This window comes from Methylobacterium brachiatum (genome assembly GCF_020523825.1).
GTDB classification, from domain to species: Bacteria; Pseudomonadota; Alphaproteobacteria; order Rhizobiales; family Beijerinckiaceae; genus Methylobacterium; species Methylobacterium brachiatum.
The window spans coordinates 333741-444271 of record NZ_JAJALK010000003.1 but is presented as its reverse complement, the minus strand read 5'-3'; the positions used below and the strand labels follow the sequence as shown (position 1 = coordinate 444271).

Genomic DNA, 110531 nt, shown 5'->3' with positions numbered 1-110531 from the left:
TGTTCTTCTGCGTCTCGTCGTGGATGACGACGAGGCCCAGGCGCGTGCTGCATTGGACGTGATGGAAGGTGCGAGCCAGGTTGCGATCAGCCTGCACACGCTGTGCGAGTTGGCTTGGGTGCTCCGAAGCCGCTACGCGATGCCTCGTGCCGAGATCGCGACCGCGATCCGCGGCCTGATCGAGCCCGGAAACGTCGTAGCCAACCGACCGGCGATCGAGACAGGTTTGGCTCTGCTGGAGGCTGGGGGCGACTTCGCCGACGGTATCATCGCGTTCGAAGGACGCTGGTTGGGAAGCGAGGCCTTCGTGTCGTTCGATAGACGGGCCGTCAAGCTGCTCGCGGGTCAGGGCATCGCCGCCATGTTGCTGACAGCACAGGCAGACGCGCGTTGACTCCGGGCATGAGCGGCAGCCTCACGGTGGTCGGCCTCGGCCCCGGGGATGCCGGTTTGCTGACCGAATCCGCCCGCCGGGCCCTCGACGCCGCGGACGATCTGGTCGGGTATTTCCCGTATGTGGCCCGCGTCCCCGAGCGTCCGGGCCTGATCCGACATGCCAGCGACAACCGCGTGGAGGTCGACCGGGCCCGGCATGCCCTGCAGCTGGCGGCATCCGGTCGGCGCGTCGCGGTGGTGTCGGGCGGCGATCCCGGCGTGTTCGCCATGGCCTCGGCCGTGTTCGAGGCGGTGGAGCATGGCGAACCCGCCTGGCGGGACCTCGCGATCACGGTGGAGCCCGGCATCACCGCAATGCTGGCCGCCGCGGCCCGGCTCGGGGCGCCGCTCGGCGGCGACTTCTGCGCCCTGTCGCTCTCGGACAACCTGAAGCCCTGGCCGGTTGTCACCGCCCGGCTCGAAGCGGTGCTGCGGGCCGATCTCGTCATCGCGCTCTACAACCCGATCTCCACCGCGCGGCCCTGGCAGCTCGGGGCGGCTCTGGAACTCGCCGCCGGGATCCGGGCGCCGGAGACGCCGGTGATGTTCGCCCGGGCGATCAGCCGGCCGGACGAGGCGATCCGGGTCTCAACCCTCGCCGAGGCGCGCGACGTGCCGGCCGACATGGCCACGATGGTGATCCTCGGTGCCTCGACCACGCGGCTGATCCCGCGGACCGAGGGCCTGCCCTTCGTCTACACGTCGCGCAAAGTCGCGGGGCCGGCATGAGCGCCGGCATCGAGCCAGCGCAGCGCAGCCGCGGCGTCGGGGACGCTCGGCACGTCGGGCTTCTCCGGGCGACGCAGCATGACCACGCGAATCGCCAGGCTGCGCGCTGCGGCGATCTTGCCGTAGGTCGCAGCCCCGCCGGAATTCTTGCTGACCAGGATCTCGGTGCCGGTGGCGCGCATCAGCTCCGCCTCGGCTTCGGCGTCGAACGGACCGCGGGCCTCGAGGGTGGTGAGGTGTGGGACCGGCAGCACCCCGTCCAGCGGCTCGACCGTGCGCGCCAGATAGGCGTGCTGCGGCGCCGCCGCGAAGGCGCCGGCCTCCTGCCGGCCGATGGTCAGGAACACGCGCCGGGGTTCGTGTCCGAGGGCAGTGACCGCCTCCTGCATGCTGGCGACCTCGGTCCAGAGATCGTCGGGCGCGCGGCACCAGACCGGACGGCGGATCGCGAGCAGCGTCACGCCAACCGCTTCCGCGGCGCGGGCGGCGTTGCCCGAGATGGTCGCCGCGAAGGGATGCGTCGCATCGATCAGGCGGTCGATACGCTCGCTGCGCAGATAAGCGGCGAGCCCCTCGGCACCGCCGAACCCGCCGATTCGCGTCGGCACGGGCTCAGGCCTCGGCGCGGCGGTGCGGCCGGCCAGCGACAGCGTCACGGCGTATTCATTCCGGCCGGCCAAGGCCCGCGCCAGGGCGCTCGCCTCGCCGGTGCCGCCGAGGATCAGGATTCGCATCGCGCCGCCGCTCATCGGGGCCTTGTCCATGAGCGCTGAGCCCCTGTCGAGCGGCCCATGGTTGTCGATCGTCGGCATCGGCGAGGATGGACGGGCCGGGCTCGCGCCCGCCGCCGCCGCCGCGCTCGATGCCGCGCGGGTCGTCTATGGCGGCCGGCGCCACCTCGCCCTGGCCGCGCCCCTCGACGCCGAGACGCGGCCCTGGCCCAGCCCGATCCACGAGGCCTATCCGGAGGTCCTGGGCCGGCGCGGCCGGCCGACCTGCATCCTCGCCACCGGCGACCCGTTCCATTACGGCATCGGCGCCGAGATCGCCCGGCTGGTGCCGCCCGCCGAGATCCGGGCCTTCCCGCAGCCCTCGGCCTTCAGCCTCGCCTGCGCGCGGCTGGGCTGGCCCATGGCCCAATGCGGCCTCGTCACCCTGCACGGCCGGGCGCTCGCCCGGATCGTCCCGCATATCCAGCCGGGCGCGCGCCTCCTCGTCCTGTCCTGGGACGGCACGACGCCGGCGGCTCTTGCCGACCTGCTCACCGCCCGCGGCTTCGGCGCCTCGACGGTCACCGTCCTCGAGGCGATGGGCGGCCCGCGCGAGCGGATCCGCGCGGCGCCGGCTGAAGCCTTCGACCTCCCGGCGATCGACCCGCTCAACACCGTGGCGATCGCGGTCTCGGGCGCAGGCGACGCGCTGCCGCTGGCGCCGGGCCTCGACGACGGCCTGTTCGAGAATGATGGGCAGCTCACCAAAGCCGAGATCCGGGCGCTGACGCTCGCGGCGCTCCGCCCGCATCCGGGCCTGCATCTCTGGGATGTCGGGGCCGGCGCGGGCTCCATCGCTATCGAGTGGATGCTGCGCCATCCGAGCCTGCGCGCCACCGCCATCGAGGCGCGCCCCGAGCGGGCCGAGCGGATCCGCCGGAACACGCAATCGCTGGGGGTGCCGGACCTCGCGGTGGTGACCGGCGCAGCGCCGGACGCCCTCGCCGGCCTGGATGCGCCGGATGCGATCTTCATCGGCGGCGGCGTCTCCGAGCCGGGCATTCTGGCGGCCTCGCTCGCGGCGCTGAAGCCGGGCGGGCGCTGCGTCGCCAACGCGGTGACGCTCCAGGGCGAAGCGGCGCTGCTCGCGGCCTTCGCCGAGCACGGCGGCAGCCTGCGCCGGTTCTCGGTCGATCGGGCCAGCCCGGTGGGCGGCCTGCACGGCTGGCGGCCGGCGATGCCGGTCACCCAATGGGCCTGGACCAAGCCATGAGCGACCGGATCGTCGCCGGGATCGGGTTCCGTCGCGGCACGGGCGCCGAGGAGATCGCCGCGCTCATCGCCCGCGCCCTCGGCACCATCGGCGCCGGCCGCACCGATCTCGCTGCCGTCGCGACGGCGGCCGACCGGGCCGCGGACCCCTCCATCTGCCAGGCCGCGGCGGCGTTCGGCCTGTCGCCCTGCCCGGTCGAGGCACCGGCCCTGGAAGCCTGCGACACCCGCGTGGTCACGCGCTCCGCCCGGATCGCGCGCCTGCGCGGAGTCGGCTCGCTGGCCGAGGCGGCGGCCCTGGCGGCGGCGGGTCCCGAGAGCCGCCTCGCCCTCCCCCGCATCGCCAGCGCCGGCGCGACCTGCGCCCTCGCGATCCCGCACGACACCGCTCGGCACCCATGACCGTCCACTTCATCGGCGCCGGCCCCGGCGCTGCCGACCTCATCACGGTGCGCGGCCGCGACCGCATCGCGGCCTGCCCGGTCTGCCTCTATGCCGGCTCCCTGGTGGCGCCCGAGATCCTCGGCTGGTGCCCGCCGGGTGCGCGCATCGTCGACACGGCGCCCCTCGACCTCGACGCAATCATGGCGGAGATCGCGGCCGCGGAGGCACGCGGGCAGGACGTGGCGCGGCTGCATTCGGGCGACCTGTCGATCTGGAGCGCGCTGGCCGAGCAGATGCGCCGCCTCGACCGGCTCGGCATCGCCTACACGGTGACGCCGGGCGTGCCGGCCTTCGCGGCCGCCGCCGCGATGCTGCGCCGGGAGCTGACCGTGCCGGGCGTTTCGCAATCCGTCGTGCTGACCCGCACCTCCGGCCGGGCGAGCGCGATGCCCGAGCGGGAGACCCTGGCGGCCTTCGCGGCCACCGGGGCGACGCTGGCGATCCACCTGTCGATCCACGTGGTCGAGACAGTCGCGGCCGAGCTGATCCCGTTCTACGGCGCCGCCTGCCCGGCAGCCGCGGTGTTCCGCGCCTCCTGGCCGGACGAGCGGGCGCTGATCGGCGACCTCGCCGGGTTGCCGGCCCTCGTGGCCGAGGCCGGGCTCGAACGCACCGCCCTGATCCTCGTCGGTCCCGCGCTCGGCGCCGCCGACTTCCGCGAGAGCGCGCTCTACGCCCCCGATTACGACCGGCGCTACCGGCCGGGCGGTACCGTGGGGAGCGCGGTTTGAGCGCCCCCGGCCTACTGGTCGCGGCGCCGCGCTCCAGCTCCGGCAAGACCACCGTCACGTTGGCGCTGATGCGCGCGTTGAGGCGGCGGGGCCTGCGCGTCCGCGGCGCGAAATGCGGGCCGGACTACATCGATCCGGCCTTCCACCGGGCGGCGACCGGCCAGCCGAGCTTCAACCTCGACAGCTTCGCCATGGTGCCCGACCTCCTCGACGCCCTGGCCGGCGAGACCGCGGCGCAGGCCGACATCGTGGTCGCCGAGGGCTCGATGGGCCTGTTCGACGGCGTCCGGGCGGCGGAGAGCCGGACCGGCGCGAATGCCGACATCGCCGCCCGCTACGGCTGGCCGGTGGTACTGGTGGTCGATGTCTCCGGCGCGGCGCAATCGGCCGCCGCTGTGGCGCTCGGTTGCAAGCTCTACGATCCGCGGATCCGGATCGCCGGGGTGATCCTGAACAAGGTCGCGAGCGCCCGTCATCGCCGTCTCGTGGAGGCTGGCATGGAGCGCGTCGGGCTGCCGGTCCTCGGCGTGCTGATGCGCGACGCCGAACTGGTCCTGCCCGAACGCCATCTCGGCCTGGTCCAGGCCGGGGAGACCGCCGACCTGGAATCCCGGCTCGACCGGCTGGCCGATCTCGCCGAAGCCGGCATCGACCTCGACGCCGTGCTCGCCTGCGCGGGCGGCGGCGCCCCCGCCTCGACCGGCGTGCTGCCGCGCCCGCCCGGGCAGCGCGTCGCAATCGCCCGGGATGCGGCGTTCAGCTTCCTCTATCCGCATCTCGAGACCGGATGGCGCCTGGCGGGAGCCGAGATCGTGCCGTTCTCGCCGCTCCTAGACGAGGCGCCGCCGGATACCTGCGACGCCTGCTGGCTGCCGGGCGGCTACCCCGAGCTGCATGCGGGCCAGCTCGCCGCCGCCGGCCGTTTCCTCGGCGGCCTGCGCGCTTTCGCGACCACGCGCCCGGTCCACGGCGAGTGCGGTGGCTACATGGTCCTCGGTCAGACGCTGGAGGATGCGGACGGCACCACCCACGCCATGGCGGGGTTGCTGCCGGTCGCCACGTCGTACCGGAAGCGCAAGCTGCATCTCGGCTACCGCGTGGCGCGGCTCTGCAGCGACGGCCCGCTCGGCCGGCGCGGGGCGCGGGTCGTGGGTCACGAATTCCACTATGCCAGCGAGTTGTCGCCGGCCGCCGCGGAGGCGGACGCTTTGGCCCGCGTCACGGACGCGGAGGGGACTGACCAGGGCCTCGCCGGCCACCGGGTCGGGTCGGTGGGTGGGAGCTTCTTCCACCTCATCGCGGCGGATGACGGGTGATCCTCGGCTCCACCGGCATCCGGAATAGGTCGGAACAGCCCGCTTTCGGCCGGACCATGAGACGCGTCACCGGTCCGACAAGGACTGGCGTTCAGGCGGGATCGGCGGCGGGCGGTGCCGTGCGGGCCTGCGCGAGGCGGGCGGCGCTGCGCACGAGCGCCAGGACATCCCGGCGCATCTGCTCGTCCTCGATCTGCGCGTAGGCGCGCAGCAGCTCGATCGCCCCATGGGCGCTGAGGAAGCCGAACACGTCCTCCTGGGCGTTCTCGCGCGGCTCGCTCTCCTCGAAGAAGGCGGAAACCGGCACCTCGAGCAGGCGCGCGATCTCGCGCAGCCGGCCAGCCCCGACCCTGTTCTGGCCCTTCTCGTATTTCTGAACCTGCTGGAACGTCACGCCGACGGCGTTGCCGAGCGCGGTCTGGCTGAGACCTCGCGCCTTCCGCAACGCGGTGATGCGGATACCGACCAGACGGTCCACGTCCGTGGTCTGTTTCGGCATCATTTGACCGTTCGTGTCCTTGTCCACACTCTGAACAACGTCCCCTTGCGGATCCGGTGTTCTGGCCTCGCCGTCGCGCCGCTTCACCGTCCCACCCTCGATCTCATATCGCGCCTATACCTAACGTGCTGTGTCACACGCTAGAGCAGCAGCCGACTGCATTGCAAATGGCCGCGTCTCTAAGCCCTTATTGCCCCCGGCTCTCGAACGCGGAACAAGATTCCGCGTCAACGACGAGCCCTATAGCAGTCGGTCAACACCCCGACCGCGCCACAATACGAACCGTACCGCAATTGGACACCAAGTTGTTAAGCTCCGCAAGTCTAGGACCACATCTTGTGGTTTAACCTGACGTATCTTCGAAACATTGTTGCTGAAATGTCGATGGGCTAAGACTGCGCAGTCCTTGGCACGCGCCGCGTCGCCGCAGCAGGGCTCGCCCGGACGGGGTTCGGGGCCTAAATTCGGTGCGGCAACGGAGATCACCATGTTTATCGCGATGAATCGCTTCAAGGTCGTTAAGGATGCGACCGAGGACTTCGAGGCCGTCTGGCTCGGCCGCGACAGCCACCTCGGGGAGATGGAAGGCTTCGTCGAGTTTCATCTGCTCCGCGGTCCGGAGCAGGAGGACCACGTCCTCTACGCCTCGCACACCGTCTGGCGCTCGCGCGCCGACTTCGAGGCCTGGACGCGCTCCGAGCAGTTCCGCAAGGCCCATAGCCGGGCGCCCTCGACCAAGCCGCTCTATCTCGGTCATCCGCAATTCGAGGGGTTCGAGATGGTCCAGACGGTCGGCGGCGCGGACGGCGCCAAGCAGCACGCCGACGCCGTCTGACGCGACCTGTCACGGTATTCAGGGCGCTCGCTGCCGGATCGGCGGCGGGCGCCTTTTAATTTAGGGTTGCCGTATCCCGCGCACGGCAATCGCGATGATTGAATCCCCGCGAAAGCGGCAAGATCCGCCAGGCCACGCGCCGGTGGGGGGATTCAACCGGCCAGCAATGATCTGACATTCCAACGCAACTGCTGGTATCGGGCTGTCGAGCCCCGCCGGGCCGCATGTGTCTGTATTCCGGTGACTCAGCATTTACCATGTATTGCCGACGGCCGGACGTTCGCCTACATGGGCGGCCACGCCTCTGCTGCCGAAACGCTCACCGTCGCGGCTCACCCCTTGCTCCGTCATCGGCAGATGCCGGCGCTGAAAACTTACGTGTTTCAGACCGGTACAAAGTCCGATCAAACCGGGACGTGGCGAGCGAAATGTTTCACGAGCGGGTTCCGGAGACGTTCCAGGCCTTGCCGACCTCGGCCGAACGCCGTCGCAGCGTATGGTCGGCGCTCCTGCCGCGCCGCGGTCGCGCGCTGGCGCGCATCGCCATGTCGTCGTCGATGGCGGTGGCCGACATCGTGGCGATCGTCGCGGTCATCCTGGGCGTCGAATTCGGCTATCAGGTCGCCTTCGGGGGCGAGAGCGTCTGGGTGACGGCCCTGCGCGGCCTGCGGCTGGCCGCTCTGCTCGGCGCCATCATCGTGGCGACCAACGTGCTGCGGGAGGATTACAGCCTCGACGGCATCATGGCGCAGAAGCTCAACATCCAGCGCATGGCCTCGCTCTGGCTGGTCGCCTGGGCGGCGGTGCTGCTGGTCGGCTTCCTGACCAAGACCACGAACGATTACTCGCGCCTCGTCTCGATCGCCTCCTTCGTCATCGGCCTGCCCGTCCTAGTGATGACCCGGATCGCGGCGACCCGCCTCGTGCGCCGCAGCCTCGCATCCGGATCCGCCTCCGCCAGCCGCGTCCACCTGGTCGGCTACGAGGAGGACATCGCCCGCTTCTATGCCAGCCACGAGGCCGACCAGCTCGGATCCCGGATCGTCGGCACAAGCTACCTGCGCCGGATCGATCCGGGCGCCGACACCGTGTCGCGGCACGACCAGCTCCAGGAGGATCTCGACCTCGCCGTGTCGGTGGTGCGGTTCCTGCGGCCGGACGATGTCTTCGTGCTGGTCCCGTGGACCGACACCGCCGAAGTCGAGCGCTGCATCGACGCTTTCCTGCGGGTGCCCTCCGCCCTGCATCTCCGGCCCGGCAGCGTGCTCGACCGGTTCCCCGACATGCAGGTCGCCCGGGTCGGTGGCGTCTCCGGCATCAATATCGGCCGCCGGCCGCTCAACATCGCCGAGATCGTGCTGAAGCGCGCCCTCGATTTGGTCGTGGCGGCGATCGCCCTGGTCTCCTTGTCGCCGCTGCTCGCGGCGATCGCCGTGGCGATCAAGCTCGACAGTCCGGGCCCGGTCTTCTTCCGGCAGAAGCGCTACGGCTTCAATCAGCAGCCCTTCGGCGTGTTCAAGTTCCGGTCGATGCGGGCGGATGCCAGCGCGGTGTTCAAGCAGGCGACCCGCAACGACAGCCGCATCACCCAGGTCGGCGCGATCCTGCGGCGGACGAATCTCGACGAGCTGCCGCAGCTCCTCAACGTCCTGCGGGGCGAGATGTCGCTGGTCGGTCCCCGGCCGCACGCCCTGGCGCATGATCGAAGCTTCGAGCGGCGGATCGCGCTCTACGCGCGGCGGCACAACGTCCGCCCCGGCATCACCGGCTGGGCGCAGGTCAACGGCTATCGCGGCGAGACCCTGACGGACCTCGATATGGAGCGGCGCGTCGCCTGCGACCTGCACTACATCGACAATTGGTCGATCTGGTTCGACATCCAGATCATGCTGCTCACGATCGTGTCGCGCCGGGCCTACAAGAACGCGCGCTGACGCGTCAGCCGGCCTGCTGCCGCTCCCGGCAGGCGCCGCAATCGCCCTCGACTTCGAGGATGCTGTGGGCCGGCGTGAAGCCCGCCCGCTTCAGGGTGCGGTCGAGACCGTCCTCCAGCATCTCCGAGGAGGCTTCGTCCACGCCGCCGCAGGTGCGGCAGATCAGGAACACCACGCCCTCCCCCGGAGCATGCCCATGGGCGCAGGGGATGAAGGCGTTGCGGCTCGCGATCCGGTGGACCAGACCCTGCTGCATCAGGAAATCGAGGGCGCGGTACACCGAGACCGGCGCCACGCGCTTGCCCGGTGCGCTGAGTTTCTCGGCAATGTCGTAGGCGCCCTGCGCCTTGCCGGCCTCGGCCACCGCCTCCATCACCTCCCGGCGCAGGGGCGTAAATTGCAGTCCGCGCTCGCGGCAGACGGCCTCCGCCCGCGCGAGCATGTCGGCGACATCGCCGTGGCACGCGTCGTGGCCCTCGTGACGGTGCATGTTCGCTCCAACCGCAAATCCGCCGGTTGTCCAGCGGGTTTGTTACAGTGTATCACTGCCGCCCCGGACCGCACCAGTAGCCGAACGGTCCCCGCGCCGGCCCGAGCGCGCGACGAGGACGTCTTGCCGACCATCGCCACCCCACGCCGAGCGGCCCCACGATCCCTGTTCCGCAGCGGGATCGGCCCGCGCCTCGCCCTCGCCGTGGTGCTCTCCACCCTGGTCTGGCTCGTGATCGCCTGGGCGCTCGCGGCATGAGCATCCGGCCCGCCACACGAGACTCGATCCGCCTGGTCGGCATCACCCTCGGCTACGACCGGCATCCGGCGGTCCACCACCTCTCCGGGACCGTGCGCGCCGGCGACCTGCTGGCCCTAGTCGGGCCGAACGGCGCCGGCAAGTCCACCCTGCTCAAGGGGATGGTCGGCGAGATCCGCTGCCTGGAGGGCCACATCGATCGCTCCGGCGCCCTCGCCTACATGCCGCAGGCCGACGAGATCGATCGCAGCTTCCCGCTGAGCGTGATGGACCTCGCCGGCATGGGCCTGTGGCGGAAGGCCGGATCCTGGCGTGGCCTGGAGCGCTGGCGGCCGGAGATCGGGGCGGCCCTCGACGCGGTCGGGCTCGGCGGCTTCGAGGCGCGCCCGATCAGCACGCTCTCGGGCGGCCAGTTCCGGCGCGCCCTGTTCGCCCGGCTGATCCTGCAGGATTGCCCGGTGATGCTCCTCGACGAGCCGTTCACCGGCATCGACAACCGCACCGTCGAGGATCTGCTGGCCCTGATCCGGCTCTGGCACGGCCAGGGCCGCACCGTCGTCGCGGCCCTGCACGACCTCACGCAGGTGCGCGAGCATTTTCCGACGACACTCCTGCTCGCCCGCGAAGCCGTGGCCTGGGGGCCGACCGCGCGGGTGCTCACGCCGGAGAATCTGGCGCGCGCGCGCAATCTCTCCGAAGCCTGGGACGAGGATGCCGCGGTCTGCGTCGGTCCGAAGCCGGCCGTCGCGCTGGGCCACGACCACGGCCCGGAAACTCACCACCACCACGAGGACGCCGCGTGATCGATCCGTTCGGGCCGATTCTCGCGCCGTTCGTCGAGTTCGGGTTCATGCGCCGGGCGCTGGCGGGCTGCCTCGCCCTGTCGGTCTCCGCGCCACCGGTCGGGGTGTTCCTGACTTTGCGCCGCATGAGCCTGATGAGCGACGCGATGAGCCACGCGATCCTGCCCGGCGCCGCGGCGGGATTCCTGGTGGCCGGCCTGTCGCTGCCGGCCATGACCGTCGGCGGGCTTGTGGCCGGCCTTGCGGTGGCGTTGCTCGCCGGCGCCGTCACCCGGGCGACGGTGGTGCGCGAGGATGCCAACCTCGCGGCCTTCTACCTGATCTCGCTGGCCGGGGGCGTCCTGCTGGTGTCGTTGCGCGGCTCGCAGATCGACCTGATGCATTTCCTGTTCGGCTCGGTCCTGGCGCTGGACGACGCCGCCCTGATCCTGCTCGGCGGCATCAGCACGCTGACGCTGGTCGCGCTCGCCGCGATCTACCGGCCGCTGGTGATGGAATGCGTCGATCCGCTGTTCCTGCGCACGGTCAGCCGCAGCGGCGGACCGGTGCATCTCGCCTTCCTGGCTTTGGTAGTGATCAATCTCGTCGGCGGGTTCCAGGCGCTCGGGACCCTGCTGGCGGTCGGGCTGATGCTGCTGCCGGCGGTGGCCGCCCGGTTCTGGGCGCGCGATCTCGGCGGCCTGATCCCGATCTCGATGCTGATCGCCGCGGTGGCGAGCGTGTCGGGGCTCAGCCTGTCCTACCAGCTCGATCTGCCGAGCGGCCCGGCCATCGTGCTGGCCGCCGGAGCGCTCTACCTCGTCTCGATGCTGGCCGGGCCGCGCGGCGGCCTGCTCCGCCGCCTGATCCGGCCGCGCCACCTCGAAGCCTGATCAGGCCTCGTCCTTCAGCGCGGCGAGGCCCTCGCGGTAGGTCGGGTAGGCGAGCGCGACGCCGAGCTCGTCCCGGATCAGCCGGTTCCGAACCCGCTTGTTCTCGCCGTAGAAGCTGCGCGCCATCGGCGACAGGTCGGCGGTCTCGAAGTCGATCTCGGGCGGCAGCGGCAGGCCGGTCAGCGCGGCGGCGTGCTCGGTGACGACCTGCGGCGGGGCCGGCTCGTCGTCGGTGACGTTGTAGACCGCGCCCGGACGGGGACGGTCCAGCGAGGCCAGCAGCGTCGTCGCGATGTCGTCGACATGGATCCTGTTGAAGACCTGTCCGGCCTTCACGATGCGCTGTGAGCGGCCCTCGCGCAGCTTCACGATCGGGTTGCGCCCGGGGCCGTAGATGCCCGCCAGCCTGAACACCTGCACGGCCTTTCCGGTGCGCGCACCGAGCTCGAACCAGGCCGCCTCGGCGTCGAGCCGGATCCGGGATCGGGCGCTGCGCGGCGCGGGGGGCGTTGTCTCGTCGATCCAGGCCCCGCCCTGGTCGCCGTAGACGCCGATGGTCGAGAGGTAGCCGATCCAGCCGATCCGGCTCGCCGCAATCGCTTCTTCGTAGCGCCGCAGCACCGGGTCGCCCTGCTCGGAGGGCGGCGCCGAGACGAGGAGCGCGTCGGTGTCGGCGAGATCCTCCGCGATGCGGGCATCGTCGGCCTCCGGGCCGAAGCCCCGCATGGTGAAGCCGGTCTCGGCGGCGATGCGCGCCGCGGCCGCCGGATCGGTGACGGTCGCCCGCACGGTCTGGAAGCGGTCGCGCGCCCGCTCGGCGAAGCGGCGGCCGGTGAAGCCGAGCCCGAAGATGAAGAGGTTCATGCCGGGGATGTCTCGCCGAGGTGAAGCTCCGTCAAGGCGGTGGCGGCGCCCCACTCGTCGCGCACATGCGAATCCGTCTCGGCGACCCCATGCCGGCGGTGCAGCGCCCGCACGGCGTCCGGCTCCAGCAGCCGACCGCAGGCCCAGACCGCCATGCCGCGCACGAGCGGCGAGGCGTCGTCCAGTCGCGCGATCGCGGAATCTGCCAGGCGCGGGTCGCCGGAATTGCCGACCGCGATCATGACGTTCCGCAGAAACCGGTCCCGGCCGGTGCGCTTCACCGGGGTTCCGGCGAAGAGTTTGCGGAAGGACGCGTCGTCCAGTTCGGCGAGATCGGCCAGGGCCGGCGCTTCGAGATCCGCCCGGGCCGCCAGCCGGGCATCGGCGGCTGTGCGGGCGAACTTGTTCCAGGGGCAGACGGCGAGGCAGTCGTCGCAACCGAAGACCCGGTTGCCGATCGCCGTCCGGAATTCGTCCGCGATCGGCCCGGCATGCTCGATCGTCAGGTACGAGATGCAGCGCCGGGCATCGAGGCGGTAGGCCGCCGGGAACGCGTCGGTCGGGCAGATGTCGAGGCAGGCCCGGCAGGAACCGCAATGCCCGCGCCCGGGCGCGTCGGGCTCGAACTCCGCGCTGGTGTAGATCGCCCCGAGGAGCAGCCAGTTGCCGTGGTCGCGCGACAGCAGGACCGTGTGCTTGCCCTGCCAGCCGAGCCCGGCCGCCTCGGCGAGCGTCTTCTCCATCACCGGGGCGGTGTCGCAGAACACCTTCACCCGGACATCGCCCTTGGCGGAGAGGTAGCCGCCGAGCTCCTTAAGCCGGCCCTTCAAAACTTCGTGATAGTCCCGGCGCCGCGCATAGGCCGCGACCGCGCCGCGATCCGTCCGGGCCACGAGGTCGAGCGGGTCTTCCTCCGGGCGATAGCTCATGGCGAGGACCAGGATGCTGCGCAGGCCGGGCCAGAGGCCGACGGGGCTGGCGCGCTGGTCGGCGCGCTCCGCCATCCAGTCCATCGTGCCGTGGGCGCCCTCCTCCAGCCAGCGCGACAGGCGGTCGGGCAGGTCCGGCAGGCGGTCGGGCCGGGTGATCTGCAGCCCGCAGAAGCCGAGATGCTGCGCCCGCGCCTCGACGAGGCGACGCAGCTCGGCGCCGAAATAGGTCCGTCTCGGGCTCAGAAATCCAGATCCGCGTAATGGGCCGCCGGTGGCATGCCGGCCACCCGGTCGGCCAGCAGCCCCCGGAACGAGGGCCGCGACTTGACCCGAGCATACCAGTTACGCGCCATCTCGTCCTCGTCCCACGGGACGTCGCCGAGATAGTCGGCGCACGAGAGATGGGCGGCGGCCGCGAGATCGGCATAGGTCAGGTTGTCGCCCGCGAGCCAGCGGCGGCGGGCGATCAGGTAGCCGATATATTTGAGGTGGTAGCGCACGTTGGTCCGCGCCGCCCGGATCGCGTTCATGTCCGGCGGGCCGCCGCCCTCGTGGGCCGACATGAAGCGTTTCGAGATCTTCTCGTTGACCAGGTAGCCGGTCACCTCCGAGTCGAACTTGATCAGGAACCAGTCGAGCAGGCGCCGGACCTCGACCCGCTCCACCGTGTCGTCCGGCAGCATCCGCCGCCCGGACAGGCCCAGCCCGCGCGTCTCGTCGAGATATTCGGCGATCACCCCGGCACCCGGCACGACGAGACCGGTCTGCTCCAGCAGAACGGGCGTCGACCCGGCGGGATTGATCAGCAGGAAGTCGTCCCGGCGCTCCCAGGGGCGCTCCTCGAACAGCGTCGGTTCCAGGCCCATCTCGGCCAGGACGAGACGGATGAACCGGGAATTCGCGCAGAAGGGGAAGTGGTAGAGGGTCGCCATTGAGGCCGTCAGGACTGCTCGGTCTGACGGCGCGGCCAGTCCCGCGCCGGTCGTCGGCCCAGGCGCGCGGGTCTTCGGCGCGCAGGACTTCAGAGCGAGCGTTATTGCTCGATCGTTGCCGAGCCCTTAACACGCGCCGCCTGTTCCGGTAACTGCCCGTCAACCCTGATGGGCGATGCCTCCGGGCGCAATTTTCCCATGGTCCGCGGCACGCTCACGAGGGGCGGTCGCGCGCCCGCGGCGCGAGGCTCGACAATGGATCCGGCAAGCATCGGCAAGGCGGTCCTGCTCGCCCTGGTGGAGGGCGCGACCGAATTCATCCCGGTCTCATCCACCGGTCACCAGCTGCTGGTCGGCCACTTCATCGGCTTCCACTCGCCCAACAACACCTTCGAGGTGCTGATCCAGCTCGGGGCGATCCTGGCGATCCTCGCGGTCTATTTCCGCCGGCTGATCGGCATCGCCACCGCGCTGCCGACGAATCCCCAGGCTCGCCGCTTCGTGATCGGCATCCTGGTGGCGTTCCTGCCGGCCGCGATCATCGGCGGCCTCTTCTCGAAGGTGATCAAGGCCTACCTGTTCAACCCGTGGATCGTCTGCGCGACCCTGGTGGCCGGCGGCCTGGTGCTCCTCGTCATCGACGACACCGACCTCGAGGTGAAGAAGACCGACGTCTACGACTTCACCCTGCCGATGGACCTGAAGATCGGCATCTTCCAGTGCCTCGCCATGATCCCGGGCGTGTCGCGCTCCGGCGCCACCATCGTGGGCGCGATGCTGATGGGCGCCGACAAGCGCTCCGCCACCGAGTTCTCGTTCTACCTGGCGATGCCGACCATGGCGGGCGCCTTCGCCAAGGACCTGTTCGACAACTACAAGTTCCTGTCGCGCGACGATGTCGGCCTGATCGTGATCGGCTTCATCGTCTCGTTCCTCTCGGCGCTGTTCGTGGTCCGCGTGCTGCTCGACTACGTGTCCCGCCACGGGTTCCGGCTGTTCGCCTGGTGGCGGATCATCGTCGGCGCGCTGGGCTTCGCCGGGCTGATCATCCTCGGATAACAATCCTCGCCCTTCGGGCGATTGCCTCCGGGCGAGCGGCGTGCGAGGCACGACCCTGAAAGCGGTGCACAAGACGCCGCGCCCAGGGACGTTCCGATGGAAGACACACCGCTCGCCGACCTGTTCGAGCCCGCCGACCGGGCGCGCTGGCTCGGCCTCGTGGACAACGTCCTGAAGGGTGCCGATTTCGAGAAGCGTCTGGTCTCCCGGACGAGCGACGGCCTGCGGATCGAGCCGCTCTATCCCCGGGCCGAGCCGACCGCCCAGCCCTTCCGCGAGCCGGGTCCCTGGCGGGTTTCCCAGCGGGTCGACCATCCCGAGATCGCCGCCGCCAACGCCCAGGCGATGACCGATCTGGAAGGCGGCGCGGACGCTCTGGCTCTGGTGTTTGCCGGCTCACCCGCCGCCCGCGGCTACGGCCTCACCGTGAGCAGCGTCGCCGATCTCGACGCCCTGCTGAAGGGCGTGATGCTGCCGCTGATCAGCCTGCGCCTCGATGCCGGCGCCCGCGGCCTGGAAGTCGCCGGCCTGGTGAAGGCCCTGGCGGCGCATCGGGGCGAGGACCTGTCCAGCTACGACCTCGACCTCGGCATCGATCCGGTCGGGACGCTCGCCGCCACCGGCAGCCTCGGCGCGGTCTGGAGCGAGATCGCCCCGCGGCTGGCCGCCACCGTTTCCGACCTCGAAGCGGCGGGCTTCGGCGGCCGGGCCTTCCTGGCCGACGGACGCCCCTATCACGAGGCCGGCGCGGGCGAGGCGGCCGAGCTCGCCGCCGTGCTCGCCACCGCCGTGACCTACCTGCGCGCCCTGGAGGCGGCCGGCCACGACCTCGCCACCGCCCGCGACCGGATCGCCGTGCTGCTCGCCGCCGATGCCGACGAGTTCGTCACGGTGGCGAAGTTCCGCGCCCTGCGCCGGCTCTGGGCCCGGATCGAGCAGGCCTGCGGTCTGGAGCCGAGGCCCCTGCGCCTCCACGCCGAGACCGCGTGGCGGATGATGACCCGGCGCGACCCGTTCGTGAACATCCTGCGCACCGGCATGGCCGCCGCCTCTGCCGGCATGGGTGGCGCCGATGCGATCACAATCCTGCCCTACACCCAGGCGCTCGGCCTGCCCGACGCCTTCGCCCGCCGGGTGGCGCGCAACAGCCAGATCGTGCTGCTGGAGGAATCGCACCTCGCCCGGGTCGCCGACCCCGCCGCCGGCGCGGGCGGGTTCGAGGCCCTGACCGACCAGCTCGCCGAGGCGGCCTGGGCGGCGTTCCAGGCGATCGAGGCCGAGGGCGGGATCGTCGCCTCGCTCAGCGTCGGCAAGCTGCAGCGGCGCATCGAGGCCACCCGCGAAGCCCGGGCCAAGGCGGTGGCGACCCGCCGCGCGCCGCTGACCGGCGCGAGCGAGTTCCCGAACCTCGCCGAGAAGCCGGTCACGGTCCTCGACGTGAAGCCGGTCACCGCCGGACCGAGCTCGAATTTCGGCTCGGGCTCGGCGGTCGCCTGCGATGCGCTGCCCTCGACCCGCCTGGCGGAGCCCTTCGAGGCGTTGCGCGACGCCTCCGATGCCTACCTGGCCAAGACCGGCCGGCGGCCGAGCGTGTTCCTCGCCAATCTCGGCGCGGTGTCCGCGTTCAACGCCCGGGCGACCTTCGCGGCCAACGCCTTCGCGGCCGGCGGCATCGAGGCGGTCTCGAATGACGGCTTCACCGATCCGGCCGCCCTCGCGGATGCGTTCCGGGGCTCAGGTGCCGCGCTCGCCTGCATCTGCTCCACCGACGCGATCTACGCCGAGCAGGCCGTGCCGGCCGCGGAGGCGCTGAAGCAGGCCGGAGCCGGCACGATCTACCTTGCCGGCAAACCGACGGATCTGCTCGATCCGCTGAAGGCCGCGGGCGTTCACGCCTTCCTGCATGTCGGCTGCGATCTGGTGGCCCTGCTCGACGGCGCGCTGCGCGCCGCCATGCGGGCCCCCGCGACCTGCTGAGACGCCCCCATCTGCCTGCCCCGACCAACGCCATGAGCCGACACCGTTTCGCGCGCCTGATCGGCGCCGGCCTGATCCTCGGATGCGCGCGTCCCGCGGCGGCCATGCCGCGGGGCGTCCCGGTCCCGGATCGGTTCGACGGCACCTGGAGCGTCGAGATCCTCACCGAGGCCGGCGCCTGCGACCGGGCCTATCGGTACCCGGTGCGGATCGAGCACGGGCAGGCCCGGCTTGTCGGGACCGCCTTCGTGGTGCAGGGCAGCGTCACCCGGAACGGCGTGGTGCGCGGCTCGATCGCCAGCGGCATCGCCACCGCCGACGTCGCCGGCCGGCTCGGCCCCAACGGGTTCGGGGCCGGCACCTGGGTCGCTACCGGCGCCGTCGCATGCCGCGGTCGCTGGCGGGCCGAGCGGCGCGGCTGACGCGTCGCGAAATGGTCCGCATCTTGCCCGAGATCGGGCGGATGCAACGTCCCCTCAGCCGCGATCCCGACGCAATCATGAGGGAATGCTGAACGCCATTCGGACACCCGACGAGGCCGCCCGCATGAAGTCCACGATCCTCGCCACCTTCGCCGTCCTCACGCTGGTCTCGACCGCGCAGGCCCGTCCCCACCGCCACCCGGCCGCTCCGGCCGTGAACCAGGCGGAGGCCGAGAAGGTCCTGGGCCCGCTGCGGCAGGCGGCGACGGAGTGCTTCGCGGAGACCGTGCTGGCCAACCCGAAGGCGACCGCCGAGGCCCGCGCCGGTCATTGGTACGAGGCGGTGGGCATCACGGGATTCCTGTGCCGCCCGGAGGTCGCCGCGATGATCCAGGCGCATGATCGGATCTACGGTGCCAAGACCGGCGAGCGCTACTTCAAGGGCGCCTACGTCAAGCACCTCGATCAGCAGCTCGCCGAGCATCTGCAGCCGATGCTGGCCCACAAGGCGGTCGCCAGCGCCGAGCCGCCGCCCGAGAAGGTCACCGACGGCGACGCCCCGGCCAACTGAGCGGGAACCAGGCAGGGCGCTGCGTCTTCTCGGTCGAGGAGACGCGATGCCCTACGAGCTGCATTACTGGCCGATGATCCAGGGGCGCGGCGAGTTCGTCCGCCTGGCCCTCGAAGAGGCCGGCGCCGACTACGTGGACGTCGCCCGCCGGGACGATGACGACGGCGGCATCGAGCCGATGCTGGACCGCCTCGACGACCCGAAGAATCCGCGGCCCCCCTTCGCGCCGCCATTCCTGCGCGACGGCGCCGTCGTGATCGGCCAGACGGCGGCGATCCTGCTCTATCTCGGCCCCCGCCTCGGCCTCGTGGGCGTATCCGAGCCGGACCGGATCTGGACGCACCAGCTGCAGCTCACCATCGCGGATGCGGTGGACGAGGCCCACGACACCCATCACCCCCTCAGCGTCGGCCTCTACTACGCGGACCAGAAGCCGGAAGCGCTGCGCAGGGCACAGGGTTTCCGCGACGAACGCATCCCCAAATTTTTTGGGTATTTCGAACGGGTGCTGAGAGCCAACGGCGGCGAACATCTGGTCGGCTCGACGCTCTCCTATGCCGACCTGTCCCTGTTCCAGCTCGTCGCCGGCCTGCGTTACGCCTTCCCGAGGGCCTCCGCCGCGGCCCTGCGCGAGACGCCTCATGTCGCACGGCTGCACGAGGCGGTGGCGCAGCGGCCGCGCATCGCCGCTTATCTTACGAGCGACCGGCGCATCCCGTTCAACGAGGACGGGATCTATCGCCGGTATCCGGAGCTCGACGGCTGAACCTTAGAGCCTGTTTCACTGCGTGATCGCAGTCGCGTGCCGGTTCTCACTGAGGTGTATCCCAATCGTCCCCTCATCCTGAGGAGCGGCGCAGCCGCCTCGAAGGAGCCCTCCAGGGATCGCGCGGCCGGCTGGAGGGCTCCTTCGAGGGCTTCGCTGCGCTACGCCACCTCAGGATGAGGGCGCGGATGGGAAAGGCCTGTCAAACAGGCTCTTACACATTACCGCGGCGGGTGGGCGATCAGGATGCCGGCCAGCACGAGCGCGATGAGCCCCAGCACCAGGGACAGCAGACGCCAGAACAGCAGCGGATCCCGCTCCAGCAGCGAGGCCCGGCGCGTCTCCGTGAAGGCCGGGTTGGGGTGCCGGAGGTCGTGGACGAACTCCGAGAGCGCCTGGTAGCGCCGGGCGGGATTGGGATGGACGGCCTTGCGCAGCGCCCCGTCGACCCAGACCGGCAATAGCGGCCGGACGCCCCGGGCGGAGGCGTAGCGAAGCTTGCGCTGGGCGGCCCGGGTCAGGGCCCGGGGCACCCGATCGCCGTAGGGCAGCCGGCCGGTCAGCATCTGATAGGCGATCACACCCACCGAGAAGATGTCGGAGGACGCGGTCGAGGGCTCGCCAAGAAAGCATTCCGGAGCCGTGTACTGCACCGTGCCCAAGATCTCGGCGGCGTCGATCCGCGGATCGCCCTCCACCACCCCGGCCACCTTGGTGGCGCCGAAGTCGATGACCTGCACGGTCCCGGCCTTGTCGATCAGGACGTTGTCGGGTCGCAGATCCTGGTGGACCATCTCCCGCCGGTGGAAGGCCTGCACGCCCTTGGCGAGCTGCTCGATCAGCCCGCGCACCGCCTCCAGCTCGGGCGCAGCGTGGTCGCGCATCCACTGCGTCAGGGTCTGGCCCTCGACGTAGCGCATCACCGTGTAGAGGTGGCTGCGGCGGCGGGTCTGCGGATGGGCCTTGAGGACGTGCGGGCTGTCGATCCGCCGGGCGATCCACTCCTCCAGGGCGAAGCGCTTGCGCTGGGCCGGGTCGTCGCGCAGGTCGAGCGACAGAACCTTCAGCGCGACTCGATCCCCCGTCTCCGCGTCGATCGCGAGATAGACCCGGCTGCGCGGCCCGGAATGGAGCGTGCGCAGCAGCCGGTAGCCGTCGAATTCGGCCGGCGGGTCGAGCAGCGGGGCGGGATCCAGCCCCTCGACACCGCCGAGCAGATCCGCCGGCTCGCCCTCGGGCACGGAGTCGAGCCGCACGATCTGGACGGTCAGGTTGTCCAGGCTGCCGGCCTCGTGCGCGGCCGCCACGATCGCCCGGGCGGCACCGTCGAGATCGTCCCCGGCCGCCGCGATCATCGCGGCCACGTCCCGGGCGCGGACATGCTCGTGGATCCCATCGGTGGTGAGCACGAAGACGTCGCCGGCCTCGACGCTCACCGCGTGGTAGTCGATCTCGACATGCCCGCCCGCGCCCAGGGCGCGGCCGAGATAGGATTCCGCCGCCGAGACCACGACCCGGTGATCCTCGGTGAGCTGCTCCAGCGACCGGCCGGCGACGCGGCAGATCCGGGCATCGCCGACGTGGAAGAGGTGCGCCGTGCGCGCCTTCAGCACCAGCGCGCTGAAAGTGGTGACGTAGCCCTTGTCGGCATCGTGCGGGTCGAGGCCCCGCCGCGTCTGGGCGTAGAGCCAGGAATTCGTCGCCGCGATCACGCGCTGCGCCGAGGATTTCACCGACCACGTATCGGGCGTCGCGTAGTAGTCGCTGAGAAAGCTCTTGACCGCGGTTTCGCTCGCCAGGGCACCGACCGCGCTGCTGCTGATCCCGTCGGCCAGTGCCACCGCGATACCCTTCAGGCCGAGCGCCGGCTGGGACGGCACCAGGGCGCCGTGAAAATCCTGATTGGCCTCCTTCCGCCCGGCCGCGCTGGCCTGGCCGATCGTGACGGTCAGGTCCGCCCTCACGCGGCCGCCGCCGAAGCGTCACCACGGCCGCGATAGGACAGGGCCTCGGCCAGATGCAGACGGCGCACCTGCGCCTCGCCGTCGAGATCGGCGAGCGTGCGCGCCACCCGCAGGGTCCGATGGAAACCGCGGGCCGAGAGCCGCATGCTCTCCGCCGCCTGCCGGATCAGGGCCGTCCCCTCGGCGTCGGGGCTCGCCACCTCCTCGATCAGGGTCGCCGGGCAGGTGGCGTTCGTGGTGGCGGCCGGCAAAGCGCGGGCGGCGTAGCGCGTCGTCTGAAGCGTGCGAGCGGCGGCGACCCGGGCGGCGGCCTCGCGGGAGCCCTCGGCCGGCGGCGGCAGGATCAGATCAGCGGCCGTGACCGCCGGCACCTCGATGCGCAGATCGATCCGGTCGAGCATCGGCCCGGAGATCCGGGCCTGGTACTGCGCCATGCAGCGCTCGTTCGGCCCGCGCCGGCAGGCGTAGCCCGGCTCCAGACCCTGGCCGCAGCGGCACGGGTTCATGGCGGCCACGAGCTGGAAGCGGGCCGGATAGGTCACCCGGTGGTTCGCCCGGGCGATCATGACCTCGCCGGTCTCCATCGGCTGGCGCAGGCTGTCGAGCACCTGCGGCGCGAATTCGGGCAGCTCGTCCAGGAACAGCACGCCGCCATGGGCGAGCGACACCTCCCCGGGCCGGGCCCCGAGGCCGCCGCCGACGAGTGCCGCCATGGAGGCGGAATGGTGTGGCTGCCGGAACGGCCGGCGGTTCGAGAGCGCGCCGTCCTTCAGCTCGCCCGCCACCGACTGGATCATCGAGATGTCGAGCAGCTCCCGAGGCGTCAGCGGCGGCAGGATCGACGGGAGCCGGGCCGCCAGCATGGACTTCCCGGAGCCGGGCGGACCGTTCATCAGCATGTCATGGCACATCAAGGCGAAGGCTTCAACGCTGGCACTGGCAACCATCGACGACAGTTGCCCGCATAGACGGTACCGCCGGGCAAGCGACATGCGCCAGCCCGGCCGGCGTTCCAACCGGCCGCGTCGGGGCACTCGTCGGCTCGTTTCCTTGCCTCCCCGGCAGGACGAACATGGGCATGTCCAGACGGGATGATGCAGGTCGCTCCCGCGGCCCGAACCAGCGCGGCGGCCGCCGCCTTGCCGGGCATTCCGGCCCGGTCCCGCTTGACGGACCATGCATCATGCAACATCATAAGTTTCATGAGACGGGATGGCAGGTTGTCGGGCGTGCTGCACGTCCTCCTCCACATGGCCGAGGCCGACGGACCGGTGACGTCCGAGCGGCTGGCCCTGATGATGGGGACCAACCCAGTCGTGGTGCGCCGGACGATGGCGGGACTGCGCGACCTGGGGCTGGTCGCGTCCGGGAAGGGGCATGGCGGCGGCTGGACCATCGCCTGCGACCTCGACCGGGTGACCCTGCACGATGTCTACGTCGCGCTCGGCTCGCCGGAGGTGTTCGCGATGGGGCACCGGAGCGAGGAGCCGACCTGCCTCGTCGAGCAGGCGGTCAACGCGGCCCTCGCGGACGCCTTCCGGGACGCAGAAGCCCTGCTGCTCTCGCGTCTGGGCGATGTCACACTGGCCCGTCTCAGCGCCGATTTCCATGCGCGCCTGGCCAAGCGCGGACCATGTGGGCGGGAGGCCCGATCCCATGAAGCATAGCGCGCAGCCCGAACCGACAGACTTCGTGGCCGCCTTCTCGGACCCGGAGGCCGCCGCACGGTATGCCGACGGGCCTCGACGTTTCGTGCCCGGCTTCGAGGCGCTTCACAGGATGACCGGCATCCTGCTGGCCGAGCACGCACCGACCGATGCGCGGGTCCTGGTCCTCGGGGCGGGAGGGGGACTGGAGCTGCGGGCGCTGGCCGAGGCGCATCCCGGCTGGACCTTCGTCGGCGTCGACCCGGCGCGGGCGATGCTCCGCCAGGCCGAACGCACGCTCGGGCCGCTGATGAACCGGATCACCCTCGTCGAGGGCTACATCGACGATGCGCCCGTCGGCCCCTTCGACGCGGCGACATGCCTGCTCACCCTGCACTTCCTCGACCCTGCGGCGCGCGAGGACACCGTCCGGGCCATCCATCGTCGCCTGAAGGCTGGCGCGCCTTTCGTCGCCGCGCACGGCAGCTTCCCGCAGGACGACAGCCGCTCGCGATGGACAGCACGCTACGAGGCCTACGCGGTCGCTTCCGGCGCCGACCGCGACCAGGCGGAGAAGGCGCGGAGCGCCGTGGAATCCCACCTGCACACCCTCGCGCCCGAGGCGGATGCCGCCGTGCTGCGGGCTGCCGGCTTCGGCGACGCCGAACTCTTCTTCGCGGCTTTCACGTGGCGCGGCTGGATCGGGCATGCATGACCGGCGGGGGCCGGGCCGGGCCGCCCCCCGTCCGATAGCGGTCGATGGCCTCGGGTAGCTTCCTGCATAGGCGGAAGAGGAGCTCGCGGCGGCACATTGAAGCCCGGGCTTGCGGACCGGCTCCTGAAACGTCCCGGACGAGCCCTTTACGTCCGCCGCCCGGGGATCCTCCGGGGCGCGGGTTGTGCCCGTCCGGCATCGGTGCGATAGGCCCGGCAGGGTGCGCGGTCCGTCGGTCGGACCGGCAGGTCGAGCGCTGGTCGGGCCGCCAGCGCCGGAGACCCGTGCCCGTGCCGTCCCCCTCCCACGCCGTTCCGCGGCCGCCTCGCCGGCGTCTGTCGGCGCTCCGCGACATGCTCGTCAGCGAGGCCGGCGGCGGCCTCGTCCTGATGGCCAGCGCCGCGCTGGCACTGGTCGTGGCGAACTCGCCGCTGGCGGACGCCTACTTCGCCGCGCTCAAGGCCCATCTCGGCCCGCTGTCGGTCCTGCACTGGATCAACGACGCCCTGATGGCGGTGTTCTTCCTGCTCGTCGGGCTGGAGATCAAGCGCGAGGTGCTCGACGGCCGCCTGCGCACCTGGCCCGACCGGGTCCTGCCGGGTCTGGCCGCGCTCGGCGGCATGGCCGCGCCGGCCCTCGTCTACGCCGCGGTCAACCGGAACTCGCCCGAGACGCTGCGGGGCTGGGCCATCCCGGCGGCCACGGACATCGCCTTCGCGCTGGGCGTGCTGGCCTTGCTCGGCCCCCGGGTGCCGGTCTCCCTCAAGGTCTTCCTGACGGCGCTCGCCATCATCGACGACCTCGGCGCCGTGCTGGTCATCGCCCTGTTCTACACCGCCGACCTGTCGCTCCCGATGCTGGGCGGGGCCGCGGCGACGCTCGCCGTGCTCTACGGGCTCAACAAGGCCGGCGTGGCGCGCCTGTGGCCCTACCTGCTGCTCGGCGTCGTCCTCTGGGTGTTCGTGCTCGCGTCGGGCATCCACGCGACCATCGCCGGCGTGCTGCTCGCCCTGACCGTCCCGCTGCGCCTCAGCGTGGGCAGGCCGGACGACCCGACCTCGCCGCTGCACATCCTGGAGCACGCGGTCCATCCCTGGTCGGCCTACCTCATCCTGCCGGTGTTCGGCTTCGCCAACGCCGGCGTGTCGCTGGCGGGGATCACGCCGGGGATGCTCCTCGAACCGGTGACGCTCGGCGTGGCGCTCGGCTTGTTCGTCGGCAAGCAGGTCGGGGTGTTCGGGCTCGTGCTCGCCGCCGTCAAGCTCGGGCTGGCCCAGCGCCCGGCCCATGCGGGATGGTGGCAGGTCTACGGGGTCTCGCTCCTGTGCGGCGTCGGCTTCACCATGAGCCTGTTCATCGGCCTGCTCGCCTTCGCGAACGCGCCCGAGCTCGAAGCCGAGACCAAGGTGGGCGTGCTGATCGGCTCGCTGGCCTGCATGGCCGCCGGGGCGCTGGTGCTGCGGTTCGCCCCGGCCCGCCCGGCCCACCGCTGAGCCGGGACCGGCCGCGCCCCGAAGGTGCGCGGCGCCCGCCCCATACGACCTCCCAGAACCAGGTGAAGCATCATGCCTCGTCAGTTCCCGCGGCGTCGTCCCGGCGCCATCGAGGGCCGTCTCTCCGACCTCGTCCTCGCCCTCATCGGGGTCCTGCTCCTCGGGATGGGCGTCCTGGTGCTGTTGTCGTGGCTGTCGGGTGATGCCGATGGCGCCATGGCCGGGTACGCGATCTCGCGGGATTCCTGAGATCCCCCCCTTCCGGTCCGCGTATCCACGCTCGACCGCATCACCGGCCGGGAGCAGCCCCTACGCGTGATCGTGCGGTCGGCCCACCTGTGCGACCGCAGGCCGCCCGACACCTTCGGCGAGGTCAGGTTCATGCACCTGGTCAAGGGGGCGTGCTGCCGGGGACGGGCTGGATACCCGATCATCAGGCCCTCGGTCTGCTTCCGCCGTCGCTCGCCCGGGAGGCCATCGCCCGGGCAGGCCCCCGACGTGGGGCGGCTCAACCCGAAGATGCGCATCCGCGTGACGTACACGAGATACTTCGAGAACCAGGACCGCGACGACGGAAGCGGGTGGTATCGGCGATTGCCGGTTGACGGGTCGCGCCCTGATTGCGCCGCTCACCCAGACAGGGCACCGTTGATGGCCCGGATGATCTTCTCGGCGTTGTCCAAGGTGGTCTCGATGGCCGGGATCCTCTCGTCCAGCACGGCGGGATTGCGGATGAGCCAGTCAGCCGGCGTGAAGTGGTCGAACTCCGGGGTATCGGCGGGGAGGAGCTTGAAGGCGGCCTCCACGCGCTTGACCAGGCGCACCGCCCCTGCCGCCTCCTTGTCGAGCTTCGCCACGGTCAGGACGTTCCGGCCCTTCAGGCCATAGGCGGCGTTGACGATGGCGAGGTAGGCCTCGGGATCGAAGACGTCCTCGACATCCCCCTCGGGCAGCCCGAGCACGTCCGGGTAGTTCATGATGCGGTTCTCGGGAATGGCACCGGCGGCCCGGAGCTGCTCCAGCTTGCGCTTGTCGCCCTGCGCCCTGTCGGACATCACCGCCAGGTGGAGTTTCGCTCCCTTGAACAGCGAGACGAACGACTGGATCTTGTCGAGCCCGCCGGCCGGGCAGATCGTCCAGCGCGGATCGAGCGCTGTCCTCTTGCGGCGCTTCAACTGTGCCGAGAGCGCCTTGAGGAATACCAGGTCGCCGGGACCCTCGACCAGCAGGGTGTGCTTGCCGATGAACAGCGCCTGGGTGACGTCGTAGCCCAGCGCCGCCTGGAGCGGGAACAGGGTGTCCGGGTCGGTCGCCAGGACGTCGTCGCGAACCTTGGTGCCTTTGGTCGTCCAGAAGCCGGGCCGCTTCTGCTCGATCTGGTCCTCGACGATGCGTGACAGCGTGAGGTCTTCGGGTGGAACCATGAAGGGCGAGTGGGTCGAGAACACGACCTGGTGGTTGTTCACCAGCTTGTCGTCGAAGTACCGGAGCAGGTCGGCCTGGGCCTTGCCGTGCAGGGTCAGGCCCGGTTCGTCGAGGAGGAGCAACAGGTTGCCGCCGTCCTTGCTGACCTGGGCGAACTTCACCAGGAACGAGAAGAACCAGATGAAGCCTGCGCTCCGCTCCGAAAAAGGGACCGAGACCCGGTGGAGTGTGTTCTTCACGCGCGCCCGCGCGATGACGCCCGTGTCGAAGGGGGCGGGGTCGTTCGGCTCGGCCTTGGTGACCCTGACCTCGATTTCGAGGAAGGCGTTCTGGGTCCAGTATTCCCGCAACTGGTCGGTGATGGCGTTCGACGCCGACTCGCACTTCGCGTTCAGGGACTCGTAGGTTTTCGACTCCTTGATCTCCTCGACGGAGGTGCCCGCGAATTCCAGGAAGTCGAGGAAGACCTTCTCGCCGACGTTGAGCTTCTTGGATCCATGCGGGTGCACGGGGCTGTGGTAGGGCTCGCCATCGCTGCGGACGATGTCGTCGACCCGCATCTGGCCGGACATCCGGTCGTAATGCGAAAAGTACATCAGTTGCGGCGTCACCGACCGGATGTAGCCGTAGACGAAGCCGATGGCGTTCTTCCCCGGGAGGGCGGTGATCTGCTTCAGGAGGGAGGCCTGGGCATCCGTCGGTTCGGACAAGCCTTCCAGGGCCTTGCGGAGCTCATCCGTACTGCGGGCCTCCGCCAAGGGCGCCCGCTCGTCCTGGTCAAGCTCGTGACCGGCCATGAGGTGCTCGATGATGGCCTGGAGGTTCACTGAGGCTTCGATGGTGAAGGCCTTGTCTTCGTAGCGGCGCGTCAGGGTGACCTGACCTGACCTCAGGCAGTCCGGGCCCAACTGGGCCGCCAATGCCGCGATATCCCTGGGCGACAGGGTCCACTGGGTGGTGACGACGACGGCCTCGCCATCGTCCTCGGGGTGGCGCCCGCGATAGTCGTTCAGGTAGCGCCGCGGGTAGTCCCGCTCCTTGTCATAGGCGATGGGTGTGGCGGGATGCGGGTTCAGGCCGGCCAAGGCATGGAGGAGCGCCGTCTTGCCGGCTTCGTTCTTGCCGACGAGGCAGATCATGTCGCCCAGCGTGATCTCGCCGGAATCCTCGACGCTGCGAAAATTCGTGACCCTGAAACTGTCGAGCTTCATCCGCCGCCTCGTCGTCCGGTCGGCCTCGTCGGAGGCCTGCATGGGGAAGGGTGATGGTCAGGTCGTGGGAGCGGCCGTGGCCGGGCTTGCCGCGGCCGGATATCCGGCCTTGAAGTCCTTGTGGCCGGCCAGGGACTCCGGCCTGTAGGGACCCCGGCCGGCGCATTGCGTCACCCCGGCGAGGGCGAAGCGTTCCCGGACGCTCGGGTGGACCAGCGCCTCCTCGGGAACGTCGCGGACCTTCACCGGCCAACCGAGCCATCCCAGGCGACGTGCCGCCCAGCCCGGGAAGATGCCGGCGATGGTGTCGCGCATGTTGGCGACCTCGCAGTGTTGCATCCCGTCCGCAGCCGGATGGAGGTGCAGCCGGCCGGTCCCGGGCCGTTCGTGGTCCATGCCGTCGACGAGCAGCGGGGCCGGGATGCGGGTGGCCTGCCCGACCATCCATTCAAGGGCGATGTCCGACAGCCGGCTCTCGGCCTCGGGGTAGCTTCCGCCGATGTCGGAGTGGTTGCCCGCGAACCACATCTGGATCAGCGGGTCGGGCTCGCCGACGACCTTCTCGCGGATGACGCCCTTGCCGCCCCAGCCGACGCGGGCAAAGTCCCTGCGGGTCTCGTCGATGGACAGGGCGTGCCGGGCGAAGCCGACCTGGCCGCTGAGCAGCCGGTCGTAGTTCGCCGAGCGCCACTGGGCGATGTGGAAGTGCGTCTTGCCGTCGACCGGCGAGCCAACGATGAATTTCACGGCCGTCGGCAGCCATCGCCACAGGACGAAGGCCGCGGACAGTGCGGCGACGGTCGCGAACGGCGTCCAGAACCCGGTCCGGAACGCAAGGTCGAGCAGGACGGCCGGCACGGCGACGAGGAGGGCCGCCAGCACGGTCAGGCCCACGGCGATGCCCCAGCGCAGCGGCCCGACCGCCCCGAGCGAGGCGACGGTATCGAACACCCCGATGAAATGCGGGGCGACGTTGGCGCGGGCGTCGTCGCCGGAACCGTAGGTGTGCCGGAAGCGCCTCGCGAGTTCGAAGCGCTCGGCCTCGTACCGCGCCCGCGGGTAACCGGCGCCGTATTCGTAGACCCGCATGACCGCCTCGTTGGCGATGTCGCGGGTGGCCTTGCGGAACCTGGGCAGGTAGCTCCCCGGGAGCGGGTCATCGGCCGGCGGGGCCGCGACGGGCTTCCGGCGCAGGAGCTTCTCGCTCAGCCAATGCCCGACCGCTCCCCAGAGGCCGGGAGTACGGCATTCGCCGCCCGGCGCGGTCGTGGGGACGCCGCAGAGGAAGAGGACGTTCGCCACGCACCGGGCCGTGTAGGCGCCCCGGCTGAAGCCGACGAGGAATATGCGGTCGCCCGGCTCGTAGTGGTCGATGATGAAGGCGTAGCAGTCCGCGATGTTCTTGGTGATGCCGAGGCCCGTCACAGAGGACAGGAGCTTCTGCAATCGTCGGTATGCGCCCGAGAACCCGGTGGCGGAGCCGTCCGTCCCGAGGCCGGGATCGTAGAAGGCGACCTGGTCCTTCGGGTCGATGCCGCTGTCGGGGCCGACCCGGCAGACCCGATAGAGCTTGTATACGTTGCTCAGGCGCTGCTCCTCGCGAAGCCCGCCTTCCTGGCCTGTGCCGTCGGAGAAGACGACGATGTTCTTTGGCATGTCGCCTCCCAACCCTCCCGACCGTCGCCGATCCGTTTCTACCTGGCCGCACGGCTCAGGGTGGGCCGCTTTCCAGTGAGGACGGCCTTCGGCTTCGCCCGCACCCTCGAAGCGACCTTGGCGACCGCCGGCGGCTTGACGGCCTTGGCCGCCGGCTTGGAACGCGTCGCCTTCGCCGGCATCGAGGCCCGCACCGCCCGCACGGCGCCCTTGATGCCCTCGGCCACGTCCGCAAAGGCATGGTCCATGGACCGCCAGTCGATGACGCTGCGCCCGTCGCGGGGAAGCGACTTGAGATCGGACGCGCCCGTATCCTTCCAGGCGCAGGGCCGCACCACGACGACGACCACGCGCATGAGGCCCCTGGCACGCCTGCCCATCGCCCGGTTGTACTCCAGCTGGCACCAGCGGCTGGCGATGTACTCGGGGCTCATCAGGGCGACGAAGATGTCCGCCTCCCGCAGCTTGCGCGAGATTTCGGTGCTGAGCCTGTCGCCGGCCTCCATGCGCTCGTCGACCCAGGTCTCGACCTCGTCGCGCTTCAGTTGAGCCAGGTGGATCTGAAGCTTCGCCTGCTGTGTCGCGTTCGCGTGGCTGTAGGAGACGAAGATCCGTACCGTCGTCTTCTTCTCCTTGGCCTTCGACGCCGCGGATCCCGACGGGATCCGAGCGTGGGAGGACGCCACCCTCTTCGCAGGGGGCGGGGTGGACTTGACCGGACCGGTCTTTGATCTCACGCGCATTCCAGCCCCCATCCGGCGGCCAAGCTGAGGAATTAAGCCGGTTGGCCACGGTTTGTTCCGGGCGCTGGGATGCCATCCACAACCTGAGATGCGAGGAGCCCAGGCGGGGGGACTGAGGTCGTCCCTGCATCGATGTCGTACGGTCAGTTCGAGCGAAGCGGGATGCGGGAAGCGCTTCCCGTTGCTCACTTCGGCCGTGGACGCTGCCCCGGGGCATGTGCGGAACATCCGTTTCCGGGCTGCCGAGCCAGAAACGGGTGGTGTCCGCGTGCGACGTACGAAAGCCGCCCACGGCGTGCGCGGCATGGTTCGCGGAACGATGGGGGGTCCGACCGGTCCGTCAGCAGGGATGCCTGCGGAAATCCCCTTCGGTTCGGCAGGAACGCCCAGGGCGTGGGAACGACGGCTGGCACGTCTCCCGATACCGCCGCACATCCATCCGGGCGAACACCACTTGAATGTGGCACTCAGTGTCACATATTAAGCGTGCAGGTCGGGCCGCGGAGCCGCGGGCCGGAAGGATGCGGCGCCGGCCCCGCAGGGATAGACGATGGCCCACCCACGGAACCAGACAGTCCTGATCACGGGCGCTTCCTCCGGCGTCGGCGCCTCCTCTGCGATGCTGTTCCTCGACAAGGGCTGGAACGTCGTCGCGGTGGGGCGCGACATGGCAAAGCTCGAAGCGAACCTGCCGGCTTCGTCACGGCTCCTGAGGTCAGTCGCGGACATCTCGCGGAAAGATGACGTCAGCCGCTGCGTCGAGCAGGCCATCGCGCGCTTCGATGCGGTCGACGTTCTGGTCAACAACGCGGGATACGGCATCACCGGCCCGTTCGAGTTCCTCACCGACGAGCAGATCCGGCGACACTTCGATACGGCCGTCTTCGGTCACATGAACATGATGCGGGAACTCATACCGCACATGCGCAGGCGGCGACGCGGAGCGATCGTCAACGTCACATCGGAGGCGGGACGGATCGGTTTTCCCTATAATTCCATCTACGAGGCGGCGAAATTCGGAATCGAAGGCTTTTCCGAGTCGATCCGCTTCGAGCTCGGACTGCACGGCATTCGCGTGAAGGTCGTCGAACCGGGACAGGTCAAGACGGACTTCTCCCGCAACTCGGACGAAGCCCGAGCGCCGGAGTTGCGAGGCGCTTACAAGGGTTTCGAGAAGATCGAGAAGCTGATGCGCGACCCCGACGCAGGGGTCGAGCCCGCGAAGATCGCCGCCGTCGTCTACGAGGCCGCCGTTTCGACCTCCGGCAAGCTACGCTATCCCGCTTCCGCGATCTCGTTGACGGTTCTTCCGTTCCTGCCCGACGTCCTCGTCCGTACCATCATGCGCCGCCTCATGCGCTGACCGGGACGACGGGATCATGACCGAGAGCCGGGGTTCCCCGTCGTGCTGAGCCGACAGCAGCAGGATGCCATCCGTCAACGCATCGTCGAGGCGGGCATCGTCCAGTTCCTCGCGAACGGGTACGAGGCCACCTCGGTCGATGCCATCGCGGAGGCTGCAGGCGTGTCGCGTCGCAGCGTCTTCCGGTACTTCGAGACCAAGGAGGACATCGTCCTCACCTGGGCCATGTCGACCGGCCCCGGTCTCGTGCGTGAGCTCGACGGGCTCGACTGCATCACCGACACGGTGCGGGCGGCCCTCGACGCCGTCTCCCGCCATGTCGGGCGGCATGAAGGCGAACATCCCGTGTCGCTCGCCGTCGGACGGTTGATCGAGCGCACACCCTCGCTGCGGGCGCGGGCGCACGAGAAGTACCTCGGATGGGAGGATCTGCTCTCGGACGCCCTCACGGTCCGGGGCGCAGCCCCCGTGGCCGCCCGCATGGCTGCCGCCTTGGCCATCGGCGGCCTGCGCATCGCCGCGCGCGAATGGGTCGCCGGCGAGGGCCGGCGTCCCATCGGCGACATCCTGGCGGAAGCCTACGGCCCCTTTTGCGAACTCTAACCTTCAGGGAAACCATCATGAACGACATGCAGGGCGAGGTCGTCATCGTCACCGGTGGCACGCGTGGTCAGGGCGAGGCCGAGGTACGCCTCCTGGTGGAGGCTGGCGCCAAGGTCGTGTTCGGCGGCCGTGACGAGGCCGACGGGCGCCGCATCGCGGAGGAACTCGGGGAGCGAGCCTGCTTCCAGCGCCAGGACGTCGCACGGGAAGCGGATTGGGTGGCCATCGTGGCCCGTGCCGAGGAGACGTTCGGCAAGGTCACCGGACTCGTGAACAACGCGGGCGTCACCATCACCGGCCTGGTCACGGACCTCGACGCCGAAGCCGTGATGGACGGCATCCGGATCAACCAGCTCGGGCAGTTGCTCGGCATCAAGCACGTGGTCCCGGCCCTGCGCCGCAACGGCGGGGGGGCCATTGTCAACATCGGCTCCGAGGCGGGCGTCAGGGCGGCCCCGCATGCCATCGCCTACTCCGGCACGAAGGCCGCCGTCGCCGCGATGTCGCGTACGGCAGCCATCGAACTCGCGAAGGACGGCATCCGGGTCAATCTCGTCGTCCCCGGTCCCATCGATACACCGATGATCGAAAACGCTGCCGGTGCAGGGGCGGCGGAGAAGATGGGTGCCATCGTTCCCCTGGGTCGCGTCGGCCGGCCCCGGGATGTGGCTCATGCCGTCCTGTTCCTGCTCTCGAAGGAAGCGGGCTTCATCACGGGCGCCGAACTGGCCGTGGATGGTGGCCGCACGGCCGCTCCCGCCAGCAACTTCAACTGAGCCATGCCGGGCGTCGCGGCACTCCTGGCCGGTCTCGTCCTGCTCGGGGTCGTCACCGCATGTATGACCTCCGGTCGAACCCATCCCCCTTCGCCGAGCGGGCATTTCGACGGCGAGCGCTTCTTCAATCCGGGCGGTGCGGACGATACCGCCTGGATGCCGAAGAGCGGCACGCGTCTGGGCTACGTGTGGCGACACCTGACCAAGACGGACGGCCGCCCGGAATGGCCCGGCAGCATCGAGGTCGCGCGAGCCAAGCCGGTCGGGCGGATCGACGGCGATAGGATGGTGGCGACATGGGTCGGCCATGCCACGGTCCTCGTCCAGACGCAGGGACTGAACATCCTCACCGACCCCGTCTGGTCGGATCGGGTCGGCCCATTCGGGCTGGGGGTCACGCGCGTCGCCGCCCCCGGCATCCGGATGGAGGACCTGCCGAGGATCGACCTGATCCTCCTCAGCCACAACCACTACGACCATATGGACAAAGTCGCCCTGCGGACCCTGTGGGCGCGCGACCGCCCCCTGATCGTCGCCGGGCTCGGCAACGACCGGGACCTGAGCGGCATCGACGTCGCGACGCTCGATTGGGGCGAAAGCGTCCGGGTTCGCGGCGACATCTCCGTGACGGCGACGCGCAACCACCATCAGAGCGGCCGCGGTGTCCTCGACCGGAACCGGGCACTCTGGTCGGCGTTCGTCGTGACGCTTCCGGGTGGCAACCTCTACTTCGCGGGCGACACCGGCATGGGCGACGGGAAGTGGCCGTACGAGGCCGCGGCCCTGGGGCCGATCCGTTACGCCCTGATCCCCATCGGCGCGTTCCGGTTCGAACCCGGCCAGATGGGTGCGGGTGACCACATCGGGCCTGTCGATGCGATCCGGGCGTTCGAGCGCAGCGGCGCCTCACGCGCCATGGCCATCCATTGGGGCACCTTCCCGCTCAGCCAGGAAGGACGCGATACCCCCGCCCTCATGCTCGAAGCCCTGCTGCGCTGCGGGGGCGGCGACCCGTCCGCGTTCAAGACGGTGCGCATCGGCGAGTCCGTCGAGGTGCCGGGCCACGCAGAGCCGCGCCGGAAAACCGATCAGGCCATCATGGAGGCTTGCCTTGCCAGCCCGGACATCCTTGCACTGCGCTAAGAGCACGCGTGCTCGAAAGCTACGCACGCGCCGTCGCATCGCGTGCCTGATCACCCGCTCCGGAGCGAACGGGCGCACCTAGCGGAGATCTTGAAACGACCGTGAACGACAGCCGGCGTATGGCCGCTCAGCGTAGGTCGGGCGACGTCGCGTACGCCGGGTAAGGGTCGTAGGCGGAACGTCCGCTTGGGGACGAATGGCCACTTTCAGGACGCGCCGACGGCTCTCGGGACGGCTGGCTTGGGTTGGGTGCGGAACGACGGCTCGGGGTTGATTTGTGACGTTCTGCTTCGGGGCGGAAAAGCGGACGTCGCCCTCGCAGCCACTTTTGACCCTACTCGCAAGGCGCAAAAGTCCGCTTGCAGGCTGATCAAACAAGAGGGCGATCCACATCCGGAAACGATATGACGGTCGGGCTCTTCAAGCAGGATCAGGACGGACGCCGGCGAGAAAAAGACTGACGGCGGCGCGCCGGCGCTTCTCCTGTGCTTCCAGGTTCACCTCGATGCCGTACAGCGCCTGCCGCGAGCTGCGCCCCATGACGAGGTTCAGGAAGAGGTCGGCGGCGATCTCGGGGTCGTCGACCGCGATCTGACCCTGCTCTGTCATGACGCTAAGGAGACGACCGACCACCCTGACGCCGCGGAGCCACCCCTCCTCGTAGGCAAGCTTGGCGAGGTTGGGGAACTGCATGGCCTGGGCGGCGATGCAGCGGGTGAGCGCGGCGGCGCCCGGGGCCTGGGAGCGGTCGAGGAGGTTGCGGCTCAATTCATCCAGCACCGTCGCGGCATCCGCAGGGGTGGCGCGCAGCGCCTGCGTTTCGGCCGCCGCCGAGAGGGGTGCGAGCCATTCCCGGATGCGATCCTGCAGGACCGCCTCGAACAGCGCGCGCTTGTCCTGATAACGCGAATAGAGCGTCGGCTTGCTGACGCCCGCAGCCTCCGCCACCGCGTCGATGGAGGTGCCGTCGAAGCCGCGTTCGATGAACAGCTGGGTGGCCACCTCGACGATGCGCGCCTCGCGTCGGGCGGCTTCCTCACGCGTCGGCCGACCGCCGGTCCCTCGCTTCGGCAACGCCTCGGGTTCGGCCATCATGGTCGCTGCCATCATCATTCTCCTTGTCATCTTCCACGGCGCCCTGTATCGATACCTTACCGTATCGTATTGATGTTGGCCACCACCATGGACGCTCGACCTGGCGACCTTCCCCAGCCGGAAACGCAAGCTGCAACCGCTACCATGGCAGCCGGCCCTGCGCTGACCGCCTCGGTTCAACCGGTCACCCCGCCGGCCGCCAAACGCCGGAAGGCACGCCTGGTCCTCCCGGTCATCCTCCTCGCCGCCCTCGGCGGCGGCGGCGGCTATGGCTGGCACTGGTGGACGGTCGGCCGTTTCCTGGAAACCACCGAGGACGCCTACCTCCAGGCCGACAAGGTCACGGTCGCGCCCCGCATCGCTGGGCATGTGGCCGAGGTGTTGGTGGGTGACAACCAGCCGGTGAAGGCCGGCGACGTGATCGCCCGCCTCGACGACCGCGAGTACCGGGTCATGCTCAAGCAGGCCGAGGCCGAGGTCGGGAAGAACCGCGCCCAGCTCCTTGGGACGGCGGCCGCCATCCTGCAGCAGCAGGCGCAGGTCGCCTCGGCCAAGGCCGAGGTCGAGAATACCGACGCGGCCCTCGACTTCGCCGGCAAGGAATACACCCGCTACCAGAACCTGCTGCAGACCGGCTCGGGTACCGCCCAGCGCCAGCAGCAGGCCGATGCCGACCTGCGCCAGAAGCGGGCGGCGCACGACAAGTCCGTCGCCTCGCTGGACGCCGCACGCAAGCAGGTCGACAGCTTGAGGGCGCTGGAAGGCAGCGCCCGGGCGAGTCTGGAAGCCGCGCAGGCGAAGGTGGAGCAGGCGCAACTCAACCTGACCTACACCACCGTCACGGCGCCCATCGACGGCACGGTCGGCGACCGCTCGCTGCGCGTCGGCCAGTTCGTCTCGGCGGGTACGGGCCTGCTCACGGTGGTGCCGATGGGCCGCGACATCTACCTCGTGGCGAACTTCAAGGAGACCCAGACCGGGCACATGGTCGAGGGTCAGCACGTCACCTTCACCGTCGACGCGCTGGGCGACCATGAGTTCGAGGGCCGGGTCGAGAGCTTCTCGCCCGGAACGGGTGCCCAGTTCGCCTTGCTGCCGCCCGAGAACGCCACCGGCAACTTCACCAAGGTCGTGCAGCGCGTCCCCGTCCGGGTCGCCCTCGACGATGCCGATCCGATGCTCGCCCGCCTGCGCCCCGGCCTCTCGGTCGAGGCCACCGTCCACCTCCATGACGCCGTCGAGCCGGTGACGCCGCACCCGCGTCGGCCAGCGACCGCCCTGGTCAGCGAGGCGCTGCCGCGATGAGCGCCGCGGCGGCAGCGGCGAGCGCGCCCGAGGCCAAGGCGAGCGCGCGCGACTGGCTCGCGGTGTTCGGCGCGATCCTCGGCGCGTTCACCGCCATCCTCGACATCCAGATCACCAACGCCTCGCTCGCCGACATCCAGGGCGCGCTCGGCGCCTCCACCGAGGAGGGCAGCTGGATCTCGACCGCCTACCTGATGGCCGAGATCATCGTGATCCCCCTCACCGGCTGGCTCTCCTCGGTGATCGGCCTGCGCCGGTACCTGTCGGTGAACACGATGCTGTTCACCGTCTTCTCGCTCGCCTGCGCGCTCTCGACCTCGCTCCCGCAGATGATCCTGTTCCGCGCCGGCCAGGGCTTCACCGGCGGCGTGCTGATCCCGACCGCGATCGTCATCGTGCGCACGCGCCTGCCGAAGAGCCAGCAGACCATCGGCATCGCGATGTTCGGGCTGACCGCCACCTTCGCCCCGGCCATCGGGCCGACGGTGGGCGGCTGGCTCACCGACAACCTGTCCTGGCACTACATCTTCTACCTGAACCTGATCTTCGGTCCGCTCGCGATGGGCATCCAGCTCGGCGCCTTCGACGACGTGCCGGCGCGCTGGGCCGAGCTCCTGAAGGGTGACTGGATCGGCATCGGCCTGATGGCGACCGGGCTGCCGGCGCTGACCTACGTGCTGGAGGAGGGCCAGCGGAAGGACTGGTTCGGCTCGCAGATCATCGTGAACATGTCGCTGCTGGCGGCCGCCGGTATCACCGGCTTCATCGTCCGCGAGTTGATGGCCGAGCGGCCCTTCATCAACCTGCGGGTGCTCAGCAACCGCTCGGTCGGGGGCTCGTGCGTGCTGATGACGGTGCTCGGCGCGGTCTCGTTCGGCTCGATCTACATCATCCCGGTCTACTGCGCGCAGATCCAGGGCTACAACGCCCAGCAGATCGGCTACGTCGTGATGTGGTCGGGGCTGCCGCAGTTGCTGCTGTTCCCGATGATGCCCCTGATCATGCGGATCTTCGACGCCCGGCTGCTGGTGGTGACCGGGACGCTGTTCTTCATCGCGAGCTGCTGGATCAACGTCGGCCTGACCCACGATGTCGGCATGGACCAGCTGATCCTGCCGCAGTTGATGCGCGCCATCGGCCAGCCGCTGTTCACCATCCCGCTCTCGCAGCTCTCGACCGCAGGCCTCGCCCCGCGCGACACGGCGGACGCCTCGGCGCTGTCGAACATGATGCGCAACCTCGGCGGCTCGATCGGCATCGCGATGCTCTCGACGATGATCGACCGGCGCGAGCACATGCACTTCTCGGTGCTGGCCGAGGCGATCACCGTGAACGCCACGCGCACCCAGGAGCGCCTCGCGGCCCTTGCCGCCGGCCTGCACGGGCATATCGCCGACCAGGCAGCCGCGAAGGGCGCCGCCATCGGCATGCTGGCCCAGCAGGTTCGCCGCGAGGCCTACGTGATGGCCTACGCAGACGGGTTCTACATCGTCGGCGTCAGCCTCGTTCTCAGCCTGGGCGTCGTCGCCATCCTGAAAAAGCCGCAGCGGACGGCGGGCCCCATCGAGGCCCACTGAACCTGCCGCACAACGGATCGCGCGGTCCGTCTTGTGACCGTGCGATAAGTGTCCGGCCTGCGCTACGCCCCCCCGCGCAGGCCGGCCACGACCACCTTCGCACACACCGCACGACGGAACGGCTCCCGGCCCGTCAAGGCAGAGCGTCAGACCCCTCGCGGGTGCGAACGAAAATGTCGACTGACTCGAATGGGATCCGTCCATGCCGCCGCCCTCATCACCATCGGCCGGAAATATCGAGCGGGAGATCAAGGTCCGTCGTACCGTCGGGGGCAACCAGCACGTTCGGCATCGCTGAACGGTAATTTAGCAGGAGTTAGAGTAGATGACCTTCGAAGACGCGATTAAGGCCGGAAAGGCTACCCCCGAGGAGGCTGGAGCGATTTTTGACGCGCTCGACCCAATTACTACGGACTTCATGCTTGGCACCTGGAAAGGCGAGGGCTTCAACACCGGCCACCCTTCCGATGGCATGCTTGAGTCAAGCGGATGGTACGGCAAGAGCTTTGAGAGTGTCGATGCCGCCAACCCACTCCTGTTCAAGCAAGCCGGCACAGGCGAAATATTTCCCGTAGACCCGGTCAAGTCCAAGGCCGCCGCGACGAAGGGTAAGAGCATAGTCGAGCATCGCTCCGACTTCGAGGCCGACGGTCCCAAGGCCCGGCTTCGGATGGTGAAGTATCGCGGCGTGGTAACCGCTGGCATAATTTATAACGAGTTGCCGATCATCGACCAATTCCGCAAGGTCGACGCGTCAACCCTGTTGGGGGCAATGGACGCGGTCGGCGACCCCGGTACTTTCTTCTTCGTCCTGCGCCGCGCCGGATGATGTAGAACTGTTAAGGTGGGGGGAATGCGGCGCCGCGTCCCCCCCGCCTTCGCAAATCCCTACTCATGCCTGGTGTTTTGCGATGCTCGATGCGGGGAACCGCCATCGCATGAAAGGAACACATCGGTATCGTTACTGTTCCTCGGCAGGCAGGTGAGCACCAAAAGGTCACGCGGACTTGATCGCGGTCAAGGTTACGGAGCCGAAACAAACCACAGCAATATCGGAACCGACGGGTATCATTGCTGTTGTGACATCCAACGAGCCGGTTGGCTTGCCCGCGGGACCCGCCGGATGGACGGCATGGGCCCCAACAAGGATCACGTCACATGAGAATCCTACCCCGCCTGAGCGTCGCCATCCTCGCCGTCGCCGCCGCCTCGACCGCCTCGGCCCAGGACTTCGGGATCGGCGTCGCGTCCCCCGCATCCCCCGAGGTGCATACCGGCGTGTTCCGTGCCGAGGCCCTGCGTGGTGACGCCTACAGCATCGAGGCCAGCAGGCTCGCGCTCGCCCGTTCCAACAACCCGAAGGTCCGGGCGCAGGCGGATCGCGTCATCACCAACCGTCAGGCGACCACGGACGCCCTGCTGCCCCCCGGTACGTCCCTCACCCGGGACGGTATCGTCGTCGCAGACGCGGGGCGCGGCTCCATCGACTCCCCGCTGGGCTTGATCACCGCGCCCCTGACCGTCGTCGGTGGGATCGTGGGTGGCGTCACCGGCTCCGTGGACAACCGGCCGTCCGAGCCCGGCAAGCGCGTCGCCCTCGACCCCGTGCGGCAGAAGAAGCTCGCCGACCTCGACGCGGCACGCGGGCGTTCCTTCGACCGGACCTATTCCGGACAGCAGGCCGCCTCCGACGCCGAGACCCTGCGCCTGTACAAGGCGTATGCGCGGACCGGTGACAGCGCCCAGGGCCGCACGTTCGCGAGCCAGGCGACGCCGATGCTCCAGGACGAGTTCGACGCCTCCGCGCGCCTGCATGGCCTGACGGCCCAGGACGACGACGCCGCTTTCTGAGGTCTTGCGCGGGGCGGCGGGTCGACCCGTCGCCCCTGCCCAAGGCCCCACCGGTAGAGACAAGCCGTGGCAACCCGCGTCCATCGAGAGCGACCGATCCCCATGCTTCTCCGAACCGCTCTCGCCGTCACCCTTTTCGCCTCCGCCCACCAGGTACGGGCGTCCGAGGCGGACGCCGCAAGCCTATGCCGCGGCGACGCCTTCCGGCTCTGCATGAGCGAGATCCCGGACCGGGAGCGCATCATCGCGTGCATGCAGCGCCGAAAGGCGGAGCTCAGCCCCGGCTGCAGGACCGTCTTCAACGCCCCCAAGCACCCGGCGGCCGTCGAGACCGCCCATCGTTAGCCCTCCGCGACCCACCTGAGGGGGTGAGACCGCAGAAAGCGCGAGCACCATGTCCATGAAAGCGATTGCCCCGTTCCTCCTCGCCTGTTGCCTCGCAGGGCCCGCCCTGGCGCAGGAGGGCCCGACCGTTCGGCGCCCCACGATGCTGATCCATGGAAACTACTGCGGCCCCGGCAACAACGCCCCGCTCGCACCCATCGACGCCCTGGATGCCGCCTGTGCGCGCCACGACGCCTGCACCCCGGACGACGCCCTTCCGTCCAAGGCCTGTAACGCGCGCCTTCAAGTCGAGGCCGAGGGCGTGGCCGATGACCCCAGGCAGCCGGATGACTTGAGGATGATGGCCGGGCTCGTCGCCTCCGGAGCGGCGATGATGCCGTCGGAGGCGTCCAGGACGTTCGCCCAGGCCCCGACCTCGGCCGTGGGTGCCGAGAGGCTCGTGACCCCGCGTCGTTCGTCATGGACCCGGTCGCCGGCCTACGGCGGTTGAGGTCGACCCGGGACGGGTGTGGGACGAGGTGGTCCTATGCCCGGCGCGCCATCTCAGAGGCGCTCGAATCGGGGCTGACCACGCGGGAGCTCGGCGACGTGCTCGCCGGGGTCGGCCCAACGCAGCTGGTGCCGCCTCGTCCGGGCGAGGATCCCGCCGAGTACGGATGCCGTGCGGCGAGCGAGATCATGGTCCGCTACATCGTCGACGGCATTCCGGAAGGGCAGGCAAATTCGGCCTGCCAATCGCGTCACGGTGGGAAGGCCTGAGAGGACATCGACCGGACATGGCTAAGATCGACGGCGACGGGACCATCGAGGGCCCGCGGAAAGATGGTCCGCCCTCCACCACCCGCTGGGTCGGCCTGGCGGTCCTCGGCATCCTGGCGCTGCTCGTGGCCTGGTACGCAGCCTCGGACCGGTGGACGCCCTACTCGAACACCGCGACGGTATCGGCCTACGTGGCGCAGGTCGCGCCCCGCGTGTCCGGGCCCGTCGTCGAGGTGCTGGTCCAGGACAACGCCCGGGTGAGGTCTGGGGAGGCGCTGTTCCGCATCGATCCGACGTTTTACGAGATCGAGGTCCGTCGGCAGGAAGCCGAGCTCGCGCAGGCGCTGCAGACCAACTCGGCCGGCTCCGCCGGGCTGAACGCCGCGCAGGCCCGCGTCGCGCAGGCCCAGGCCAACCTCCAGAACGTCCGGGCTTCCTCGAACCGCATCCTCCAATTGGTCCAGCGCGGGGTCTACGCCGCCGCACGCGGCGACGACGCCAACGGCCAGCTCCGCGCCTCCGAGGCCGAGCTCTCGGCCGCGCAGGCCCAACTCGAACAGGCGCGTCGCGAACTCGGCCAGACCGGCGCGGAGAACCCCCAGGTCATCGCCGCCCAGGCCGGGGTGCAGAAGGCCCGCACCGATCTCATCAACACCACCGTCGTCGCCCTGACGGATGGCCTCGTGAGCAACCTCCTGCTCACGGTCGGCCAGTACGCCACCGCCGGCCAGCCGGCGCTGACGCTCATCGACACGCGCGGCGGATGGATCGTCGCGGACTTCCGCGAGAACCAGCTCGGCAACCTGAAGCCCGGCGATCCGGTCCGCATCGCCTTCGACGTCGCCCCGGGCCGCCTCTTCCAGGGCTCGGTCGAGAGCGTGGCCTGGGGCATCGACACCGGCCGCCAGGCCAAGTCGGGCAGCCTCGTCCGCACCGAGACGGACGTGCGCTGGTTCGACCCGGCCCGGCGCATCCCGGTCAGGATCAAGCTGCCGCCCCTGGAGGAGCTGCCGCGCAACGTTCGCGTAGGCTCGAAGGTCACGGTCGTCGTGAACGCCTCGGGTGCACAGGGGCCGATGTGGTGGCTGGCGCGCGCCGGGATGCGGGTCTCCACGACCTTGTCCTACCTCTACTGAGACGGCGACATGGCCGCCCTCCCGCGTCCGGACCCGCTCGTCGATCCGCACTTCGCCATACGGAGCGCCATCGGCATCACCCTGACCTACGCCCTCGTGGAGCCCCTCGGCGTGGCGCCCGCGAGCATCCTGCCGGCCATGGCGGTCTCTCAGATCTGCTCCCAGCGCGGGGACTACGTCCCCGGCAGGACGCTCGTCGGCGCCGTCATTACCGTGGCCATCCTCTGGGCGATATACGGCGTCACCATCCTTGTCCGCGAACAGATGCTGGTGTTCGTCGGCGTGGTCATGGCGATCCTGTATGGGGCCTTCCACGTCCTGCTCCGGACGGGCAACCCGCTGGCCATCCTCGTCCTCGTCTTCACCACCCTGCTTTCCGTCCTGGTCGTGGATTCCGTCGCCGCCGCCGAGGCGATGCGGGATGCGTTCACGGTCACGTCCGTCGTCACCGCGATCCTCGTGCCGCTGCTCAACCTACTCCTGCCGGTACGACGGGCGGGATCCCCGGCCGCCGCACCGACGGCGCCGTCTCCCGGGGAAGCGCGGGCCGGGCTGCAGGCGCTGCTCCGCCTGCTCGCCCTCGCCCCGGTCCTCCTCGGGCTGTGGTTCGTGTTCCCGCCCTCCGGGATCATCGTGCCCATCATGGCCTGCATGGTCCTGGCCTACCCGAGCCGCGATGCGCAGCGCGTCGAGGCGTTCGAGCGCCTGACGGCCACCCTGCTCGGCGGAACGGTATCCCTGGCGATCCTGCTGCTGTTCTCGTGGCAGGCGCATTTCCCGGTACTGTTCCTGTTGATCTTCCTCGTGGCCCTGTGGTTCACCGGGCGGATGGTCGACGGTCCGTCCTCGGTCAACACCTATCAGGTCGGGTTGACCGTCATCGCCGGGCTCGTCTCGGCCGGCATGACGTCGACCCATCCGATGCAGGATGCCGTCCAACGGCTGGTCCTCACCGTCCTGGGCACCGGAGTGGCCCTCGGGGGCCTGATGTTCCTGGAAAGCCTCTTCGGCGGGCGCCCGTACCCCGGGAGCGCGTCCGCCGGCGGGGACCGACCCCGACGTCCGGATGGGGCGTGAGCGACCATACGAGATCTCTCCGCGCGTCGTCGCCCATCCCCCGGCGGGCCGTCCTGCCGGGGCGTACGGTGGATATCATCCCCGGCAGGCGATCATGAAGAACTCGACGGAGCGCCTGAGGGTCTCCCGCTTCACATGGGTCAGGCCCGGACGCTCCAGGCCGAGCCCAACCTTGTCGACGAAGCTCCTGATGGCGATGCTGATGAACAGGTCGGTGACGTGCCGGACGTCCTCGACGCGGATCTCGCCCGTCCGGTTGCCGTCCTCCAGGCAGCGCTCGATCAGGGGAATGATCCGCGCGAGGCCTTGGTCGTTGAGCAGTCGAGCGAATGCCGGGAAACGTGCCGCCTCGGCCACGACGATGCGGCGCACGGCGATGCACTCGTCGGTCAAGCCTATCTCAAGCACGGCCGAGGCGATGCGGAGCAGCCGATCCATCACCGGCCCGTCATCCGTCGCCGAACGCTCGATCTTGGGGATGCCCTCCTCAATGCAAAGGACGATGACCGCCTCGAACAGGTCCTCCTTGGACCTGAAGCGCGTGTAGATCGTCTTCTTCGACATGCCGGCCGAGGCAGCGATGGCGTCGATGCTTGCCGCCTCGTAGCCGTCGTTCAGGAAAACGGGCTTCGCGGCCGCCAGGATTCGCAGCGTCGCGTCTCCCTCGGCCCCTCGCGGCGGTCGTCCGAGACGGCTCGGCACCCGCGTCGCCTCCTTGACCGTCATAACCCCACCCCAACCTCACGGAAACGTGTTCTGGACATTATGCATCGATCCGAGCGGAACGAGAAGATGCGTTGCCGCACAAACGGTTCACGCAGTCGTTTCGATCCTGCCTTTCTGATTGCGCTAGCACACGGGCGGGAATAGGGAACTGAAGAGTTTCCTGAAGGCTAACCGATCCCATGGCGCAGTTCGACGAAGCGGAGACACGACAGCACCAGGGACGGTCCGGTGCCGAGGGCGGCGAGGCCGAGCATCCCGCCGAGGCCAAAGGCTCCGGGGATCGCGACGAAGCCGGTCGCTCAGAGGCGAAGAAGCCTTCCGCACTGAAGAAGCCCTGGGTGAAAGTCCTCCTCGCCGTCCTCCTCGTCGCAGTCCTCATCGGCGGAGGCATCTGGGGTTTCCGATACTGGACCGTCGGGCGCTTCATCCAGGAGACCAACGACGCCTACGTGCAGGCGGACCAGGTCGCGATCTCGCCCCAGGTCTCCGGATACGTCGCGACGGTGCCGGTCGCCGCCAACCAGATCGTGACCGCCGGGCAGGTCCTCGCGACGGTCGATGACGGGCAGTACCGCGCCAAGCTCGCCCAGCAGCAGGCGCAGGTCGACGCCCGGCAGGCGGACGTCGCACGGGCCGAGGCCGATCTGGCCCGTCAGCAGGCCCAGATCGACCAAGCCAAGGCACAGGTCTCGGCGTCGCAGGTCACCGCCAAGTTCTCGGCCGAGCAGGTCCGGCGCTACAAGCCGCTCGCCGCGTCGGGTGCCGACACGGTGGAGAAGCTCGACCAATACAGGAGCCAGGCCGAGCAGAACCAGGCCCAGGTCGACGTCAACGAGGCCCAGGTCCAGTCCGCGCAGAAGCAGGTCGCCTCCCTCAAGGCGGCCGTCGCGCAGGCCAAGGCGGCGGTCGAACAGGCCCGGGCCGGCGTCACGCAGGCCCAGCTCGACCTCGATCATGCGGTGGTGAAAAGCCCCATCGCCGGACGGGTCGGCGACCTCACGGCCCGGATCGGGCAGTACGTCCAGGGCAGCACCCGCCTCATGGCGGTGGTCCCGGTCGAGGACCTCTACATCGAGGCGAACTTCAAGGAGACCCAGATCGGGCTGATGCGGGTCGGCCAGTCCGTGACCGTCGCGGTCGACGCCCTGTCCAGCCACGACCTCAAGGGGCGCGTCGCCAGCTTCTCCCCGGGAACGGGCGCGCAGTTCGCCCTGATCCCGCCGGAGAACGCCACCGGCAACTTCACCAAGATCGTCCAGCGCGTGCCGGTGCGTATCCGCTTCAAGGCCGGCGGCGAGGCGCGCAAGGTCCTCATCCCCGGCTTGTCCGTGGTCGTCTCCGTGGACACCCGCGGGGCGCGCGACGACCAGGAGGAGGAGGACGAGGAGACCGACGAGACGAAGGTTTCCGAGGCCGGGCCCGGAGCCCAGCCGACGACCCGCCCCCGCAGCGCGAAGGCCCGGCCGTGAACACCGAGAACCCATCCGCGCGCAAGCCGCAGGGCGGCGAGAAGGCGGATGCGGCCGCGTGGCTCGCCGTCGCCGCCGGCACCATCGGCGCGCTGATGGCGACGCTCGACACCTCCATCGTCAACGCGGCGCTGCCGACCATCCAGGGCGAGATCGGTGCCTCCGGCTCGGAGGGCACCTGGATCTCGACCGCCTACCTGGTGGCCGAGATCATCATGATCCCGCTGTCCGGATGGCTGGAGAAGGTCTTCGGGCTGCGCAGCTTCCTCCTGGTCATGACGGTCCTCTTCGTCGGCTTCTCGATGCTGTGCGGCGTCTCGGGCAGCCTCGGCACGATGATCGTCGGACGCGTCGGCCAGGGCTTCACCGGCGGCGCCATGATCCCGACGGCGCTGAGCATCGTCTCGACGCGGCTGCCGCCGGCGCAGCGCCCGGTCGGCGTCGCCCTGTTCGGGCTCACCGCCGTCCTCGGCCCCGTGCTCGGTCCCCTGATCGGCGGCTGGCTCACCGAGAACGTGAGCTGGCACTACTCGTTCTTCCTCAACCTGCCCATCGGCATCGGCCTCGTCGTGCTCCTGCTCGTCGGCCTGCCGCACAAGCCCGCACAGCTCTGGCGCATCGCGCAGGGGGACTGGCTCGGCATCGTCGGGCTCGCCGTCGGGCTCGGCTGCCTGACCATCGTGCTGGAGGAGGGTCAGCGCGAGCAGTGGTTCGAGTCGTCCTTCATCGTCTGGTTCAGCGTCATCGCCGCCTTCGGCTTCGTGCTGATCGTCCTCGGGCAGGCGACGGCGCGCGAGCCCGTCATCGATATGCGCATCCTGTTCACGCGCAGCTTCGGCAGCGTCTTCCTGATGAGCTTCGCCATCGGCGGGGCGCTCTACGGCATTCTCTACCTGATCCCCCAGTTCCTCAGCCAGGTGCCGCGCTACAACTCGGAGCAGTCGGGCTACGTCGTCCTGATCTCGGGCGTGCCCACGCTCCTGTTCATGCCGTTCTTCCCCGTGCTGGTGCGGCTCCTCGACATCCGGGTGGCCATCGGCTTCGGTATCCTGTGCTACGCCGCGAGCTGCTTCATGGAAGCCGGCCTCACCACCGAGGACGCCGGCCAGCAGTTCGTCATGTCGCAGTTGCTGCGCGGTGTGGGCCAAGCCTTCGCCCTGCTGTTCCTGAACCAGGCCGCGGCCACCGCCGTCGATCAGGACAAGGCCGAGGACGCCTCCGGCCTGTTCAACGGCGCGCGCAACCTCGGCGGCTCCTTCGGCCTCGCCCTGATCTCGACCCTGCAGCAGCGCCGCGACGACTTCCACAACGCGCGCCTGGAGGAGTCCGTGCGCGCGAACTCGGTGATCGTCCAGGACCGCATCGACGCCATGGTCGGTCCCGGCGGCCCCGAGGCCATGCGGCAGGCGCTCGGCGGCCTGAAGCGGATGATCGCCGCGCAGGCCACCGTGATGACCTTCTCCGACCTGTTCTTCGTCTTCGGCTGGATCCTGCTCGCGGTCCTGCCCCTCGTCCTGTTCCTGCGCCCGCCGCCGAAGGGCGGCCCGGTGGCGACGCACTGAGGCCGCGCGATGTTTCCCCTGAACGCCCGTCCCGGCCTTGCCCTGGCGGTCGCCGGACTCCTCGGCGGCTGCGTGGTCGGCCCCGACTACGCCGGACCGCCGGTCGCCGCGCCGCGTGCCGAGACCGGTGCCCCCTTCGTCCGCGCCACCTCCACGCGGATGGTTGCCGTCGACCCGCCGGCCCGGTGGTGGACGTCGTTGCGCGACCCCATCCTCTCCGACCTCGTCGAGGAGGCGCTGGCGACCAACACGAACGTGCAGGTCGCCTCCGCCCGGCTGCGCCAGTCACGTGCCGTGCTGGGCCAGCACACCGCCGACCTCGCGCCCAGCATCTCCGCCAACACGGTGGCGTTGAACAACCAGGTTCCCGTCAGGGACTTCGTCGGCGGTGGCCTCGGCGGCCTTGCCGGGGGCGCCGGGGGCGCCATCCCGAAATCGATGAACTTCGACCTCTACAACGCGAGCTTCGACGCGACTTGGGAAATCGACATCTTCGGCGGCAAGCAGCGGGCCATCGAGCAAGCGGCCGCGCAGGGCGAGGCGGCCGAAGCAGCGGTAGCGGACGCCCAAGTCCAGGTCGCCGCCGAGGTCGCGCAGGCCTACGTGACGCTCCGTGGCGCCCAGCGTCGCCTCGCCCTGACCCTGCGCGCCGCCTCCCTCCAGCGCGAGGCCGTTGGGCTCAGCCAGCAGCGCCTCGCCGGCGGCGCGGCATCGTCCCTCGACGTCGAGCGCCTCCGCACGCAGTTCGAGACAACCGCCTCCCAGGCGCCGGCCCTCCAGGCCCAGATCGACCAATCCCTGAACCAGATCGCCGTCCTCGTGTCCCGCGAGCCGGGAGCCGTCGACGCCCTCCTGAAGCCGGCGCGTCCGGTGCCGGTCCCGCCGTCCACCCTGGCCGTCGGCGACCCGGCGGGCATGCTCCGCCGGCGTCCCGACATCCGCCGGGCCGAGCGGCAGGTCGCGGCCGCCAACGCCCAGATCGGACAATCGGTCGCCAAGCTCTTCCCGAGGGTCAACCTCATCGGGAACGCCGGCTGGGTCTCGCCGAACATCGGCTCCATCGGGTCGCTCGCCGCCTCGACGTACAACCTCGGGCCGACCCTTTCCTGGAGCATCCTCGACTTCGGCCGGACGCTCGCACAGATCCGGCAGTCCGAGGCGGGGACCGACGAGGCGCTGGCGCAGTACGAGCAGACGGTGCTGCAGGCGATGCAGGACGCCGAGACCGCGCTGTCGCGTTACGGCAACCAGCGCGCGACCGTCGCCCGCCTCGCCCGGGCCAGCGCCTCGGCCGGCAAGGCCTCGATCCTGACGGACCAGCGCAACACCGCCGGCACGATCAGCACCATCGACGTGCTCGACGTCGAGCGCCAACGCCTCCAGGCCGAGCAGAGCCTTGCCCAGGCGCAGGCCGAGTACACCAACGACTACGTCGCGCTCCAGAAGAGCCTCGGCCTCGGCTGGGGCTTGCCGGACGAGCGCGTCGCGATGGTCCGGCGCTGAGCCGCTCCTTCCTGCCCACGAATTCCCCGATCGCGCGAATGCCCCCTCGCGCGGTGCGACGGCCGGTCCGAACCTTCCCGATCAACATCGGGCCGGCCGCTTGCCATTCCCAGGGTCTTCCGAACCCCGGCGACGACTAAGGACAGGACCAGCTCGGATGATCTCGCAACGACGCCCCGTTACCCCGGCCAAAATCTTCATGCTGACGGCGACCCTTGCGCTCGGAGCGTGTGCCTCGGTGCCGCGGCAGGCCTACACCTCGGCGGAAGCCCAGGTCGCCGAGGTGGCTGGCATCCCGAACGCCCGTGCCTTTGCGGATGCGTCGGTCGAGACCCTCGGAGCGATGATGGCGGCGCCCGGGGTCCGCGCTCGGCCGTTCGCCTACCTGGCCCTGTCAGGCGGGGGCGGCGACGGCGCCTATGGCGCCGGCGTCCTCAAGGGCTGGACGGAAAGCGGGCGGCGGCCGGAGTTCAGCCTCGTCTCGGGCGTGAGCACGGGTGCCCTGACGGCGCCTTTCGCCTTCCTCGGCCCGGCCTACGACCCGATGCTGGAGGAGATCTACACCAGCGGGGTCGCAAGCACGTTGCTGAAGGACCCAAGCCTCGTGAACGTCGTGTTCGGATCGGGATTGTTCGGGGATGGGCGCCTGCGCGACCTCGTCGGGCGCTACGTCACGTCGGACCTGCTCGCGGCTGTCGCGGCGGAGCACGCCAAGGGCCGTCGGCTGCTCGTCGTGACGACCAACCTGGATTCGAAGCGGGCGATGATCTGGAACATGGGGGTCATCGCCGCGAGCGGTGCCCCGAATGCGGTGGCGCTGTTCCGGGACGTTCTCACGGCCTCGGCCAGCGTGCCTGCCGTCTTCCCTGCGCAGCTCCTCGATGTCGAGGCCGCCGGCCACGGCTTCCAGGAGCTCCACGTCGACGGTTCGGTGGTGACCCCGGTCTTCACCATCCCGCAGGCCGTGATCGCGAACGGTCGCGGCGGGGCGGCCACCCCGACGAAGGCCGACATCTACGTGCTGATGAACGGACGGATCGAGCCCGACTTCGAAGTGGTCCCCGACGATACCCTGTCCATCGTCGAGCAGACGGTCGCGACCGGCAGCCAGGCCCGCAGCCGCGCCAGCCTCGCCGCGACCTACGCCTTCGCGCGGGCGAACAGGATCGGCTTCCACCTGGCCTATATCGACGATGCCGCGCCGCGCACGACCGCCGCGAAGGGGTTCGACACCGCCTACATGCGCAGCCTCTATCAGGTCGGCTACGAGAAGGCCCGCTCGGGCGCCGCGTGGCAGGACACGGTCCCGGTCGCACCGGTCGTCGCGAGGACGCTCGCTTCCCGATGAGGGGGCCCGAGGGCACGGGGGGTGCGCGAACCCCGCTCAGGGTAATGTCGGAGTTGCTTTTCGTGGGCTCCCTGGTCGGCTGCGCCGCCATCGACGAGCGCGTCGCGCAGGCGGCCAAGGTCGATCTGGTCGGCATGTCCGCGCTCGACGTCCAGACCTGCCTCGGCCTGCCCGACCAGCGACTGGTCACGGGCAAGACCACGCTGCTGACCTACTTCGCGGGCGCGACCCGAACGTTCGGGATGTCGGCCGGCTTGGTCAGCCTGTCGTTCGGTGGATACTGTCACGCCACCGTCCGGATCGAGGGGGACCGGGTCACCGGCGTCACGTTCAGCGGCGACACCTCGTCGTTGATGAGCCACGACGCCGCGTGCGCGCCCATCGTCAAAAGCTGCCTGCGACGGCCGCCCGGATAGGCACCTCACCTCGGAACCGGACGAAGGACGATCATGAACGTTGGTTACGTTTCCGCGTTCGCCGCCCTGTCGGGTTCCGCAATCGGTGCCCTCGCATCCTTGGCCACGACCTGGATGACCCAGCGCTTCCAGGACCGTGCCCAACGCTTGGCGCAGACCCTTGGGCGGCGCGAGCGGCTGTACGACGACTTCATCGACGAGGCGTCCCGCCTATTCGGGGATGCCTTCACGCATCAGCTTGAGGATCCCTCGAAGATGGTCGGCCTGTACGCGATCCGCAGCAAGCTCATGCTGTTCGCCTCACCGTGCATCATCGCCGAGTCCGACGTGGTGATGGAGCGGATTGCCAAGGCGTACCAAGCGGACCTGGCTGGCTTCGAAACGGGCGAGCACGTCGAAGGTGACCGCGTCGATGTGCTGCGCGGCTTCGCGGAGGCTTGCCGTGCCGAGCTTTCCCTTGCCTGAAGGCCACGGGATGGATCGAGGCTACCCCATCGCACCATGGGGTTCACTGCTGCGCGCGCCATCGAGGGTCGTGCCACGGCAGGTTCGGCGGAACGAGGTGAACGACACGTTGCTCACTTGCCAAGGTCCGAGCGCTCCCCTGCCGGGCATGGCCGGGCGGGCGCTGGGTAACTGTCTCCGTGGGGCAAGCCGGACGGACAAGGGATCATGATGCCCCCTCTCGCTGACGGCTCTAGGAGCCGCGAGCACGGGGTGACGGCTCACGCTGGATGCGTCCGTAGCCCTGATTGCCGTTCCGCCCGACGGGAACGGAACGATGGCGCGCTCCGAGACGTAGCCGACGGCGCCTCCACCACAGGAAGCGACTTCCTGATGGATGTCGGCGACACAGCCGCGTCGAGGATGCCCCGGCGTCCTGAGGATCACCCCCAACTCCGGCGATGGGAACCGGCATGCCGACGACAATGGCCAACGACTACTCCGAGCGCGATGCCACCATCGCGGTCAACACCTACACGACGGTGCTGCGCCGTCCCGGGGTTCCGCACGAGCTTTTCGCGACCTACTGGCGGGACGTGCACGGTCCCCTGTGCTCGCGCATCCCCGGGCTCGGCTGGTACGTGCAGCGGCACCTCGACCGCGAACGGGACGCGCACCTATGGCCGGTGGTCGAGGGCATCGGGCCGTTCCCGGACTACGGGTTGGACGGGGGCGTCGAGATCGGGTTCGGCTCCGCGGCTGACCAGGCGGCCTTCGACGAGGCGTGCCCGATCCTGTTCGCGGACGAGCAGAACATGTTCGCCGCAACGGTCGCGTATGCGCTCCCGCACGGGTCGACGACGTTGGTGGACCGCGTGGCCGAGGCGTCCCCCAACGGGGACGACGGCCTCGACCGGATCGAGCTCCACCTCGGCGCCTCGCACGGCGACGCGGCGAGGTTCGGCGACCGCATCGCCGGGTTGGCACGCGCCCTTGCGGCGGAGGCCCCGGTCCTCAAGGTGCGGCTCCACCTGCCGGAACCCTACGACAACGCCGAGCCCGCGCCGCCGGCACCGAACGTGGACCATGCGGTGCCGGACGAACGCCGGCTGATCGCGGTCCTGGAACTGGCGTTCGGCTCGCCGCTCTTGCGTCGGACCTTTTACGCGTCCGATGCCTTCAACGCCGCGACGGCAGGACTGGCCGAGCATGTCGCCTACGCCTCGGCGTTCGCTGTCAGCGGCGTCTACACCTACGTCCGCGACGGGGAGCTGACGCTGGCGGGCCTGCGCGGCAGCCGGCCGGCCCAGCTCATCGAGCGGATCGGCGCGGTCAACCAGGCCGGCGCGGACGTGCGGCACCTGATGCGCACCGGAAAGCCGTCCCGCCGCTGAGATCCCGCCCGCCTCGGCATCCATCGGCGCGCGGCCCGGAGATGCACGCCGGCAAAGGATTGGGTGGCCCGGCGGGACCTCCGGGCGCCGGTGAAGTCATATGCGCAGCCCTGAGGTACCACCGGAGTATCATCCCTGGCCGGCACGGAAGGGCAGTCTCGGCACGGTCGGGGGCTCGACTCGGCGGGTGCCGCGTAACGGATAGCGTTCCCCGTTACGCGTACCTTGGCTTTGGCACCCCGGCTTCCCACATCACGGCCTTCCCCACGACGGCCGACCGATGCTCGCACACACCCCCATCTGGCCCGTCCCCGGCGGGCAGACCGACCTCGGCATCGCGTTCGCGGGCCACCTCACCGCGCATCGCCGAAACCCGGACCTCGCGCTCGGTGTGCCGGAATTCGAGTGGCTCGACGCCCTCCGAGACCGGGCCACGCGCACCGGCGACACGCGCTTGACGGCCCTGACCAATGCTATGCTGGGCCTCCTCGCGAACCCGCTCGCCCATTCCGGTTTCAAGGCCGACTTCATGACGGCCTACGAGGATGCCCGCCGTTACGCCTACCCGCTGACGCGGGCGCTGATCGACGAACGCCATCGCCTGTCGGGGCTGTCGCAGGACTACACGCTCGCCTGCATCGACCTCGGGCAGGTCCGCATCATCGAGGACGAGGCCGAGACGGACCCTTCGCTGAAGGAGTTCGTTCGGGACATGCGGGCCAAGCTGGCGGCGACCAAGCTGGCCCGGCACGAGACGCTCCGGCAGGTGTTCGACGTCTACGGGGAGGCTTTGGTCTGCCGCCTGCTGCGGGCGCGGCTCGGGGGCCGCCTGAGGATCGCGAAGATCCCGGAATCGGCAGTCCCTGGGCCGGACTTCGCGTGCGAGCTCGACGTCGTCCGGCAGGGGCGGACGGTGACGCTTCAATTCTACCTGGAGGTCAAGTCGCTCGACATCGTGGCGGCGCCGCAGCGGCTTCCCGAGATGATGGACGACGCGCTGGACGTGCGGATCGAGCTGGAGAAGCAGGTCAACGCTGGCGAGCGGATCGCGATGGCGGAGGGCGTCGTCGCTCCCTACCGCCCGGTCGGCGACGCCCCCGGCTACGACGACCGGTCGATCCGGCTGCCGGTCGAGGCCATCCTCCAGAAGGCCGCGGGCAACTTCAAGAACGCCCAGTTCCGGCGCGGCCCGACCTTCGCCCTGGCGAACCTGCTGCGCCTGCCGCTGCCAGGCCAGGGCGTTGGCACCCTCACGAAGGCTTACGACGACCCCATGTTCGGCAATGGCATCAGCGGCGTGCTCTGGCACGTCGCCTTCGGCCAGGTCGGGCAAAGGATCACCCGCGCCGCGGAATTCGAGGGCGCCGGCCAGGATGACGGCTCACTCGCCCGGGCCGGCCTGCTCGTCGACCAGGCCGTGGCGCTCGACACGCCGGGGCTGATCGTCCTGCACCACGACGACGGCTACCGGTTCGACGGCTTCCTCGACACGGCCTGGACGAACGGGTCCTGGGGACCGCAAGACACGGAGGAAGTCGTCCGCTCGCTCTGCGGCGACTACAATGACGAGGCCGACAGCCGGGCCGCGAACTACAACACGTTCCGCCGGCGCTAGGCCCGCCGGCTCACGCCGCCTCGTCCTCGTCGAGCGTCCGGCTGCCCGGCCAGCGTCCCGTCGCCGCGAAGACCTTGCCCGGGCGTTCCTCCAGGGGGCGCTTGTTCCTGATGCGCTCGCGCAGCTTCTGGCGCAGGCGCCCGGGCTTGATCGGCTCGTAGCGTTGCGTCCCCGCCACCCAGCCCTCCGGTAGGCCTGCCAGGATCTCCTCCGCGGTGAGCGGTCCCCGCTCCAGCAGCAGGTCGTGGACCTCGGCGACGAACAGCTTCCAGAACCGTTCGGCCGACAGGGGCGGCGCGTCGGCCCCGATTGCGACAGGCGTCGGGTCCGGGGCGGCCTCCGCGGGCGCCGCCACGGCGAAGCGTCCCTCGACCTCGGCGAAGCCGTCGCCTGCGTCGGCGAGGCGGATGAGGTGGAGCCGCAGCCACGCCGGGGTCAGCGGCAGCCCGGCCCGCTCGGCGCGGTCCTTCAATTGGTCCGGCAGCGACAGGTGGAGGGCGTGCACCCACATCGGCCCGCGCTGTTCGAGCACGCGGGTGACCGCGACGCGCACGTCGGCCCAGACCGGATCGGCGGCCTCGGCGGTGTGCCGGTCGCGGACCTTCCCGTAGGCCGGGTTGAGATGCATCGGCGCCGGAACCTTCGCTGGCTCGGTCTCCGGAGCCTGCGCCAAGGACGTGGCCGCGGGGGGCGCCACACGCAGCCGGGCGAGCTCGGCCTCCAGCATCGCGACCCGCGCCTCCAACAGGTCGACCTGCGCCAGGGCCTCCTCCAGCACCTCCCCGCGGCCGGCCTCCCGGGCGGCCTCGCCCTCGGCCTCGGCGATCCGGTGGCGGGTCTGCTCGACGCGGACGTGTTCGAGGAGCGCGGTGCCGAAGGCGGCGAGTTGCCCCTGCAGCGCCTCCGGCAGCTCGGCCTGCTCGATCAGCGGGCGGTAGCCGACCCTGGCCTTCCACTCCGCGAGCTCGCGGGCGATGTCGCCGAACGAGCCCTTGCCCAGCGCCTTGCGGACGGTGCGCACCGAGACCCGCGGCTTGGCGCCGTCGGCGTCGCGGGCCTTGGCCCGTATCCCGTCCGCCGCCGCCCAGACGTCCTTCCTCGCGACCATGCCCGCTGCCCTCGACCGATGCCGGCAGGATTGAGGGAAAGCGGTGAAGAAAGGGTCGTCGCGCGCATCCCCATTGACCCAGGCGTCCCGGATGCACATCCTGCGAATCCGAACGGAGAGTGAACATGGCTCAAGGTGGCAACTCAGGAGGGCGTCCCCCCGGGTCGTCCGCTCCGCCGAGGCCCGCGCCGGGCCCGGTCAATCGCCCCGGTGGAGGTGTCGGTGGAACTCGTGAGACAGGCGTCCGACCTCCCCCGCCCGGAGGCCCCCGTCCCGGCGCCAAGCGCTGAGGCGGTCCGTCTCTACGGCGACCTGAGGTTCGAGGCCCAGCGATGCGCCTACTACCACGGGATGCGGGCGCGCTTCTTCGACAGCTTCGGGAAGACGATCTCGCTCGTATCCTTCGTGGCGGGCGCGGGTGCGTTCTCGTCGCTCATCCAAGGCGTCGGCCCGCTCGTCTCAGTCCTGGCAATCGTCACCGCGTTCTTCTCGGGCCTGAACCTGATCATCGGGTTCGCCCGGAAGGGGCGCGACCACGAGGTGCTGCGGAGCAAGTATTACGGCATCCTTGTCGAGATCGAGAAGGCGCGTGACGACCTACCGAAGCTGCGCGAGATCCAGGTGCGGCTGCTCGGCTCCTACGCCGACGGCACGATCTTCCTGTCGGCGCTCGACATGATGGCCACGAACCGCACGGCCGTCTCCCTGGGGCACCGGGACTACCTGACCTACGTCCCCTGGAACCACCGCGCCCTGGCGCATGTCTGGTCCTTCACCGGCTACTACGTGAACGGCAAGCGGCCTGCCATGGGAGCGCCCGTCCAGGACCCGGCGCAGGCGGCCGGGGCCTCTTCACCGCCGCCGGTCGATTGACGGCAACCCGGCGAAGGACGGCGCCCGCCCCGGCGGGATCATCCCGCCCTTCCTGAGGGCCGCGTCCGCGTGGGCGTAGCCGGCGCGCATGACGGTCCGCTGGACGTGGTCCGGAAACCGCTTGAGCCGCGTCTTGACCGATGCCGCCAGCTTCGTGTCCGCAGCCGTGAACCCGAGGGGGTTTTCCGGCCCGTAAGTCTGGACGCCCTGGCCGATGCCCCAGGAGACGACCTTGCGCGAGCCGTCCCGGTCGAGGCCGCGAAGCACCCGCTCCCGCAGGAAGATCCCCTGCTGAAGGGCGATGTCCGTGACGCGGAGCGCCTGGGAGAACCAGTTCGACTTCGGGAGCGGGTTGCTCGGCATGGCCCGCCCCCCGTCGCTGACGAGAATGGTCTCGTAGCGCTTCCAGATCGGCTCCAGGCCGAGGTTGTCGTAGACTCCTCCGTCGGTCAGCCGAAGGCGGCCCTTGAAGCCTTCCTCGTGCAGGTCGGCACCCTCCTGCATCTCGATGGCCCCGGGCGGGACGCGGACGTAGGCGGGGGACATGTACGGCGGGAAGGCCGCCGAGGCAGCCACGACGTCGGCGACCCTCAGCCCCGGCTTCGGCCATTGGCCGACGTGATACTCCGCCGCGTATTCCTTCGCGAAGCGCCATAGGGCGCCGGTCTGCAGGCTGGTCGCCGTGAAGGTGAAGCGGGGCCGGTCGGGCAGGTCCTGCAGGGTCGCGCCCTTGAACAGCACGCGGTCGTAGACCCGCGCCGCGACCCCGGCGGCGGTCACGAAGGGCAGCAGCCCAGCCACGATGGCAGGCGCGTCCACCCATTTCTGGGCCAGGACGAGGAGCGGCTGGCTGACCTCCTCGCGGAGGTTCGTGGCCACTCAATTCTCGTCGAAGCGGAGACGCGCCCACCCCACGGCCAGCGCGCCGGCGGCGACGGAGCCGCCCGAGACGCTGGCCACCCGATCTAGCTCAGGCAGGATACCTGCCTCGTTGAGCCGTGTCAGCGCGCCGACGTGGAACAGCATCGCGCGGAACCCGCCCCCGGAGAGGCACAGGCCGATGCCAGGCTCAAGCTTGCGGGCGCCTAGGAAATCCTCGGCGGGCCTCGGGGCCGCGCCCTTGGGGGAAAAGCCGTCCATCAGAGCATCCCGCGGAAACCGTTCGCCACTTGTTGCACTTCTGTTCCCAAGGTACCCAGATCGCTCCGGTGGAGGGTGATATATGACTGCTGTCCTGACGTTTCATCCTCTCGGCGACGCCGACGGAACGCTCGTCGAACTGGCCGACGGGCGCCAGGTTCTCATCGATTTCGGGAACGAGTGGACGGCGGCGCGCGACGACCGGAGGATCGATCTGGCCACGGCCCTCAGGGCGGGGCTGCGCAGTTCCGGTCGCCGCGGATATGAAGCCGTGCTTTTCACCCACCTCGACCGCGACCACGTCTACGGCGCCGCGGACTTCTTCCACTTCGACCACTCGCCCGCGTTGCAGGGACCGGGCCGCGCCATCATCGGTGAACTCTGGGTCCCTGCCGCAGCGATCCTGGAGGACGACCTCCCGGACTTCGCGCAGGTCATCCAGGACGAAGCGCGTTTTCGCCTGCGCCACGGTTATGGCGTGCGGGTTTTCTCGCGGCCGGAAGCGCTCGCGGGCTTCCTGGCGAAGCACGCTCTGACGCCGGCCCAACGCGACCACCTGATCGTCAACGCGGGGGAGACCGTCCCGGGCTACAGCCTGTCCGGGCCGGAGCGGGTCGAGTTCTTCGTGCACTGCCCGTTCGGCTGGCGGCAGGACGAGAACGACCAGATCGTCGACCGCAACCAGGACAGCGTCGTGCTGCATGCGACGTTCCTCGAAGGAGGAGAGCCGCGGCGCGTCCTGTTCGCGTCCGACATCGACTCGGAGACCCTGCGCCTCATCGTTCGTACCACCCGGCGCCACGGCAAGGTCGAACGGCTGGTCTGGGACGTCTGCAAGGTCCCCCATCACTGCTCGTACACGGCGCTCAACGTCGCCGATAAGGGCGTGACGCGGACGGTTCCCGTACCGGAGGTGGGTTTCCTCTTCGAGAGCTGCGCCATGCCGGGCTGCATCATGGTCTCGACGAGCCGTAGCATCCCGTCCAACGACCACGACGTCCAACCGCCCCACCGGCAGGCCGCCGCCTACTACAAGGAAATCGTCCGCGCCCGTGGCGGGCGGTTCGAGGTCACGACGGACCATTCGCCGCCGCGGGACCCGCAGCCGTGCAAGTTGGTCATCGACGAGCAGGGCTGCCGGTTCGTCTCCCCCCTGACGGAGGCCGTGTCCCGTCCGGGCGGTCTCCTGCGGCCTGCGGCGGTGGCGCCGGCCGGGTTCGCGTTTCCCAACCATCCCGTAGCCCCTGTCAAACCGGCGGGCTTCGCTTGATTTGGTTCTTCGAGAGACCGAACCGCCTGGTCGCCGAGCGCCGGGCGGTCACCGCCTTGGCATCGTCGGTTGACTGGCTCGACGACTTCGGCTTCGGCATCGGCGACGGCGCCCGTCTGGTCCTGCGCTTCACGGTGGCCGTCGGCGATGCGAAGGTCGACTTGGAACTGCGGTATCCGCGGCTCTATCCGGACACCTGCCCCGACGTGGTTCCCAGGGACCCGAACCTTAGGCTCTCGGACCACCAATGGTCGGGCGGGTCGCTGTGCCTGGAATACCGGACCGACAACTGGAGGCCCGAGCTCACCGCCGCCGACATGATCCGCAGTGCGCAGGCTCTCCTGTCCGCCGAGGCAACCACCGAGGGCGGCGCGGCGCGCCTGCCGGCTGCGCACGAACTCACGCAAGGTCAACGTCTCAGAGCGGCCGACTACCGGCACGTGTATTCCGATGCGCTCGTCGACCTGTTGCGTCAGGCCGCCCCGGGAACGCGGATGGCGGCGACCATGCGGTTTCAATTCCAGGGTTCGACGGTCGTTGCGCGGATCGATGCGGTGGACACGCCCGATGGCCGCTGGCTCCAGCCCGGCTTCCCGCAGGACGGTCACCAAGCGACCGGGGTCGTGATGCTGCAACCCGGGACCGTCACGGCCGATACGGAACTCGATTTCACGAACGCCGAGTTGCCGCGGGAATGGGCGCGGCTCTGCGCGCACACGGACGCGAATCCGGAAGGCGCGGAGTTTGCCCTCGTCCTGGGCGGCTCCGGGCTTCGGATGGCGTGGCGCTGGTTACCGACGCATGCCCACCTGACACCGGTGGTGCCGGTCCATGCAGGCGACGGTGGGTCGGAGCGGATCGGGTCGATCCAACCGGATATGGCGGCGAAGGCGGTCGCCGTGGTTGGTTGCGGCTCAGCGGGCTCCAAGGTCGCTGCCAGCCTAGCCCGGTCCGGGATCGGGCGGTTCGTTCTCGTGGACGACGATGTCCTCCTTCGCGGCAACCTGGTCCGGAATGATCTGGATTGGCGCGCCGTTGGCGCCCACAAGGTCCATGCGGTCGCCGCGCGTCTGCGACTGATCAACCCCGAGGTGACCGTGAGTGCGCGTGCGCTACGCCTCGGGGGACAGGAAGCGAGCGGCAGCGTCGACACGGCTCTTGAGGCGCTGTCGCAATGCGACCTGATCGTGGATGCGACCGCGGACGCCAATGCCTTCAACATCGTCTCGGCGGTTGCCAGGCGTGCCGGACGACCGATGGTCTGGCTTGAGGCGTTCGAGGGAGGGATAGGTGGAATGGTCGCCCGATACCGACCCGGCCTCGACGCGCCGCCACAGGACATGCGCAGCGCCTACCTCGATTGGTGCGGATCGCTCAATGCGCCTTGGTTGGGCACCGAAGCGGGGGCTTATGCCACCGAAGCGGAAGGCGGAAAGGTCCTCGTCGCCGACGATGCCGAGGTCGGTGTCATCGCCAACCATGCCGCCCGCTTCGCCATCGACGCCTTGACCGGTGGGAACGCCTTCCCGCACCCGATCTACACCGTCGCGCTGAGGGCCGGCTGGATCTTCGCGGCCCCGTTCGAGGCCTATCCGCTCGATGTTCCTGTTCCGGAAGCCGGCGGTCCGGAGGTTCAATCGGACCAGGACCGGGCCGAGGCCGTGGAGATCTTCACGGGCCTCTTCGCCAAGGACACCCATGAAGATCCTGCTGCCTAAGGCGGTCTCCGCCGCGTGGCGTCGGGAGCTCAAGCAGGCCGGCCAGCGAGAAATCGGCGGCGTCCTCCTGGGCGAAGCCCTGGGCGGGGATGAGTTCAGGGTCCTGGAAGCGAGCCTCCAGCGCGACGGCGGAAGTCCCGCCCGCTTCGTCCGTGACCCGGAACACCATGGGAAGGCCATCCGGGGCTTCCACGAGCGAACCGGCCACGATTATCGACGCTTCAACTATCTCGGCGAATGGCACTCCCATCCGTCTTTCCCGACCCGACCCAGCCAGGATGATATCTGCGCAATGCGGGATATCTTGGCCGACGGGCGCGTCGGCGCGACGTTCGCCTGCCTTCTGATCCTCCGCCACCGGCCCTTCCGCCGCCTCGACATCGGCGCCAGCGTCTTCACCCCGGATGGCGGCATCTCTCCCATCGTGGTGAAGCGCGAGCGTTAACCGCCGTCGATCACCGGTACGCCGCTACCGGCGGATGGTGGCCACGGAAATGCCGAGTGCTTCCCCGGCGGGATCGGAGATGCGTGCAGACTCCCTCGGTGGCGATGCCTGAATGCTCGACGACGGTGTAACGGGTACGCCGAACGCTACGCATGGCGCGATAGCCGCCGAGTGGCTCGCCCCACGACGCCCAGGGTTCCCCGGACTTCGTCGCGCGCGCCCGGTCCTGCCCGGGATCCACAGGGGCCCAGGCTTTTCTACTTAAAGCGGCGGGCCGTCGTTGACCGGCGTTAACCGAGCTGCAAGGTTCCGCGGGCGCCTCGGCGCCGATACATGCCGCCCAGGCTTTCTCCCGGGCCGCCACGCAAGGATTGCCTCCGCCATGCCTCCCCTCGACCGCCTCATACCCGGGGCCGACGTCCGGCCGGCGGTCGTGCGGAACGCCCGCATCGGCCGGCCCACTCGCATCGACAGCACCCCCACACGGACCGGAGAGGCCTGACCGCGCCCTTGCGCGCGGCCGCCTCCGACCGGAGGCGAACATGGCACACGACACCCACGACCCCGATCACGTCATCGGCGACATCTTCCGCCGCCTCGCCGCCTGCCGCGAGAGCCTGGGCGAGGCCTCGCTCGTCACGGTGGCGGCCGCGGTGCGCGTCGCCCTCGGCGCCGCCGTGCTGGAGGAGGCCGAGCGCCGCGCCGCCGCGCTCGCCGAGCGGACCGGCCCGCGGCCCCGCGACGTGCGGGTCACCGCCTGGGCCCGCCGCACCGGCGGCGACCCCTACGACGTCGGCGACGACCTGCCCTGATCCCCGTCAACCGGACGCATCGACCATGACCGAGCACCCCATATCGAAACGCTGCGGCCGCCCCCGCGCGGTCCCCGAGCACCCCTTCCCCGACAGCATACCCGAGGCCTGACCCGGCGCCGCGACGCGGCCGGTCGCCTCGCGCGGAGACGACCATGGCCAGGACGAAGCCCACCACCCCGCCGAGCGACGACCCGACCGCCGAGGAGTTCCTCACCGGCGACCTCGCCCACCTCGCCGCCAGGCAGGCCGACCCGGACGACATGCCTTACGAGGAGGTCGAGACCCTCGCCGGCATCCTCGTCCACGATGCGCTGACGCCCGGGAAGCGGCTGGCGCTGGCCGCGCCGGACGGAGCCGCCGTGGTGGTCCGCGTGCCCTCGCCCGACTGGGTCGACAGCGTGGCGGCCGCGATGCGGTCCCACACGACGTTCGCGGACATGCTGATCAGGACCGGGGCCTCGCGCACGCAGGACCGCCCCGAGGTCGGCTGCGACCGCGTCTCGGCCCGTCTCGCCCGCGGCGGCCGCGTCTGCGGGATCAGCCAGGACCCGGAGCGCTTCCTGCCCGCCTCCCTGGTCGCCGGGGCCGACGTCCGCCTCGACCTCGCGCAGCCGACCCCCGGGCAGGTCGCCCGCGCGATCCAGGCCGTGACCGGCGAGGACCCCGGGCCGATGCCGCCGCTCCACGGCCTCGGCCACCACGATTACGTAGCAGCCCTGCGCACGGGCTCGACCGCCGCCGCCTGCCTCGCCCGGCTCCAGGCCGCCGCGCGCTCCCGATCCGTCGTCGACCCGGACCTGCCGGAGGCGCCGCTCCTGCACGAGATGCCGGGGCTGGAGGGCGAGGCCAGGGATTGGACCCTCGCGCTCGCGGACGACTTCCAGGCCTACCTCGCGGGGCGCATCGATTTCGATGCTATCGCCCGCCACGCGGTTTTCTGTGGCGAGCCCGGGACCGGCAAGACGCTGCTCGCCAGATCCGTCGCCAGGACCCTGGGCGTACCGCTGATCGAGACCTCGGTGGCGTCGTGGTTCACGCAGACGCAGGGCTACCTCGGCGACGTGGTGCGCGAGGTGTCCCGGGTATTCTCGGCCGCCGCGGCCGCCGCCCCGGCCGTGCTCTTCCTGGACGAGGCCGACGGCCTGCCCAACCGCGGCCGGCTCGACAACCGAAACCGCGATTTCTGGAAGCCGATCATCGGGCAGGTCCTGCTGCAACTCGACGGCGCGACCTCGGGCAAGAACGGCAAGATCATCGTCATCGCGGGTACGAACCACGTCGAGGACTTGGACCCCGCCCTCGTCCGGCCGGGCCGCCTGTCCCGCGTCATCACCGTGCGCAAGCCCAGCGTCCCCGGCCTCGCCGACATCCTCCGCCACCATCTCGGGCCGGACGTCCTGCCAGGGGCCGACCTGACGGGCGTGGCCGCGCTCGGCGTCGGCGCGACCGGTGCCGACGCCGCCGCCTGGGCCCAGGCCGCCCGCCGAACGGCGCGGGTCGCCGACCGGCCCGTCGCCATCGCCGACCTGATGCGGCTGGTCGCGCCCGAGGACGACCGCACCCCCGCGGAGGCGCTGGCCTGCGCGCGGCACGAGATCGCCCACGCCTGTGCGGTCGAGGCCCTGGGCGTGGGCGAGGTCCGGACCGTGACCACCGTCAAGTCCGGCGAGGTGGCCGGGCTGACGCGGACGAAGCTCGCGACCCGGCTGACGATGACCCGGGCGCAGATCGAGGATTACGTCGTGGCGACCCTGTGCGGCCGCGCCGCCGACGAGGAGTGGGGCGAGGCGACCACCGGGGCCGGCGGCCCAGCCGGCTCGGACCTCGGCATGGCGACCAGGACGCTCGCGGCCGCCCACGCCAGCTTTGGCCTCGGCGGCACGCTGCTGCACCGGGCTTCCGACGCCGACGCGCATCGCCTGCTAGCCGCCTGCCCGGACCTGCGCCGCCTCGTGTCCGCCGACCTCGACAGGCTTTACGCCCGCAGCAGGGACTTCGTGCAGGCCCACCGGGACGCCATCGACGGTCTCGCACACCGCCTCGTCGACGAGCGGCTCCTGACCGGCGCGGTGATCCGCGACCGGCTCGCCGAGGACCGCGGCGCGCCCCGGACCAAGGGAGGCCGCCGTGCACGGGCATGACCCCGACGCGCTGGACGAGCGCCTCGCCGACGTGGTGAGGCGGCTCGCCGGGATGCGGCGCGTCCTTGCCGGCGCCGATTTCGAGGCGCTGGCCGAGGCGCTGCACGTCGAGCTCGACGTGGCCGAGATGGAGGCCGCCGCCCGTCGGCGGCCGCGCAAGCCGCGCCCCGGCGCCGGTAACGTGATCCCGTTCCCGGCCGGCCCGGACGGGACGGGTCCGCGGGCGAAAAGGTAGGCCGGCCCCTCCCGGCCGCCGCGCCCCCGCAAGTCTCGCCGGCCTCGTCGCGACCCGTCGGCATTTCCTTCCAGCCCCGAGGAGAACCAAGCCATGGCCGACGGAGAAGGCCGCCCCGACCCCCGCCTGCTCGCCCTGGCCAGGGCGCTAGGCCGCTACCAGGCCCATCTCGACATGGCCCGCGGCATCGCATGGGGCACTGCTAGAACCAGCGACTGTGGGGATAGCGAAAAAGTATTCGTAACCCATCCCGATGTGTTCGAGGGCCAAGGAATCGACCTTCATCGTGACCGCGACTCCAACGAGGGCGCGATCAAGGGTGGCGTGAAGCATAGGCCATCGCGCTGGAATCGTTGACTGAATCGACAAGAAGTAAAACACCTCGATTTAGTCTTGCATCGGAAGGGGCGTTCGAGGATCCTGATGGGGCCTCGCGACGAGGCGAAAAACGTTCAACGGACACGCAGATGCCCTTCAGCATCCTCGCCGTCATATCGCGGCTGCAACTTATCTAGGCCGGCGTCGCCGCCCCGAGGCCTCCGGTCCGCCCCAGAGGCGAAGACCCCGACGCCGGCCCGATCCTCGAAAACCGAACATCCCTGCGACACTGACCGGCCCTCGGGCCGGCCGGCCGACCGCGCGCGCCTCGGAGCCGCCGGCGGCCGACCTGGAGCGACATCCCATGAGCGAGAACAAGAAGCGGACCGCCGCAGCGTACCTGCGCGATCCCGGGAACGGCACCGGCGAGGGCATCCCGCGCCAGCGGGCCCTCTGCGAGGAAGGCGCGGAGAGCCAGGGCCTGGAATTGGCCGCCGTCTTCTCCGACGATGCGGCGGCGTGCACGGTCGACGGCCGCGACGGGCTGGCGGCCATGCTGGAAGCGGCGGGACGCGGCGAGTTCGGGGTGCTGATCGTCGAGGACCACCCCCGGCTCTCCCGGGACGTGGCGGACCTGTTCCGGATCTTCCGCCATCTCGGTCGGTGCGGCGTCGAGGTCCTGAGGAGCGACGGGAGCCCGGTGCGGTTCGACGAACTCCCGTGCGGGATGGTGGCGAGGTCGTACCGCGAGGCGGCGCGGCGGCGCGCCCTCCGCGCGAAGGAGTCGAACGCCCGGCGCGGCCTCGGCATGGGCGGCCGTTGCTACGGCTACGCCGCCGTCCCCGGGAGGCCGGGGGAGACCATGGTCGTGCCGGAGCAGGCCGCGGTCGTGCGCCGGGCCTTCTCCCTGCGCCTCCAGGGGGAAACCCTGGCGCGCATCGCCCGCGCCCTGAACGCGATGCCGCGTGCCGACCGCTGCTGGGGCGGGGAAGCGGTGCGCCGTCTGCTGTGCAATCCCCTCTACGCCGGTGTCTCGGTGTACGGACGGACCGCGACCGCCCGCGATCCGGCCACCGGGCGGCGGCGAAGGGAAAGCCGTCCCCGCGACCGGTGGATCAACGCCACGGTCGAGCACCTGCGCATCGTGCCGCGGCCGGACTGGGACGCGGTGCAGGAGACCTTCGCCGTCCGCTAGCCGCCCCGGTCCCACCGGGACCGGCCGCGACCCGGGTCGAGGAGGGGCCCCCGGGCGCCCTCCTCCCCTCCGGGCACCCACCATACCCTCTCGTGGCCCCCGGGCCGAGGTGCCGTCCGCCGAGCCGGCGACGGCCAGGAAGGCCACTGTCCATGTCGAACAACGATCCCCCCATGGGCCGCGCCGCCGCCCGGCACGTGTCCCACGCCTGGGTCACGCCGCGCAGGTCCGGTCCCGTCCCCTCCAAGCCCGACGACCGAAGGGCCGGGGTCTACAAGCGCTACAGCACGCTGGGCCAGAAGGAGACCAGCATCGAGCGTCAGCACGAGGTCTGCTTGGCCTACATCGAGCAGACCGGCCGCTCGCTCGCCAGCGACCATGCCGACAGGGGTCGCAGCGGTGCCTCCACCGTGGGCCGGGCGGGGCTCGAAGCCATGCTGCGCGATGCGAAGGAGGGACTGTTCGGCATCCTGGTGATCGAGCACGTCGACCGTCTGGCGCGCGACCTCGGCATCGCGGCCAACGTCTTCAAGACGCTGCAGCGCCTCGGCATCGCGATCCACGTCCCCGGCCGCGGGGCGTTGAGCCTGACCGACCTCGCCGTCCAGGCCATGATGGGCGACGAGTATCGCAAGGACTTCATCGAGCGCTCGCAGTACGGGATCAGGGAGATGGCGCGCGAGGGACGTTTCCCGAGCGGCCCCTGTTTCGGATACCGTGCCGTGCCGGGCAAGCCGGGCGTCTGCGAGAAGGACCCGGTCACCTCCGAGGTGGTCAAGCGGATCTTCGCCATGCGCGCGGACGGCGTGACGTACCGCGCGATCTCGGGGATGCTGCACCGGGAGGGCGTCAGGAGCCACAGGGGCGGCCGCATCACCTCGCAGGGCGTCGAGGGCATGCTGCGGAACGCCCGCTACATCGGCCTGCTCTTCCACAACCGGACCCAGACCGTGAAGGACCCGGACAGCGGCAGCAAGAAGGTCCACGTGCGTCCGCGCGACGAATGGATCGTCACCGAGGTCCCGGAGGCGCGCATCGTCGAGCAGGAGGTCTGGGACCGCGTCAGGGCGATCCAGGCCAGCCAGGTGTCCCACGCGTTCGAGCCGAAGGAGGAGCGGGCCTCGTACCTGCTCTCGGGACGGGTCGCGTGCCCCGAATGCGGCCGGTGGATGAACGCGGGCCGCACGCACAGGAACAAGTATTGGAAGTGCACGGAGGCCTACGTCTACGATACCTGCGCGCACACCCGGACCTATTCCGTGACCGGGCTGGACGGCCTGGTGCTGGAGACCGTCGCCGAGGAGCTCGCCGACCCGGCCTTCGCGGAGGCCTACGCGGAATCCTACAACGAGGAGCGCGCGAAGGCCGGGTCGGGGGATTCCGGCCAGCGCTCCAGGATGGAGCATCGCGTCAGGATGCTGACGCGCAAGCTGGACAGGTCGTTGGACAGGGAGTTCGGCGATGGCTGTGTCAACCCGCGCGTCGTGGCGTGGCGCGGCAGGGCCGAGGCAGAGCTCCAGGTGGCCGAGGCCGAGTTGGCCGCCCTCCGGCCGGCGGCCCCGCTCGCGGTCGACCGGGGCCGGACGACGGCCCTGCGCGAGGCCATCCTGGGCCTGTCCCTCGATGCGCCGTTCCGGCCGCGCGACGACGCGGGCCTCCGGCTCGCCGCCGCCGTCCGGCAGTTGGTGGCGCGCGTCGATGTCAGGCCGGGCGCCCGCGGCAGGTTCGATGCGGACGTCGTGCTGAGGTTCGGCTCGCTGATCGGACTGGTCGACGACGCCGACGTCGTGACACGGACGGTGACCAAGGGTTGCCTGCGAACGAACGCGGGCCACCACGTGCATCGCGCCGCCCCGGCCGGGGGACGCGGGGACTGGCGGCCCTTGACGGACGCGGAGTGGGACGCCGTCCGGTCGCTGCTGCCCGCCGCCTCCTTCACCCGCTACGTCCACCAGGGCGCCGACCCGCGCCCCACCCTCGACGCCTTGATGTGCGTGATCCTCACGGGTCGCGGCTGGCGCCCCGCATCGGAGGCGGCGGCAGGTGGCGGCCACTTGAAGACCCGGTACAGGGCCGGCTGCCTGCTGCGGTCGAAGGAATGGCCGTCAATCGCCGGTGCCCTGGCGGACGTGAACCCGCCCCTGTTCGGCGACGTCCCGGAGATGTCGCGGGCCTTCGTCGACTGGAGCTGGCTGATGGACAAGCGGCTCCGACGGCCGTAGGGCCGCCGCCCCGGGGCCGGGGCTTCCGGGACCGCATCGCGGTTGGGCGGGGCGTCCCGTTTGTGCATTTCGACCGCTCGCCCGACGATCCTCCGATGGACGGAGGATTCTGGCTATGCCTGCAGCGTCGGACCCGAAGGACCGCGGTCGTTCGCCCCCGGTCGGGTTCACGGCGGACCCGTCCTGGCCGATGGAGCCGCCGGAGCCTGCCGCGCCGCACCAACGTTTCACGCGTTTCATGCCCGAGCCCCGCGGCCGGATCGAGCCGGTCTCCGGCCCGGCGACCGACCCGTCCGTCCTGAAGGCCCTGGCCTTGGGCGGTCGCGGGTGGGTGAGCCGGGACGGACGCGTGCTGGCCGCCGGCTCGGCGAAGGGCGGCACGGCCCTTGCGGCACTTCCCGAGACGGCGGCCGCCGTCGTGGCCTTCGAGGGCGCCGACGCGGCGCTCAAGGCCCTGAGGGAACGCTACGTCAACGAGGGCCTGGCGCGTCACCTCGGGAGGGGCGGGTCGAGGAATTCGTTCCATTTCAGCCACGGTTCCTTCGACCTCGCCAACCCCATGCCCTGGTTCCACGATTTCCTGGACAAGGCGGGCTGGATCGAGGTGGAGCTCGCCCGCGACGAGGGTGTCAGGAAGGCGTTCTGCGACGGTCGGCTCCTGGAAGGGAGCGTCGAGGCCTACCGGGAGGTCCTGGTCACGCTGGGTGACGGACTGGGTTGCCGCGTCTGCCACGGTTTCAAGGATGACTTCGCCACCCTCCTGTACGACCCCACCGACAACGACGGCCTGGGCTACCGGGAGCCCAGGCCCGTCGAGTGGCCTGGCTGCGAGCGCGACCCGGAGGACCGCGACCTTCCCTTGTGGACGTCGCGGTTCGACGAGGACGACGATGCGGACGAGGCAGGCTTCCCCGCCAGCCCGTGACCTGGTGCCGGACCGGCGCCTTGAGGCTTTCGTAACGGGGTGAGCCCTCTAATCCGTCCCGTGACAACGGCGGGATCGGACGACGGGATGCCAGGCTTCCACGACGGGGCGACCTCATGACGAGGCCACCCCTGCCGCTGCGGCCGCCGCTGCCGCCGCGCGTCCCGTTCCCCGCCGCCGATCCCAAGGAAACCTCGCGGGACCGGTGGTTCCCCGCATCGGGCTTCGAGGAGATCAAGGGACCCGATCCCGACCGCCTGCCGCCGGCGGAGCGCGACGCGCTCCTTTCCCGCGCCGTGACCGTGACGAACGAAGCCGTCGCGGCGAGGAAGAAGGGCCGAAGGGCCGAGGCGGCCGGCCTGCACGTCCTGGCCGCGGAACTGCGCCGCGAGGCCGGGGCGTGGGCGGCCTGCATCGAGAACTACGCCCCCCTGTGCCGGCATCATCTCGACGAAGGCGACAGGGCGACCGCGGACGCGTATGTCCAGAAGCTGGTCTTCGTGTCGAACTTCCTCGGTGACGAAGCGCCGGACGGCAAGCACATCGCCGGTGCGATGTCCGTGCTCGTCGCCCTCGGCAAGCTCTGGGCAGCCGCGGCCATCGCACCGCTGGCCGGCGAGCACGCCAAGCGACACGAGGACCCCTGCGTCTGCGGTATCGCCGGCGATCCGGCCGCCTACGCGGGGGACGGACGACCCAAGAGGGGCAAGGGGAACCCGCGCCGGGATGACCGTGCGCTCGCGGGTCGGCCCGACAGCCCGGCCCTGAACGAATTCCGCTTCCGCGCCGTGCCGGTTGAAACCTCGGCGGCGCGCCCGGCGGGCAGCCCCTGGTGGTCCGAGGCGCGGCCTGGCGTCGAGATGCTGGTGGAGCCGCCGGGGGCCGGGGGCGAAGGCCGGTACTGGGTCGCGCACCGCGTATCGAACGGCATCCATCAGGCGGTGGCGCTTCCGAACTGGTCGTGCCGGGCCATGCAGGCCGCCAGGACGATGGTAGCCGTCTCGAAGGCGGATCCGCAGGGCACCGACGGGCCGTCTGCCGCGGTCCTCCAGGTCTGCTGCGCCCTTGAAGCCTTCATCAACGCCGCCATCCATTCCATCTTCAATTCGGAGCGGGAAAAATGGAGATTGGTGAAGCTTCCCGATTACTGCACGGACCCGGGAGTGCATCAAGGCGAGTTGAAGCCCCCTCTTGAGAAGTGGGGACAGTTGCCGAACGCGATTTTCGGGGCTGGATGGATCGAACAGCAAACCTGGTTCCAACTCACCCTGTTGTTCGACCTGCGCAATCACCTCGTCCACTTCCGGGGGGACAAGGAAGAGGACATCTTCGGCTCCGGAGCGAAGCTTCGGTTGGTGGGACATCTTGGCAATCACGCCAAGATGAGGCCTGCGCCCGGGCATTGGGTCGACAGGGTTCTCACGCCCGAGCTCGCGCGGTGGGCTGTCGATCTCGGGGACAAGGTGATCCTCGCGTTTCGGACCGCCTGGGCCGCGGAGGGGTTCAAGTTCGAGGTCATCCAGCGGGGGCAGAATGATCGCTCCGACATCGCGGCCGCGGCAGAAGCCGACCGCCTCCAGGAAATGGAGGGCCGCAAGGCTGCGAGCCAGGAGTACGATGCCTCGCAGGGGCGGCCCCGGCCGCGGCACGGCTTGCCTGTGACGGCGCCATCCGGCCTCCGGCGTATCGCGGCCAAATCGCCTCATGCCGAGGACGGCGACTTCATCGACGACGGTCTGGGAAACCCTGCGATGTCGGGTCACGATACCGGATCGGTCCCGGCCGATTGAGTTCCAGAAGCCTTGTGGTTACAGCCGATGTTTTCCCATGGGAAAACATCGGCTGTAACCACAAATGCCCAAATAAGATAAATCAACAAAATCAGACGTTTATCATGGATCACGGGGCCGTCGGCAGCACTGCCTTTGCCCGATCTCCTGAAGTCCCGAGATGACGACATCATGCGATCCCCCCGCCCTTCGGAGCACCGTCGGGGGCCAGTTGGGACTGCTTGAACGGGGATGTACCGAGCGTGATCCCGCCCCGTCCGGCCACAACAACCATGCAGGTCGAAAGCCGCTCGGTACGTGTATCCCCCCGGGGCTCGCTCTGGTTCTCACCTGGGTCGAGGGGCATCCATCACGGGTTCATCCTCGTCGACCTCCCACTCCGGATCGGGGCTAGGCTCGACCACCCTGGCCGGGCGCCTGGCGGCCCGCCACCTACCGACCCCGGAGACAGGCTTGTCCGGCCGGCGGTCGTCATCCAGCTCGAACAGCGCGAGCATCGCCATCTCCTCCGGGTGGTCGCTGAACACCGCCACGGTGACTGTCTGCGTCGTGACGCCTTGGCCGTGCGGAACGACTCCCTTGTATGTCACGGTGATCCTGTGAGGGTCGAAGGTGACGCGGTCGAACGCGCCGCGAACCTCCTGCGCGAGGCGGGTCCTGAGGTCGGCCCGTTCCTCGGGCGTCGCCGCCGCAAGGCGCGCCCGCAAGTCCGCCATCAAGGCCCGGCGCTGTTCCGGTGACGGCTCGTATGCGCGTCGAGCGCCCATCCGGCGCATCGCGGACAGTTCCGCCTCCGCATCCTTCTTCTCTCTCCGCAAGACGAGGGCGCGACCAGCGAACTCCTCGACGCCCTGCTCTACCAAACCCATGATGTTGAGGAGGCGGGTGCCCAGGTCGGCGACCTTGCCCTCCAGGTCGGCAATGGTCGGCCCCGAACGACGCCCTTCCGTCGCATTGGCCGTCGCCAGGACCTTTCCGACGTCGATGCGCGCCGTCGTCCCGAGAAGCCTGTCCTCCGCCCAGGCGACCGGCCAACGCCGCGTGTTCTCGCAGGTGCCCCGCTTAGCGTCCGCGCAGACGAGGTAGGGCGCACCCTTCTTCGGATCGCCCTTGCAGACCCGGGCCATGCGGTTGCCGCACGAGCAGTAGGCGATCCCCCGCATCAGGTTGACGACCCCGGTCGGGCCGCGCCCGCCGGCAGCCGGCTTCCTGTTTTCCCGGGCGCCGTTCGCCCTGATGAACTCGGCTTCGGTCACGGCGGCCGGATAGTAATCCCTGATCGGCTCCCCGGTCGGCACGCGCTTGCCCGCCTCGTCGAAGCGGTAGGACTGATGCTCGCTGTAGGCCGCTCGGGACTGCAGCACCTTCAGGATGTACGAGGGGTGCCACTCCTTGCCGCCTTGCAGCGGAGGGATCTTGGCGTCGTTCAGGCGGGTGGCGATGGTACGCCGCCCATAACCGCGAATCGCCTCGGTGAAGATTCGGCGAACGAGTTCACGTCCGTCCGGGCAGTCCGCTGTCGCCGGCCGGAACTCCATCCTGCGCCGGCCGTCAGCCTCGACGACCCGGAGCCAGGCTGGGACCCGGGCCGTCATCACGCGCCCCGATCCGGCCGCCTGACTGCGCTTCTCGGTCCAGGCTTCCGAGAGGCGCTCCGCCTTCGTCTTGCTCTCCTCGTGGGCGCGCTGCATCACCATCAGCGACCCGAACAGCGCCATCGGCTCGTCGTCGATGCGCTTGGCGCTGTATTCCTGCTTATCGATCAACGTGACGACGATGATGCCCTCGTTGATGAGGCCTAGGAAGTCGGGCAGCACCTCGCGCGCGGCCTTGCGACTGAACCTGTCCAGGCTCTCGATGATGAGGTAGGACCCCCGAGGGACCTCGCCCTTCTCGACGAGCGAATGGAAGACCCCGAGCGCCCCCTTGATGCGGTTGGCGCCCCGGAAGGCGCTTACGCCGAGGTCCTTCAGTGTCTCGTCGATGACGAGGCCGCGCTTCTCCGCCCACGCGTTCGCCTTGGCGACCTGCCTGCGCAGGCTGTCGCCGCGCATCTGCTCGGGGCGCGAGAACCGAATGTAGCTGTAGGCCTTGGGCATGATGCCCAACCGTAGGGCCCAGGTTTTTCTCGGGTCAACCTGGTGTGCCACGACATAAGAAGGTTATGCCCGCCGGCCGCCGCGATCTCCAGGGCGCGCTTGGCCCCCTCCTGGCCCTTGATGTCGGAGAGGTCCGGCAGCGGCCCCGCCAGGCCGGCCACCGAGGGCTCCGGCCGGGCCATGACCTGGCTGCCCTTGAAGTGGTTGGCGAGCTGGATCAGTGAGCGCGGCGCGAGCACGTCGAGGTCGCCCCCGGCCCAGGCCGCTTCGGACCCGGTGGCGGCCGGGCAGATCAGCCCGAGGCCGCGGGCTCCGGCCGCGATCGCGGCCGGCAGCACGCCGTTCACCGCCGTGATGCTGCCGTCGAGCGCCAGCTCGCCGAGCACGCAATAGCCGCCGAGGGCGTCGGCCGGGATCGCCCCGATCGCCGCCATGACGCCGAGCGCGATCGGGAGATCGTAATGCGAGCCCTCCTTGGGCAGGTCGGCCGGGGCGAGGTTGACGGTGATGCGCTTGGCCGGCAGCGCCAGCCCGGAGGCGATCAAGGCGCCGCGCACCCGCTCGCGCGATTCGGCCACCGCCTTGTCGGGCAGGCCGACCACGTTGAACACGACGTTGCCCGGGATGATCTGGACCTGCACGTCCACGGACCGGGCCTCGATCCCCTCGAACGCCACGGTGGCGACGCGTGTGACCATAGGTCGGCAGTCCTGAGCCCCGGTGCCGGCGCGGCGCGGCGGGCAACCTTAGCTGTGCTGGAAAATCGAAGCGGGCTCAAGAGGATCGCGGTTCGCGGGGAACCCCGGCGCCGTCCCGCTGTTCAAAGCCGGCACACAATCGAGACACGGAGACTTCGATGCGCCTCGCCGCCCCCCTGCTCGCCCTCACCCTGGCCGCCGGCCTCACCAGCGTCGCCCGGGCCGACGAGAAGCTCCCGCCCGACCAGCAGGCCAAGGTCGAGGCCATGCTCCGCCAGGAGGGCTTCACCAAGTGGAAGGAGATCGAGCTCGACGACGGCATGATCGAGGTCGACGACGCGATCGACGCCAACGGCAAGCAGTTCGACCTGAAGCTCGATCCGAAGACCCTGGCTGTGGTCAAGCGCGAGGCCGAGTAGCCGGCGCTTGCGTTCGGCTAAGAGCCCGGCCATATAGCCGGCGGGGGGTTGGCGAGGGACGTTTCACTCGCCAACCGGGTCAGGTCCGGAAGGAAGCAGCCCTAACGAGACCGAGCGGGTCTTCGTCCAGCCTCCCACCTTATCTCCTGGCGCTCGGAAGCCCGACCCGACACGGCATGGACGCTTCGACCGGCACGCCTGACGACGAGCCGGGCCTGCCCGGGTTCGCAAGCCCCGCCAGCGCGGCGACGCCCTACCGGGTGCTCGCGCGGAAATACCGCCCGACCAATTTCGGCGACCTGATCGGCCAGGACGCCATGGTGCGGACCCTGGCCAACGGGTTCTCGGCCAACCGCATTCCCCAGGCCTGGATGCTGACCGGCGTGCGCGGGGTCGGCAAGACCACCACCGCCCGCATCCTCGCCCGCGGCCTCAACTATGCCCGGGCCGGAATCCCCGATACCGGCCCGACCGTGTCGATGCCGGAACTCGGTTTGCACTGCGCGGCAATCATGGAATCCCGGCACATGGACGTGCTGGAGATGGATGCCGCCTCGCATACCGGCATCGACGACGTGCGCGCGATCATCGACGGCATCCGCTACGGGCCGGTCTCCGCGCGCTACAAGGTCTACATCGTGGACGAGGTCCACATGCTCTCCGAGAAGGCGTTCAACGCCTTCCTGAAGACGCTCGAGGAGCCGCCCCCCCACGCCAAGTTCGTGTTCGCGACCACCGAGATCCGCAAGGTCCCGGTGACGATCCTGTCGCGCTGCCAGCGCTTCGACCTGCGCCGGGTCGAGGCGCCGGTCCTGCATGCCCATCTCGCCAAGGTCTGCGCGGCCGAGAAAGTCGAGGCCGAGGACGAGGCCTTGGGCGCCATCGTGCGCGCCGCCGAGGGCTCCGTGCGCGACGCGCTCTCGCTGCTCGACCAGGCCATCGCCCACGGGGCCGGTGCGGTCACGGCCCAGAGCGTGCGCGACATGCTCGGGCTCGCCGACCGGGTGCGGATCCTCGACCTGTTCGAGGCGGTGATGCGCGGCGCCGTGCCGGCAGCCTTCGCCGAGTTGCGGGCGCAGTACGATTCCGGCGCCGACCCGTCGGTGGTGCTGTCCGACCTCGCGGCCTTCACCCATCTCGTGACCCGCCTGAAGGTCGTGCCCGAGACCGCCTCCGACCCGACGCTCAGCGAGACCGAGCGGGTCCGCGGCGGCCAGTTCGCGGAAAAACTCTCGATCCGTGCCCTGTCGCGGGCCTGGCAGATCCTGCTGAAGGCGATTCCCGAGGTCCAAGCTGCCCCGCGTCCGCTAGCGGCGGCCGAGATGGCGATCGTCCGCCTCGCCTACGCGGCCGACCTGCCCACCCCCGACGAGGCCCTGCGCCAGCTGAAGGCCGAGGCCGCGGCGGCGCCCGTCGAGGAGGCCCCGGCCACCTCCGGCCGTCCGCCCCTGCCGCCGATCCCCGACCTGCGCGGCGGCGGCCCGAGTGCGGCGGCGGCCGTCGCACCGCGGCCGATGCCGGTCGGCGCGCCCATGGCTTCCGCCGCGGCGGCACCGGTGGCGATGTCGGCCCCGGCCCCGATCGCGATGGTCGCCCCGGCGGAGCGGCCGGCCGCACCGCCCGCGCCACGGCTCGCCCGCTTCGAGGACTTGGTCGCGCTCGCGGACGCCAACCGCGACATCCTTCTGAAGACCGCTCTGGAACGGGACGTCCACCTCGTGCGCTTCGCGGAGGGGCAGATCGAGTTCCGCCTCGCCCAGGGCGGCCGGTCGAGCCTGGCCACCGATATCGCCGCCGCGATCCTGCGCTGGACCGGGCAGCGCTGGGTCGTCTCGGTCTCCAAGGAAGAGGGCGCGCCGACCCTCGATGCCACCGTCAAGGCCGCCACCGAGACCCGCCGCGAGAACGCCGCCGCCGACCCGTTCGTGCGCGAGGTGCTGACGCGCTTCCCCGGTGCCGAGATCGTCGATGTCCGCGAGACCGCGCCGCCGCCGACCGCCGATCCGGCGATCACGGGCGACGGCGACCCGATGCCGGCGGACGAGGTCCCGGACGACGACTTCTGAGGAGCGGGCACGGCCGCACTTGGCGGCGCGCCGCCATCATCCCCACCTAGACTGATCTTCACGCGACGAGAGAGAGCTGCATGCGCGACCTGATGGGCATCATGAAGCAGGCTCAGGCCATGCAGGAGAAGATGGGCTCCCTGCAGGCCGAGCTCGACGAGATCGAGGTGACCGGCGCCTCCGGCGGCGGCTCCGTGCGCGTCACCATGAGCGCCAAGGGCCAGATGAAGGGCGTCAGCATCGATCCGTCCCTGATGGTCGCCGACGAGCGCGAGATCCTCGAGGACCTGATCGTCGCCGCCTGCAACGACGCCCGCGGCAAGGCCGAGGCGACCATGCAGGAGCGCATGGCCGAGCTGACCAAGGGCTTGCCCCTGCCGCCCGGCATGAAGCTGCCGTTCTAGGGGCGGCCCGGAACACGGGTTCGGGGCGACGGCGCCCTGAATCTCTCCCCTCGTCCTTCGAGGTTCGTTGGCGCGGGCACCTCAGGATGAGGGCGAGGTTCGGACAGGTGGGTCCAGCCTCGCGAGCCATGTCTTCGTCAACGCGGTCGCCGGCTGACGAGGACGATCCCGGCCAAGATGAGCGGGATCGCCAGCGCGAGGATCGGCGGGAAGCGTTCACCCAGCAGTGCCACTGCCAGACCCTTGCCGGTGATCGCGCCGATCCAGCCGATCTGGCTGAGCCCGACTGGGCCGCTGCGCTTCTGCAAGACGAAGAACAGCGCGTAGGTGGCGGCGATGATTGCCGCCTGCATCGGCAGCAGGCCGGCCGTCGAGGCCGAGGGCACCGCGAGAAGCGGGATTCCGGAGGCAACCGCGTAGGCCCCGATGAGCGCCGTGGCGGTCAGAACCATGATCGGCGCCAACAGGCGCGGCGACGCGTGGTCGGGCCACGCCGCCGAGCGATAGATATTGCCGGCGGCGACGCTGAGCGGTGCCGCGAGGGCGAGCCCGGTCCAGAGCCCTCCCCCGTCGGCCCCCGTCAGGCGCGACACGGCAAACAGCAGCGCGCCCCCGAGCCCGAGCGCCATGCCGGCCAGCCCCTGGACCGAGAGCCGATCCATCCCGAGGGCCAGCGCGAGGCCGTAGGTCAGCAGCGGCGGGAAGGCGAGGCAGAGCGCCACGAAGCCGGCCCCGACATGGGGGATCGCCGCGAAGGACAGGATGTTCGGAAGGGCGAAGCTCAGCAGCCCGGCCTGCAGCCCGTAGCGCAGGAGCGCCGGCGACGGTGTCAGCCGTTCGCCCGCCACGGCTGCAAGCATTGCCAGAATCAGCCCCCCGCCGAGCGCCGACCAGAACAGGAAGGCGATCGGAGGCCAGCCCAGGCCGCTGGCGAGGCCGGCGACCACGGTCGTGAGGCCGAGCAAGGCTCCGGTCGACAGGAGCAGAAGGTAGGCCGGCGGCGCGGCATGGGGAGTCGCGATCCCAGCCGGTGCATTCATCGTCCCCTCGCGATCCATAGGCGATCCCTGCCGATTGCCATCCGGAATCGGCAGACCTAAAATCTCGCCGCAAAGTATCTTTACGTCAAGATATCGAAGGCTGCGCCGTGGTGGACGGGATGGATCGTGCGGCCCAGGCCGTGGCGCAGTGGCAGCGTGAACGGCCCGATATCGACGCGTTTCCCATGGAGGTTCTGGGCCGGCTCGCCGAGCTGGCGCAGGTCGTCCTGCGCGACCGGCTCAACCCGGCCTTCGCGGAATTCGGCTTGCAGCAGGGTGAGTTCGACGTGTTGGCGACGCTGCGGCGGTCCGGCGCGCCCTACGCGCTGACGCCCACCGCCCTGTGCGAGGCCGCGATGATCTCATCGGGCGGGATGACTGCGCGGATCGACCGCCTCGAGAAGGCCGGCTTGATCGAGCGTCAGAAGCACCCGTCGGATCGGCGTGGGACACTGGTCGCGCTGACCCAAAAGGGCTCGGCGCTCATCGATGCCCTGCTTCCGCGCCATATCGAGGCCGAGCGCCAAGTCCTGGCGCCGCTCACCGAGGACGAGCAGCGCATCCTGAACAGGCTTCTCGCGAAGCTGATCGCCGGGCTCGGCTGAGCGCGGGCGGCCGCACAATGGGCCGCCCGGTCGGTAAAACGCCTACGCGGCGATCGCCTGAGCGGTCGGCCCGGCGGCGCGCACGTCAGAATCGACATGGGCCTCGAAGCGCTTGAAGTTGTCGTCGAACATCTTCACCAGCCGCGCCGCCGTCTCGACGAAGGCGCTCTTGTTGCCCCAGGTCTTGACCGGGGTGAGGATGTCCGCCTCGACGCCCGGCACCGAGACCGGCACCGCGAAGCCGAAATACGGGTCGCGGCGGAATTCGGCCTGGGCGAGCGATCCGTCGAGGGCGCCGGCGAGCAGGCGTCGCGTGACGCGGATCGGCATGCGCTGGCCGGTGCCGACGCCGCCGCCGGTCCAGCCGGTGTTGACCAGCCAGCAATCGACCGCGTGCTTGGCGATCAGGTCGCGCAGCAGGTTGCCGTATACGCTCGGATGCCGGGGCATGAACGGCGCGCCGAAGCAGGTCGAGAAGGTCGCCTCGGGCCCGGTCAGCCCGCGCTCGGTGCCGGCCACCTTGGCGGTGTAGCCCGAGAGGAAGTGGTACATCGCCTCGGCGCCGGTGAGCTTGGCGATCGGCGGCATCACCCCGAAGGCGTCGCAGGTCAGCATCACGATGTTCTTCGGATGCCCGGCTCGGCCGGTGGCGCTCGCGTTGGCGATGAAGTCCAGCGGGTAGGCGCAGCGGGTGTTCTCGGTGAGCGAGGCATCGTCGAAATCCGGCACGCGCGTGACCGGATCGATCACCACGTTCTCCATCACGGTGCCGAAGCGCTCGGTGGTGGCGTAGATCTCGGGCTCGGCGTTGCGCGAGAGGCGGATCGTCTTGGCGTAGCAGCCGCCCTCGAAGTTGAAGATGCCCTCGTCCGACCAGCCATGCTCGTCGTCGCCGAGCAGCTGGCGCGAGGAATCGTTCGACAGGGTGGTCTTGCCGGTCCCCGACAGGCCGAAGAAGATCGCCGAGCCGCCCTCGGGGTCGAGCGCCGCGTTGGCCGAGCAATGCATCGGCATGACGTTCTGGCCGGGCAGGATGTAGTTCAGGTAGGTGAAGACCGACTTCTTCATCTCGCCCGCGTAGGCCGAGCCGCCGATGAGCACGAGCTTCTTGGCGAAATCGATGGCGATCACGGTCTTGGAGCGGCAGCCGTGCCGGGCGGGATCCGCCTGGAAGCTCGGCAGGTCGATGATCGTCAGGTCCGGCACGTAGGTGGCGAGCTCAGAGCGGTCCGGCCGGATCAACAGGTTGCGGATGAAGAGCGAGTGCCAGGCGAACTCGGTGAACACCCGGGCCTTGACCCGGTGGGCCGGGTCGGCGCCGCCGTAGAGGTCCTGGGCGAACAGCTCCTTGCCCTCGGCGTGCTTGAGAAAATCCTGCCGCAGGGTCTCGAACTGCTCCGGCGTGATCGCGCCGTTGTTGTCCCACCAGATCTCGTTCTCGGTGCTGGCATCGCGCACCACGAACTTGTCCTTGGGCGAGCGGCCGGTATGGCTGCCGGTGGTCGCCACGAGGGCGCCGCCGCGGGCGAGCTGGCCCTCCTTGCGGGTCAGCGCCTCCTCGTAGAGGCTCGGCGCCTCGAAGTTCCAGCGGACGGCCTTGAGGCCGCGGAAGCCGGCGGCGTCGGCACCGTGGGCCGCGTTGTGGTCACCGATATTAGTCAAGAGCGTATCTCCCGGAGCCCCTGTTCGTGCCGTCGACGCGACATGACCGGACGCCAACGGTGTCCGGGTTTACCCGGGGGACGTCCGTGCGGTCGTACAGGTCCGCCGCACGCTGGATCTCCGTTCCCCGGTCGCTCGTCCGCCCCATACTGGATAGGCGGCCAAGCGTTGCCGTCTTACCGGGTGTCGCGGGGGGCCCGCAACGTGAACGCGGGTGTTTGACCCCGGTGATGATCGCAGGATGCCGCCGTTGTAACAGTCGGCGGACGGATGTTCTTCGGCGCGGCGCAGGCTCATCGGCCCGAACGACCAGATCGGGGTGGGCGGAGATGCGCTCTTGCGCACCGCCGGGGGCCGGCTATGCCCTGCCAAACGTTCCGCAGACGCCCGTTCAGCAATTCCCCGCCCCAGAGGCACGATGCCCCAAGCCGTCGCCGGCCCCGAAATCGAGCGCCTGATCCAGCTTCTGTCCCGGATGCCGGGGCTGGGACCGCGCTCGGCGCGGCGGGCGGCGCTCCAGCTCATCAAGAAGCGCGAGACGCTGCTCGCCCCGCTGGCCGACGCCATGCGGGTGGCGGCCGAGCGCATCGTGGTCTGCTCCAGTTGCGGCAACGTCGACACCTCGGAGCCGTGCACGATCTGCCGCGACACCGAGCGGGATCCCTCGACCCTGGTGGTGGTGGAGGATGTCTCGGACCTCTGGGCCCTGGAGCGGTCCGGAGCGGTCAAATCGCGCTACCACGTGCTCGGCGGCGTCCTCTCGGCCCTGGACGGCGTGCGGCCCGAGCACCTCAACCTGGCGAGCCTCGTGGAGCGCGCGGCCGATCCCGCGGTGAAGGAGATCATCCTGGCGCTGAACGCCACCGTCGACGGCCAGACCACCGCCCATTACGTCACCGAATCGATCCGGCACCTCGACCGCAAGGTGACCCGCCTCGCCCACGGCGTCCCGGTCGGCGGCGAGCTCGACTATCTCGACGAGGGCACACTCACCGCGGCGATCCGCAGCCGCACCACCTTCTGAGGGTTTTGCCGGCGCGGTGTCGCGGCGACCCGCAGAAGCGGTATTTGACCGGCCCCGACCCACGCCATATTGCCTCGGAATCCCCGGGGTCCGCGCCTGCGGCGCTCCCCTTGCCGGTTTCCGCCATGACCATCCGTCCGCTCGTCATCCTCCCCGACGCCGTCCTGCGCCGCACCTCGGAGCCGGTCGGACCGATCACGCCCGAGATCCGCACCCTCGTGGCCGACATGTTCGAGACGATGTACGACGCCCCGGGCGTCGGGCTCGCGGCGATCCAAGTCGGCGTCGCCAAGCGGGTCGTGACCATCGACACCTCGAAGGAAGAAGGCGTGCGCGAGCCGCGGGTCTTCATCGATCCCGAGATCGTCTGGTCCTCGGAGGAGAAGCGGGTCTACGACGAGGGCTGCCTGTCGATCCCGGAATATTACGCCGAGGTCGAGCGGCCGGACCGGGTCCGGGTGAAGTTCCGCGACATCGAGGGCCGGGAGCAGGAGATCGAGGCCGACGGCCTTCTGGCGACCTGCATCCAGCACGAGATCGACCACCTGAACGGCGTGCTGTTCATCGACCACATCTCGAAGCTGAAGCGCGACCGGGTGATCAAGCGCTTCACCAAGGCGGCCAAGCGCGACGCGGCCTGACCCCCGATGCGCGTCGTCTTCATGGGCACGCCGGATTTCGCGGTGCCGACACTGGCGCGGCTCGCGCAGGACGGCCATGACATCGCCGCCGTCTATACCCGCGCGCCTGCCAAGGCCGGCCGCGGGATGGGCCTGCGGCCGTCGCCGGTCCACGCGCTGGCCGACAACCTCGGGATCCCGGTCCTGACGCCGGCGAGCCTGCGCAGCCCGGACGCCGTCGAGACCTTCGCCGGGCACCGGGCCGACGTCGCCGTGGTGGTCGCCTACGGGATGCTGCTGCCGCAGGCGATCCTTGATGTGCCCAGGCACGGCTGCCTCAACCTGCACGGGTCGCTGCTGCCGCGCTGGCGGGGAGCCGCGCCGATCCAGCGCGCCGTGATGGCGGGGGATGAAGAGAGCGGCGTCGGCATCATGCGCATGGAGGCCGGGCTCGATACCGGCCCCGTCGCCCTGGAGGGACGCGTCCCGATCGTGCCGGGCATGACCGCCGGCGAATTGCACGATGCGCTGATGCCCCTCGGGGCCGAGCTGATGTCCCAGGCGATCGAGCGCCTTGACCGGGGCGCCCTGACCTTCACGCCGCAGGCCTCCGAAGGCGTCGTCTACGCGCACAAGATCACCAACGACGAGGCGCGGATCGACTGGTCGCTTCCGGCCGCGGAGGTCGCGAACCGGATCAACGGCCTGTCGCCGTTCCCGGGGGCGTTCTTCGCAGTCGATCTCGGCAAGGGGCCGGAGCGGGTGAAGGTCCTGCGCGCCGCGGCCGGCGCCGGCACGGGCGCGCCGGGGACGCTTCTCGATGCCGAGGGCCTGGTCGCCTGCGGCACCGGGGCGGTCCGGCTGACGGAGCTGCGCCGGGCCGGCAAGGGCGGCAGCGCCAGCGGCGCCGAGTTCGTGCGCGGCGCGCGCATCGCGCCCGGCACGCATCTCGGCTGATGCCCCGCTACAAGCTCGTCATCGAATACGACGGCACGCCGTTCTGCGGCTGGCAGCGTCAGTCCGACGAAGCCACGGTGCAGGGCGCGATCGAGGCGGCGGTGACGCGCTTCTCCGGCGAGGATGCCCGGCTCACCTGCGCCGGCCGGACCGATGCCGGTGTGCACGCCATCCACCAGGTCGCCCATCTCGACCTGGCCAAGGACTGGCGGACCGACACGGTCCGCGACGCCATCAACGCCCATCTGCGGCCGCAACCCGTGGCCGTGCTCTCCGCCGAGATCGTCCCGCCGAGCTTCGACGCCCGGCACTCGGCGATCCGCCGGCACTACCGCTACCGCATCCTCAACCGCCGCAGCCCGGCGGCCCTGACCCGCACCCATGTCTGGCACGTGCCCTGGCCGCTCGACCCGGATGCGATGCATGACGCCGCCCAGCGCCTCGTCGGCCTCCACGACTTCTCCGCCTTCCGAGCGGCCGAGTGCCAGGCCAACAGCCCCGTGCGGACGCTGGACCAGCTCGACGTGGCCCGCACCACGATGGCGCTGCACGAGGAGATCGTGGTGACGACCTGCGCGCGCTCGTTCCTGCACCACCAGGTGCGGGCCATGGTCGGGACGCTGATGCTCGCGGGCTGCGGACGCCTCTCGGGTGACGACGTCGCCGACATCCTGGCCTCGGGCGAGAAGCGCCGGTGCGGGCCGCTGGCGCCGGCCTGGGGGCTGACCTTCGTGGGGGTGGATTACGCCTGAGGGATTTCTCGGGATCGCGACTTCCGGCGGGTGACGATACTCGGCGCCCGAGATCCCACTCCTCCCCTCAGCCTGGCGTGATGGAGCGACGCGGAGGCCTCGAAGGCGCCTTCCAGCCGGACGCGCGACCCCCGGAAGGCTCCTTCGAAGCCCAGCGATCTGCGATCGCCGGGCACCTCTGGATGAGGGGGTGCGTTGGATAGACCGGTCGAACGGGATCTGCCCCTGCGCCGCGCTGTCAGCGCTTCGTGGGGAAATAAGCCTCCAGCACCCGCTCATAAATCGCCGTCAGCCGCTCGATATCGGCCACGGCCACGCATTCATCGACCTGGTGCATGGTCTCGCCCACCAGGCCGAACTCGATCACCGGGCAGGCATCCTTGATGAAGCGGGCATCCGAGGTGCCGCCGGTGGTCGACAGCGTCGGCGTCAGGCCGGTCTCGGCCTGGATCGCCCGGGAGACCAGATCCACGAAGGCGTCGGGCTGGGTCAGGAAGGCCGGGGCGTTCGAGGGCTGCAGGTCGAGGGTGAAGCGCACGGCATTGCCGGCGGCCTGCTCGAGCCGCCGACGGAGCTCGGCTCCGAGGCTGGCCGCGGTCCAGTCGTCGTTGAACCGGACGTTGAAGGTGGCCCGGGCGGTCGCCGGGATCACGTTGGTGGCGGGGTTGCCGACATCGATCGTCGTGAATTCGAGGTTCGAGGCGTCGAAATGCGCGGTGCCGCCATCGAGCGGTTCCGCCACCAGCGCCGAGGCGAGCCGCAGAAGCCCGGGGATCGGATTCTCGGCCTTGTGCGGGTAGGCGACGTGGCCCTGGCGCCCGAGCACGGTCAGCTTGCCGGTGAGCGAGCCGCGGCGGCCGATCTTGATCATTTCGCCGAGCCGCCCTGGATTGGTCGGCTCGCCCAGCAGGCAATGGTCGAAGCGCTCGCCCCGGGCGCGGGCCCAGTCGAGCAGCTTGACCGTCCCGTTGACCGCGGGCCCCTCCTCGTCGCCGGTGATCAGGAAGGCGATCGAGCCCGGGAACGTGCCGCCCCGTCGCGCGATGAACGCCAGGGTCGCGGCCAGCATGCAGGCGACGCCGCCCTTCATGTCGGCGGCGCCGCGACCGTAGAGCAGGCCATCCGCCACCGTGGCGTCGAATGGGCCGTGGCGCCAGGCGCCGTCGCCCTCCGGCACGACATCGGTGTGCCCGGCGAAGACGAGGCACGGCCCGCGATCACCGATCCGTGCGTAGAGGTTCGGGGTGTCGGGATAGCCCGGCTCGGAGAAGACCGGCCGCTCCACCGAGAAACCCGCCCCGCTCAGCGCCTGCGCCACCACATCGAGGGCGCCGCGATCCTCCGGTGTCACCGAGGGACAGCGGATCAGCGCTTGGGCGAGCGACAGAGCGGAATGATCGGCCGGCATGGGGCGTGTCCCGAGGTGGAGAGGCTGGCTGTGCCCCTTACACCAAGTCGCGCGGATCCGGGCTGTCCCGCGTACCGCGTCCGATCATCCGCGGCCCGACGAGGAGCGGAACCGGGTCACCGCAGGGCAGGCTCCAAGTATCCCGAACGTCGATCGCATCCGGTCAGCCAAAGTTTGCCGGATTGCCGGCCTGTCACACGAGTGCGTGAAGTCAGTCCTGATCGGCGGCACGGTCAGACTTTGTCAGTCCTGTGGTCCGTATGCTGCGCGCAATCAATCAGCGCGCAAAGGGATGGATCGGATGGGAAGCAGGGCGGGTGGCGTCCCGGTCGATGCGACGGTCAACAGGCGCGACGGCGAGCGACGGGACGTGCTGATCCCGGCGACGATCCAGTATCCCGACGGCGATTCGGTCCCCTGCATTGTGCGGGATATGTCGCCGACCGGCGCGATGCTCTCGGTCTCGCGCCGGCATCGCTTGCCGCTGACCTTCACCCTTGCGGTGCCCGGTCATGACAGGAGCTATCCGGTCCGGCGGGTCTGGCAGCGGGCCGATGCCGCCGCGATCGTGCTCGATCTGCCGGGCGGCGACACCTGATTTCATTTCCGGCGTCTCCCGCCACGGCACCGGGCCGCGGCGGGAGGCGGCGGCCTATTTCGTCACGATCACCTGCACGTCGCCATGGCGGCGCAGCACCGACACGGTGACGTCGTCGTCGTAGCGCTGGAACCGGATATCCAGGCGCGAGGCTCCCAGCTTGACGTTGTAGAGCGTCACGCCGTCGAGGAAGCCCGGCAGGATCGGGTTCTTCAGCCGGACGCTGTTGCGATCGTGGTCGAGCTCCAGGCCCAGGCAGGCGGCCAGGAACGCGAACGGCGCCGCCGCCGCCCAGGCCTGCGGGCTACAGGCGACCGGGTAGGCCACCGGGCCGCGCTGACGCCGGCGCATGAAGCCGCAGAACAGCTCCGGCAGGCGCTTCTGGTCCTGGTAGAGCGCGGTGTCGAACATCCCCTGGAAGATACGCGCGGCCTCGTGCTTGCGGTCGTAGCGGGCGAGCCCCATCGCGATCAGGGCGTTGTCGTGCGGCCAGATCGAGCCGTTGTGGTAGGACATCGGGTTGTAGCGGGCCTCGCCCTTGGCGATGGTCCGCACGCCCCAGCCGTTGAAGCCGTCCTTGCACAGCAGGGTCTCGGCGACCCGGGCCGCCCGCTCCGGCTTGGCGATGCCGGTGAACAGCGCGTGCCCGGCATTCGACGAGCGCACCGCGCATTGCTTCTTGGCGCCGTCGAGGGCCAGCGCGTAGGTGCCGATCTCCTCGTTCCAGAAGGCCGCATCGAACCGCTCGCGCAGGGTGGCCGCCTCGTGCGAGAGGCGCTCGGCCATCGGGTCGTGCCCGAGGAGCGCGGCGAGCTTGGCCATGCCGTTCTTGGCGGCATAGACGTAGCCCTGGACCTCGCACAGGGCGATCGGGCCCTTGGCCAGCTGGCCGTCGGTATGGAAGATCGAATCGTGGCTGTCCTTCCAGCCCTGGTTCTCGAGGCCCTTGTCGGTGTCGCGGGCGTATTCGACGAAGCCGTCGCCGTCGCGGTCGCCGTAGCGGTCCATCCATTCCAGGGCGAGTTCGAGCGACGGCCAGATCGCCCGGATGGTCTCCAGGTCGCCCGTCACCGCGTAATATTCCCAGGCTAGCATCACGAAGAGCGGCGTGCCGTCGATGGTGCCGTAATAGTGGCGGAACGGCACCTCGCCGAGCATCGCCATTTCGCCCCGGCGGGTCTCGTGCAGCACCTTGCCGGGCTGCGCATCGGCCGCGGGATCGACCGCCTTGGCCTGGGTGGCGGCGAGGTAGCGCAGGACGCCGCGGCCGAATTTCGGATCGATCCACAGCGCCATCAGGGCCGTGATGATGCCGTCGCGGCCGAACACCGTCGAGTACCAGGGTATACCGGCGAACGGGTAGATCCCCTCCGGGGTCCGGCTCGCGAGCATGTAGAGGTCGGCGGTGGCCCGGCACAGGCCCTCGTTGAACTGGTCGTTCGACGAGATGATCGTGGTGATCCCGGCGGTCAGCTCGCGCAGGTCCCGGCGCGAATCGCGGTAGGCCCGGGCGAAGATCGTCCCCTCGCTCAGATCCTTCGGCTCACGCCGGGCGCCCCCGACATTGGCCGCCAGGGTCAGCTTCGCGGCCGCATCCTCGCCGACCATCTCGCCGCTCGGCGGCTTGGTGAACGCCCGATGCGCTTCGAAGGTCACGCGAATGAACAGGGAGGCACGGCCCTCCGGCGGCAGGGAGACGTCGAAGGCGACGCGACCCGGCTCGATCAGATCCGGCTTGGGGCCGAAGTGCAACGAGGTGGTGCGCACGATCTCGTCGAGCCCGACATAGCGGAACTGCACCTCCCGGTCGCTCGCCACCAGGACGCCGCGCTTGCCCCGCTCCTTGCGGTCGGTGCCGCGCACCTCGAACAGGTCGCGGTAATCCGCGTCGAAGGTGACGGCGATGCGCAGGCGGCGGTGCTTGGAATCGAACGAGCGCAGGCCGATCCGATCGTAGCAGGCGCCCCGGAACAGGAACTTGGTGCGCTCGATCGCGATCGTCTCGCGCGGGATCGAGGTCTCGTCATGGGCGTCGAGGCGGATGTCGGGCGTCGTCATGTCGACGCTGAGCGCGCCGTTATCGTCCTGCATCACCGAGGACAGCATCAGCGGGCGCTGGCCCTCCACGGTCAGCTCGAGCCGGGAGAGATAGCGGGTATCCTGGAAATACAGGCCCTCCGGCCCGGGCTGGACGCCGATATCGCCGTAGGAATCCAGAACCCCGAACGCCTCCCCGAACTTCAGCGCCCGCAGGGGCCGCTCGACCAGGGAGGTATGGGCCTCGATGTGGTAGGTCGGCAGCACATCGTCGGCGTCCTGGAAGCCGGGCGCCACCGTGACGGTGCTGGCCTGTGTCCGGGCGGCCGCATTGTGGGCCGCCGTATTCTCCGCCGCCATGCAGAACGTCTCCGAGTGCGTGTGAGGGGTACGAATCGAGAGGGCCGCCGCATCGGCTCTGATGCGGCGGCCCTCGTGACCATTCGGATGAGGCGCCTTTACGACGCTAGGCCGGGCCGGCCATCTCTCGCAAGCCCGATGCCGGGGCTCAGGCCGGCATCGCCGCGACCGAGATCGCCGGCCGCGCAGAGCCATTCACGTCGCCGTAATGCGGCGTGAAGCCGGATTTCGGCAGCTGGATCACGTCGGCGCCGCGGGAGAGCAGCTCCTCGTAGGCGGCGACGTATTTCTTGACCATGCACTCGGCGGTGAACTGGCCCTCGAAGTGGCGGCGCACGCCTTCGCGGCTCATGGTCTTCACCTTGGCCACGGCCTCGACCGCGTCGTCCATGGTCTGGCAGAGCACGCCGCTCACGCCGTCCTTGATCACCTCCGGCACCGAGCCGTTGCGGAAGGCGATCACCGGCGTACCGGCCGACATCGCCTCGATCATGACCAGGCCGAAGGGCTCCGGCCAATCGATCGGGAAAGCGAGCGCCAGGGCGTTGCCCAGGAAGGCCTTCTTCTGCTCCTCGTTAATCTCGCCGATATACTCGACCAGCGGGTGATGGGTCATCGGCTCGATGACCTCATCCCAGTAATCCTGGTCGGCCTTGTCGACCTTCGCGGCGATCTTCAGCGGCGTGCCGGACCGGATCGCCATCTCGATGGCGCGATCGGGACGCTTCTCGGGGGAGATGCGGCCGAGGAACGCCAGGTAGCCGCCCTTGGCCTCCGGCGAGTACGGGCAGTTCTGCGACGGCAGGCCGTGATGGATCGTCGCCAGCCAGTTGACGTTCGGCGGCATCGGCTCGCGCTGGTTGTCGGAGATCGAGACCAGCGGCATGCCCGTGAAGGTGCGGTAGACGGGCATGAAGTCCGGCACGTCGAGCCGCCCGTGCATCGTGGTTATGCACTTGTGGTTCAGATCCTCGAACATCGGATACTGAAGCAGGTCGATGTGGAAGTGCAGGATGTCGAACTCGTGGGCCCGACGGTGTACCTGATGCAGCATGGCCAGGTGGCTGGCCGTGTGATCGCGGTAGCCGAGCAGCCGCAGCCCTTCCGGCGTGCAGGCCGCGAGCTTGGCGGACGTCTCCGAATCGCCGCTGGCGAACAGGGTGACGTCGTGGCCCTGGCGGACCAGTTCCTCGGTGATCCAGCTGACGACGCGCTCGGTGCCGCCGTAGAACTTCGGAGGGACGGCCTCCGACAACGGAGCGATCTGGGCAATGCGCACGAAGTGTCTCCTGGTTGGCCGTATTTGACGGGGGGTCTAACCCTGCCGGCCTGAGCGGGACATGAATGAAACCGACGGCCAAGGTTATGGTTCCTCCGCCGAGGGGTTGTCGCGACCAGTTTTGTGCGGCGCGGGAGCTGTCCCCGCATTCCCCGATGCGCGCGGCCTCACGCCTTGGTAGACGCGGTGGCGGGCGGGTTGCACCCGTCCGGCACGGAAGCCGTTGCCGTGGCTGCGTGTTTCTGTCATAAGCCGGCCCGCGTCGAACCGCCCGGCCGATAGGGCTGCCGTGGCGGCTCGTGCTGCTCCACCAGAAGCATCATCGCGCAGACCTCATCCGACCCTCGCGGGGCGGCCAGAGGGATTTTCGCGCAACGGAGAGCCAAATGCCCAAGCTGAAGACCAAATCAGGCGCCAAGAAGCGCTTCAAGATCACCGGCACCGGCAAGGTGATGTACGCCCAGGCCGGCAAGCGCCACGGGATGATCAAGCGGACGACCAAGCAGATCCGCAACCTGCGCGGCACCACGACCCTGTTCGAGGGCGATGCCGCCAACGTGAAGAAGTACTTCCTGCCGAACGCGCGGTAAGCCTTCGACACCCGTTGCCACTGTCTTTCGTCGAACCCAGGAGATAACCGATGGCCCGCGTCAAGCGCGGCGTGACCAGTCACGCGAAGCACAAAAAAGTTCTGAAGGCCGCCAAGGGCTATTACGGCCGGCGCAAGAATACGATCCGCATCGCCAAGCAGGCGGTCGAGAAGGGCATGCAGTATGCCTATCGCGACCGCAAGAATAAGAAGCGCACGTTCCGCGCACTCTGGATCCAGCGCCTCAACGCGGCGGTGCGCGAGCACGGCCTGACCTATTCGCGCTTCATCAACGGTCTGGCCAAGTCCGGCATCGTCGTCGACCGCAAGGCGCTGTCGGAGCTGGCGATCCACGAGCCGGCGAGCTTTGCCGCCGTGGTCGAGAAGGCCAAGGCCGCCCTCCCCGAGACCACCGCCAAGGCCGCCTGACCTCAGGCCCGCGGCGAGACACAGGAAGGCGCGGCTCTCCCCCGAGAGTCGCGCCTTCGTCGTTCTGGGGGGCCGATACGCCCCACGCGCGCTTGCACGCGGACGAACAACGCGCGAGAGCACGCCGCGACGACGGTTCCGACACCCCTGCTCGAAGACAGCGATGACCGATCTCGACACCCTCGAACGCGATCTCCTGGCCCAGGTGACGGCGGCGTCCGACGAAGCCGCCCTCGACGCGGTGCGCGTGGCCGCGCTCGGCAAGAAGGGCAGCGTCTCGGACCTGCTCAAGACGCTGGGCGCCATGACGCCCGAGGAGCGCAAGGAGCGCGGGCCGCTGATCAACGGCCTGCGCGACCGGATCCAGGGCGCCGTCACGGAGCGCAAGACCGCCTTGGTCGAGGCCGCCCTGGAAGCCCGGCTCGCCTCCGAGCGGGTCGACGTCACGCTGCCCCTGCGCGAGGCCCCGGAGGTGCGCGGCCGGATCCACCCGATCACCCAGGTGATCGACGAGATCACCGCGATTTTCGCCGATATGGGCTTCGCCGTCGCCGAGGGCCCGGATATCGAGACGGACGAGCTGAACTTCACCGCGCTGAACTTCCCGCCCGGCCACCCGGCCCGGGAGATGCACGACACGTTCTTCCTGGCGCCGGACCATGCCGGGAAACGCAAGGTGCTGCGCACCCACACGTCGCCGGTGCAGATCCGCACGATGCGCTCGCAGACGCCGCCGATCCGGGTGATCATCCCGGGCCGGACCTACCGGCACGATTCCGACCAGACCCACACGCCGATGTTCCATCAGGTCGAGGGGCTGGTGATCGACACGGCGGCCAACATCGCCAACCTGAAATGGGTGCTGGAAGAGTTCTGCAAGGCCTTCTTCGAGGTCGACGGCGTGAAGATGCGCTTCCGCCCCTCGTTCTTCCCCTTCACCGAGCCGTCGGCTGAGGTCGACATCCAGTGCTCGCGCAAGGGCGGCGAGATCCGCTTCGGCGAGGGCACCGACTGGCTGGAGATCCTGGGCTGCGGGATGGTGCATCCGAACGTGCTGCGCAATTGCGGGCTCGATCCGGACGCGGTGCAGGGCTTCGCCTTCGGGGTCGGCATCGACCGGATCGCCATGCTTAAATACGGCATGCCGGACCTGCGCCCGTTCTTCGAGGCGGATGTCCGCTGGCTCGACCATTACGGCTTCCGGCCGCTGGACGTGCCGAGCCTGATCGGCGGTTTGACGGGGTGATTCGACGGAGGTCGGCACGACCGACCGGGAAACCAGTCCCATCATCCCTCACGTCCTCTCGCCCCTAGAAGAACGATGAAATTCACCCTCTCCTGGCTCAAGGAACACCTCAACACCGAGGCGTCCCTCGACACCATCGCCGAGACGCTGACGCGGATCGGCCTTGAGGTCGAAGGCGTCGAGGACAAGGCGGCCGCCCTCAAGCCCTACGTGGTCGCCCGGATCCTGACCGCCGAGCAGCACCCCAACGCCGACCGGCTGCGGGTCTGCACCGTCGAGACCGGCGCGGGCGCGCCCGTGCAGGTGGTCTGCGGTGCGCCGAACGCCCGCGCTGGCCTCGTCACGGTGTTCGCGCCGCCCGGCACCTACGTGCCCGGCAAGGGGATCACGCTCTCGGTCGGCACGATTCGCGGGGTCGAGAGCCACGGCATGCTGTGCTCCGGTTCCGAGCTCGGCCTCGGCGAGGACCATGACGGCATCCTCGAACTCCCGGCCGAGGCGCCTTTGGGCCAGGGCTACGCGCTCTATGCCGGCCTCGACGACCCGGTTATCGAGATCAACCTGACACCGAACCGCCCGGACTGCACCTCGGTACACGGCATCGCCCGCGACCTCGCGGCGGCCGGGATCGGCACGCTCAAGCATGCGACGCTTCCGGGCGTGCGCGGCGAAGGCCCCTGCCCGGTCGAGATCGACCTCAGCTTCGCGCCGGAGGACCGGCAGCTCTGCCCGCTCTTCGCCCTGCGGCTGGTGCGCGGCGTGAAGAACGGTCCGTCGCCCGCCTGGATGCAGGCCCGGCTGCGGGCGATCGGGCTTCGCCCGATCAACGCCCTGGTGGACATCACCAACTACGTCACCTTCGACCGGGGCCGCCCCCTGCACGTGTTCGACGCGGCGAAGGTATCGGGCAAGCTGACGGTGCGGCGCGCGCGGGACGGCGAGAGCCTCGTCGCGCTGGACGGGCGCACCCACACCCTCACCGACGACACGGTGGTGATCGCCGATCAGGCCGGCGTCGAATCGATCGCCGGCATCATGGGCGGCCAGGCCTCCGGCTGCGACGAGAGCACCACGGACGTGCTGATCGAATCGGCCCTGTGGGACCCGGCCAACATCGCCCAGTCCGGCCGGCGCCTCGGCATCATCACCGATGCGCGCTACCGGTTCGAGCGCGGGGTCGATCCGGCCTTCACGCTGCCGGGTTTGGACCTGGCGACGCGCCTGGTGATGGATCTCTGCGGCGGCACGCCGTCCGAGGCGACAATCGCCGGCGAGCCGCCGGAATCGGAGCGGATCATCGACTTCCCGTGGACCGAGGTGCGGCGCCTGGCCGGCATCGAGCTGCCGCGGATCGAGATCAAGCTGATCCTGGAGACGCTCGGCTTCCACATCTCCGGCACCGGCGACCGGGTGAAGGTCCTGACGCCGTCCTGGCGGCCGGACGTGGAAGGCAAGGCCGACCTCGTCGAGGAGGTCATCCGCATCGCCGGCCTCGACCGGGTCGAGCCGAAGCCCCTGCCCCGGCTCGCCGGGATCGGCCGGCCGCTGCTCACCGTGATGCAGAAGCGCACCCGCACCGCCAAGCGCGCCCTGGCGAGCCGCGGCCTGATGGAGGCGGTGACCTGGTCGTTCGTCCCGCATGCCGATGCCGAGCTGTTCGGCGGCGGCGGCGCCGATCTGGTGCTGGCCAACCCGATCGCCTCGGAACTGTCCGACATGCGCCCGAGCCTCGTGCCGGGGCTCCTGCGGGCGGCGCAGCGCAACGCCGATCGCGGCTATCCGGACGCGGCCCTATTCGAGGTGGGCCAGTGCTTCGCCACGGACCAGCCGGAGGGCCAGAGCATCCGCGCCGCCGCGGTGCGGCGGGGCAGCGCCACCCTGGCGGGCGCCGGACGCCACTGGAACGGATCGGCCAAGACCGTGGATGTCTTCGACGCCAAGGCCGATGCGCTGGCGCTGCTGGGCAGCCTCGGCGTGCCGACCGGCGGCCTGCAGGTGACCGCGGGCGGGCCGTCCTGGCTCCATCCGGGCCGTTCGGGGACGCTGCGTTTCGGCCCGAAATCCGAGATCGGCTGGTTCGGCGAGGTCCATCCGCGGACCCTCCAGGCCCTCGACCTGAAGGGCAGCCTGGTGGCGTTCGAGATCGTGCTCGACGCGCTGCCGCTGCCCAAGCACAAGCCGACGAAGGCCAAGCCCACCCTGGCCCTCTCGGAGTTCCAGCCCCTGTCCCGGGACTTCGCCTTCGTGGTCGGGCGGGACGTGCCGGCGGGCGACATCGTCAAGGCGGCCCAGGGGGCGGAGCGCAAGCTCGTCGCCGGCGTCGAGGTGTTCGACCTCTACGAGGGGACTGGCGTGCCGGAAGGTTCGAAATCGGTGGCGATCGCGGTCCGCCTGCAGCCGGTGGAGCGCACCCTGACCGATGCCGAGATCGAGGCGGTGAGCGCCAAGATCGTGGCCGAGGTCTCGCGCCGGACCGGCGCGACCCTGCGGGCCTGAGGAGGACGGCATGAGCCGAATCGCAGCGCTGATCGAAGACCTGGCGGCCTCCGAGTACCGGCCGACCAAGGCCCTGCGCGAGGCGCTGGCGCACCCGGCCGAGATCGCCGAGGCGACCCTGCCGTTGCTGGAGGCCGCCGCCGAGGGTCGCGAACTCGCGCCGGAGCAGGAGAACCTCCTGTTCTGGGGCCTGCACGTGATGGCGCATGCCCGGGACACCCGTGCCCTGGCGCCGCTCCTCAAGCTACTTCGGCAGGACGAGGAAACGCTCGACGCGGTGCTGGGCGACGCCGTGACCGCGACCCTGTCCAAGGTCGTGTCCAGCCTGTTCGACGGCGATCATGAGCCCCTGTTCCGGCTGATCCTCGACAGCACCGTCGACGACCTCACCCGCATGGCGCTGCTGTCGGCCTGCACGTTCCTGACGCTGGAAGGCCGCATCGAACGGGACGCGATGCACGCGTTGCTGGTCCGGTTCGACGACGCAAAGGCGGCCGTCGAGGAGGGGCCCGCCTGGGTCGGCTGGGAGGAGGCGATCGCGCATCTCGGCTTCCGCGATCTCGCGCCCCGCGCCGCGGCGGCCCGGGCCGACGGCCGGATCACCGACGAGATCAGCGACGCGGCCTGGTTCAAGGAGGCCCTGCGCAAGGCCGAGACCAAGCCCGAGGACCGGGACCGCCTCGGCCCGTACCAGTACGGCTATCTCGACGATCCGGTCGAAGCCCTCGACTGGACCGCGGAGGGCGCGGGCGAGCCGCAGCGCAACCCGCTCAAGGATGTCGGGCGCAACGATCCCTGCCCCTGCGGCTCGGGCAAGAAGTTCAAGAAATGCTGCCTCGGCAAGCTCGAGGCCGAAGGGCCGTGGATGCCGCCGGGCTCCCTACTCGGCTGAGGCGCCGTTGAGCGGGTTGTCCGGATCCCAGCCGTAGCTCAGCGTCTCGAACCGCATCGACCGGGCATCGACCATGAGCAGGCGGCCGACCAGCGGCTCGCCGAACTCCGCCACGGCGCGGATCACCTCCATGGCCATCAGCGAGCCCATCACGCCGGCCAGCGCCCCGAGCACGCCGGCCTCGGCGCAGGCGGGGACGCTGCCCGGCGGCGGCGGAGTCGGGAACAGGCAGCGGTAGGTCGGGTTCGGCGTGCCACCGGGGCCGGTCTCGTGCGCCCGGATGGTGGTGAGCGTGCCGTCGAACCGGCCGAGTGCGGCCGTCACCAGCGGGCGGCGCGCGTGGAAACAGGCGTCCGAGACCGCATAGCGGGTGGCGAAGTTGTCCGAGCCGTCCGCGACGAGGTCGTAGCCCGCGATCAGATCGACGGCGTTGTCCGGCGTGATGCGGAACGGGTGCGGGACGACGGCCACGTGGGGGTTGAGCCGCGCCACGGCGTCGGCCGCGCTCTCGACCTTGGGCCGGCCGAGATCCGGCGTGCCGTGGATCACCTGCCGCTGAAGATTGGAGAGCGAGACGGTGTCGTCGTCGACGATGCCGATCGTGCCGATCCCGGCCGCGGCGAGGTACTGGATCAGCGGGGCGCCGAGGCCCCCTGCCCCGACGACCAGCACACGGGCCGCCTTGAGGCGCGCCTGACCGGGTCCGCCGACCTCGGCCAGGACGAGGTGGCGGGCGTAGCGTTCGATCTCTTCGGGAGCCAGGGCCATCGCGAGGAGATAGTCGCCCGCGTCCCCGGACGGAAGCACCACAGACGCAAACGCCGCCCCGATCAGGAGGCGGCGTAAACAGCAATTGGCGAACGGATCAGCGCGGCGCCAGGATCATGATCATCTGGCGGCCTTCGAGCATCGGCTCGCTTTCCACCTTGGCGATCTCGGCCGTCTCGTTCTTCACGCGCTCCAGGAGGCGCAGACCGATATCCTGGTGAGCCATCTCACGACCGCGGAAGCGCAGGGTCACCTTGACCTTGTCGCCCTCCTCGAAGAAGCGGTGAACCGACTTCATCTTGGTGTCGTAATCGTGCTTGTCGATGCCGGGGCGGAGCTTGATCTCCTTGACCTCGACGGTCTTCTGCCGCTTGCGCGCCTCGTTCTGCTTCTTCTGCTCGTTGAAGCGGAAGCGCCCGTAATCGAGCAGCTTGCAGACGGGAGGCACCGAGTTCGGCGCGATCTCCACGAGATCGAGGCCGGCCTCTTCAGCGAGGGTCAGCGCGTCGAAGAAGGGGACGACGCCGCGGTTCTGCCCGGTATCGTCGATCAGCTGCACTTCTCGCACCCCGCGAATGTCGCGGTTGGCGCGCGGCCCGTCCTTCTGCGGGGCCGGCATGGCTCTCATCGGTCTACGAATGGCTTCGATCTCCTGCTGCAACGACGAAACGGCGGACCGGATGACCCGTTCCAAGGATCTCCTGACCGCCAGCCGCTCCGGTCCCTTCCGGACATACTACGTTGGCGGAAGCCCGCCCAGAGTCAACGGGTTGCCGGCGCGGCCGGTGAAATAATCGACAGGCTGTCGAACGGCCGGTCTCTTGCCGATCGCCGCGCTGTCTCCGGCCTGCCCGTTCCTCAGGAGCGGCGGCCGAGCAATTCGGCGTAGACGGCGAGCGTGTCGCCGGCCATCCGCTCCAGCGAGAAATTGGCCTCGACATGGGCGCGACCGCGGCGGACCAGCGCATCACGGGCGCTGGCGCCCAGCGACAGGGCCTCTGTCAGGGCCGCGGCGAGTGCAGCCGCGTCGCCGGGCGGAACGCGCCAGCCGGTCCGCTGGCTGGCCGAGACGTCGGGCGGTGCCAGCACGGTCTCGGGGACGGCGCCCAGATCGGACACGACCACGGGTGTGCCCAGAGCCTGGGCTTCCACGGCCGAGCGGCCGAACGCCTCGGGCTCGACGGACGGCACGGCGACCACGGACGCCGCCCGAAACGCGGCCGGCATATCGGTGCAATGACCGACCCGGCGGACGATGCCCCCGAGGCCGCGTGCGGCGATCAGCGCGTCGAGCTCGCGCTCGTAGGCGGCCCGACCCTGGGGGTCGCCGGCGAGCACCACGGCGATATCCGGGACGCCCCGGTCGCGCATCTGCGCGGCGGCGTCGATCAGCACCCGGTGCCCCTTCCAGGCGGTGAGCCTTGCGGCGAGCAGGATCACCCGCTCATGCGGCGCCACGTTCCAGGCCCGGCGCAGGGCCTCGACCCGTCCGGCCCCAACCGCCACCGGATTGAACACGGCGAGGTCCGTGCCGCGATGGATCACCCGCACCCGGTCGCCAGCCTGCTCGGCATGCAGCCGATGGATCAGGTCGGCGGTGTAGCGTGAGTTGGCGATCACCACGTCGCCGCGGGCCATCACCGAATTGTACAGTACCTTCACGCCGGTGCGGCCGGAATAGCTGCCGTGATAGGTGGTCACGAACGGCAGGCCGAGCCGGCGCGCCGCGCCGAGCGCCACCCAGGCCGGGGCCCGCGACCGGGCATGGACGATCTGCACGCCCTCGCGCCGGCACAGGGCCATCAGCCGCACGACGTTGATCGCCATGCTGGCCGGGTTCTTCGAGGCGGCCGGGAATCGCAGCCAGTGCCCGCCCTTGGCCTGCAGCTCGCCGATGAGGCGCCCGCCCTCGGTGGCGACCAGGGCCTTGGCGCCGACCGCCGCGAGGGCGGCGGCCACGTCGACCGTGGTCCGCTCGGCGCCGCCGGCATCGAGCTCCGGGATGATCTGCAGCACGCGGGCGCCCGCGAGAACATCGATCTCGGCGGGGAAGCCCGACAGGCTGCGCGTCACGTCACCCATCCGCGCTCGGTCGACGTGGAGACGCAAGCCCCCCGCCGGCATCTGCAACATGCTCGTACCCATTGCCCCAGCATCGCGGTCGCGCTTTACGGTCTGGTAAACGGAGGTTGAAGCCGACCCGGTCAGGGAAGGACTTGTTCAAGCTCGAGCTAGGCCTACGGAAGGCATCGATGACCGATACAGGGCCGGATTTCATCACCGTCGGCGCGGGAGCGGCTGAACGGCGCATCGCCGTCAGGGCGCGCGAGGGGGCGGGTCCGCCTGTGGTCTGGCTGGGGGGATTTCGCTCGGACATGACCGCCACCAAGGCCGCGGCCCTGGACGCGTGGGCGTCGGAGCAGAACCGGGCCCTGGTGCGGTTCGATTATGCCGGCCACGGCGCGTCGAGCGGGGATTTCACCACCTGCACCATCTCGTCCTGGCTCGAGGACGCAAAGGCTGTCCTGGCGGCCTACGTCAAGGAGCCGCCGATTCTGGTCGGCTCGTCGATGGGGGGCTGGATCGCCTGCCTCGCCGCACGGGACCGGATGGCGAGCGGCCAGAGGAATGCGGGGCTGGTCCTGATCGCGCCGGCGCTCGACTTCACGGAAGACCTGATCTGGGCGCAGCTGGACGAGGCTGGGCGCGCCGCGCTGATGCAATCCGGAATCCTCCGGCGGCCGAGTGACTACGCGCCCGAACCCGACTCCATCACCTACGCGCTGATCGAGGACGGTCGCCGCAACCGGCTGCTCCAGCGGCCTTTCGATCCGGGCTGCCCGGTTCACATCCTGCAGGGTATGCGCGACCCGGACGTCCCATACCCGCACGCGCTCAAAACCGTCGCGCGGCTTCCGGCCGAGGGCACGGTGCTCACCCTGATCGCCGATGGCGACCACCGCCTGTCGCGGCCGCAGGATATCGCGCGGCTCGTGGCGGCGGTGGCCGGAATCGGCTGACCAGGATCAATGCAGGCTGACGGCGTGGAGATCCTGGGCGACCGCGTTGGCCAGCACCACGTCCCGTGAATCCGCCAGCATGATCGGCTCACCGCTCGCCGACAACAGGGCGAACAGGTCGAGACCCGGCATCAGTTCCGGTGCCTGCGGAAACAGGCGGCGAACCTCGTCGGACCGAATCGGTCGGACGTAGGCGATGTGCCCCTCGCCCAGCGCCGCGAGATCAGCCGGGTTGAACTCGGCCGGGTCGAGATCGGCAGGGGTCAGGGGCGATGCGTTCAAGTTCGTCATGTCTTGCCCTCCTGGGGTGGCAGAGCGTCCACCTCCGGTCCCGGAGGCACCGGTGGCTCCACGCTGATGTGGGGATTCCCAGCGCCCAATCAATCGACCTAACGCATCGTCGGGCAGGATCCATACCGATCCCGAAATCGTCCGCGGGCTAGCCGCGGGCGCCGATATCGATCTTGCGCACGATCCGATCCGGCTCCGGCCGGACGAGATCGATCGAGAGCAGGCCGTTGGCGAGATCGGCTCCCAACACTTCCATGCCGTCGGCCAGCAGGAAGGTTCGCTGGAATTGCCGCGCCGCGATGCCGCGGTGCAGGAAGTGCCGCTCGCGCTCCTCGACCTGCCGGCCGCGGACGACGAGCTGGCTGTCCTCCAGCATCACGTCGAGCTGATCGCGCGTGAACCCGGCGACCGCCAGGGTGATGCGCAGGCGCTCCGGCTCCCGCTCGGTGCGAGGCAGGCGCTCAATGTTGTACGGAGGATACCCGTCATTGGCGCCCTTCGCGACACGATCGAGCGCCTGCTCGATCTCGTCGAAGCCGAGCAGGAACGGATGCCCGAAGGGCGAGGGTCGAGTCATCGCGGCCGTCATCCTCACAGCGAGGCCTCCGACCCTGGGACTAGCCGCAGCCCGCGGATCTCCGAGCACCTCGACACCATGGAGCCCGCACAGGGCAGCGCTCCACCGGGCGGAACGCCGCCGGCAAGAGGGAGATATGGCCGGCGGCCCCAAGCCCATCAAGGGAACGGGTTAATTTCCTCCGAGGAACACTATTCGCGCCCCACACAGGTCAACGATGTGGGAGGTTCAGGCAAGAGAAGGCGGGATCTTCCAGCAAGCTTCGCCACAGCTACGCTTTCGTCTAACAGTTTGGAACTGCTCTGATTTTCTCGCCGGGCCTTGATCCGAAAGGCCGGCATAGCTACTGCCGCCGCTGGTAATCGTCGGCCTGGGCGGGCGATTGCCGAGCCTTCCCGGAACCCAGCGGGATGCAGCGGAGCCCCGATGAGCGTGCCTTCGAGTCCGGCAAGTCATACGGCAATGCAGCGTGTCGTCGACGTGTGCAACGACGAAGCCGACATCCTCGCGTTGTCGGTCGCCCGATTCGTAGCAGCCGGCTACATGACCAGCGATGTCGCGTGCTGGAATGCGGCCTTCGACGGTGCGGAGCAGCTCCTCGGTCCGGCGGATGGCTGTCGATTCGTCGCCAGCGTGGTCGCGATCGTCCGGGCGCTCCGGGCCGAGCGCGAGGACGATTGGTCGTTCATGCCGGCGAGCTGCTGTCGGGTCACCGGACATGAATGCGCCCTGGTGGCGCTGATCGGCCGGGCCCGGCGCCGGCTCTGGGCCGATCTCGAAGAGGCCGCGGCCGCGATCACCGGGCGTGAGGCAGCGCCGCGCCTCGTCGCGGCGGTTCGCGCCGCCGTCGCCACCCTCGACGAGGCGGCCGAGCGTCTGGCGCCGACGGGGTGCCCGAACCGGGTCGTGCTCCACTGAATCGGCTGCGTCAGCGGCCTTCCCCGGCCTCGGTCGGGCTCACGAGAAGAGGAAATCGGTTGGTGCTTGCCTTGAGCGTCCCTCTGTACCGCCGGCGGATCGGGCGGATCGCCCTCGACACGGCGGCCTGCCTGGCGCTTTCGGCGCTCCTCGTCGTCTCGGCCCTGGCCCAGGAGGCTGCGCCCGAGAAGGCACCGCTGAAGCTGCAGCTGAACAAGCTCGAGACCGCGGGCGAGGCCTGCCGGGTGACCCTCGTGGTCGACAATGCGAAGGGCGCCGGCCTCAAATCCTACAAGGTCGACCTGTTCGCCTTCGACCCGGAGGGGGTCGCCCAGAAGCGCGTGGCGGTGGAGCTCGGCCCGCTTCCGGGCCGCAAGACGACCGTGAAGATCTTCGATTTCCCGGGCATCGCCTGCGCCAAGGTCGGCCGGGTGCTGCTGAACGACGTCCTGGCCTGCGACGGCGGCGACGCCGCCCGGGAGGCCTGCCTGGAGCGGACCGAGACCGAGACGAAGGCAGGACCCGCCTTCGACCGCTGACGCGGTCGGCCCGACGGACGTTGCGACGACGCCGCCCGGCAGCGAGAGCCGCCGGGCGGTCAGCGGCTTTCGCCGCATCCCGATGAGACGGCGGCCGTGGGCCGCATGACACCACGACGCCAGGAGCCCGCGATGGACCCGACACAAGCCCCGGCCGAGGCCGCCCACGACTTCTCGTTCCTCGGCCTGTTCCTCCAGGCCGACCCGATCGTGAAAGGCGTGATGATCCTGCTGATCATCGCCTCGATCGCGTGCTGGACCGTGGTGTTCGAGAAGATCATCCGGCTCTCCGCGGCCCGGCGTCAGGCCAAGGCCTTCGAGACGCTGGTGCGCTCGGGCGGAAGCCTCGACGGCGAGCACAAGGGCCTCACCGGGCATGTCGTGAAGGCCGCCATCGACGCGTGGCGCGACCAGGATCCGACCGAGACCCGGGCCGAGCGGCGCGAGCGGATCGAGCGGGCCATGCGCGGCGCCCTCGGCCTCGAGATGAAGCGCCTGCGCACCGGGTTGCCGCTCCTGGCGACCTCGGGCTCCACGGCCCCGTTCGTCGGCCTGTTCGGCACGGTCTGGGGCATCATGAACTCGTTCTCGTCGATCGCGCGGAGCCAGGACACCTCGCTGGCGGTGGTCGCGCCGGGCATCGCCGAAGCCCTGTTCGCCACCGCGATCGGCCTCGTCGTCGCGATCCCGGCGGTCATGGCCTACAACAAGCTCTCGGGCGACATCGGCGGCATCCAGAGCTCCTTCACCTCCTACATCTCGCTGCTGGGCGACCGGCTCGCGCGCGAACGGACCGGCGCCGGGCAGCACCGCGCCGCCGCGGAGTAGCCGTCGGCCGGTGCCGGGGCGCGTCGCGCTGCGACGCGGTTCGGCACCGCCCCTATGATCTGAGGCGCCCGCCGACGCCGTACCGGCCGAGAGCGGCCCGACCCATGGCCCGACCGGGGCCGCCTGCAACCAACCGGAGACGCCGCAATGGCGATGGCATCGATCCGCGCAAGCGACGATGACGACCTCGACGACATGCCGATGTCCGACATCAACGTCACCCCGATGGTGGACGTGATGCTCGTGCTGCTGATCATCTTCATGGTCGCGGCGCCGCTGATGACCACCGGTGTGCCGGTGCAGCTGCCGAAGACCGCGGCGGCCAAGGTCGCCCAGTCGAAGAAGCCGCAGGAGGTCACGGTCGACAAGGACGGAAACCCGTCGATCGCCAAGGAGGTGTTCACCATGGACAGCCTCATGCCGCGCCTGCGCGAGATGGCGGCCGCCGACAAGGATCAGGTCATCCTCGTGCGCGGCGATCGCGACGTGCCCTACGGCAAGATCATGGAGGTGATGGGCCTCGTCGGTCAGGCGGGCTTCACCAAGGTGTCGCTGATCGCGCAGTCGCCGGGCGGCCCCGCCCCGGCGGCCCCGGCCGCTCCCGCAGGGACCGCTCGCTGAATCGATGAGTACGCTGACTTCGACGGATCTGTCGGCAGGTCCCGGCGACCGCCGCCCCTCCGGGCTGCTCGCTGCCTTCCTGGTGGCGTTCGCGCTGCACGCGCTCGCGCTCGTCGGGATGATGTTCTACCGGCTGACGCCGCCCGCGCCCCCCGGCGAGCAGCAGATCTCCATCGATCTAGCACCGGTGATGAGCGATGCGGCGACCGAGGCGCCCTCCGAGCAGCAGATGAGCCAGGCCGCGCCCCCCGAGGCCAAGCCGGTGGATCTGCCGCCCGACGAGGCCGTGCAGCCGCCCCCGCCGGAGATGACAGAGGTCAAGCCCGACGAGACCCAGGCCGTCACCGAGCCGCCGCAGGAAGCCGTCCCGGTGGAAGCGCAGAGCGAGGTGATCACCTCGGCTTCCGAGGCGGCCGAACCGCTGGCGCCGCCGCCGACCGAGGTCGCCAAGACCGAGGATCCGCCGAAGCCGAAGCCCGATCCGGCGAAGCTCAAGGCCGAGCGCGAGGCGAAGCTTCGCAAGATCCGCGAAGAGAAGCTGCGCGAGCAGAAGCGCGAGGAGCGCCTGGAGGAGATTCGCGAAGCGAAGCTGAAGGCGGCGCGCGAAGCCAAGGCGAAGCAGGCCAAGGCCCAGCAGGGCGCGGAGGCGCGCAACTCCGCCTCGGCCTCCCGCCAGAACGCCGCCGGCCGGGCCGCCGCGGGCAGCGATCCCAGCGCGCTGCGCCAGTGGACCGGAGCGATCAGCGCGGCCATCCACAGCCGGATGAATCCGGGCGCCGCCGCCGGCACCGCCGGGGGCACCGCCATGGTCCGGTTCACGGTGACGCGCTCGGGCTCGGTGACGGGCGCCGGCCTCGCCCGGTCGAGCGGCGTCGGCCAGATCGACAGCGCCGCGCTCGCGGCGGTGCGCGGCGGCATGCCGCCGGCGCCCCCCGGCGTGACGCAACCGAGCCTTTCGGTGACGATCCCGCTCAACTATCGCGTGCGTTGAGCGGGATTAAGCGGCGCTCGCCGAGGCAGAGACGCGTGGTTCGATTGAACAGGCGCCCCGCGTTCTGAGACGAATACGCTCCCCTGTCCTGCTCGACCGATCGGCCGGATTCGCCAGGGACCGCCAGAGCGTGCTATTGCGCTTCTGATCACGGCCTCGAACAGTCGTCGCAGGACGACGCGGCGGGGCGGATCATCCGGCCTTGCCCCTCCACCCCTCGAACAGGCCGGACCCGTTCCAGACACTGATCCTGCGCGCAGGATGCTGTGCCGCTGGCCCGGGGCGAAAGGCACAGGATGAGCGACGAGACTGAGACCGACCTCGACGAGGCCGAGGACATCCGCGACGCGGAAGCCGAAGCCAAGACCCGCGCCGACAACCGCGCCGAGCGTGCGGAGCGTGCCGAGCGCATGGCGCGCGAGGGCGCGCAGGCGATGGCCGAGCACCATGCCTCGATCAAGGCGATCGACGAGCGGACGCTGAAGCTCCGCTCGCTGCGACTGGCCAAGGAGGCCGCCGAGGCCGAGACCAAGGCCGCCGAGGTTCAGGCCAAGGTTGCCGAGAAGGAAGCCAAGGCCGCCGCCAAGATCGCGAGCAAGAGTGCCAAGGGCGCCGCCAAGAAGGTCGCGCCGAAGAAAGCTGCCGCGAAGGACTGAGGGCCGATGGCCGACGATCGCAACCGCCGCCGATTCACCGATCCGCGCTCGGCCGCCGAGGCAGCCTTCAAGGCTGCCACGACCGCCAAGCCGGCCGCCCCTCCCCCGCCCGCGTCTCCCCGCCCGGCGGCGGTCCCGGGGGCCCGGGAGATGGTCACCCTGCGCCTCGACAGCGCCGTGCTCGCCCATTTCCAGAAGGACGGTCCCGGCTGGCAGGACCGCGTCAACGAGGCGCTGAAGGCCCTCGTCCCAGCCTCGGACGATTGAACCCGGGACGCGGCCGCCAGCGAGCGCGGCCGCGGCGGGACACGATCGTGGGCCCTTGGGCCTTGCGCCAGACCGATACCCGAAACTCGAGACCGCGCGCCCGCATGCTTGCCCGACGGTCGGTCACCGACCTTCGGGGCGATGCGTCGGCGCCGCTTGCGATGGAGCCTACCCTTATGAGTGAACGCATCATCCTCCGGGCCGGCGAAGCCCTGGTGGCGGGCGGCCCGCCCAACACCGCATCCGAGCCGGAAGTCATCATCGGCGAGCTCGACGGGCCGGTCGGCACCGCCATCGCGACGCTGACGGGCGATCAGGTCGTCGGCCACAGCCGCGTCTTCGCGCTGCTCAACACCGACATCATGGTCCGTCCGGTGACCCTGTGCGTGTCCAAGGTCAGCGTGACCGAGAGCAAGTACACCTCGATCCTGATGGGCACCGTGCAGTTCGCCATCGCCAACGGCGTCCTCGACGCGGTGCGGGCCGGCTACATCCCGAAGGACAAGGCCAACGACCTCGGCATCATCTGCTCGGTCTGGCTGAGCCCCGGCGTGATCCAGGCGGAGACCGTCGACCACAAGGCTCTGTTCGAGATCCAGCGCAAGGGCATGACCGAGGCGATCCGGAAGGCCATGACCAACGAGCCGTCGATCGACTGGCTTCTGGAGAACCAGGACAAGATCGTCCACAAATATTACACGATGGGTCTCGAAGGTAAGATCTGACCGTCGTCATTCAGCCGACGAGCGAGAACGGCCCGGGCGAAAGCTCGGGCCGTTCTCGGTTTTGCGTGACCGAGGCTCGAGCCGAACATCCTTCACCCGGCGGCCGGCCGCTCCCGCAGGATCCGGTTCACCGCGCGGTCGAGGGCGGACAGGAACGACGACCGGTCGGCGCGGGAGAAGGGGGCCGGGCCACCCGTGATCGTGCCGGCCTCGCGGAGGGATTGCATCAGGTCCCGGGTCGCCAGCGTCATACCGATCGACGCTTCGCTGAACGGCTTGCCGGTGAAGGCCAGCACGGTGGCGCCGGCCTTCACGCAGCGCGCGGCGAGCGGCACGTCGGCGGTGAGCACGATGCTGCCGCGGCCGGCGCGCTCGGCGATCCAGTCGTCGGCCGCATCCAGCGCCGATCCGACGACGACGCGCACGATCCAGGGCTCCCGCGGCAGATTCAGCACGCTGTTGGCCACGACATAGACGGTGAGACCGTAGCGCGCGGCGACCCGATAGGTCTCGTCCTTGACCGGGCAGGCATCGGCGTCGAGGTAGATCGGCGGCCGGTTCTCCTCTGCGCTCATCGCCGCGGCACCAGCTTCGAGGCAAAGCCCGCCAGGATCAGGAGCGCCCCGAGGGCGAACTGCCAGCGCTCGATATCGCCGCCGATCGAGAGGATGACCGCGCGACCGATCACCACCAACCCGATCAGCGGCGGCCCGAAGCGCAGCACCAGTTTCAGGACGGTCAGCGCCGTCCAGGGCCCGGTTCCGGAGGACGCCATCAGCGCGCGGCCGCGACCCGGCGGGGAGCGGGCTCCTCGGCGATCCCCGTATCGACGGCGCCACGCTCCAGCGTCGCCACCGCGAGCGGCGCGCCCCGCCCGCGCAGGGCGTGCGCCCCCAGCGAGCGCGCCCGCACCCCGGGGGGAAGCCGCGGCAGCCGGCCCAGGAGATCCTGCGAGATCAGGATGCCGACGCCGAGCGGACGGCACAGGGCCTCGATCCGCGAGGTCACGTTCACGGCGTCACCGAAATACGCGATCTTGTGGCGGTCGACCCCGACTTCCGCGGTCACCACCGAGCCGCCATGGAGGGCCGCGCGCAGCTTCGGCACCGTGCCGAACCGGGCGATCCAGGCCGCCTCGTCGGCCTCGATCCGGTCGATGACGTCGAATACGCAGGTGACGCAGCGCGCGTCCTTCAGGCCGCGGCTCATGGGCCAGGTCACCATCGCGAGGTCGCCGATGTAATCGTCCACCGAGCCGCCGTTGCGGCGCACCGGCTCGGCCAGGGTGGCGAAGACCGCGCTGAGATATTCCTGCGCGCGCAGATCGCCATGCGTCTCGGCGAAGGCGGTCGAGCCGACCACGTCGAGGAACAGGAAGATCCGCTCCTCGGCGACCGGCTTGTGATAGCGCCCGATCATGAAGTTCACGAAGATCTCGCCGCCGACGAGGTCGCGCATCCGGATCACGAAGACGAGGAGGCCCGCCACCGCCAGCGCGTAGGCGAGGACCCGGGCGGTCATCCGGGTCGCCACGGCGAGCTCGTCGCCGGTGAGGCCGAGGCTCCAGACGATCAGGCCGCCCAGCGCGTTGCCGGCCACGATCATCAGCACGTAGGCGAGTTCCGCCGCGATCACGTAGAGCCAGGCCGGCAGGCGCCGGATCCGCGCCTGCAGCCCGGCCAGGATCAGGCCCCGGTCGAAGGCCAGCACGGTGGCGCCCATGCACAGGCCGTAGGTGAAGCCGGCGAGCGGCGCGGCGGCATCCGCGAAGATGACGTTGTAGAGCAGCCCCGCGCCGGCGGCGGCGAGCAGGATCAGACCCCAGAACATCCGGTGGGCCGGCAGCATCAGCGCGTCTCCCACTGGACCGAACGCGCGGCCGGAACGCGCGACGCCTTCCGCCGGCCCGGCCCGAGCTTGAGCGGCTGCGTCCGAGGCGTGGCACGCAGCCTCGCGGACACCCTGGCAGCCTCATTGAGCGCGGCGTGAGACACTGGCCTAAAGTTTCGCACCGGAGCGGCGACCGCCCATTGCTCATCCCCCCAAGATGGCGCGAGTAAGGCGTGGCGGGCGTTCGGGCCTGCAGGCCGGGTCGCCCATCGCTCGGGCGGATGCGGGCTCGGCCCGGACCTGCATGCCGACGCCAAACAACAACAACCATCGCGGCCGGGAAGGGAGCGCTGCCATGTATGCCAGGAGCTTCGGATCGACGCGCGTTTCTGTGCCGGTCATCGGCCAGGGCACGTGGCACATCGACGGGTCGGACCGGGCCGACGCCGTGCGCGCTCTGCGGGCCGGCATCGATGCCGGGATGACCCATATCGATACCGCGGAGATGTACGGCGATGCCGAGGCGATCGTGGCCGAGGCGACCGCCGATTGCCGCGAGGAGGTTTTCCTCGTCTCGAAGGTTGTCCCGGGCAATGCCACGCGCCGGGGCGTCGTGCGGGCCTGCGAGGCCTCCCTGCGGCGGCTGAAGACCGACCGGCTCGACTGCTACCTGCTGCACTGGCCCGGGCAGCATCCCCTGGCCGAGACGATCGCGGGATTCGAGGATCTGCGCCGGGCGGGCAAGATCCTCGCCTGGGGGTTGAGCAACTTCGACGTCGACGATCTCGACCAGGTCCTCGCGATCGCGGGGCCGGACCGGATCGCCTGCAATCAGGTCCTGTATCACCTCAACGAACGGGCGATCGAGCACGCGGTGCTGCCCTGGTGCGAGAAGCACGGGGTCGCGATGGTCGGCTATTCGCCGTTCGGCAGCGGCGAGTTTCCGGATCCCGCCAGCGCCGGAGGCCGCGTCCTCGACGGGATCGCCCGCGCCCACGGCACGACCCCCTACGCGGTGGCCCTGGCTTTCCTCACGCGGCTGCCCGGTACCTTCACGATCCCCAAGACCGGCCGTCCGGCCCGGGCGATCGAGAATGCCGCCGCGGCCGACCTGCATCTCGGCCCGGCCGAACTCGCGATGATCGACGCGCATTTCCCGCGCGGGCCGCGCCCCCGGATGCTGCCGATGCTGTGAGGAGCCGCGGACGACCGGCGTTGCGTGACCGATGTGGCGAGGGCGGGGGAATCGCGGTACCGCCGCCAAACCACGGCCGTCACCCGCGCCGACCGAAAGCATCCGCCGCCCATGCTGAAACTGCTCCTGCCCTCGTTTCTCGCTCTCGCGGCGGGCGTCAGCATCGTGATCCAGCAGGCGCTGAACGCGAATCTCCGCACGGCGCTCAACTCGGCCGCCCTGTCGGGCGTCGTGAGCTTCACGGTCGGGGTTGCCTGCATGGTGGTCTTCGCCCTCGTCGCCCGCGACCCGATTCCGTCCGCCGGGATGCTGGCGCGAATCCCCTGGTGGGCGTGGAGCGGCGGGATGTTCGGGGCGATCTTCATCGGTCTCGGGATCGTCCTCGTCCCGCAGCTCGGAGCCGGGACCTTCCTGGCGCTCCTGGTCACCGGCCAGATGCTCGCCTCGGTGATCTTCGACCATTACGGCTGGCTCGGCCTCGCCCAACGGCCGATCGACGTGCCGCGGGCGCTGGGCGTCGCGCTCCTGATCGGCGGCGTGGTCCTGATCCGGCGCTGAGCCGGACCGGCCTATTCACCGATCCCGAACAGCTTCTCGACGAAGTTGCGGTCGTCCTTCGCGGGCGCCCGACGCGAGGGAGCCTGCTGGCGGGGCGCCGGGGCGGCCGGATCCCCGAAGATCTGACCGAGGATGTCGGTCGGGGCGCTCGGTGCCGCGCTCGCCACCGAGGCGGTGGTCTCGGGCGGCGGCTTGCGCCAGCGGTTCAGGCCGGGCAGCGGCACCGGGTTCTGACCCTTCAGCGCCTGGGTCATGTAGGTCTTCCAGATCTCCGCCGGCAGATTGCCGCCGGTGACCTTCTTGGTGAGTTCGCCGTCGTCGTTGCCGAGCCAGATCCCGGTGACGAGGGTACCCGAATAGCCGATGAACCAGGCGTCGCGGAAATCCTGGGTGGTGCCGGTCTTGCCCGCGAGCTCCCAGCCCGGAATGTCGGCCTTCTTGGCCGTGCCGGACGCGAAGGTCTCGTGCATCATGGCGTTCATCATGCCGTCGGCATTGGCGTCGATGACCCGCCCGAGGCCGTTCTCCGAGCGCTTGTACAGGACCTTGCCGGCGGCGCTCTTCACGGAGGTGACGACGTACGGGATCACCCCGGTCCCGCCATTGGCGAAGGCCCCGTAGGCGCCGACCATTTCCAGAAGCGTCACCTCGGAGGTGCCGAGCGCGATCGAGCCGTTGGCCTGGAGCGGCGAGGTGATGCCGAGCCGCTGGGCTGTCTGCACCACGGTTTTCGGGCCGACCTCCTGGCCAAGCCGCACCGCCACCGTATTGAGCGAATGCGCCAGCGCGGTGCGCAGGGTGACCGGACCGTCGTAGCGGTGGGAGTAGTTCTCCGGCGCCCAGTTGCCGATCCGGATCGGCGCGTCGTCCTTCACCGTCTCGGGGGTGGCGCCGTGCTCCACGGCGGCGAGGTAGACGAACGGCTTGAACGAGGAGCCGGGCTGGCGCTTGGCCGTGGTCGCCCGGTTGAACTGGCTCTGCGCGTAGTCGCGCCCGCCGATCAGCGCGCGGATCGCCCCGTCGGGCCGCATCGAGACCAGGGCGCCCTGGCCGACATTGAACCGCGTGCCCTTGGCGTTCAGCTCGTCGGTGAGCGCCTTCTCGGCCAGGGCCTGAAGGCTCGTATCCACGGTGGTCTGGACGGTGATGTCGGTGTCGAACTTGCCGACGTAATCGTCGAGCACGTCCATCACGAGGTCGGCGACGTAGTTGGCCGAGCCGCCGCCGCGGGCATTGGCGGGCCGGGCCGGCTGAGCCAGCGCCACCTTGGCGTCCTGCGCCGGCACGAAGCCGAGCTCTTGCATGGCCGCGAGCACCTGGGCGGCGCGGGCCTGGGCGGCCGGCAGGTTGCGGTTCGGGGCGAGCCGCGAGGGCGCCTGGACGAGGCCGCCGAGCATCGCTGCCTGGGCCAGCGACACCTCCTTGGCGGGCTTGCCGAAATAGCGCTGCGCCGCGGCCTCGACGCCGTAGGCGCCGGCGCCGAAATAGACGCGGTTCAGGTACAGTTCGAGGATCTCGTCCTTGCTGTACTTGTGCTCCAGCCACAGCGCGAGGATCGCCTCCTGGATCTTGCGCGAGGCGGAGCGCTCAGGCGTCAGGAACAGGTTCTTGGCGAGCTGCTGCGTGAGCGTCGAGCCGCCCTGCGCGACGCCGCGCCGGGTCAGGTTCTGGCCGATCGCCCGGAGGATGCCCACCGGATCGACGCCGAAATGCTGGTAGAAGCGCCGGTCCTCGATCGCCACGAAGGCCCGGGGCAGATAGGGCGGCAGCTCCTTGATCGAGACCACCCGGCCGCCGGTCTCGCCGCGATTGGCGAGCAGTGAGCCGTCGCTCGCCAGGATGGCGATGTTGGGCGGCCGCTTGGGCACCGCCAGCTGGTCGATCGGCGGCAGCTGCGAGGCGTGGTAGGCGATGAGACCCGCGATGCCGATCACCGCCCACAGGCCGAGCACCACGGTGCCGTAGACGATGCGGCCGAGCCAGGAGCGCCGACGCCGGCCGGATTTCTTCGGGGACCGGCGCGCCGTGGTCTTGGCCGGGGCCCGCGTCGTCTCGCCCGCTCGCTTGCCCACGCGCTCTCCTGTCCCGGCCCGGTCGTCCCGGGACAGGCGCAGGTCGAGTTCGCCGCGATCCCGGACGCGCCCTTCCGGCACGTCGAAATTCGGCTCCATCCTGCCCCGACCCTTGGCCATGCATCCCGTCTTCGAACGATCCGACACCGGCGCGCGCGTGGATTGCGGCGCGACCCGGTTACCGCACGCGAAATGCGGCGGATTAGCGGGGAGGACGGACCGGACACTCGATCACGCCCGTACCTCGACCGCGCCCCCGGGGTCTTGACCGCTGCCGATGGCGACCCTGCGGTCAGCTTGGGGCAACACGGTGTCCAACCGGTTAAGCGGATGGGCGGGCGGCGGTGCGGACCTCTGGCTTTCGGGCGGTCACCGAAGGCAGCGCAGGTCGAAAGCGGCCCCCTCGCCGATCCCGACTTTCGGCAGAATGACTGTCCCGCGACGTCTGCTTCGAGACGCCGGGAGGCGCACCGAAACCTCTTGGCTCCATTCAAACGAAGTGGGCGGGGGATTTGCGACGATCGCGTTTCGGGCCTTAATCGGCGCTCCGGACACGGCTCGGAACCCGAATCCATGTTTCGATCGCCATCGAACGCCCTCGCGCGCGGCACCCGGCATCGATCGCTCGCCAGCCGGCTCCCCTGGGCCGTGATGTGGCTCGCGCTCCTCGGCGTACCGGCGCGCGCGGCGGACGACACCGCCCTCTGGACGGTCTACGAGACCGCCTTGAAGCGCGCGAAATACGTCGATCTCACCCATACGATCACGCCCGCGATCCCGGTCTGGGCGGGCTTCGGTCCCTCCACCTTCGCACGGGCGCAGGCCGGGGCCGATCTCCCGGATTTCGCGAAAAGGGGCGAGGCCTTCACCTTCGAGAAGAACGGCTTCGAGGCGACGCAATACCGGCTCGCCACCGACCAGCTCGGCACCCAACTCGATCCGCCCGCGCATTGGGCGCCCGAATACCCCGCCATCGACGAGCTTCCTCCGACCTACGCGGTGCGTCCGCTGGTCGTGATCTCGATCGTGGATGCCGTGCGGGCGGACCCGAACTACGCGCTCCAGGTCGCCGACATCGCGCGCTGGGAGGCGGCCCACGGCCGTATCCCGGAGGGCGCCGTGGTCTTCGTGCGCTCCGACTGGTCGAAGCGCTGGCCGGACCCGGCTCTCGCGACCCTCAAGCAGTTTCCCGGCGTCTCGCTCGCCGCACTCAAGTTCCTGCACCTGGAGCGCAAGATCCTGTTCCACGGCCACGAGCCGCTGGACACCGACTCGACGCCCACGCTGGAGGGTGAGCACTGGCTCATGCACAACGGTTACGCCCAGGCGGAGGGCGTCGCCCATCTCGACCAAGTGCCCGAGGCCGGCGCCCTTGTCGCGATCGGCTATCCGAAGTTCGGCGGCGGCACCGGAGGCTACGCGCGCTACGTCGCCATCTGTCCGACGGACTGGCCGCACGGCGTCGCGATCGGCCCTGCCGATGCGCCGCTGCCCAGATCGGACAAACCCCTGCGATTCGATCCGGCGGCGGGCATGCGGATCCGTTGACCGACCGGCCCCGCCTCGCGGGGGATCCGTTTCGGAGCCGC

The 110531-nt window shown here is 70.0% G+C and carries 109 protein-coding genes, 1 other RNA gene and 2 pseudogenes (1 of these 112 only partly in view); 80 read left to right on the top strand and 32 right to left on the bottom strand.

Annotated features, from left to right (window positions below):
- Positions 1 to 394, top strand: the 3' portion of a protein-coding gene (locus LGR69_RS09220; RefSeq protein WP_007561479.1) for a type II toxin-antitoxin system VapC family toxin. Its footprint begins 23 nt before the window's first position; the window shows 394 of its 417 coding nt (coding positions 24-417); its start codon lies beyond the left edge, outside the window; the stop codon is at positions 392 to 394.
- Positions 395 to 402: 8 nt separating this feature from the next.
- Positions 403 to 1164, top strand: a complete 762-nt coding sequence (gene cobJ, locus LGR69_RS09215; protein ID WP_007561477.1) for a precorrin-3B C(17)-methyltransferase — start codon at positions 403 to 405, stop codon at positions 1162 to 1164.
- Here the strand turns inward: cobJ and LGR69_RS09210 are convergent.
- On the bottom strand, positions 1131 to 1928 hold the full coding sequence (locus tag LGR69_RS09210) for a cobalt-precorrin-6A reductase (protein WP_039902558.1): 798 nt from the start codon (positions 1926 to 1928) through the stop codon (positions 1131 to 1133). The two genes, cobJ and LGR69_RS09210, sit on opposite strands and share 34 nt — an antisense overlap.
- Between LGR69_RS09210 and cbiE the strand changes: the two genes are divergently transcribed.
- The 4 genes from cbiE to LGR69_RS09190 are packed head-to-tail and all read left to right on the top strand — an operon-like array spanning position 1927 to position 5637.
- The gene (cbiE, locus tag LGR69_RS09205) at positions 1927 to 3147 is read left to right on the top strand and encodes a precorrin-6y C5,15-methyltransferase (decarboxylating) subunit CbiE (RefSeq protein ID WP_230365858.1); all 1221 of its coding nucleotides are present in this window, start codon (positions 1927 to 1929) and stop codon (positions 3145 to 3147) included. The two genes, LGR69_RS09210 and cbiE, sit on opposite strands and share 2 nt — an antisense overlap.
- Positions 3144 to 3548, top strand: a complete 405-nt coding sequence (locus tag LGR69_RS09200) for a cobalamin biosynthesis protein (RefSeq protein WP_230365857.1) — start codon at positions 3144 to 3146, stop codon at positions 3546 to 3548. Before cbiE ends, LGR69_RS09200 begins: the two co-directional genes overlap by 4 nt.
- Positions 3545 to 4321 carry a precorrin-4 C(11)-methyltransferase gene (gene cobM, locus LGR69_RS09195; protein WP_091860302.1) on the top strand — a complete coding sequence of 259 codons (777 nt, stop codon included), beginning with the start codon at positions 3545 to 3547 and terminating at the stop codon, positions 4319 to 4321. The genes LGR69_RS09200 and cobM overlap by 4 nt, the downstream gene beginning before the upstream one ends.
- Positions 4318 to 5637, top strand: a complete 1320-nt coding sequence (locus LGR69_RS09190; protein ID WP_230365856.1) for a cobyrinate a,c-diamide synthase — start codon at positions 4318 to 4320, stop codon at positions 5635 to 5637. The genes cobM and LGR69_RS09190 overlap by 4 nt, the downstream gene beginning before the upstream one ends.
- Before the next feature lie 91 nt (positions 5638 to 5728).
- Here the strand turns inward: LGR69_RS09190 and LGR69_RS09185 are convergent, their stop codons facing one another.
- Positions 5729 to 6139: a helix-turn-helix domain-containing protein gene (locus LGR69_RS09185; protein WP_091860310.1), complete on the bottom strand. Its 411-nt coding sequence runs from the start codon at positions 6137 to 6139 to the stop codon at positions 5729 to 5731.
- Between the two features lie 484 nt (positions 6140 to 6623).
- Here LGR69_RS09185 and LGR69_RS09180 point away from each other — a divergent pair, with 484 nt between their 5' ends.
- Together LGR69_RS09180 and LGR69_RS09175 are read left to right on the top strand one after the other, a co-directional pair.
- Entirely contained in the window at positions 6624 to 6971 is a 348-nt protein-coding gene (locus tag LGR69_RS09180; RefSeq protein WP_007561461.1) for an antibiotic biosynthesis monooxygenase family protein, read from the top strand.
- A 428-nt stretch (positions 6972 to 7399) separates the two neighbouring features.
- The gene (locus tag LGR69_RS09175) at positions 7400 to 8905 is read left to right on the top strand and encodes an undecaprenyl-phosphate glucose phosphotransferase (protein WP_230365855.1); all 1506 of its coding nucleotides are present in this window, start codon (positions 7400 to 7402) and stop codon (positions 8903 to 8905) included.
- 4 nt (positions 8906 to 8909) lie between these two features.
- Here LGR69_RS09175 and LGR69_RS09170 read toward each other — a convergent pair whose 3' ends face one another.
- Complete coding sequence (locus LGR69_RS09170; RefSeq protein WP_007561457.1) at positions 8910 to 9395, bottom strand: transcriptional repressor; 486 nt, start codon at positions 9393 to 9395, stop codon at positions 8910 to 8912.
- A 123-nt stretch (positions 9396 to 9518) separates the two neighbouring features.
- Between LGR69_RS09170 and LGR69_RS31805 the strand changes: the two genes are divergently transcribed.
- From LGR69_RS31805 to LGR69_RS09160, 3 genes are read left to right on the top strand one after another with little or no spacing between them, the layout of a single operon-like run.
- The gene (locus LGR69_RS31805; protein ID WP_268868448.1) at positions 9519 to 9653 is read left to right on the top strand and encodes a hypothetical protein; all 135 of its coding nucleotides are present in this window, start codon (positions 9519 to 9521) and stop codon (positions 9651 to 9653) included.
- Positions 9650 to 10456, top strand: a complete 807-nt coding sequence (locus tag LGR69_RS09165) for a metal ABC transporter ATP-binding protein (RefSeq protein ID WP_230365854.1) — start codon at positions 9650 to 9652, stop codon at positions 10454 to 10456. The genes LGR69_RS31805 and LGR69_RS09165 overlap by 4 nt, the downstream gene beginning before the upstream one ends.
- A 47-nt stretch (positions 10457 to 10503) precedes the next feature.
- Entirely contained in the window at positions 10504 to 11328 is an 825-nt protein-coding gene (locus tag LGR69_RS09160) for a metal ABC transporter permease (protein WP_085985782.1), read from the top strand.
- On the opposite strand, the gene LGR69_RS09155 is transcribed toward LGR69_RS09160, so the two are convergent.
- The 3 genes from LGR69_RS09155 to LGR69_RS09145 are packed head-to-tail and all read right to left on the bottom strand — an operon-like array spanning position 11329 to position 14056.
- Entirely contained in the window at positions 11329 to 12192 is an 864-nt protein-coding gene (locus tag LGR69_RS09155) for an SDR family oxidoreductase (RefSeq protein ID WP_230365853.1), read from the bottom strand.
- A complete protein-coding gene (gene queG, locus LGR69_RS09150) occupies positions 12189 to 13334 on the bottom strand; it encodes a tRNA epoxyqueuosine(34) reductase QueG (RefSeq protein ID WP_268868481.1) in 1146 nt (381 codons plus the stop codon). Before queG ends, LGR69_RS09155 begins: the two co-directional genes overlap by 4 nt.
- A gap of 29 nt (positions 13335 to 13363) precedes the next feature.
- Positions 13364 to 14056 carry a glutathione S-transferase family protein gene (locus LGR69_RS09145; protein ID WP_007561448.1) on the bottom strand — a complete coding sequence of 231 codons (693 nt, stop codon included), beginning with the start codon at positions 14054 to 14056 and terminating at the stop codon, positions 13364 to 13366.
- 255 nt (positions 14057 to 14311) lie between these two features.
- Between LGR69_RS09145 and LGR69_RS09140 the strand changes: the two genes are divergently transcribed.
- The 5 genes from LGR69_RS09140 (at position 14312) to LGR69_RS09120 (ending at position 18851) form a co-directional block, all read left to right on the top strand.
- Positions 14312 to 15115: an undecaprenyl-diphosphate phosphatase gene (locus LGR69_RS09140; protein WP_007561446.1), complete on the top strand. Its 804-nt coding sequence runs from the start codon at positions 14312 to 14314 to the stop codon at positions 15113 to 15115.
- Between the two features lie 96 nt (positions 15116 to 15211).
- The gene (locus LGR69_RS09135) at positions 15212 to 17092 is read left to right on the top strand and encodes a methylmalonyl-CoA mutase family protein (RefSeq protein ID WP_230365852.1); all 1881 of its coding nucleotides are present in this window, start codon (positions 15212 to 15214) and stop codon (positions 17090 to 17092) included.
- A 32-nt stretch (positions 17093 to 17124) separates the two neighbouring features.
- Positions 17125 to 17514 carry a hypothetical protein gene (locus LGR69_RS09130; RefSeq protein ID WP_091860328.1) on the top strand — a complete coding sequence of 130 codons (390 nt, stop codon included), beginning with the start codon at positions 17125 to 17127 and terminating at the stop codon, positions 17512 to 17514.
- 124 nt (positions 17515 to 17638) lie between these two features.
- Positions 17639 to 18085 (top strand): hypothetical protein, encoded by a 447-nt coding sequence (locus tag LGR69_RS09125; RefSeq protein ID WP_091860580.1) that lies wholly within the window; start codon positions 17639 to 17641, stop codon positions 18083 to 18085.
- 46 nt (positions 18086 to 18131) lie between these two features.
- The gene (locus LGR69_RS09120) at positions 18132 to 18851 is read left to right on the top strand and encodes a glutathione S-transferase (RefSeq protein WP_230365851.1); all 720 of its coding nucleotides are present in this window, start codon (positions 18132 to 18134) and stop codon (positions 18849 to 18851) included.
- 221 nt (positions 18852 to 19072) lie between these two features.
- On the opposite strand, the gene LGR69_RS09115 is transcribed toward LGR69_RS09120, so the two are convergent.
- Both LGR69_RS09115 and LGR69_RS09110 read right to left on the bottom strand, forming a co-directional pair.
- Positions 19073 to 20815 (bottom strand): bifunctional protein-serine/threonine kinase/phosphatase, encoded by a 1743-nt coding sequence (locus LGR69_RS09115; protein ID WP_230365850.1) that lies wholly within the window; start codon positions 20813 to 20815, stop codon positions 19073 to 19075.
- A pseudogene (locus tag LGR69_RS09110) lies at positions 20812 to 21756 on the bottom strand (YifB family Mg chelatase-like AAA ATPase); the annotation flags it as partial. The pseudogene LGR69_RS09110 and the gene LGR69_RS09115, both read right to left, overlap by 4 nt.
- Positions 21757 to 22017: 261 nt before the next feature.
- Between LGR69_RS09110 and LGR69_RS09105 the strand changes: the two are divergent.
- The 4 genes from LGR69_RS09105 (at position 22018) to LGR69_RS09090 (ending at position 24918) form a co-directional block, all read left to right on the top strand.
- Positions 22018 to 22482 (top strand): Rrf2 family transcriptional regulator, encoded by a 465-nt coding sequence (locus tag LGR69_RS09105; RefSeq protein WP_230365849.1) that lies wholly within the window; start codon positions 22018 to 22020, stop codon positions 22480 to 22482.
- A complete protein-coding gene (locus LGR69_RS09100) occupies positions 22472 to 23176 on the top strand; it encodes a class I SAM-dependent methyltransferase (RefSeq protein ID WP_230365848.1) in 705 nt (234 codons plus the stop codon). The genes LGR69_RS09105 and LGR69_RS09100 overlap by 11 nt, the downstream gene beginning before the upstream one ends.
- A 353-nt stretch (positions 23177 to 23529) precedes the next feature.
- The gene (nhaA, locus tag LGR69_RS09095; RefSeq protein ID WP_230365847.1) at positions 23530 to 24669 is read left to right on the top strand and encodes a Na+/H+ antiporter NhaA; all 1140 of its coding nucleotides are present in this window, start codon (positions 23530 to 23532) and stop codon (positions 24667 to 24669) included.
- 72 nt (positions 24670 to 24741) lie between these two features.
- Entirely contained in the window at positions 24742 to 24918 is a 177-nt protein-coding gene (locus LGR69_RS09090; RefSeq protein WP_230365846.1) for a hypothetical protein, read from the top strand.
- Between the two features lie 380 nt (positions 24919 to 25298).
- Here the strand turns inward: LGR69_RS09090 and LGR69_RS09085 are convergent, their stop codons facing one another.
- The 3 genes from LGR69_RS09085 to LGR69_RS09075 are packed head-to-tail and all read right to left on the bottom strand — an operon-like array spanning position 25299 to position 29647.
- Entirely contained in the window at positions 25299 to 27305 is a 2007-nt protein-coding gene (locus LGR69_RS09085) for an AAA family ATPase (protein WP_230365845.1), read from the bottom strand.
- 57 nt (positions 27306 to 27362) lie between these two features.
- On the bottom strand, positions 27363 to 28961 hold the full coding sequence (locus tag LGR69_RS09080; protein ID WP_230365844.1) for a DUF2235 domain-containing protein: 1599 nt from the start codon (positions 28959 to 28961) through the stop codon (positions 27363 to 27365).
- Between the two features lie 38 nt (positions 28962 to 28999).
- Positions 29000 to 29647: a toll/interleukin-1 receptor domain-containing protein gene (locus tag LGR69_RS09075; protein ID WP_230365843.1), complete on the bottom strand. Its 648-nt coding sequence runs from the start codon at positions 29645 to 29647 to the stop codon at positions 29000 to 29002.
- Between the two features lie 607 nt (positions 29648 to 30254).
- On the opposite strand from LGR69_RS09075, the gene LGR69_RS09070 reads away from it, so the two are divergent.
- From LGR69_RS09070 to LGR69_RS09055, 4 genes are read left to right on the top strand one after another with little or no spacing between them, the layout of a single operon-like run.
- On the top strand, positions 30255 to 31067 hold the full coding sequence (locus LGR69_RS09070; protein WP_230365842.1) for an SDR family oxidoreductase: 813 nt from the start codon (positions 30255 to 30257) through the stop codon (positions 31065 to 31067).
- A gap of 42 nt (positions 31068 to 31109) precedes the next feature.
- Positions 31110 to 31670, top strand: coding sequence for a TetR/AcrR family transcriptional regulator (locus tag LGR69_RS09065; protein ID WP_230365841.1), 561 nt, complete (start codon positions 31110 to 31112; stop codon positions 31668 to 31670).
- A 17-nt stretch (positions 31671 to 31687) separates the two neighbouring features.
- Positions 31688 to 32446 carry an SDR family NAD(P)-dependent oxidoreductase gene (locus LGR69_RS09060; RefSeq protein WP_230365840.1) on the top strand — a complete coding sequence of 253 codons (759 nt, stop codon included), beginning with the start codon at positions 31688 to 31690 and terminating at the stop codon, positions 32444 to 32446.
- A 3-nt stretch (positions 32447 to 32449) separates the two neighbouring features.
- Positions 32450 to 33589 carry an MBL fold metallo-hydrolase gene (locus LGR69_RS09055; protein ID WP_230365839.1) on the top strand — a complete coding sequence of 380 codons (1140 nt, stop codon included), beginning with the start codon at positions 32450 to 32452 and terminating at the stop codon, positions 33587 to 33589.
- A gap of 420 nt (positions 33590 to 34009) precedes the next feature.
- Here the strand turns inward: LGR69_RS09055 and LGR69_RS09050 are convergent, their stop codons facing one another.
- Positions 34010 to 34696 carry a TetR/AcrR family transcriptional regulator gene (locus tag LGR69_RS09050; protein ID WP_230365838.1) on the bottom strand — a complete coding sequence of 229 codons (687 nt, stop codon included), beginning with the start codon at positions 34694 to 34696 and terminating at the stop codon, positions 34010 to 34012.
- A gap of 132 nt (positions 34697 to 34828) precedes the next feature.
- Here LGR69_RS09050 and LGR69_RS09045 point away from each other — a divergent pair, with 132 nt between their 5' ends.
- The 9 genes from LGR69_RS09045 to LGR69_RS09005 all read left to right on the top strand — a co-directional run bounded on the left by LGR69_RS09045 (position 34829) and on the right by LGR69_RS09005 (position 42734).
- The gene (locus LGR69_RS09045; RefSeq protein ID WP_230365837.1) at positions 34829 to 35989 is read left to right on the top strand and encodes an HlyD family secretion protein; all 1161 of its coding nucleotides are present in this window, start codon (positions 34829 to 34831) and stop codon (positions 35987 to 35989) included.
- Positions 35986 to 37566 (top strand): DHA2 family efflux MFS transporter permease subunit, encoded by a 1581-nt coding sequence (locus LGR69_RS09040; RefSeq protein ID WP_230365836.1) that lies wholly within the window; start codon positions 35986 to 35988, stop codon positions 37564 to 37566. Before LGR69_RS09045 ends, LGR69_RS09040 begins: the two co-directional genes overlap by 4 nt.
- A gap of 325 nt (positions 37567 to 37891) precedes the next feature.
- Positions 37892 to 38395 (top strand): DUF4334 domain-containing protein, encoded by a 504-nt coding sequence (locus tag LGR69_RS09035; RefSeq protein WP_230365835.1) that lies wholly within the window; start codon positions 37892 to 37894, stop codon positions 38393 to 38395.
- Positions 38396 to 38724: 329 nt separating this feature from the next.
- Entirely contained in the window at positions 38725 to 39417 is a 693-nt protein-coding gene (locus LGR69_RS09030) for a DUF4142 domain-containing protein (RefSeq protein ID WP_230365834.1), read from the top strand.
- A 102-nt stretch (positions 39418 to 39519) separates the two neighbouring features.
- The gene (locus tag LGR69_RS09025) at positions 39520 to 39762 is read left to right on the top strand and encodes a hypothetical protein (protein WP_230365833.1); all 243 of its coding nucleotides are present in this window, start codon (positions 39520 to 39522) and stop codon (positions 39760 to 39762) included.
- 49 nt (positions 39763 to 39811) lie between these two features.
- The gene (locus LGR69_RS09020; protein WP_230365832.1) at positions 39812 to 40252 is read left to right on the top strand and encodes a hypothetical protein; all 441 of its coding nucleotides are present in this window, start codon (positions 39812 to 39814) and stop codon (positions 40250 to 40252) included.
- A gap of 98 nt (positions 40253 to 40350) precedes the next feature.
- A complete protein-coding gene (locus LGR69_RS09015) occupies positions 40351 to 40521 on the top strand; it encodes a hypothetical protein (protein WP_230365831.1) in 171 nt (56 codons plus the stop codon).
- 17 nt (positions 40522 to 40538) lie between these two features.
- Positions 40539 to 41657 carry an HlyD family secretion protein gene (locus tag LGR69_RS09010; protein ID WP_230365830.1) on the top strand — a complete coding sequence of 373 codons (1119 nt, stop codon included), beginning with the start codon at positions 40539 to 40541 and terminating at the stop codon, positions 41655 to 41657.
- A 9-nt stretch (positions 41658 to 41666) separates the two neighbouring features.
- Positions 41667 to 42734, top strand: a complete 1068-nt coding sequence (locus LGR69_RS09005) for an FUSC family protein (protein ID WP_230365829.1) — start codon at positions 41667 to 41669, stop codon at positions 42732 to 42734.
- A gap of 75 nt (positions 42735 to 42809) precedes the next feature.
- Here the strand turns inward: LGR69_RS09005 and LGR69_RS09000 are convergent, their stop codons facing one another.
- Positions 42810 to 43460: a TetR/AcrR family transcriptional regulator gene (locus LGR69_RS09000; protein WP_230365828.1), complete on the bottom strand. Its 651-nt coding sequence runs from the start codon at positions 43458 to 43460 to the stop codon at positions 42810 to 42812.
- A gap of 179 nt (positions 43461 to 43639) precedes the next feature.
- On the opposite strand from LGR69_RS09000, the gene LGR69_RS08995 reads away from it, so the two are divergent.
- From LGR69_RS08995 to LGR69_RS08960, 8 genes are all read left to right on the top strand, one after another.
- A complete protein-coding gene (locus LGR69_RS08995; protein ID WP_230365827.1) occupies positions 43640 to 44929 on the top strand; it encodes an HlyD family secretion protein in 1290 nt (429 codons plus the stop codon).
- Complete coding sequence (locus LGR69_RS08990; RefSeq protein WP_230365826.1) at positions 44926 to 46491, top strand: DHA2 family efflux MFS transporter permease subunit; 1566 nt, start codon at positions 44926 to 44928, stop codon at positions 46489 to 46491. The genes LGR69_RS08995 and LGR69_RS08990 overlap by 4 nt, the downstream gene beginning before the upstream one ends.
- Positions 46492 to 46500: 9 nt before the next feature.
- Positions 46501 to 47994, top strand: coding sequence for an efflux transporter outer membrane subunit (locus LGR69_RS08985; protein ID WP_230365825.1), 1494 nt, complete (start codon positions 46501 to 46503; stop codon positions 47992 to 47994).
- Between the two features lie 157 nt (positions 47995 to 48151).
- A complete protein-coding gene (locus LGR69_RS08980; protein WP_370881354.1) occupies positions 48152 to 49342 on the top strand; it encodes a patatin-like phospholipase family protein in 1191 nt (396 codons plus the stop codon).
- 62 nt (positions 49343 to 49404) lie between these two features.
- Positions 49405 to 49758 (top strand): hypothetical protein, encoded by a 354-nt coding sequence (locus LGR69_RS08975; RefSeq protein WP_230365824.1) that lies wholly within the window; start codon positions 49405 to 49407, stop codon positions 49756 to 49758.
- 33 nt (positions 49759 to 49791) lie between these two features.
- Entirely contained in the window at positions 49792 to 50223 is a 432-nt protein-coding gene (locus tag LGR69_RS08970) for a hypothetical protein (protein WP_230365823.1), read from the top strand.
- A gap of 452 nt (positions 50224 to 50675) precedes the next feature.
- The gene (locus LGR69_RS08965; RefSeq protein WP_230365822.1) at positions 50676 to 51596 is read left to right on the top strand and encodes an EthD domain-containing protein; all 921 of its coding nucleotides are present in this window, start codon (positions 50676 to 50678) and stop codon (positions 51594 to 51596) included.
- 280 nt (positions 51597 to 51876) lie between these two features.
- Entirely contained in the window at positions 51877 to 53211 is a 1335-nt protein-coding gene (locus LGR69_RS08960; RefSeq protein ID WP_230365821.1) for a hypothetical protein, read from the top strand.
- Between the two features lie 10 nt (positions 53212 to 53221).
- Here LGR69_RS08960 and LGR69_RS08955 read toward each other — a convergent pair whose 3' ends face one another.
- Positions 53222 to 54319 carry a DNA-binding protein gene (locus LGR69_RS08955; protein ID WP_230365820.1) on the bottom strand — a complete coding sequence of 366 codons (1098 nt, stop codon included), beginning with the start codon at positions 54317 to 54319 and terminating at the stop codon, positions 53222 to 53224.
- Positions 54320 to 54541: 222 nt separating this feature from the next.
- On the opposite strand from LGR69_RS08955, the gene LGR69_RS08950 reads away from it, so the two are divergent.
- Complete coding sequence (locus LGR69_RS08950; RefSeq protein WP_230365819.1) at positions 54542 to 55192, top strand: hypothetical protein; 651 nt, start codon at positions 54542 to 54544, stop codon at positions 55190 to 55192.
- Here the strand turns inward: LGR69_RS08950 and LGR69_RS08945 are convergent.
- Both LGR69_RS08945 and LGR69_RS08940 read right to left on the bottom strand, forming a co-directional pair.
- Positions 55172 to 56071 (bottom strand): patatin-like phospholipase family protein, encoded by a 900-nt coding sequence (locus LGR69_RS08945; RefSeq protein WP_230365818.1) that lies wholly within the window; start codon positions 56069 to 56071, stop codon positions 55172 to 55174. The genes LGR69_RS08950 and LGR69_RS08945 overlap by 21 nt on opposite strands.
- Positions 56072 to 56332, bottom strand: coding sequence for a patatin-like phospholipase family protein (locus LGR69_RS08940; protein ID WP_230365817.1), 261 nt, complete (start codon positions 56330 to 56332; stop codon positions 56072 to 56074).
- A gap of 82 nt (positions 56333 to 56414) precedes the next feature.
- Here LGR69_RS08940 and LGR69_RS08935 point away from each other — a divergent pair, with 82 nt between their 5' ends.
- From LGR69_RS08935 to LGR69_RS08885, 11 genes are all read left to right on the top strand, one after another.
- Positions 56415 to 57602, top strand: coding sequence for a ComEC/Rec2 family competence protein (locus LGR69_RS08935; protein ID WP_230365816.1), 1188 nt, complete (start codon positions 56415 to 56417; stop codon positions 57600 to 57602).
- On the top strand, positions 57599 to 59320 hold the full coding sequence (locus LGR69_RS08930; protein ID WP_230365815.1) for a ThiF family adenylyltransferase: 1722 nt from the start codon (positions 57599 to 57601) through the stop codon (positions 59318 to 59320). The genes LGR69_RS08935 and LGR69_RS08930 overlap by 4 nt, the downstream gene beginning before the upstream one ends.
- Positions 59301 to 59765, top strand: a complete 465-nt coding sequence (locus LGR69_RS08925) for a Mov34/MPN/PAD-1 family protein (protein ID WP_230365814.1) — start codon at positions 59301 to 59303, stop codon at positions 59763 to 59765. Before LGR69_RS08930 ends, LGR69_RS08925 begins: the two co-directional genes overlap by 20 nt.
- 542 nt (positions 59766 to 60307) lie before the next feature.
- The gene (locus tag LGR69_RS08920) at positions 60308 to 60577 is read left to right on the top strand and encodes a hypothetical protein (protein ID WP_230365813.1); all 270 of its coding nucleotides are present in this window, start codon (positions 60308 to 60310) and stop codon (positions 60575 to 60577) included.
- Between the two features lie 155 nt (positions 60578 to 60732).
- On the top strand, positions 60733 to 62721 hold the full coding sequence (locus LGR69_RS08915; protein WP_230365812.1) for an AAA family ATPase: 1989 nt from the start codon (positions 60733 to 60735) through the stop codon (positions 62719 to 62721).
- Positions 62708 to 62956: a hypothetical protein gene (locus LGR69_RS08910; protein WP_230365811.1), complete on the top strand. Its 249-nt coding sequence runs from the start codon at positions 62708 to 62710 to the stop codon at positions 62954 to 62956. Before LGR69_RS08915 ends, LGR69_RS08910 begins: the two co-directional genes overlap by 14 nt.
- Before the next feature lie 93 nt (positions 62957 to 63049).
- The gene (locus LGR69_RS08905; RefSeq protein WP_230365810.1) at positions 63050 to 63313 is read left to right on the top strand and encodes a hypothetical protein; all 264 of its coding nucleotides are present in this window, start codon (positions 63050 to 63052) and stop codon (positions 63311 to 63313) included.
- Between the two features lie 325 nt (positions 63314 to 63638).
- A complete protein-coding gene (locus LGR69_RS08900) occupies positions 63639 to 64469 on the top strand; it encodes a recombinase family protein (RefSeq protein WP_230365809.1) in 831 nt (276 codons plus the stop codon).
- 152 nt (positions 64470 to 64621) lie between these two features.
- The gene (locus LGR69_RS08895; protein WP_230365808.1) at positions 64622 to 66691 is read left to right on the top strand and encodes a recombinase family protein; all 2070 of its coding nucleotides are present in this window, start codon (positions 64622 to 64624) and stop codon (positions 66689 to 66691) included.
- 238 nt (positions 66692 to 66929) lie between these two features.
- Positions 66930 to 67616, top strand: coding sequence for a hypothetical protein (locus LGR69_RS08890; RefSeq protein ID WP_230365807.1), 687 nt, complete (start codon positions 66930 to 66932; stop codon positions 67614 to 67616).
- Between the two features lie 116 nt (positions 67617 to 67732).
- Positions 67733 to 69406, top strand: coding sequence for a hypothetical protein (locus LGR69_RS08885; RefSeq protein WP_230365806.1), 1674 nt, complete (start codon positions 67733 to 67735; stop codon positions 69404 to 69406).
- A gap of 326 nt (positions 69407 to 69732) precedes the next feature.
- Here the strand turns inward: LGR69_RS08885 and LGR69_RS08880 are convergent, their stop codons facing one another.
- The gene (locus tag LGR69_RS08880) at positions 69733 to 71505 is read right to left on the bottom strand and encodes a recombinase family protein (protein WP_307354624.1); all 1773 of its coding nucleotides are present in this window, start codon (positions 71503 to 71505) and stop codon (positions 69733 to 69735) included.
- Between the two features lie 50 nt (positions 71506 to 71555).
- Positions 71556 to 72203, bottom strand: a pseudogene (locus LGR69_RS08875) (magnesium chelatase domain-containing protein); the annotation flags it as partial.
- A 158-nt stretch (positions 72204 to 72361) separates the two neighbouring features.
- Between LGR69_RS08875 and LGR69_RS08870 the strand changes: the two are divergent.
- The 4 genes from LGR69_RS08870 (at position 72362) to LGR69_RS08855 (ending at position 75092) form a co-directional block, all read left to right on the top strand.
- Positions 72362 to 72622: a PepSY domain-containing protein gene (locus tag LGR69_RS08870; RefSeq protein ID WP_007561433.1), complete on the top strand. Its 261-nt coding sequence runs from the start codon at positions 72362 to 72364 to the stop codon at positions 72620 to 72622.
- A gap of 41 nt (positions 72623 to 72663) precedes the next feature.
- Positions 72664 to 72762, top strand: an RNA gene (ffs, locus tag LGR69_RS08865) — signal recognition particle sRNA small type.
- Positions 72763 to 72798: 36 nt separating this feature from the next.
- Positions 72799 to 74688: a DNA polymerase III subunit gamma/tau gene (locus LGR69_RS08860; RefSeq protein WP_230365804.1), complete on the top strand. Its 1890-nt coding sequence runs from the start codon at positions 72799 to 72801 to the stop codon at positions 74686 to 74688.
- A gap of 80 nt (positions 74689 to 74768) precedes the next feature.
- Positions 74769 to 75092 (top strand): YbaB/EbfC family nucleoid-associated protein, encoded by a 324-nt coding sequence (locus LGR69_RS08855; RefSeq protein ID WP_007561429.1) that lies wholly within the window; start codon positions 74769 to 74771, stop codon positions 75090 to 75092.
- A 137-nt stretch (positions 75093 to 75229) separates the two neighbouring features.
- Here the strand turns inward: LGR69_RS08855 and LGR69_RS08850 are convergent, their stop codons facing one another.
- Positions 75230 to 76132, bottom strand: coding sequence for a DMT family transporter (locus LGR69_RS08850; RefSeq protein ID WP_230365803.1), 903 nt, complete (start codon positions 76130 to 76132; stop codon positions 75230 to 75232).
- 119 nt (positions 76133 to 76251) lie between these two features.
- On the opposite strand from LGR69_RS08850, the gene LGR69_RS08845 reads away from it, so the two are divergent.
- On the top strand, positions 76252 to 76737 hold the full coding sequence (locus LGR69_RS08845) for a MarR family winged helix-turn-helix transcriptional regulator (protein ID WP_230365802.1): 486 nt from the start codon (positions 76252 to 76254) through the stop codon (positions 76735 to 76737).
- A gap of 42 nt (positions 76738 to 76779) precedes the next feature.
- Here the strand turns inward: LGR69_RS08845 and LGR69_RS08840 are convergent, their stop codons facing one another.
- Positions 76780 to 78399 carry a phosphoenolpyruvate carboxykinase gene (locus tag LGR69_RS08840; RefSeq protein WP_122162559.1) on the bottom strand — a complete coding sequence of 540 codons (1620 nt, stop codon included), beginning with the start codon at positions 78397 to 78399 and terminating at the stop codon, positions 76780 to 76782.
- Positions 78400 to 78817: 418 nt separating this feature from the next.
- Between LGR69_RS08840 and recR the strand changes: the two genes are divergently transcribed.
- The 4 genes from recR to truA all read left to right on the top strand — a co-directional run bounded on the left by recR (position 78818) and on the right by truA (position 81752).
- Positions 78818 to 79423, top strand: coding sequence for a recombination mediator RecR (recR, locus tag LGR69_RS08835; protein ID WP_007561422.1), 606 nt, complete (start codon positions 78818 to 78820; stop codon positions 79421 to 79423).
- 125 nt (positions 79424 to 79548) lie between these two features.
- The gene (gene def, locus LGR69_RS08830) at positions 79549 to 80064 is read left to right on the top strand and encodes a peptide deformylase (RefSeq protein WP_050733091.1); all 516 of its coding nucleotides are present in this window, start codon (positions 79549 to 79551) and stop codon (positions 80062 to 80064) included.
- Between the two features lie 6 nt (positions 80065 to 80070).
- Positions 80071 to 81000, top strand: a complete 930-nt coding sequence (gene fmt, locus LGR69_RS08825) for a methionyl-tRNA formyltransferase (RefSeq protein WP_230365801.1) — start codon at positions 80071 to 80073, stop codon at positions 80998 to 81000.
- Entirely contained in the window at positions 81000 to 81752 is a 753-nt protein-coding gene (gene truA / locus LGR69_RS08820; protein ID WP_230365800.1) for a tRNA pseudouridine(38-40) synthase TruA, read from the top strand. Before fmt ends, truA begins: the two co-directional genes overlap by 1 nt.
- Positions 81753 to 81990: 238 nt before the next feature.
- Here the strand turns inward: truA and dapE are convergent, their stop codons facing one another.
- Positions 81991 to 83160, bottom strand: a complete 1170-nt coding sequence (dapE, locus tag LGR69_RS08815) for a succinyl-diaminopimelate desuccinylase (RefSeq protein ID WP_230365799.1) — start codon at positions 83158 to 83160, stop codon at positions 81991 to 81993.
- A 205-nt stretch (positions 83161 to 83365) separates the two neighbouring features.
- Between dapE and LGR69_RS08810 the strand changes: the two genes are divergently transcribed.
- A complete protein-coding gene (locus LGR69_RS08810; protein ID WP_230365798.1) occupies positions 83366 to 83758 on the top strand; it encodes a PilZ domain-containing protein in 393 nt (130 codons plus the stop codon).
- Positions 83759 to 83812: 54 nt separating this feature from the next.
- On the opposite strand, the gene LGR69_RS08805 is transcribed toward LGR69_RS08810, so the two are convergent.
- Together LGR69_RS08805 and LGR69_RS08800 are read right to left on the bottom strand one after the other, a co-directional pair.
- A complete protein-coding gene (locus LGR69_RS08805; protein ID WP_230365797.1) occupies positions 83813 to 86155 on the bottom strand; it encodes an amylo-alpha-1,6-glucosidase in 2343 nt (780 codons plus the stop codon).
- Between the two features lie 148 nt (positions 86156 to 86303).
- Positions 86304 to 87434: a glycosyltransferase family 4 protein gene (locus LGR69_RS08800; protein ID WP_007561409.1), complete on the bottom strand. Its 1131-nt coding sequence runs from the start codon at positions 87432 to 87434 to the stop codon at positions 86304 to 86306.
- Positions 87435 to 87820: 386 nt separating this feature from the next.
- Here LGR69_RS08800 and rpmI point away from each other — a divergent pair, with 386 nt between their 5' ends.
- The 5 genes from rpmI (at position 87821) to LGR69_RS08775 (ending at position 93086) form a co-directional block, all read left to right on the top strand.
- Positions 87821 to 88024, top strand: coding sequence for a 50S ribosomal protein L35 (gene rpmI / locus LGR69_RS08795; RefSeq protein WP_007561407.1), 204 nt, complete (start codon positions 87821 to 87823; stop codon positions 88022 to 88024).
- A 50-nt stretch (positions 88025 to 88074) separates the two neighbouring features.
- On the top strand, positions 88075 to 88452 hold the full coding sequence (gene rplT / locus LGR69_RS08790; protein ID WP_007561402.1) for a 50S ribosomal protein L20: 378 nt from the start codon (positions 88075 to 88077) through the stop codon (positions 88450 to 88452).
- A gap of 163 nt (positions 88453 to 88615) precedes the next feature.
- Entirely contained in the window at positions 88616 to 89698 is a 1083-nt protein-coding gene (pheS, locus tag LGR69_RS08785; RefSeq protein WP_230365796.1) for a phenylalanine--tRNA ligase subunit alpha, read from the top strand.
- Between the two features lie 75 nt (positions 89699 to 89773).
- Positions 89774 to 92194: a phenylalanine--tRNA ligase subunit beta gene (pheT, locus tag LGR69_RS08780; protein WP_230365795.1), complete on the top strand. Its 2421-nt coding sequence runs from the start codon at positions 89774 to 89776 to the stop codon at positions 92192 to 92194.
- Between the two features lie 10 nt (positions 92195 to 92204).
- Entirely contained in the window at positions 92205 to 93086 is an 882-nt protein-coding gene (locus LGR69_RS08775; RefSeq protein ID WP_230365794.1) for a DUF1186 domain-containing protein, read from the top strand.
- Here the strand turns inward: LGR69_RS08775 and LGR69_RS08770 are convergent.
- The 3 genes from LGR69_RS08770 to LGR69_RS08760 form a co-directional block, all read right to left on the bottom strand.
- Positions 93075 to 93854, bottom strand: coding sequence for a HesA/MoeB/ThiF family protein (locus LGR69_RS08770; protein WP_230365917.1), 780 nt, complete (start codon positions 93852 to 93854; stop codon positions 93075 to 93077). The genes LGR69_RS08775 and LGR69_RS08770 overlap by 12 nt on opposite strands.
- A gap of 97 nt (positions 93855 to 93951) precedes the next feature.
- Positions 93952 to 94473 carry a translation initiation factor IF-3 gene (gene infC / locus LGR69_RS08765; RefSeq protein ID WP_007561393.1) on the bottom strand — a complete coding sequence of 174 codons (522 nt, stop codon included), beginning with the start codon at positions 94471 to 94473 and terminating at the stop codon, positions 93952 to 93954.
- A 239-nt stretch (positions 94474 to 94712) separates the two neighbouring features.
- Positions 94713 to 95936: a glycosyltransferase family 4 protein gene (locus LGR69_RS08760; RefSeq protein ID WP_230365793.1), complete on the bottom strand. Its 1224-nt coding sequence runs from the start codon at positions 95934 to 95936 to the stop codon at positions 94713 to 94715.
- 170 nt (positions 95937 to 96106) lie between these two features.
- On the opposite strand from LGR69_RS08760, the gene LGR69_RS08755 reads away from it, so the two are divergent.
- The gene (locus tag LGR69_RS08755) at positions 96107 to 96874 is read left to right on the top strand and encodes an alpha/beta hydrolase (protein ID WP_230365792.1); all 768 of its coding nucleotides are present in this window, start codon (positions 96107 to 96109) and stop codon (positions 96872 to 96874) included.
- Positions 96875 to 96880: 6 nt separating this feature from the next.
- Here LGR69_RS08755 and LGR69_RS08750 read toward each other — a convergent pair whose 3' ends face one another.
- Both LGR69_RS08750 and LGR69_RS08745 read right to left on the bottom strand, forming a co-directional pair.
- Positions 96881 to 97165 carry a BQ00720 family protein gene (locus LGR69_RS08750; RefSeq protein WP_007561386.1) on the bottom strand — a complete coding sequence of 95 codons (285 nt, stop codon included), beginning with the start codon at positions 97163 to 97165 and terminating at the stop codon, positions 96881 to 96883.
- Between the two features lie 148 nt (positions 97166 to 97313).
- Positions 97314 to 97742, bottom strand: a complete 429-nt coding sequence (locus tag LGR69_RS08745) for an Hsp20 family protein (protein ID WP_039902549.1) — start codon at positions 97740 to 97742, stop codon at positions 97314 to 97316.
- Between the two features lie 543 nt (positions 97743 to 98285).
- Between LGR69_RS08745 and LGR69_RS08740 the strand changes: the two genes are divergently transcribed.
- The 8 genes from LGR69_RS08740 (at position 98286) to LGR69_RS08705 (ending at position 103287) form a co-directional block, all read left to right on the top strand.
- Complete coding sequence (locus tag LGR69_RS08740; RefSeq protein ID WP_230365791.1) at positions 98286 to 98660, top strand: hypothetical protein; 375 nt, start codon at positions 98286 to 98288, stop codon at positions 98658 to 98660.
- A 62-nt stretch (positions 98661 to 98722) separates the two neighbouring features.
- Positions 98723 to 99199 carry a Tat pathway signal protein gene (locus tag LGR69_RS08735; protein WP_091860588.1) on the top strand — a complete coding sequence of 159 codons (477 nt, stop codon included), beginning with the start codon at positions 98723 to 98725 and terminating at the stop codon, positions 99197 to 99199.
- Positions 99200 to 99331: 132 nt separating this feature from the next.
- Positions 99332 to 100027, top strand: coding sequence for a MotA/TolQ/ExbB proton channel family protein (locus LGR69_RS08730; protein ID WP_007561378.1), 696 nt, complete (start codon positions 99332 to 99334; stop codon positions 100025 to 100027).
- Positions 100028 to 100174: 147 nt separating this feature from the next.
- On the top strand, positions 100175 to 100648 hold the full coding sequence (locus LGR69_RS08725) for an ExbD/TolR family protein (RefSeq protein WP_007561376.1): 474 nt from the start codon (positions 100175 to 100177) through the stop codon (positions 100646 to 100648).
- Between the two features lie 4 nt (positions 100649 to 100652).
- Entirely contained in the window at positions 100653 to 101639 is a 987-nt protein-coding gene (tolA, locus tag LGR69_RS08720) for a cell envelope integrity protein TolA (RefSeq protein ID WP_007561374.1), read from the top strand.
- A gap of 296 nt (positions 101640 to 101935) precedes the next feature.
- Positions 101936 to 102295 carry a hypothetical protein gene (locus LGR69_RS08715; RefSeq protein ID WP_007561372.1) on the top strand — a complete coding sequence of 120 codons (360 nt, stop codon included), beginning with the start codon at positions 101936 to 101938 and terminating at the stop codon, positions 102293 to 102295.
- A 6-nt stretch (positions 102296 to 102301) separates the two neighbouring features.
- On the top strand, positions 102302 to 102562 hold the full coding sequence (locus tag LGR69_RS08710; protein ID WP_007561371.1) for a BrnA antitoxin family protein: 261 nt from the start codon (positions 102302 to 102304) through the stop codon (positions 102560 to 102562).
- Positions 102563 to 102738: 176 nt separating this feature from the next.
- A complete protein-coding gene (locus LGR69_RS08705; RefSeq protein WP_007561369.1) occupies positions 102739 to 103287 on the top strand; it encodes a formaldehyde-activating enzyme in 549 nt (182 codons plus the stop codon).
- Between the two features lie 92 nt (positions 103288 to 103379).
- Here LGR69_RS08705 and LGR69_RS08700 read toward each other — a convergent pair whose 3' ends face one another.
- From LGR69_RS08700 to LGR69_RS08690, 3 genes are read right to left on the bottom strand one after another with little or no spacing between them, the layout of a single operon-like run.
- The gene (locus LGR69_RS08700; RefSeq protein ID WP_230365790.1) at positions 103380 to 103862 is read right to left on the bottom strand and encodes a YaiI/YqxD family protein; all 483 of its coding nucleotides are present in this window, start codon (positions 103860 to 103862) and stop codon (positions 103380 to 103382) included.
- Complete coding sequence (locus LGR69_RS08695) at positions 103859 to 104062, bottom strand: hypothetical protein (protein WP_230365789.1); 204 nt, start codon at positions 104060 to 104062, stop codon at positions 103859 to 103861. The genes LGR69_RS08700 and LGR69_RS08695 overlap by 4 nt, the downstream gene beginning before the upstream one ends.
- A complete protein-coding gene (locus LGR69_RS08690; RefSeq protein WP_007561364.1) occupies positions 104062 to 105135 on the bottom strand; it encodes an adenylate/guanylate cyclase domain-containing protein in 1074 nt (357 codons plus the stop codon). The genes LGR69_RS08695 and LGR69_RS08690 overlap by 1 nt, the downstream gene beginning before the upstream one ends.
- Positions 105136 to 105472: 337 nt before the next feature.
- Between LGR69_RS08690 and LGR69_RS08685 the strand changes: the two genes are divergently transcribed.
- Together LGR69_RS08685 and LGR69_RS08680 are read left to right on the top strand one after the other, a co-directional pair.
- Positions 105473 to 106312, top strand: a complete 840-nt coding sequence (locus LGR69_RS08685) for an aldo/keto reductase (RefSeq protein WP_122162542.1) — start codon at positions 105473 to 105475, stop codon at positions 106310 to 106312.
- 111 nt (positions 106313 to 106423) lie between these two features.
- Positions 106424 to 106870: a DMT family transporter gene (locus tag LGR69_RS08680; protein ID WP_230365788.1), complete on the top strand. Its 447-nt coding sequence runs from the start codon at positions 106424 to 106426 to the stop codon at positions 106868 to 106870.
- Positions 106871 to 106881: 11 nt separating this feature from the next.
- Here LGR69_RS08680 and LGR69_RS08675 read toward each other — a convergent pair whose 3' ends face one another.
- Positions 106882 to 109062, bottom strand: coding sequence for a transglycosylase domain-containing protein (locus LGR69_RS08675; protein WP_230365787.1), 2181 nt, complete (start codon positions 109060 to 109062; stop codon positions 106882 to 106884).
- Positions 109063 to 109515: 453 nt separating this feature from the next.
- On the opposite strand from LGR69_RS08675, the gene LGR69_RS08670 reads away from it, so the two are divergent.
- On the top strand, positions 109516 to 110490 hold the full coding sequence (locus LGR69_RS08670; protein ID WP_230365786.1) for a cyclase family protein: 975 nt from the start codon (positions 109516 to 109518) through the stop codon (positions 110488 to 110490).
- Positions 110491 to 110531: the final 41 nt, after the last annotated feature.

Bases quoted from the DNA above. Each gene is read 5' to 3' on its own strand.
- cobJ (WP_007561477.1), top strand. From the start codon at position 403: ATGAGCGGCAGCCTCACGGTGGTCGGCCTCGGCCCCGGGGATGCCGGT.
- cbiE (WP_230365858.1), top strand. From the start codon at position 1,927: ATGAGCGCTGAGCCCCTGTCGAGCGGCCCATGGTTGTCGATCGTCGGC.
- LGR69_RS09210 (WP_039902558.1), bottom strand. From the start codon at position 1,928: ATGGACAAGGCCCCGATGAGCGGCGGCGCGATGCGAATCCTGATCCTC.
- LGR69_RS09200 (WP_230365857.1), top strand. From the start codon at position 3,144: ATGAGCGACCGGATCGTCGCCGGGATCGGGTTCCGTCGCGGCACGGGC.
- cobM (WP_091860302.1), top strand. From the start codon at position 3,545: ATGACCGTCCACTTCATCGGCGCCGGCCCCGGCGCTGCCGACCTCATC.
- LGR69_RS09185 (WP_091860310.1), bottom strand. From the start codon at position 6,139: ATGATGCCGAAACAGACCACGGACGTGGACCGTCTGGTCGGTATCCGC.
- LGR69_RS09180 (WP_007561461.1), top strand. From the start codon at position 6,624: ATGTTTATCGCGATGAATCGCTTCAAGGTCGTTAAGGATGCGACCGAG.
- LGR69_RS09175 (WP_230365855.1), top strand. From the start codon at position 7,400: ATGTTTCACGAGCGGGTTCCGGAGACGTTCCAGGCCTTGCCGACCTCG.
- LGR69_RS09170 (WP_007561457.1), bottom strand. From the start codon at position 9,395: ATGCACCGTCACGAGGGCCACGACGCGTGCCACGGCGATGTCGCCGAC.
- LGR69_RS09165 (WP_230365854.1), top strand. From the start codon at position 9,650: ATGAGCATCCGGCCCGCCACACGAGACTCGATCCGCCTGGTCGGCATC.
- LGR69_RS09160 (WP_085985782.1), top strand. From the start codon at position 10,504: ATGCGCCGGGCGCTGGCGGGCTGCCTCGCCCTGTCGGTCTCCGCGCCA.
- LGR69_RS09155 (WP_230365853.1), bottom strand. From the start codon at position 12,192: ATGAACCTCTTCATCTTCGGGCTCGGCTTCACCGGCCGCCGCTTCGCC.
- LGR69_RS09145 (WP_007561448.1), bottom strand. From the start codon at position 14,056: ATGGCGACCCTCTACCACTTCCCCTTCTGCGCGAATTCCCGGTTCATC.
- LGR69_RS09140 (WP_007561446.1), top strand. From the start codon at position 14,312: ATGGATCCGGCAAGCATCGGCAAGGCGGTCCTGCTCGCCCTGGTGGAG.
- LGR69_RS09135 (WP_230365852.1), top strand. From the start codon at position 15,212: ATGGAAGACACACCGCTCGCCGACCTGTTCGAGCCCGCCGACCGGGCG.
- LGR69_RS09130 (WP_091860328.1), top strand. From the start codon at position 17,125: ATGAGCCGACACCGTTTCGCGCGCCTGATCGGCGCCGGCCTGATCCTC.
- LGR69_RS09125 (WP_091860580.1), top strand. From the start codon at position 17,639: ATGAAGTCCACGATCCTCGCCACCTTCGCCGTCCTCACGCTGGTCTCG.
- LGR69_RS09120 (WP_230365851.1), top strand. From the start codon at position 18,132: ATGCCCTACGAGCTGCATTACTGGCCGATGATCCAGGGGCGCGGCGAG.
- LGR69_RS09105 (WP_230365849.1), top strand. From the start codon at position 22,018: ATGAGACGGGATGGCAGGTTGTCGGGCGTGCTGCACGTCCTCCTCCAC.
- LGR69_RS09100 (WP_230365848.1), top strand. From the start codon at position 22,472: ATGAAGCATAGCGCGCAGCCCGAACCGACAGACTTCGTGGCCGCCTTC.
- nhaA (WP_230365847.1), top strand. From the start codon at position 23,530: ATGCTCGTCAGCGAGGCCGGCGGCGGCCTCGTCCTGATGGCCAGCGCC.
- LGR69_RS09090 (WP_230365846.1), top strand. From the start codon at position 24,742: ATGCCTCGTCAGTTCCCGCGGCGTCGTCCCGGCGCCATCGAGGGCCGT.
- LGR69_RS09085 (WP_230365845.1), bottom strand. From the start codon at position 27,305: ATGAAGCTCGACAGTTTCAGGGTCACGAATTTTCGCAGCGTCGAGGAT.
- LGR69_RS09080 (WP_230365844.1), bottom strand. From the start codon at position 28,961: ATGCCAAAGAACATCGTCGTCTTCTCCGACGGCACAGGCCAGGAAGGC.
- LGR69_RS09070 (WP_230365842.1), top strand. From the start codon at position 30,255: ATGGCCCACCCACGGAACCAGACAGTCCTGATCACGGGCGCTTCCTCC.
- LGR69_RS09060 (WP_230365840.1), top strand. From the start codon at position 31,688: ATGAACGACATGCAGGGCGAGGTCGTCATCGTCACCGGTGGCACGCGT.
- LGR69_RS09055 (WP_230365839.1), top strand. From the start codon at position 32,450: ATGCCGGGCGTCGCGGCACTCCTGGCCGGTCTCGTCCTGCTCGGGGTC.
- LGR69_RS09050 (WP_230365838.1), bottom strand. From the start codon at position 34,696: ATGGCAGCGACCATGATGGCCGAACCCGAGGCGTTGCCGAAGCGAGGG.
- LGR69_RS09045 (WP_230365837.1), top strand. From the start codon at position 34,829: ATGGCAGCCGGCCCTGCGCTGACCGCCTCGGTTCAACCGGTCACCCCG.
- LGR69_RS09040 (WP_230365836.1), top strand. From the start codon at position 35,986: ATGAGCGCCGCGGCGGCAGCGGCGAGCGCGCCCGAGGCCAAGGCGAGC.
- LGR69_RS09035 (WP_230365835.1), top strand. From the start codon at position 37,892: ATGACCTTCGAAGACGCGATTAAGGCCGGAAAGGCTACCCCCGAGGAG.
- LGR69_RS09030 (WP_230365834.1), top strand. From the start codon at position 38,725: ATGAGAATCCTACCCCGCCTGAGCGTCGCCATCCTCGCCGTCGCCGCC.
- LGR69_RS09025 (WP_230365833.1), top strand. From the start codon at position 39,520: ATGCTTCTCCGAACCGCTCTCGCCGTCACCCTTTTCGCCTCCGCCCAC.
- LGR69_RS09020 (WP_230365832.1), top strand. From the start codon at position 39,812: ATGTCCATGAAAGCGATTGCCCCGTTCCTCCTCGCCTGTTGCCTCGCA.
- LGR69_RS09010 (WP_230365830.1), top strand. From the start codon at position 40,539: ATGGCTAAGATCGACGGCGACGGGACCATCGAGGGCCCGCGGAAAGAT.
- LGR69_RS09005 (WP_230365829.1), top strand. From the start codon at position 41,667: ATGGCCGCCCTCCCGCGTCCGGACCCGCTCGTCGATCCGCACTTCGCC.
- LGR69_RS09000 (WP_230365828.1), bottom strand. From the start codon at position 43,460: ATGACGGTCAAGGAGGCGACGCGGGTGCCGAGCCGTCTCGGACGACCG.
- LGR69_RS08995 (WP_230365827.1), top strand. From the start codon at position 43,640: ATGGCGCAGTTCGACGAAGCGGAGACACGACAGCACCAGGGACGGTCC.
- LGR69_RS08985 (WP_230365825.1), top strand. From the start codon at position 46,501: ATGTTTCCCCTGAACGCCCGTCCCGGCCTTGCCCTGGCGGTCGCCGGA.
- LGR69_RS08980 (WP_370881354.1), top strand. From the start codon at position 48,152: ATGATCTCGCAACGACGCCCCGTTACCCCGGCCAAAATCTTCATGCTG.
- LGR69_RS08970 (WP_230365823.1), top strand. From the start codon at position 49,792: ATGAACGTTGGTTACGTTTCCGCGTTCGCCGCCCTGTCGGGTTCCGCA.
- LGR69_RS08965 (WP_230365822.1), top strand. From the start codon at position 50,676: ATGCCGACGACAATGGCCAACGACTACTCCGAGCGCGATGCCACCATC.
- LGR69_RS08960 (WP_230365821.1), top strand. From the start codon at position 51,877: ATGCTCGCACACACCCCCATCTGGCCCGTCCCCGGCGGGCAGACCGAC.
- LGR69_RS08955 (WP_230365820.1), bottom strand. From the start codon at position 54,319: ATGGTCGCGAGGAAGGACGTCTGGGCGGCGGCGGACGGGATACGGGCC.
- LGR69_RS08940 (WP_230365817.1), bottom strand. From the start codon at position 56,332: ATGGACGGCTTTTCCCCCAAGGGCGCGGCCCCGAGGCCCGCCGAGGAT.
- LGR69_RS08935 (WP_230365816.1), top strand. From the start codon at position 56,415: ATGACTGCTGTCCTGACGTTTCATCCTCTCGGCGACGCCGACGGAACG.
- LGR69_RS08925 (WP_230365814.1), top strand. From the start codon at position 59,301: ATGAAGATCCTGCTGCCTAAGGCGGTCTCCGCCGCGTGGCGTCGGGAG.
- LGR69_RS08920 (WP_230365813.1), top strand. From the start codon at position 60,308: ATGGCACACGACACCCACGACCCCGATCACGTCATCGGCGACATCTTC.
- LGR69_RS08915 (WP_230365812.1), top strand. From the start codon at position 60,733: ATGGCCAGGACGAAGCCCACCACCCCGCCGAGCGACGACCCGACCGCC.
- LGR69_RS08905 (WP_230365810.1), top strand. From the start codon at position 63,050: ATGGCCGACGGAGAAGGCCGCCCCGACCCCCGCCTGCTCGCCCTGGCC.
- LGR69_RS08900 (WP_230365809.1), top strand. From the start codon at position 63,639: ATGAGCGAGAACAAGAAGCGGACCGCCGCAGCGTACCTGCGCGATCCC.
- LGR69_RS08895 (WP_230365808.1), top strand. From the start codon at position 64,622: ATGTCGAACAACGATCCCCCCATGGGCCGCGCCGCCGCCCGGCACGTG.
- LGR69_RS08890 (WP_230365807.1), top strand. From the start codon at position 66,930: ATGCCCGAGCCCCGCGGCCGGATCGAGCCGGTCTCCGGCCCGGCGACC.
- LGR69_RS08885 (WP_230365806.1), top strand. From the start codon at position 67,733: ATGACGAGGCCACCCCTGCCGCTGCGGCCGCCGCTGCCGCCGCGCGTC.
- LGR69_RS08880 (WP_307354624.1), bottom strand. From the start codon at position 71,505: ATGCCCAAGGCCTACAGCTACATTCGGTTCTCGCGCCCCGAGCAGATG.
- LGR69_RS08870 (WP_007561433.1), top strand. From the start codon at position 72,362: ATGCGCCTCGCCGCCCCCCTGCTCGCCCTCACCCTGGCCGCCGGCCTC.
- LGR69_RS08860 (WP_230365804.1), top strand. From the start codon at position 72,799: ATGGACGCTTCGACCGGCACGCCTGACGACGAGCCGGGCCTGCCCGGG.
- LGR69_RS08855 (WP_007561429.1), top strand. From the start codon at position 74,769: ATGCGCGACCTGATGGGCATCATGAAGCAGGCTCAGGCCATGCAGGAG.
- LGR69_RS08850 (WP_230365803.1), bottom strand. From the start codon at position 76,132: ATGAATGCACCGGCTGGGATCGCGACTCCCCATGCCGCGCCGCCGGCC.
- LGR69_RS08845 (WP_230365802.1), top strand. From the start codon at position 76,252: ATGGATCGTGCGGCCCAGGCCGTGGCGCAGTGGCAGCGTGAACGGCCC.
- recR (WP_007561422.1), top strand. From the start codon at position 78,818: ATGCCCCAAGCCGTCGCCGGCCCCGAAATCGAGCGCCTGATCCAGCTT.
- def (WP_050733091.1), top strand. From the start codon at position 79,549: ATGACCATCCGTCCGCTCGTCATCCTCCCCGACGCCGTCCTGCGCCGC.
- fmt (WP_230365801.1), top strand. From the start codon at position 80,071: ATGCGCGTCGTCTTCATGGGCACGCCGGATTTCGCGGTGCCGACACTG.
- truA (WP_230365800.1), top strand. From the start codon at position 81,000: ATGCCCCGCTACAAGCTCGTCATCGAATACGACGGCACGCCGTTCTGC.
- dapE (WP_230365799.1), bottom strand. From the start codon at position 83,160: ATGCCGGCCGATCATTCCGCTCTGTCGCTCGCCCAAGCGCTGATCCGC.
- LGR69_RS08805 (WP_230365797.1), bottom strand. From the start codon at position 86,155: ATGGCGGCGGAGAATACGGCGGCCCACAATGCGGCCGCCCGGACACAG.
- rpmI (WP_007561407.1), top strand. From the start codon at position 87,821: ATGCCCAAGCTGAAGACCAAATCAGGCGCCAAGAAGCGCTTCAAGATC.
- rplT (WP_007561402.1), top strand. From the start codon at position 88,075: ATGGCCCGCGTCAAGCGCGGCGTGACCAGTCACGCGAAGCACAAAAAA.
- pheS (WP_230365796.1), top strand. From the start codon at position 88,616: ATGACCGATCTCGACACCCTCGAACGCGATCTCCTGGCCCAGGTGACG.
- pheT (WP_230365795.1), top strand. From the start codon at position 89,774: ATGAAATTCACCCTCTCCTGGCTCAAGGAACACCTCAACACCGAGGCG.
- LGR69_RS08775 (WP_230365794.1), top strand. From the start codon at position 92,205: ATGAGCCGAATCGCAGCGCTGATCGAAGACCTGGCGGCCTCCGAGTAC.
- LGR69_RS08770 (WP_230365917.1), bottom strand. From the start codon at position 93,854: ATGGCCCTGGCTCCCGAAGAGATCGAACGCTACGCCCGCCACCTCGTC.
- infC (WP_007561393.1), bottom strand. From the start codon at position 94,473: ATGCCGGCCCCGCAGAAGGACGGGCCGCGCGCCAACCGCGACATTCGC.
- LGR69_RS08760 (WP_230365793.1), bottom strand. From the start codon at position 95,936: ATGGGTGACGTGACGCGCAGCCTGTCGGGCTTCCCCGCCGAGATCGAT.
- LGR69_RS08755 (WP_230365792.1), top strand. From the start codon at position 96,107: ATGACCGATACAGGGCCGGATTTCATCACCGTCGGCGCGGGAGCGGCT.
- LGR69_RS08750 (WP_007561386.1), bottom strand. From the start codon at position 97,165: ATGACGAACTTGAACGCATCGCCCCTGACCCCTGCCGATCTCGACCCG.
- LGR69_RS08745 (WP_039902549.1), bottom strand. From the start codon at position 97,742: ATGACTCGACCCTCGCCCTTCGGGCATCCGTTCCTGCTCGGCTTCGAC.
- LGR69_RS08740 (WP_230365791.1), top strand. From the start codon at position 98,286: ATGACCAGCGATGTCGCGTGCTGGAATGCGGCCTTCGACGGTGCGGAG.
- LGR69_RS08730 (WP_007561378.1), top strand. From the start codon at position 99,332: ATGGACCCGACACAAGCCCCGGCCGAGGCCGCCCACGACTTCTCGTTC.
- LGR69_RS08725 (WP_007561376.1), top strand. From the start codon at position 100,175: ATGGCGATGGCATCGATCCGCGCAAGCGACGATGACGACCTCGACGAC.
- tolA (WP_007561374.1), top strand. From the start codon at position 100,653: ATGAGTACGCTGACTTCGACGGATCTGTCGGCAGGTCCCGGCGACCGC.
- LGR69_RS08715 (WP_007561372.1), top strand. From the start codon at position 101,936: ATGAGCGACGAGACTGAGACCGACCTCGACGAGGCCGAGGACATCCGC.
- LGR69_RS08710 (WP_007561371.1), top strand. From the start codon at position 102,302: ATGGCCGACGATCGCAACCGCCGCCGATTCACCGATCCGCGCTCGGCC.
- LGR69_RS08705 (WP_007561369.1), top strand. From the start codon at position 102,739: ATGAGTGAACGCATCATCCTCCGGGCCGGCGAAGCCCTGGTGGCGGGC.
- LGR69_RS08700 (WP_230365790.1), bottom strand. From the start codon at position 103,862: ATGAGCGCAGAGGAGAACCGGCCGCCGATCTACCTCGACGCCGATGCC.
- LGR69_RS08695 (WP_230365789.1), bottom strand. From the start codon at position 104,062: ATGGCGTCCTCCGGAACCGGGCCCTGGACGGCGCTGACCGTCCTGAAA.
- LGR69_RS08690 (WP_007561364.1), bottom strand. From the start codon at position 105,135: ATGCTGCCGGCCCACCGGATGTTCTGGGGTCTGATCCTGCTCGCCGCC.
- LGR69_RS08685 (WP_122162542.1), top strand. From the start codon at position 105,473: ATGTATGCCAGGAGCTTCGGATCGACGCGCGTTTCTGTGCCGGTCATC.
- LGR69_RS08680 (WP_230365788.1), top strand. From the start codon at position 106,424: ATGCTGAAACTGCTCCTGCCCTCGTTTCTCGCTCTCGCGGCGGGCGTC.
- LGR69_RS08675 (WP_230365787.1), bottom strand. From the start codon at position 109,062: ATGGCCAAGGGTCGGGGCAGGATGGAGCCGAATTTCGACGTGCCGGAA.
- LGR69_RS08670 (WP_230365786.1), top strand. From the start codon at position 109,516: ATGTTTCGATCGCCATCGAACGCCCTCGCGCGCGGCACCCGGCATCGA.